Source organism: Undibacterium sp. GW821-FHT07F11 (assembly GCF_059418665.1).
The window spans coordinates 1-115343 of sequence record NZ_JBWKQH010000004.1 but is presented as its reverse complement, the minus strand read 5'-3'; the positions used below and the strand labels follow the sequence as shown (position 1 = coordinate 115343).

Here is a 115343-nt window from a genome sequence, read left to right as displayed (position 1 = left end):
GACCGCTTACTGCGTTTCGGTACTTACTTGCCGGATGCGATGATAGAAAAATATGTAGACGGTATCGATTTCTCCCGCGACAAGGTATTTGGCGTCATCAGCCATCATTTCCGCATTGTCGGCGTCGGCCACCTGGCCTATGCCCCACGCGCAGAAGATGACGAGGCTACAGACAAAGACAAAGTCGCCGAATTTGGCGTTTCCGTCTCCAGTTCTGCCCGTGGCAAAGGCATAGGTTCCAAACTGTTTGAACGCGGCGCCATCCACTGTCGCAATGACGATGTTGACACCCTGTACATGCATTGCCTGTCATCGAACCAAACCATGATACACATCGCCAAAAAAGCCGGCATGGAAATCCACCGCGCCTACGGCGAAGCCGACGCCTACCTCAAACTCATGCCAGCAGACGCCGCCAGCGTACTCAAGGAAGCCATGCAAGAACAGGTAGCAGCGATTGATTACAGCATCAAGGCAAATACCCGCGCTGCTGCCAAATGGTTGAGTAATTTGCCTGGGATGAAGGATAGTTCTAAGTAGTTACTTTAAAGTTCAGACGTTTCGACTTAGAGACATGATACGGGGAGAGAAGGTAAAACCTTGATTTCCTCTGCATATCAATCGTCGATTGACTTCAATATCAAAAGATCTGATTACAAGTCGTATTGACGTTGCTTTTGACTTTTGCAGTTCCCATGTGTCGACGCCGTTTGTGCGGTACAGAAAATGGAAATAGAAGAGCCGCTGTTTGAGGTGTAGCAGGGGTTTCGGGCAGCATGCTGCCCGCCTGCGTAACGGCTAATCGCTTGCAAGCGATTGTGCGCCCTGCAAGGGAAGCGAGTTTCGGGTCTTCCCATTTTTTGTGCTGCACAAACGGGAACCCCCTTTAGGGGGCGACGACGCCTGGGTCGCCTTTCTTTGAATACGTTCTTTGGCGACGCAAAGAAAGTATTTCGGCTGCCGGGCCGAGAACCGGCTTGTGTCTACGAAGAGCAAGCGTTTTAATCAAAGTACGGCAAGGCAATGAACGCCACTAGGCTCCTGCCTTCGCAGGAGCGACGATGTAAAGGCCAGTTATATTAAAACGACCTAGTTAAAACGACCCAGTCAGCGTACTCTCACCCTTACGTCCCAACCACCACCGGCAATGCCGTCGTATCCTTAATCTGCTGCAAGGCAAAACTAGACTTCACATCCAGCACAGCAGGATGACGCAACAGCGTCTCCATCATAAAACGTGAAAAGTGATTCATGTCTTCCACATGCACACGCAAGAGATAATCCATTTCTCCCGTCATCGCATAACAGGCCACCACCTCAGGCCACTGCCCTACCGAGGCCGAAAAATCATCGCGCGGTGAGCGCGAAGCACCCTTGCCAGGATTATCGCTATGCTTTTCCAGGCGCACATTGACATAAGCGAGCAAACCCAGGCCTATCTTGGCCGGTTCCAGCAAGGCAACATATTTGCGGATGACACCGCTATCTTCCAGGCGCTTGATGCGCCGCAAACAAGGGGAAGGTGAGAGATTGACACGCTCTGCCACTTCCTGATTGGTCAGCCTGCCATCGGCCTGCAAAATCGCCAGTATCTTGCGGTCTATCTTATCCAGTTCAACTCCAAGCATAATCTGCTCCATACTAAATAAATTAAGCAATATTATTGCTCAAATTGATAATCCATTGGGTTATTTTGCAATTATATGGCGCGTTTTGCAGACTATACTGAGAACTTGAGCTACATCAAAACCAGCCCTAAAAGCGGAAGATGCAGCAAACACTGATGATCACACTGAGGAGACAGGCATGACTTTCCAAACTTGGGAAAACCCTATGGGTACTGATGGCTTTGAGTTTATCGAGTACGCAGCACCCGATCCAAAAGCACTGGGCGAATTATTCGTCACCATGGGTTTCACAGCGATAGCCAAGCACCGCACCAAGGATGTGACTCTGTTCCGCCAGGGTGGTGTGAACTTCATCATCAATGCAGAACCAGATTCTTTCGCACAAAAATTTGCCCGCAAACATGGTCAATCCGTTTGCGCATTCGCTTTCCGCGTCAAGGATGCCAACGCTGCCTACAAGCGCGCGCTGGAACTGGGTGCCTGGGGTTTTGACAATAAAACCGGCCCTATGGAATTGAATATCCCTGCCATCAAAGGCATTGGTGATTCCCTGATTTATTTCGTTGACCGCTGGCATGGCAAAGATGGTGCAGATGCAGGTGCCATCGGCAATATCAGTATCTATGATGCTGACTTCGTGGCACTGCCAGGTGTGGATTCCAATCCTGTCGGCAAGGGCCTGACTTATATCGATCATCTGACCCACAATGTACACCGTGGCCGCATGAAAGAATGGGCAGATTTCTATGAAACCCTGTTCAACTTCCGCGAAATCCGTTACTTCGATATCGCTGGCAAACACACAGGCCTGAAGTCCAAAGCCATGACTTCACCTTGCGGCAAAATCCGTATTCCTATCAATGAATCCTCGGATGACAAATCCCAGATCGCTGAATACCTGGACCTGTACCACGGCGAAGGCGTGCAACATATCGCCATGGGTACAGACAATATCTATGACACAGTAAGCGGCATGAAAGCCAATGGCGTGGTATTCCAGGACACCATAGAAACTTACTATGATCTGGTTGACCGCCGCCTGCCTGGCCATGGTGAAAACCTGGAAGAATTGCGCAAGCTGCGCATCCTGGTTGATGGCAAGAGCACAGAAACATCACGTGAATTGCTGCTGCAGATTTTCACGACCACAGTCATCGGCCCTATCTTCTTTGAAATCATCCAGCGCAAGGGCGATCAGGGTTTTGGCGAAGGTAATTTCCGCGCCCTGTTTGAATCTATTGAGCTTGATCAGATCCGTCGTGGCGTCATCAAAGACGAAACAACTGCCTGATTTCCGTCAACAGCTAATGGAGATATGAGAGAGGCTGGCCATCATCTTGATGCCGGCCTTTTTCACTGAAAAAATATGGATACTATCGATACTTCCGCTGCTACTGTCAGCAACGACGATTTCCTCGCCACCGTTGCCGAAAAATCCAATGGCGCAGCCCTGCGCGGCAATTATGAAAAAGCCGACGATCAATACGTAGTCGAGCAAGATTGGGCTGCCTATACAGAAGAAGAACACGCCCTGTGGCGCAAGCTCTACCAGCGCCAGATGGAACTCTTGCCTGGCCGTGCCTGCGACGAGTTCATAGAAGCACTGCACAAGATGGATGCTTCTGGCGGCATCCCGAAGTTTGAGCGCACTTCAGAGGAGTTGTTTGCTGCTACTGGCTGGCGCATCGTTGCCGTGCCCGGACTGATCCCTGAACTGACTTTCTTTGAACACCTGGCCAACCGCCGCTTCCCCATTACCGTATGGTTGCGTAAGCCTGAGGAGTTCAATTACATCGTCGAGCCCGATGTCTTCCACGATTATTTCGGTCATGTGCCGCTGCTGTTCAATCCTGTCTTTGCCAACTATATGCAGCTGTATGGCAAGGGGGGCTTGAAGGCGATGAAGCTGGGTGGTCTGGATTATCTGGCACGTCTGTACTGGTACACGGTAGAGTTTGGCCTGATCAAGACGGACAAGGGTTTGCGCATCTATGGCGCGGGCATCCTGTCATCAGGCGGTGAAGTCGAGTACTGCCTGAAACCGGGCACGCCTTCACGCCATATCCATCTTGAAATAGAACGCTGCCTGCAAACCCTGTACAAGATAGACAGCTTCCAGGAAACTTATTTTGTCATCGACAATTTCCAGCAATTGTTTGATGGCACGGCACCGGATTTCACGCCTTATTATGAGCGTCTGAAACAACTCGATGCCTTGCCAGCCAATACCTTGTTGCCGGGTGAAGTTGAATTGCTGCCGTAATTCTGGATTGATATTAAAAAATGAAATGGGAGCATCAGGTGATGCTCCCATTTTTATTTTTGCGCAGTAACGGTATTTGATACGCGCGTCCACACCTGGGTACGACCATTTTCTGGCTTGTCCTTGTATGCGGTAACTTCCAGCTCAGTCTGGCTCAGCATGCGCATCTGGCAAGCATAGGTCTGGCCATCGGCACGGTTAAAAATCTTGCCTGACCAGGTATCGGCCTTGGCTGGCGTAAAACCTTCCATGATGGTCTTGCCCAGCACAGGTATCGCAGGCACGGACGTTGCGGTAGCGCCCATGGCAGCCATGTTGCTGACATTGCCCATATCATTGACCTTGCTGACTTTGCCGCACAAAGCCTCACCACAATTGCTGATCTGCACTTCCAGGCTGCCACTTTGCGTGAGCCAGGTACCGGCGACTGCGCCAGCCTTGCTGCTGGCATGATGATTGGCCTGGATTTCAGCTTCCACAGGTGCCAGGTAGTAATCAGACAAACCAGCCTGCTGCGCCTGGGCAGACCAGGCGCTCATCAATGCAGCGGCGAAAGTGGTAATAACGATCATTTGCTTTTTCATGTCAGTTCTCCTTGAGTTGTAGAGGCGATGAATTCATCACGGCAATGTCATTAGACAGGCGCAAGGTATCTGGCAGATGTCAGGGAATGCCATATTTGCATCTGACTATGTGTCAACGGCACTCAGATACACTGGGATACAAAAGATTTTGTCTCAGCCACGATTTAAGCTATAAAGCACTATGAAATGAATCATCAAAAATGCGCATCAAGAATGAGCAACCAGTCCACAACCAGCCCAGAACATGGAAAACACTGAATCCCCGGATCACATCCTCATCGTTGATGATGATGCAGAAATACGCGAACTGACTGCCCTGTACCTGCGCAAGAATGGCAACAAGGTCAGTACGGCGGCAGGTGGCAAGCAAATGCGCGCTTTGCTCGAAGGCAATGCCATCGACCTCATCGTGCTCGATATCATGATGCCGGGTGAAGATGGTTTAAGCCTGTGCCGTGAATTGCGTTCCAGCCCACATAAAGTCATTCCCATACTTTTTCTGACTGCACGCGCAGAAGAAACCGATCGTGTGGTCGGACTGGAGATGGGTGCCGACGATTACCTGACCAAGCCCTTTGCCGCCAGGGAATTGCTGGCACGCATCAAAGCAGTCTTGCGCCGCACGCGCATGCTGCCACCCAAGCTGCGCGAACAAAAACCACCCGCCATGCTGCAATTTGGTGAATGGCAACTCGATACCCTGGCGCGTCATCTGCTTGATAAAGATGCTGTCATGGTCACACTTAGCGGTGCTGAATACCGCTTGCTGCAAGTCTTTGTCGAGCACCCGCAAAGAGTATTAAATCGTGACCAGTTACTGAACCTGACCCAGGGTCGCGATGCCGACTTGTTCGAGCGCTCCATCGACTTGCTGGTCAGCCGCCTGCGCCAGCATTTGCGTGATGATGCGCGTGAGCCGCGTTATATCAAAACCGTCCGCAGCGAAGGTTATGTATTTTGTGCGCAAGTCACGGCAGCAGAGGAGCCCTGATGCACATTATAGAAAGCCCGCACTGGCCGCACACCCTGTTTGGCCGCCTGTGCCTGATCTTGCTCAGTGCCCTGCTAATGGCGTATGCACTCTCGTTTGCCTCGTCGCAATGGGACAAGATGCAGGTCAGGAAAAATCACATGGTCTACTCGGTAGGCAAGGATGTCGCCAATGCGATTTCCTTCCTCGATCGCCTGCCAGTCAGTGAACGTCGGGCCTGGCTGGATAAACTGGCCCGCAATAACTATGAATATACTTTGCAGGCCGCCCCCGCAGATGCCAGGGACAACATAGACCTCGACATTGCCAACGAGGCGATAGAGGCCATCAAAAACAACCTCGAACATCAGGCAAAGATCAGGATCAGCGTACGCATGGAAGCTGATAAAAAAATCCTGCAATTGCATCTGGCCTTAAGTGATGGCACGCCGATCACCGTGCGCCTGACTGCAACACCTTACACCATACAATGGAGCATGTTCTCACTGCTCTGCGTACAGCTTGCCATTATCATGCTGGCTGCCTGGCTGGCCGTCAGGACGGCGACGCGCCCGCTGGCCATGCTGGCTGAAGCAGCCGACGCCATGGTAAAACCAGGTGCCAGGCCACAGTTTCCTGCCCGTGCCCCGCGAGAAGTATTCCGTGCTGCTACCGCCTTCCAGAACATGCAAGAACGCATAGACACCTACCTGGCTGAGCGCATGCAAATCCTGGCCTCCATCACTCACGACCTGCAAACCCCCATCACCCGCCTGCGCCTGCGCACAGAACTGATGGACGACGATACCCATCGGGATAAGATGCAGGCTGACCTGCAAGCCATGCAAAAACTGGTAGAGCAAGGTCTGGCCTACGCCAAGGTACAAAATCAATTGCAAGCCGATCAAGAAGCCAGCAGCAAGATCAAGCTCGACGCCCTGGCAGGCAGCCTGGTACAAGACTATTGCGACACCGGCCAGCAAGTCGGCCTGCGTGGCAATAGCAGCCAGATAATACAAACCCGCCCCCTGGCCCTCTCCCGCCTGCTCGGCAACCTCATCGACAATGCCCTGAAATTTGGCAGCGAAGTGGAGGTTATCCTGGGCAGCGATATGCAGTGTGCAGTCATCACCGTGCAGGATCGCGGTCCCGGAATCCCCGAAGACAAGTGGAACGCCATCATGCAACCCTTCGTACGACTCGAATCTTCCCGCAACCGAGATACTGGCGGTGCAGGTCTTGGACTCGCGATCGTGGCGCAACTAGCGTTGCAACTGCATGCCGAAATACGGTTTGCCAATCGTGAAGGCGGGGGTCTGGCGGTAAGTGTCCGGTTGCCTTTGCAGGTTGGGGTGGAGTAAATCGATTGAACGGTTGAGTATGAAGAATATAAGCTACGGTCGTTGTGACGTTGCTGTTGCTGTTGAATTTGCGGTTGCTTTTGACTTTTGCCGTTCCCATGTGTAGCCGCCGTTTGTGCTGTACAGAAAATGGAAAGAGAAAGGCCGATGTCTGAGCGTAGCGAGTTTCGGGCATTTCCCATTTTTTGTACTGCACAAACGGGCACCCCGAAGGGGCGACGACGCCTGGGTCGCCTTTCTTTGAATTCTTTCTTTGGCGACGCAAAGAAAGAATTTCGGCTGCCGGGCCGAGACCCGGCTTGTATCCACGAAGGGCAATCGTTTTAGTCAGAGTACGACATCAACAAACGACACTGCATACCACGAACGCCACTGGATTCCTGCATACGCAGGAATGACGCTAATTTTATTGCCGCCAAATTGAAGGTTAGCAGCCAGGTCGGTACAATAAAGCCGCTAAGCTAAGTCCATCTGCATCAACATACCAAGATGCCCATCACACCCTCCAATACTCCCCCTCCGCCCTCTCCATCAATCCATTCATAATAAACTCCCGCCGCAAGGTCGCAAAATCAGAATGAAACTGCAGCAAGAAGCTATTGATATCAGCCTCGACATAACGCCGATCAAACTGTAATTGGTCCACCAGCCAGCGCAAGATTACCAGTCGCTTTTTACGCTGCTCAGGAATACTCACCAGGCGCCCGTTCTTGACGAAAGACTTCATCACCCGTTCAGCCTCAACTTCGGTAGACTGCAAATCCAGCATGATCTGGGAAGCATCCCAGTTCGCCTTGAAACGCTCGGTGCGGCTGGATTGCAGACGTTGCTGCGCCAGACTAAGCCAGTTTGCGCTGCCGTAACCCTGCACCAGATCACGCCCGATAGAGTCCCAATATTCAGCAGCGGCACTGACACCCAGCGCCTGCAAATAATCACTGGTGACGACCAAATACTGACGACGGTAAGGCAGCAAATAACCGGCTTCATTCGCCTGCAATTGTTCTTGCGCTTCAGCATAGCTGGCATACCAGTGATTGATGAAGACAGACACTTCGGGACCGTGCCAGAAGTCCCCCATGTCTTCACCAGGTTTGACTTCGCCACCGAGGACGATGCGGGCATGTTCCCAGTTCTGGAAACCGGTATCGGCAGCAGCCAGGTTCATGCAGTGCTTGAGTTGCCAGCTCTCGGGGATTTCCCAGTTGCGCTGGCGGCTTAAGATCAGGGCGCGTTTGCTGGCTGCGGTATTGCATGTCTCCAGCAGTTTTTGCAATAAACGGGCGCGGGTTTTGATTTCTGTAGTAAGTGCGTTCATGCTGCAGCTCCAGTCAATATGGGCTGTTGCATGATGAACAAAGATAGGTAGTGCGACGATAACATGATGAACTCCAGTTCGCTTATCGACGACCCGCTGACGTCAAACGAAACATGGCAATTATCACATTAATCTGGATGTGCATTTGCAGGGTGAGAGCCTCTTGTGCGGGAAGGCGCCCCTTAGCACCTGCCGCAATTGTAGGCTCGGATCCAAACTTCGTCAACTCCAGTTAAACACGCTATCACTAATGCAAGGCTGGCAAACTGGCGAGGGATACCCCCAGGACTATCAGCACAGCGCCTATGAACCGATTCAATATCACTTGCTGCCTGAGCATGCTGGCACGAAGACGGTTATCTGAAAAGAACAGGGCAACCAGGCTGAACCATATCCAGTGTGCGACAGACATGAACAAGCCATAGCCAAATTGTGCCAGCAGGCTGGTATCGATTTGCACGACCTGGGTGTAAGTACTCAGGACAAATAAAGTAGTTTTTGGGTTAAAGGCATTGGTCATGAAACCAGCACGCAAGGCCGCCAGATTATTCAAGGACTGCTCCGCTCCGGCCTCTGCATTCACGACGGCGCGGGCAAAAATAGTCTGGTAGCCAATATAAATCAAGTAAATCGCACCGATGATCTTGATGGCGAAATACAGGCTGGGGGATTTGGCAATCAGCAGCCCCACACCCAGCATGGTGTACATGACATGTACCTGCACACCCAGTGCAATGCCGCTGGCGGCCAGCAAACCTGCACGGCGACCATACAGATAACTGTTCCTGGTGACCATGGCAAAGTCAGCTCCAGGGCTAATGACGGCCAGGATGGTGATGATGGCGACGGCAATGAGTTCTGTCATTTTCTTCCTCAAGATAAAGTATTCATTTGTGATCCGATTTGTGATGCACGATCACGTATGCACAGATTCTGAAGCCTTACAACAATGATGAAAATCGATATATACTGAGACATACCATTGAGAAAATCTCACACATGCCTGGTCACTTACCCTCGCTGAATGCCATACGCGTGTTTGAAGTGGCCGCGCGCCATTTAAGCCTGGTCAGGGCTGCGGAAGAACTGCATGTCACCCACGGTGCGGTCAGCCGCCAGATCAAGCAACTGGAAGAAAACCTGGGCGTGGAATTATTCGAACGCCGCAACCGCGCTATCTTTTTAACGCGTGCCGGACTGAGCTTGCAAGGCACTTGCACTGACATCATGCGACAACTAGAAGCTGGCTTGCGTCAGCTCAAGCAAACAGATGATCAACCGCTGGTGGTGTCTTGCGAGCCGACGATAGCCATGCGCTGGCTTATCCCGCGCCTGGGCAAATTCAGGCAGTTACATCCAGAGTTGGACATTCATTTATTTGCTGCCGGTGGGGCCGTGGATTTGCGTCATGGTCACATCGACCTGGCTTTGCGGCGCAATGATTTTGCCTGGGATGCAAGCTATCATGTCGCCAAAGTGGCTCAAGAATTAATTGCCCCGATTTGCGTACCGAACCTACTCAAACAAGGCAAGCTGCAACTGAACCAGCAATGCCTGCTGCATACTGCAACACGTCCCGATGCCTGGCCACAATGGCAAAAACTCAGCAAACAAACTGCACGTGGCAAAAGCAGGGCGACATATGAACACTTTTACCTGAGCCTGCAGGCAGCTTGCGCTGGCCTGGGTGTCGCCATGGCGTCGGCCTATATGGTGGAAGATGAAGTGCGCGGCGGGCAACTCGTAGCACCACATACTTTCCTGGAGGATGGTAGTGACTACGTTTTATTGTCAGCCCTGCCCTTTGATGAAGACCAGCGCCGTACCGCATTTTTGGGATGGATACAGCAAGAATTGGAACTGACGGCGCAGGCCGTCACAGGCCTGACTCAGTAAACACCAGGTTCACCAGGAGGGCGTGTTTTGAAACGCTTGTGCGCCCAAAAATATTCGGCTGGCGCTTTCAGGATTTCCTGCTCAATGAAGGCATTCATATATCGCGTAGCTGCCACGATATCTTCACCCGGATAATTTTGCCAAGGTTCGTGAAAAGTCACTTTCCAGCCTTTGTAGTCAGGCAAAATCGTGGCGATGACGGGGATGACCTTGGCACGGGTAGTGGCAGCAATTCTCGGCACTGCTGTCAGAGTCGCTGCAGGAACACCAAAGAAAGGCACAAACTCGGCATCTTTCGCACCAAAATCCATGTCCGGTAACATAAAGAAAGGCAAGCCTTCACGCATCGCGCGTATGATGGGCTTGACGCCCTCAGCACGTGAAAACAGCTTGACCGGACGAAAACGTGAACGACCTTTGCGTAAAGCAGCATCAAACACTTGGCTGCGCTGACGGGTATAAATTGAACACAGGTTAGACTCCAGCATGACGGCTACCCCGGCCACATCGAGGCTGACAAAATGCGGGCACATCAATATCGTTGCACCATCACTCATTGCCGCCACGGGTACCGCAGGGTCAAGCTGGATCAAGCGTCTCAGGCGCGCTTCAGAAGCCCACCAGAGTATGCCGCGTTCCAGCACGCTGCGGGCATAGACCTGAAAATGACGTTTGGCGATAGCTTGCCGTTCAGCCTGGCTCAAATGAGGCAGGCAAAGTGACAAGTTTGTGAGTGTGATATGCCTGCGCTTGCGTATCAGCATAAACAATATACTGCCTACCCCCTCACCCAGGCGACCCAGCACCGACAAGGGCAACCAATGCAATATCCACATCAAGACCAGCACTGCCCTCATGCCGGCTCCCTGTCCGCGCCTGTTTCGGGGTCGTCGACACCGTCAGGTTTCTTGTAGCGGTTATAGCTCCAGAAATACTGTGCAGGGGATAGCGCAATGAGTTTTTCCATGCCACGGTTGATGGCAGTAGCTTGTGCCACCGGATCCGTACCCAGTTCTTCTTCAAAGGGCACGAAGCGGATCACATAGCCACGCCCGCCGGGCAGGCGTTCAGCAAAAGTCAGGATAATCGGTGCGTCTGTCATACCATGCAATTTGGCAGACAGTGTCATGGTATAGGCGCGCTTGCCAAAGAATTTGGCCCAGACGCCCTCGCCTTCTTGCGGCACCTGGTCGGGCAGCAGGCCTATCGCCTCGCCTTTTTTGAGCGCCTTGGCCATGATCCTGACACCGGAAAAGTTCGCCGGTGCCAGCAAGAGATTGTCACGCGCACGCGCTCCCTCTATCAGCGGCTTGAGAGCAGCTTTACGCGGTGGGCGATATAAAACTGTCAGGCGGGTGCGCACGGCGATGCTTTGGGCGACGATTTCAAAACAACCCAGATGTGGTGTCAAAAATATCACACCCTTCCTGGCATCCAGCGCGGTCTGTACCAGTTCCCAGTTCTCTATCGTTGCAGTCTTCAATACCCTTTCCGGCTTGGCGCACCAGATAAATGGCAGCTCCAGGATATTCTTGCCAGCTTCACGCACAGCGACATGCAAATGCTGAGGAAAACCGGCTCGGCTTATGTTCTGCTTCAGGCGGCGGCGATACGATCCAGACAGCAAATAGACGAGCCAACCCAGCGCGGCTCCAGAAAAATGCAAGACCGACAATGGAAAGATGGAAAGAAAACGAAACAAAGTGACAAGCATGACGCCGCTCAAGTATCAGTATAATAATAAGGGTATATTCGACAGACTACGCAGAACGAGCGTAAAATATCACATATTGGCTAGCTTTGACCTGCTTAAGGGCAGGATAAACACAGAAGGCAAGCCACCGCCGAGTTAATGACAACTTGCGAGGCGGTTAATAAAACTCGCTAAAGCGTCGCAGGACTCTTCCGACTGCGGCATAATTTTTTACGGTCAATTTTTTATAGGAGCCTGCGATGGCTAATGATTTTCTTTTCACCTCTGAATCGGTATCCGAAGGACACCCGGACAAAGTCGCCGATCAGATTTCCGATGCGATTCTGGATGCGATCTTTGAACAAGATCCCCGTTCCCGTGTTGCCGCCGAAACCCTGACCAATACTGGTCTGGTCGTTCTGGCTGGTGAAATCACCACCAATGCCCACGTTGATTACATACAGGTAGCGCGTGACACCATCAAGCGCATCGGCTACGACAATACCGATTATGGTATCGATTACAAGGGTTGCGCGGTACTGGTTGCTTACGACAAGCAATCCAATGATATCGCCCAGGGCGTTGACCAGGCATCTGATGATCACCTCAACACCGGTGCCGGTGACCAGGGTCTGATGTTTGGTTATGCCTGCGATGAAACACCAGAACTGATGCCTGCGCCAATTTACTATGCGCACCGTCTGGTAGAACGCCAGGCACAATTGCGCAAGGATGGCCGCCTGCCTTTCCTGCGTCCTGATGCCAAGAGCCAGGTCACCATGCGCTATGTTGATGGCAAACCGCACAGTATTGATACTGTCGTGCTGTCCACCCAGCATCACCCTGACCAAAGCGAAACCTCAACCAAGATGAAGCAGTCTTTCATTGACGCTGTCATTGAAGAAATCATCAAACCAGTCTTGCCTAAAGAATGGTTGTTGGACACCAAATTCCTGATAAACCCGACTGGCCGTTTCGTTATCGGCGGCCCGCAAGGTGATTGTGGCCTGACTGGCCGCAAGATCATCGTTGATACCTACGGTGGTGCCTGCCCTCATGGTGGTGGTGCTTTCTCTGGTAAAGATCCTACCAAGGTTGACCGTTCTGCTGCCTATGCTGCCCGTTATGTCGCCAAGAATATCGTCGCTGCAGGTATCGCCCGTCAATGCCAGATCCAGGTGGCTTACGCGATCGGTGTTGCACGCCCGATGAACGTAACTGTCTACACTGAAGGCACAGGCGTTATCCCTGATGACCAGATCGCCGCATTGGTGAACGAGCATTTTGATTTGCGTCCAAAAGGCATCATCCAGATGCTGGATTTGCTGCGCCCTATCTATTCCAAGACAGCCGCTTACGGCCACTTTGGTCGTGAAGAGCCAGAATTCACCTGGGAACGTACCGACAAGGCAGCAATTCTGCGTGCCGCTGCCGGACTGTAGTGTCTTCATTGTTTTAAGTAATAGGTAGCACTGGGAGTAGAAGCAAGAATGCCAGCTAGTATTTTTAGAAGTAAGTTCTGTGCATCTCGCTGCAAAAAACTTGGTGCTTTGTTTGCAGTGGCTGGCCTGTTGGCCATGCCATCTGCACACAGCCTGTCTGCCCCACCTGTCACAAAGACTGCCACTACACCTGCAAAACCAAAAACCGTCACCGACTGGTGCACACCACTGGTAGCGCGCCTACCCCAAGTTAGCCTGATTGACTGCAAGAACAGCAAACTCAGTCCTACAGGTGCCAATTCCCTCAATGGCTTCCCGGTGTTGTTCCGCGATATCAAGGCAGATGCCAAACATCCGCAAGCCATACGCGTGCTGCTACTGGGCGGCATCCATGGTGATGAACAGACGGCATCTTCCGTTGTGTTCAAATGGATGGAAACCATGCAAAAAAATCCGCTGGAATTCAACTGGCGTGTAGCTCCGGTGGTGAATCCTGATGGTTTGCTGGCACCCAAGCCACGCCGCGTCAATGCCCGTGGCATAGACCTGAACCGCAACTTCCCCACACCCAACTGGCAAAAAGAAGCGCCAAGCTATTGGGCACGCGTAACCCGCAGCGACCCGCGCCGCTACCCTGGCAAAGCACCGATCTCTGAACCAGAAAGCCGCTGGGTCTATGAGACCATAGAAAAATACAAACCCGACGTCATCATCTCCGTACACGCCCCTTTTGGCGTACTCGACTTTGACGGCCCGGCCACACCACCCAACCGTTTTGGCCGCCTGATCTACAACCGCGTCGGCGTTTATCCTGGCTCACTCGGCAATTACAGCGGCCTGCACAAGGATATCCCGGTCGTCACCATAGAACTGCCGAATGCCACGCAAATGCCGCCGGATGCTGAAGTACAACGTATCTGGCAAGACATGCAGACGTGGATAAGACAAAATGTGGCAGCGCCGCTGAAGACAGCGCGTAACCCCTGAATTTGGCAAACAGTCTGCCAAAGGCGATTCAGATTGATTTCACGGCATGGCTGAGCCAATCCCTGAACTGCTGCGCTTCTTCCCTCATTAATACCTCGGAAGGATAGACCAGGTAGTAGGCGATACCTGTCCTGACGGCCGTTTTGAAAGGCATGATCAGTTCGCGATTCTTCAACTCTTCCCTGACCATGGCTTTTCTTGCCAGCGCTATGCCGTAGCCGCGCTTGGCAGCCTCAATTGCGCCATTCGAATCTGCAAATACCGGGCCGTTGTTCCACACTACATCGCTTGCTGCTGTCGCTTCCAGCCATAGCCGCCAGTCGTGCCGGTGTTCGTCATGCAGCAGGGTGTAGGCACTTAATTCACCGGATGATTTCAACTGTTTTTTGCTTTTGAGCAGACGCGGACTACATATCGGCTGCAGGGGATCATCGATCAGCATTTCTGATTGTAATCCCTGATAGTTTCCCAAACCATGCCTGACAGCGAAGTCCACGTCATCGCGAGAAAAGTCTGCCAGCCGGTTGGTAGTGCTGATCCTGATATCAATCGCAGGATAGCTGGCGTGAAACTGCGGTAGTTGTGGCAACAGCCATTGCATGGCAAACCCTGGCGTGCAACTGACCGTGATCCTGGGAGGCGTACGCTGCTCTTGCAGGCGTCTGGTCGCTTCTTCCATTTGCCTGAATGCCGTGCGTATGCCCATGAAATAGCGTTCACCTTCTGCAGTCAGGGCGATACCGCGCAGGTCTTTCTTCAACAACGCCATCTGCAAGATATCTGCCAGCTTGCTCAGTTGCTGGCTGACAGCTGCCGGTGTGACATTTAATTCAGCCGCCGCGTTTTTGACGCTCAAATGGCGGCTCACACATTCAAAATATTGCAGGGCTTTCAGTGGCGGAAGGCGGTTCATATTGATTTAGTTTTTCTAAACCATCAATAGAAATGATGATTTGTCTTCGTCATTGTCTCAGTGATTAAATCATGCAATACAGGAATTGATGAAAAGAATAACTTACTTCAAATCTGTATAGAAAAAATATTTTGCATTTGCAAGAACTTGATTAACAGGAGCAACATTTGAAAACTACTGACATTATCCGGCTCATCATCCTCGCTGCTATCTGGGGTGCAAGTTTTTTATTCATGCGTATGATCGTACCCACACTAGGTGCCATGCCAACTGCATTTTTTCGCGTATTGTTTGGTGCTGCGGGCCTGATCGTCATTTTGCTCATCATGCGCATACGCTGGGATTTTAAAGGAAAGCTGGGTACTGCCATGATGCTGGGAGTCATTAATTCCGGCATTCCCTTTGTCATGTTCAGTCTGGCGGCAAAGCTGTTGCCCGCCGGCTATTCTGCAATCCTGAATGCCACGACACCGCTCATGGGTGTGATTATCGGTATGCTGTTTTTTTCTGAAAAACCTGGCCTCTACAAAGTACTGGGTGTTTGCATCGGCATAGCCGGTGTCGCAGTGTTGACCACCACCGGACCTGTACAGTACAGCGTACAACTACTGATTGCTGCGGCGGAATGCATGGTGGCAACAGGATGCTATGGGCTGGCCAGCTTTCTGACCAGGAAATGGATCACAGCCAAAGGCGGACTCGATAGCAAGCTTGTCGCTTTTGGCAGCCAGCTAGGCGCAACTGTCTTGCTGCTGCCAATTTTTTCTTATGGCGCGATGACGCAGGCACCAGCCTCATGGGGCAACAGCGCGCTATGGCTGACAATGGCGGCGTTGGGCTTGATATGCACGGCACTGGCTTATATCCTGTATTTCCGCTTAATCGCCGACATAGGTCCGGTAAAGTCACTGACAGTCACTTTCTTGATACCACCCTTTGGCGTCCTGTGGGGTGCGCTATTCTTGAATGAAAGCATCACGCTGGCCCATCTCATGGGTGGTGCACTGATAGGTCTCGCCGTATGGCTGGTGTTACGACCGGAGAAATCACGCAATACCTGAAAGGAAGAAATCGCTGGTCATGCATGTCTGCCCTGATTAAGTTGTACAATTCATTGCTGTTTTATCCGGCGTTTCAAACATGCAAGTACATCCACAAAGAAACCTTACAGGAGAACACCATGCAGCTTCGCGAAGACTTTAATAGCCTGGTTGGTACCATCGAAGACAATACGACAGTCAACCGCCGCAGCTTTATACAGACCGCAGTTGGTGTAGGCTTTGCCGCAGCGGTGGCACCAGTATGCGCACAGACCATGATCAAGACTGACCGGGCAGGCTTGACGGACGGCGTGGCCAAATTGACTGTAGCTGGTGCAGAAGTGCCTTTGTACTTTGTCAAACCTGAGGGCAAAAGCAATTTGCCGGTGATACTGGTGATTTCCGAAATTTTTGGTGTACATGAACATATTGCCGATGTCGCACGTCGCTTTGCCAAGCAGGGTTATCTGGCGCTGGCTCCAGAATTGTTTGTACGTCAGGGTGATGCCAAGAATGCCGCCAGTGTCGCAGAATTGATGAAGGAAATTATTTCCAAGGTGCCGGATGCGCAAGTCATGGGTGACCTGGATGCAGTAGTAGCATGGGCAGGCAATAATGGCGGCGACACCAAGCGCCTGGGCATCACCGGCTTTTGCTGGGGTGGCCGCATTACCTGGCTGTATTCTGCCCACAACCCCAATGTCAAAGCCGGCGTGGCCTGGTATGGCCGCTTGCAGGGCGAATCCACGGCACTGACACCCAAACACCCTATCGATATCGCTGCCAACCTGAAAACACCGGTGCTGGGCCTGTATGGTGCCAAGGACCAGGGTATTCCGGTTGAGTCTGTCTTCAAGATGGAAGTCGAACTCAAAAAAGGCAATAGCAAATCAGAATTCAAGGTCTATGAAAATTCTGGCCATGCCTTCAACGCTGACTACCGCCCCAGCTATAACGAAGCCGATGCCAAGGACGGCTGGGGTCGCGCCCTGGCCTGGTTCAAGGCAAATGGCGTAGCCTGATTATCATCTCTCTTCTGTCACGAGCAGGTCTGGTGCAAACCGGATCTGCCTGTCTCATTCATTACTCTACCCAGGACCATCATGCACACTTACGACTATGATTTATTCACGATAGGCGGCGGTTCTGGTGGTGTGCGGGCCAGCCGCTTTGCGGCACAGTATGGTGCCCGTGTTGCATTAGCTGAATCCGGGCCATTGGGCGGCACTTGCGTCAACGCAGGTTGCATCCCCAAAAAGCTGATGTCGTATGCTGCGCATTATCATAGCGACTTTGAAGAAGCTGCCGGCTTTGGCTGGAGCCTGAGTGAGCGACGCTTTGACTGGGCTACCCTGATCGCCAACAAGGACAAGGAAATCGCCAGGCTGAATGGCATCTATAATCAGATACTGACGAATGTCAACGTAGATGTCATCGCTGGCCATGCCCAGATTGTGGATGCGCACACGGTTGTGGTTAACGGTAAAAGCTATAGTACACATCACATCCTGATCGCCACCGGCGGCCATCCAGTCAAACCGGAATTGCCTGGCAGCGAATTGGGTATTACTTCGGATGAATTCTTTCATTTGCCTGCACTGCCACGCCATGCGGTAGTACAAGGCGGCGGTTATATTGCGGTAGAGCTGGCCTCGATCTTGAACGGACTGGGTTGCAAGGTCACGCTGGTGCAGCGCGGGACACAAATCTTGCGCAGCATGGATGCGGATCTGGGCCATTTCCTGCTTACTGAAATGCGCAAGAAAGGCGTGGAGATTGCTCTCGATACCAGCATTGCATCCATCACTGTCCACGGCGACAGCAAACAGGTAGTGCTCAGCGATGGCCGCATACTGGAGAGTGATTGCATCCTGTTTGCCACAGGCCGCAAGCCTAATGTCAGAGGCCTGGGCCTGGACAATGTGGGCGTACAGATACGTGAGAATGGAGCGATCATTGTCGATGAGCACTTCACCACCAATGTCGCCAACATCTACGCCATAGGCGATGTCATTGACCGAGTGGCGCTGACTCCGGTAGCACTTGCAGAAGGCATGGTCGTTGCGGCCAATTTGTTCCAGCACGGACGCAAGCTGATGTCATATGAAAACATTCCCACTGCGGTGTTCAGCCACCCGAACGTGGCGACATTGGGGATGACTGAAGCCAGGGCACGCGAAAAACATACGCATGTCAACATCTTCAAAAGCGAATTCAAGGCACTCAAGCACACGCTGTCGGGTTCAAGCGAACGTTGCCTGATGAAGATGATCGTCGATGCCGATACTGACCACGTATTGGGCATGCACATGGTGGGGCCGGATGCGGGCGAAATCATCCAGGGCTTTGCAGTCGCCATGCAATGCGGCGTGACCAAGGCCCAGGTCGACGCCACCATAGGCGTACATCCTACCATTGCAGAAGAATTTGTGACGATGAGGACGGCGGTGGTATAGCTGCAGGAAACTGTTCCAGTAAATAGATATTGCCAGTGTTTCGTAGTTGTTTAGTATTTTCCTTGAACTCACTCCTTCTGACACAACTTTGCATAAATTTCATCTCCCGTTTTTCCTCGCCATCATGCTTGGCCTGTTTTCAAACAACTCCCATGCTGCATGCCCCGATGACTTACTGGGTGATTTTGCCAGCGAAAAAAATGGCCCTGCCATCATCAGGATAGAGAAAATACATGGTGAACTTACCTACCGCATGTCAACTGACAGCCAGCAGTGGGATGCCAATGTTCACAAGAGTGCGTTGGTCGCGCAGGACAAACTGTTGCAGTTACTAAAAGAGCAGAGTCTGCTCAAGACTTCATGCGCGATGTGGGTAGACAGTGGCGTACTGATGAAACTGCCAGTAGGGACACCCCTGCAAGTCAGTTCGCCAACCCAAAAATCTTATATAGACAGGGATGTGACGACTGGCTATGTCTATTACATCATGCAAGGCTTCATGCTGGAAGCGACTGATTTGTACCCCGTTACCGCCAAGGGTATTTCGCCAGCCGCACCTGAACCTTTAAAGAAAAGGCCTGAAGGCAAAGAGGTACCTGATACGGCTGCAATTTGCCCAGGCAACAGGCTGCCTGATGTGCAGCAAACTGCTTTTGATAATTTGCGCACCAGTACCAAAGACTGGTTCAGGAAACGCTCACCGCAAATGCAACTGGAATTTATCTGTGGCCAGTGGCTGCATGCAGCAATGCTGAAGTTTCCTGGCATGGCGACAAAAGACGAAAAGGAAAGAACTTCGGCCCTTGAGAATTTTCGTGAATTGCTGCAGGCAGGCCAGATACCGCGCGACGAAAATGGCGATGCGCAATGGCTGAAAGCTGCATCCGGGCTACTCAGCGGCAATCATGACTGGAACACCGTCGTATCTTTGCAAAAAGAGTTTTATGATTTGTTCGAGCAAGCTGTCTTCCCACATCTGGCTGTACCCGCCCCTTATGAAAATGGTTATGCCAATACCGAGCTGCTTAAACAGACACAGTTTATGCCAGCAGAACAAGCCCTGCGTGTACTGAAAAAATTCAACCAAAAAGGATTCCTGACGTCCTCCAGAGAAAAGCCGGAGTCAAGGAGCTATGCCTTATCACCAGTGGCAATGGAACTATTGCAGCACTATCGTGACTTGGGCAAAGTATCAGCAACCACTCTGGACTTTCTGCTACCACTGGCAGGTGCAGACGCCATCAATGACAGGGACTTGATGCGCAATGCTGTTGGCAGCAAAAGCGGGGATGCAGCACAAAGACTACTGGAACGTGGTGCAAATCCACTACGCACTGGAGTTTTGGCGCAGGCCTGGGATACGCCCGCCTACCTAGTCTTGTTGGCTGCCGCCCTGGCCCGGCATGTATCAACCAAGGACAAAACCCGTTTACCCCAGGCAGAAGCTGAAGCCGTCCTCATTCGCATACTTGACACCCGCGAGTATGAAAAGAAACTGGATTGGCAAGAGGTGAATTTTTTGATCAGCGTTGGCGCAGATATCAATCATGTGTTCGAACAGCAAAAACCAGAGAATATAGGCGTATATGCACACACTCATCCAGAAAGGACGATGCAATTGGTAACACGCGGTTTGCGGCTAGACAAAAGCCACGAATACAGCGATGGAAAAAACAAGACCTCTGGCGAATTACTGCCTTTGTATTTGCGTTTTGAAGGTTATGAACCGCATCGTGACGACCTGATACGCGCCATGCTAGCAAAGTACAATAATGTGAATACTGCTTCTGTATGTCCAAGCTGTGGGCTAAATTATCCCATGGACTACGCAGCTAAATCCGGGCGGGTCGATCTGGTGAAAACCTTGCTTGAATTTGGTGCCAATCCAAACAACGTGAATGTAGATGGCTCATTAAGTTTTTGGCAGGCAGTCACCAAAAACCAGCCTGATATGCTGAACATGATGGCAGCTTCAAAATTCAAACTCAATTTGAATGCCGTTGATAAAAACGGCATATCAATACTGGCCTGGGCCAATTGCCTGAAGGCTGATGCAGCGGCAGCATGGTTGAGCAAAAACGGCGCGCTGGAAATTGGCCGCGAGATTTGTGCCAAACTTAAATAAACCTATTTTAAGTTTGCTGCACTAAACCATACAGACCCAGTATATCTAATTCAGAGTTTGCTAAAGTGGATTCAACGGAATGTACTCTAGTACATGAGCATTTTGAGCAGCACATATGCCCCACGTGGACTCCGATTGCGCACACGCAGTTAGATCAGAACAGGTACTTAGATCCAGGTGAAGCTGTTTCAGCCTGCCTTATAGACCAAATATCTTTCGTTCACACTGCAGTTTATCTTCCTCTTTTTCCAATTTTTCACAGTTGCGGATACGTGGTTTTAATTCTGTCAGTTCGGTATATTTTTGATTGTTCTCTATCGCCGCACATTTCCTTAAGTTGTACACATAAATATAGGTAGTGTCGACATCAGGATTTTCAAAAACCTCATCAATTATTTTTGGCATTACCCGCAAAGTAAGCTGGTCATTCTGCAATCCAGTTTTGACGAGAGCGCTGACACTTTCTTTTGACATTCCCTTGTCTCTGGCAACGGCAATATTGGATGCGGACTGTCCGATATTTTCGCATAGAGGCACGCGTACCAAAGGATTCCATGCAGACCGTGGGTGTCTATCGAGGTAATTGGCAATATAGCGTTTATCTGCATTTTGGCCCTTGTAATGCGAACAAGCATCAACAATTGCAGCTTGAGTCCAGCCACTTTTGATTGTCTGATCTGCATAAATAAGCTCATAGATTTTTTCAACAACCGCGGTGTAAGCAGACATCAGGTTTGCCGGAATTTTAAGATTACGATTCATCGATGCCTTGACTATTTCAAATGCCGTCGCCTTCGGCGTTGCAGCATCACGTCCGTTCACTGCGAAGTCTGCATACATATCCAGGGTAGAACAAACCATCAGGGTTTCTTGATTGACAGGATTTTGGCTGCTTTGCTCTGCTGCCTCTACGGCAAATGGAAACACCATACTCAGGATAAAAAAGAGGGGAAATATTTTATTTTTCATTTTCTTGAATACCAAGTTTAGAAATAGTCAGGCTAATTAACACCACTCAGTTGATCCCGACGACAAAGCGACACATGAATGACGGTGATTCATAAATATTGATGCAACGGTGCAAAGATAACATAAATAAAACAGTATTTCTTAAGCTGTTCTTTCAAGGTTTTATAGTCTCATTCCATTTAAACGTCAGCTTGGATGTAAATGGGTGGGTACTGCACAGGACGAGGCCGCGTGGGCATTCACAGCGAGGAATAAAAAACTAAGCAAGACTGACTGGCATTTCAATTTCACGGGAGACATGGAGGCAGGGGGGATGATAAGGAAATCAGTGCCCTGATCAGGTGTGTTCAAGTGGCTTGGGGTAGGCGGGCAGTGGCGCATACTGACGCAAAGTCATCTGATGCGTATGTCTTTGCGAATGCTGCAGGCGAGATTGTGCGACGTGCTAATTTTACTGATGGGCCCTACTTCAATAATGCGATTGAACAGTACGAAAATTACGCCTCCTCCGAAGGCTGCATTCGCTTCGCCAGGGAGTCCGCAGAATACAATACCGTTCAACATTCCATTGCAGAGGGCAGCGATATCGCTACATCGACGCCGCTTCCACAAATTGTATTGGTTGGTGAACGGACGCATGAAAGTGTCTTGAAAGTCGTTGATCAACTTCGGGCGCAGCTCCATGCACCTATTGCAAAATCTACACCATGGTGGAAGTTTTGGTGAGCATGTCTTTACACAGATTTTGCTCCTTTCACCCTAAAGCGGGTACTGCTCACTCAGCGACAAATTTGCAGAAACCCCCGCAATATGTTTTAATTTGCAACCTGGTTGCAAATTCCCGAGGCTTAAAATTCATTCCACGCTGTTATCCATCCTGTTTGCTACCACAATTGCTGGTGTCCTGAGCATCACTGCGGCTGCCATTTTTTCGTTTTCACTGCTCTCCAAAGTCGTAGAGCGCATGGTCAGCCTGTCGGTGGGTATCATGCTGTCCACTTCTTTGCTGCATGCGCTGCCCGAGGCTTTTGAATCCGGTGCGGACACCCGCACCCTGTTCGCCTGCCTGCTGGGTGGCTTACTGGCTTTCTTTTTGCTGGAAAAATTCGCCATCCTGCGCCATTCGCATCATCACGAGGGTGACGGCCACCATCATGAACATGGTCACGATGCACATGAAGCTGGTAAGGCTGGCTGGATGATATTGGTGGGTGATGGCCTGCATAATTTCACCGACGGCATTTTGATTGCGGCGGCTTTCTTGGCTAACCCCAAGTTGGGCCTGGTGACTGGCCTGGCGATTATTGCCCATGAAATCCCGCAAGAGATAGGTGATTTCATCGTCTTGCTGAATGCCGGTTTCAGCCGCATGCGTGCTTATATGTATAACCTGATCTGCAGCATGATGGGTGTGGTTGGTGGTGTGCTGGGCTATTACACGCTGGAAAGCGCCAGCGGCATGATCCCCTATGTGCTGGTGTTTGCGTCTTCCGGGTTTATCTATATCGCAGTCAGTGATCTGATGCCACAGATGCAGAGGCGGGCGACGCTGAAAGAAACGATACCGCAGATTATCCTGGTGTCACTGGGGGTGGTGCTGGTGTTATTTGTGACTAGTCACAGGTAGTTATTGAAATTCTCGTAGGTTGGGCCGAGCCTCGTTAGGCTACGGGGTATCAGCCCAACACTTGGCCTCAATAAACATATATCTTACTTAAACGCCGGGTGTTGGGCTAATGAAGCGTAGCTTAGCGAGGCCCGGCCCAACCTACAAGCCCAACCTTCGCGCTAACTCAACGCTCCACAGGCCGCGACACATCCGCGCACCACTCGCTCCATGATCCCGGATACAAGGCAGCACCATGCAGGCCTGCCACTTCCAGTGCCAGCATGTTATGACAGGCGGTTACACCTGAGCCGCATTGCATGACAGCCCCGCTGGCATCGCCAACGATAACTCCCCACTCCTGTTGCAACTGGTCTGCTGGTTTGAAACGACCATCGGCTTGCAGGTTATCTTTGAAAAAGCGGTTTTTTGCACCGGGGATATGGCCACCTACAGGATCTATCGTTTCGTTCTCACCACGGAAACGATCCGGAGCACGGGCGTCAACCAGGGTTTTGGCTGTGTTACTGATATTGCCCAACACCTGTATGACATCAACGGTCAACGTCAATGCATGCTGCTCAGTGATATTGCCGCTACGTGCAGACGGGACTTCGGTTGTCACTGGTTGCCCTGCTGCTGCCCAGGCAGGCAGGCCACCGTCCAGCACAGCCACGGCGCGGTGCCCCACCCAGCGCAGCATCCACCACAGGCGTGCGGCAAACATGCCGCCATGCGCGTCATACACGATGACCTGGCTGTCACCATTGATACCCAGCGCTTGCAAAGTCGCGATGAAGTCAGCTTTTTCAGGCAGGGGATGGCGGCCACGGAAGACACCATCCGGGCCGATCTTGGCAGCCGACAAGCGCTGGTCCAGATGCACGAATTGTGCACCGGGGATATGCCCCTGGTCATAGGCAGCCTGGCCGGCATTGGTGTCCATCAAATCATGACGGCAATCCAGCACGACCCAATTCTGGTCTGCGATATGTGGGGCCAGCTCTATTGCACTGATCAATGTTGTGTACATCTTGGTCTCCTGAAAAATAAGATGATGATTATTCTGAACTGATGGCATCGCCAGGTATGGATTTGCGATTGGTTTTGGCATTATAGAATGTTGCGATCAGGCCGCTACATAAAATCACGGCGATACCTATCCAGCTTAACCAGGCCAGGCTGACTTTCCAGATCAGCAAATCCCATACACTGGAAAACACGATGCCCACATATTGCAGGTTGGCTGTGACCAGAGTATTACCAAGACGGTAGGCGCGTGTCATGGCCATTTGTGCGCTGGCGGCTGTCACGCCTATCGCCAGCAGGAGCATGATGCCTTTACTATCCAGATGGTGCCAGGTGACATCGCCCGCAGCGGCATAGACTGATTTGCCGATCAACGCACCCAATAATCCAGCCACGGCGCAGGTCAGGGAAAAATAAAACACCACACGGTATTCAGGCTCGCCCAGCAAACCCATTTGCCTGACTTGCATATACGCCCAGGCCGCCAGCATACCCGACAACAGGGCCAGCATGCCACCCATGACCTGGTCAGCATGTATGCTGGGGCGCAACAGCAAGACCACGCCAACAAAGCCCATGATGATGGCGGCGATGGGTTGCCAGGTCAGGCCGCGCTGCTTGTTCCACCAGGCACCTGTCAGCAAGATGGCGGCTATCCAGATCGGTGACATGTAATTCAGTGTCACGGCCATCGCCAGCGGCAATTTACCCAGGGCATAAAACCATAACCATAGTGAGACTACGCCGACACCACCACGTACCAGATGATGGTAAGGCATGCGCGTTTTCAAGCTACCGCCCTGGAACTTGACCAGTACGGCGATCATCAACATGCCTATGGCACCACGATAAGCAACAATTTCAGCGGTGGAATAATCAACCGATGCCAGCTTGACGCAAACACCCATGATGGAAAACAGAAAACTGGCAACCAGCATCCATAAAGACTGCATAAAAACACGACTCCAAAAGATAAGGGAGGCACAGGCCTCCCATATTTACGCTATCAACACTACACTGCGATTTTTCTTCGGTACCATTCATGGAAGTGCTGCATGCCATCTTCCATGGGCGACTGGTAGGGGCCAACTTCATTGACACCACGGTCAAACAGAATCTTGCGCCCGGCATCCATACGCTGGCCTATCTCATCATCCTCGACGCAGGTTTCCATATAGGCGGCACGTTCGGCCTCTATGAATTCACGTTCGAACAAGACGATTTCTTCAGGATAATAAAACTCAACCACATTGCGGGTTTTGCCAGTAGCAGTTGGCCACAGGGTAGATACCACCAGCACATGTGGATACCATTCAACCATGATGTTCGGGTACAGCGTCAACCAGATCGCGCCGTACTTGGGTGCTTCACCATTACGGAACTTCAGTACCTGCTCTTGCCAGCGCTGGTAAGTGGGTGAGCCAGATTTTTGCAAACCCTTGTGTACGCCCACGGTTTGCACGCTGTAGTCTTCGCCGAATTCCCATTTGAGGTCATCACAAGAGACAAAGCTGCCCAGGCCAGGATGGAAGGGTTCGACGTGATAATCTTCCAGATAGACTTCGATAAAAGTCTTCCAGTTGTAATCACATTCATGTACTTCGACATGATCCAGCATATAGTCAGTGAAATCCAGGTCCTGGGTGACACTGAGTTTGGACATGCGTTCCATGACGTTGAAGCCGTTTTGCTCGAACAGCAGGCCATTCCAGTTTTGCAATGGTGTGCGCTGCAAATTCAGGCAAGGCGTGTCGGCAAAATGTGGCGCGCCTATGAGTTCGCCTTTGAGGTCATAAGTCCAGCGATGCAGCGGGCAGACAATATTATTGGTATTGCCGCGCCCATTGAACATCAATGCCTGGCGGTGACGGCAGACATTTGACATCAGTTCTATGCCCTGTGCGCTACGCACCAGCATGCGGCCTTCGTTTTCGGCAGCAAGCGTGGCAAAGTCGCCGACATTGGGCACCATGAGTTCATGGCCGACATAACGCGGACCAGACTGGAATAAATCTTTGATTTCGCGCTGTAACAGCGTTTCATCAAAATACACGTGAACCGGAAGTTGCGCGTCAGAACGCGCGAGTGTAGACAAAGAAGCCAGATCGGACATCCCCACCCCCCAAATTAATTTGCACCAACCTAAGAGAGAAAGAATCCACAAATACCTGTTCCGTAAGGACTTTCAATCCAGACGAAAATTCAAACGATCAAACGACTTGAAGAGGAAATTTTGGACAGAACCGGGGATTATACCTGAACTTGAAAAAAATGGCCTGAAATGATGATGAAATGATATAAAAGTATTAGAAATTACTGGATTTGCAGAGAAGGCAGCGTTGAGGGCCGTCGTGTTGACGACGCAAGCCTCTCGCTAATCTGCCGTCAAAGCAAAGAGGCTAAAACAATTCTGGTCATAGCGCAGCCTGACCTTAAGCCGCCTGCAAGACAGCTTTCAACTGCCGCAAAGACAAGGCTGATTCTGCTGCAATACGACGACGCAAGACCAGGAAATTCAGGATTCTCAACATCAGGCTTGGCAATTCGTAATGCAGATGTCGTTCAAACAAAGTACCCGTCGCAGTTGCTGATAAATGATAACTGACCGTCAGGCTGGCACCGTTATCGACTGTTGCCTGCCCTGTCCAGCGACGCCGATCTTGGTATTCAGTCACAGTCCACACCAGATGCCCGGTACGGCCACCGGCACGCACATCTTCTTCAAACCTGGTTCCGCCGGTGGCGATACCAGTTTGATCCATGTAGAGCTTCAAGGAAGAAGGATGCCAGTCTGGCCAGTGTACAGGTGTGCAGGCATAGTCAAATACCTGCTGGACAGGACGTTGTATCTCTATGGCATTGTAGATATGTGTGCTCATGGTGTGCCCTTGTCTCCGATCCAATTGTTTTAATTTTGATTTAACTTCGATCCAGGGCAGCGCGGGTATAAGCTTCGACATTGTCGAGCAGCTTTTCAGTGGCAGCAACGGCTGCCTCGGCATTGCCACTGGCAATTGCATCTGCCAGGTCGGCGTGGGTCATGGCGGTGAGATGCAGGATGTCCTCAAACTGTGACTGTATCTTCCAGAAACGACGTGACAAGGCATGCATGCGCTGCAGCGCAGATACCAGGAATTCATTTCCGGCCACTTCAAATACCAGTTGATTAAAGGCACTATCTGTTTCGCTGAGGATGAATTCATCAGCCTTGTCGGCGGCTTCTCGGAAGCCTGCCGCCAAGGTGCGAAACTGTTCACGTTCATCCTTGCCGGCCTTGCGGGTAGCGATGCGTATGAGGCTGCCTTCCATGGCGCGGCGTGCTTCTATCAGGCGCATCTGGCATTGCAGGTCAACTTCACTGACGATCATGCCGCGCCTTGGCAAGACCTTGATCAGCCATTCTTGCGCCAGTCTTTGCAAGGCTTCACGCACAGGTGTGCGACCCAGATCGAGGTAATCACAGAGTTCACTTTCAGTAATCGCCTGACCAGGTTTAAGGTCCAGAGAGACGATACGTAATTCCAGCAGGCGATAAGCACGCGCTGCCTGTGATTCGTTTTTGATGATGGGAAAAAGTTTGCTGAATTCTGTTTTATCCATGGTCTGCTGGTGATATAGACGACTGTTGTTTCAAAGATTTTATTTGGCATCAGGGGACATCATTACCAAGCTGACAGGCTCCAGTGGTGCTTGCGGATGTGGCACTGGTGGCTGCATGCCAAGCTCCTGATAGCGTCTGGCCACTTCCGGTTTCAGGTGCTGTGAACCATAGCCATTGAAAACGGTGCCCAGCAAACTGCGCTGCAAATCTGATGTGCCGAGCAACCAGTCAGCAAAGGGAAATGTCAGATTCATATTGTAGTCGGTCATCAGCGCCTGGGTATGGTGCACCATATGATTCCGGCGCATGGTGTTCACCAGGGGCAGATGCCTGACCAGGCTATTTTCATCGACATGGCAGAGAAAATGCATGGCTTCATACAAGAGGTAAAAAGCGATGGCAGTGGCAAATACGATATAGCCAAGATTGCGCCCCGCCACCAATGCGCAGACCAGACCCAGCAAGACACTTTGAATAGCGATCATGACAAAGGCATAGGCCGGAAAAAACACGATACGGTATTCACGCGTGCTGGCGACACGCATTTCTTCATGAGTGAAGTAATGATGATGTTCCTTGGTGTGGCGATACCAGATCAATTGCGATAGGCGATTCTTGCCGCGTTTGTGCAAACGGTTTTTATGCACATACCATTCATTCAGGTTGGCAAACAGCAAGGTCGCTGGCACACCCAGCCAGGTCCAGCCAGCAGTCTGCACCTGGGACAGCGCCGCCACAATGAGGGCAATACCAAGACCAAACACAAACAAGCCATGCAAGACCCCGTTGTAATAAGGACTGGTGGCAGCCTGATACTGGCTGCGGAACAAACGCTGCTTGTCATCCATGTTGTCATCCTCAAAATAGTTTAATTTTCGCCGAACAACTGATATATCACATGTTCATCATATACCATTCTTAAAAATTGAAAAGCACCTGCGTGGGTATTTTTTTGTTCGCGCAGTGTTTTCCCAACACGCAATCACAAGCTGTCACATAGCTGCACCACCTGTCGATGGTATTGACGAAGGTTCTGGACAAAGGTGAGAAATAACAGGAAATAAGGTGTCAGAAGCAGTGCAAAACCTGCTGATATAGCCTGTTGTGATGAGCCTACAATTCTTGCCTGTCAAAAACGCAAGACTTCATTTTAGTGAATTTCATCTAAAAACCCTTCTATATCAGTCTTGCTCAGGCATCTACAGAGTGCATATAAATGATTTAACAATTTACAACTGCAGTTGCGCCGTCACAAATTCCCAACACTATTCATTTTCCTGACTGTTTTATGTTGCATAGCAACTTGCTAATCCAGCGCGGGAAACCTAGCCTGAGCTTGCCATATCAAGATCTGCTCACAAGAGGCAGACACATAGGCACCGCTGCGTTTCATTTCAACGATAACAATGAAAGAGACAAAATGAAAAAACAAATGGTAAAAAGTGTAGTGATGTTCGTCATGGCCATGATGGTGTTACCAGCACCGTCCTGGGCAGCAGGTTATACGGAGACAAAATATCCCATCGTGCTGGTGCACGGCCTGTTCGGGTTCGATAACATCGGCCCGGTAGATTACTGGTATGGAATCCCCTCAGCCCTGCGCAGTGATGGTGCGAAGGTCTATGTTACCCAGGTTGCGGCTGCCAACAGCACCGAAGTCCGGGGCGAACAATTGCTGACCCAGGTTAAACAAATCCTGGCCGTCACAGGTGCAGCCAAAGTCAATCTGATAGGACATAGCCATGGTGGCCCCACCATACGCTATGTGGCATCCGTCAGGCCCGACCTGGTGGCATCGGCAACCTCGGTAGGTGGCGTAAACCGCGGCTCCAAGGTGGCAGATGTTTTGCTTGGTGTAGCACCGGCAGGTTCATTGTCGAACACCGTACTGGTCTCGATCACGAATGGCCTGGCACAAGTCATCAGCTTCTTGTCAGGCAGCCCGACCATGCCGCAAAACTCACTGGCCGCAGCTAATTCGCTAAGCACGGCAGGTTCGCTGAAGTTCAACGCCAAATACCCTGAAGGCGTACCAACAACAGCATGCGGTGAAGGTGCCTACACAGCACGCGGTGTGGCGTATTTCTCCTGGAGTGGTGCCAAGCCTTATACCAATTTGCTTGACATCATAGATCCTGCCCTGGCACTGACTTCACTGGCATTTGCTGGTGAAAAAAATGATGGCCTGGTTGCCAGCTGCGCCACCCATCTGGGCAAGGTAATACGTGATGACTATGCAATGAACCATCTGGACGAAGTAAATCAGACCATAGGCCTGACAAATATCTTTGAAACCAATCCGGTTACCCTGTATCGTCAACATGCAAACCGCCTGAAAAATCAAGGCCTGTAACACTGGCCCCGGATGTAGTCCACGCAAAGATGTAAATTTGAACAAGGAGCGGGAGTCTATGAGAACAGCCAATCTGGCATTTGCTGGCGCGACGGCTTTGGTCGTCGCGGTTTTTTTCGTTTTTACTTCCCTGAAATCAGAAAGCAATAACGAACCCATCAAGCAACGCAAGGCCGATAAAAGCTTTGACTTCGTCCGCTCGTTTGAAGGTACCACCCAGGACGGCAATATCGGGCAAACTGATACCAGTCAATTGCAAGTCAGCGCAGAATTACGCCTGCTGTTTGATTACTACCTGGCCGCCACTGGCGAGAAAAAATTACCCGAGATACGCGCCGAAATTGAACGCGTACTGGATCAAAAACTCAGCGGCAATGCCGCCATACAGGCCAAAAACTTATTGGCCCGCTACATCCAATACAAAGAAGCACTGGTTGGTGTGGAAGCCAATGCACAAAACGTCAATGCGGGCAAGACCAGCATAGCTGCAGCAGCCCGCCAACGCTGGTCTGCCATGCAGCAAACCCGCCAGCGCTTCTTCAGTGAAAAAGAAAACCAGGCCATGTTTGGCTTTGACGACGCCTATGATATCGATGCCCTGAACCGAATGGATGTCGCCGAAAACACCAGTCTGAATCAAGAACAGAAACTGGCACAACTCAAAGCCCTGGACGATGCCTTGCCTGCTGCATTGAGAGAAGAAAAAAATGCCCCCTATCAGGTCATACGCCTGGAAGAACAGGCAGCAAACCTGCGTGCCACAGGCGCCAGCGACGAAGACATCTACAAAATGCGCGCCGCCGCCACCTCACCAGAAGCCGCAAGCAGACTGGCCGAAGTCGACCGCGAAGAAAGCATCTGGAAAGCCCGCATACAGCAATACCTGGAACAAAAAAACAAGCTCAATACCGAAATGGCATTCCACAGCGCCACCGAAAAACAGGCAGCACTGGATCAGGTGCGCAAGCAGTATTTTAATGCGGATGAGCAGCGCAGGTTGCCTGCGTATGAGTGAGGATGAATCAGAGAAAAACAAGCATCTCCCTCAAGCATTGAGGGAGATGCTCATTGAGTGATGATAGGCATATGTATAGCGGCAAAACGCCCTATGGCCCCATTCCAATTTTGTATGTCGGTTTTTTCTCGTTTGTCACATAAACCGTGACGTCAGAATCAACTGCCCTGAGACTCCCATCCGGAGCAAAAGATACGCTCCATTCGCCATTGAATTTCTTTTCTGTAGCCGTCCAATCAGAATAGTAAATAAATGAAAGATGGGTGAGCGCAAATTTCCTCATATCAAGCCGTCTCTCTTTCGCCAGAAAACTCTTTGCAGATTCAACGACTTCACTCGCTTGCAGAACCGGGGCCCTATTCTCCAGAACCTGAGCAGTGACCGGCGGTGCCGCCGTCGCACCATTCAGATGAAACAACTGCACCAACACTATTGCAGACAAAAAAGATTTCACCGGCCAGCCTTTCAAAAAAATAAGCGGTAGATCTACCCAGGTCAGAGACTTTCAGTCTAACCGCAAGCTTGAGTAACTACACATGCTGATCAACCAGCAAAGGATTTCCGTCAGGATCTATCGCCATGAAATACGCTGGCCCTGTCGTTGATTCATCTGCCTGCTCAGTCAATTGCACGCCTTGCTGTTTCAATTGGCGCTGCAATTCTCGTACATCGGTAAAACTTTCCAGTGCATTCGCGTTGCTGTCCCAGCCGGGGTTAAAGGTTAGCATATTCTTTTCAAACACACCCTGAAATAAACCTATGACATGCTCACCATTCTTGAGTATCAACCAGTTTTGCGAAGCATCACCAGCAAATTTTTTGAAGCCAAATTTTTCATAAAATGCAAGTGATGCCGCCAGGTCCTTGACGGCGAGGCTGATAGAAAAGTTACCGAGTTGCATTGACCTCTCCCAGAAGTGAAAAGACTATCAAAAATTCAAATTCCTTGCTTCGTCATGTATTAAATTATTTTTTGTAATACAGGAACATCGCGTATCTGTACAACTCAGTTGTTGGGCCGCCACAGGAGAGCTTGCAGCCCCATAATGCTGCAATAAAAAAGCGGAGGAATCTCATAAAGTGGAAATAGAGAAAGAACAATGGCTATAGTATCGCTGCAAATGCATGCAGACGGATATTGTGCAGAGTTTTTCTTAAAAATTAGAGGTGGGATGTTGGGAGCGCCGCTTTGAACAAACTTTGACACGGCATGCGAGTACTTTATTGCAGATGTTTTCGCTTTTAAGCATATTACTGCACCGTAGCGAACTCAGACGAGACTCATCTCTTCTTCAGCTTCTTGCTCATCCGGCGTATTTTCCAACGCCTCAGTCAGAGCGCGATCGACGACGCGGTCGAGTTCGAGTATCTTCGCGCGTTTTTCGCGGAAGGTTTGTTCGAGTTCTTCGGCAGTGACCTGGAAGGTTTTTTCCTTGTCACCGGTAGTGAAGATGTACAGACTGCGCATGGGGCTGACCCAGGCGAGTTTGACCTTGGTGGTACCACCGGTTTTTTTAGTGAATTCCAGCCAGACGCCGCGCTCGAGTTCAGTAACGGTATCAACGTGCTCATCTGGCGGAGGTGCAGGCTCGGCCTCGGCCTTGCCTTCCGCTTCTGCACGTTTTGCCATCCTGCGTTCAGCGGCTTGCTGTGCGACTTCAACGGCGATTTCTATCTGACGTTCTGGCGACAGATCGAGTGGTGCGCGGACAATGGAGGCGTGGCACTCTGCCAGGTCAGCAAAGAACTGTACGCGGTCGGCGTCTTCCCATTTGATAAGGCTCAGCCATTTGTTCAGGCGTGCCAAAATTGCAGGCAGGCGGTTCAGTAATTCCTGACGTTGTTGCAGGGTGATCTTGGGTTTGACGCTCCAGATCAGATCGTCCATGGTCTTGATGGCGTCTTCAACGGCATAAGGTTTTTCTTCCTTGACGCTATAGGCCAGGGTCAACACCTTGGTCCAGCGGTCTTCGAGGAAGGTTTCAACAAAGGCGACGACTTCACCAGTGCCCACCCGCAATGAGACTTCGTGAGTGGCGGCAATACCAGCCTGTTTGACTTTTTCTTTTTTGAGCGCTGTTTTGATGGGCAGTTGCAATGCCTCTGCCGCTTCTTTCTCTTCTTTCTGTATGAAAGATTCGAGATCGTTGACGACTTCTTCAAACAGGGCGACTTCCTGGTCAAACTCTTGCTGCACACGATGGACGTTGCGCTGCATGGTCTGGAACAGGGGATCTTGCTGGCCTTTTTTCTGGTCCCAGGCCAAGCTGTAGCGTGACAGCAAATCAACCAGGCGACGGGCCGGATGGTTTTCCTGGAAAAAGAATTCCTTGTCCATCAAGGCAGCCTTGAGGACAGGTATTTGCAGAACCGAGATCAATTCCTTGATCTGTGTCGGGATAGCCTGATTGCGGAAGACGCTGTCAAAAACCTGTGACAGCAAATCCAGAGTATTTTTTTCTATGCCGGTATTGGCAATTTCCGGCATTTGCTCGCGCATTTGCGAAAGGCGCAATACGTCTTGCGCACCGGCCATCATTTGCTGCAGCTTGACGCTCTTTTGCAGGTCAGCGAGTTTTTGGAACAACTCTGCGCGCGCTACTGTCTGCGGTTCACCTGCCTGGGCAAAGCCAGAATAAGGTGTAGAACCACCAGCACCATCTGGTGCACCACCCATTTGACCTGATCCGCCAGACTGTCCACCGAAACTACCAGAGCCGCCACCAGCACCTGCAACGCCACCTGCTGATCCGCCGCCTGCGTTCATACCACCAGCGCCACCGCCATGTCCGCCACCAGAGTGGCTAGTTGCCTCATTCGCGGCACCGGCCTGGGCATTACCAGACAAAAGATTCCTGAGTTTTTGCGAGATATCGCCAGGGCTTGCTTCTTTACGTCTTTCTGAATTGCGATTACGGCGTATGCGGAAGGACTCATGCAAGTCAGGCAGAATGCCCTTGGCAATCAGCGCTTCATTGAGTGCATTTAAAATTGGTTCCAGATCAAACAGGATGTCTGCGCGCAACAGCGGCAACACCAGTTCGTGGGTATTGACTTCAGGGTCAAATTCACACCAGGCTGAATAGATGGTGTGCAAGAAAATTTCTGGGCGGAAGGGGTTTTGCGCAATACTTAATGCATCATGTTCCATTAGATGGGCAAAACGCATGTTCAGCGCAGCATACTGCTCGGCACTATCAAGTTCCAGCGTACGGCCAGCCCTGCTCAGAGCCAGCTTTTTGTCCATCTCTTCATAAGTAACCAGTGTCAGCGCAACGTCGGCATTGCTGGCGACAATTTTGACACCTTGCAGGAGAGCATCGATTTCCTTGCGGAATGCGGCTTCAAATCCTGCTGAGGTCAGGTAGAAAAAGGCATAGCCATTTTTTTTCAGCAATTGCCCTGCGTTAAAGCTCAGGTTTGCTTCGCGGGCATCCATGCTTTGCTCGGACAAAGCCAGGAAAGCATTTGCCAGCCGGGCAGAAAATGCATCGATTTGCGATGCTACCAGATGATTCGCCAGCGGAATAAGCGCGCGCAAGACTGCATCACGGGACTGCAATACAGTACCGGTAGGCTTGGGCTGGTGTGCTGGCGTGGACATGATAGCAATGAAGTCGGGTTGTTTTGCTCAGGCTACAATTAAAACAATGAAAGTAAGAAAATTTCTACAAATAGTAATGTAATGCAAATCGGCTACTACAATTGCAAAACATTAAGACAAGCTCATGACACATTTATAGTTTTTAAGGCAATTTGCCAATTAACTACTGATCATTGGAAAACAATTAATCTGCACAAGAATTAATCAAACTGGATGATAACGTACTATATACCGTTAATTTCCACATGGAAATGTTTGAAACGCAATTTCTACAAAAATTTAGTATAACTTGAGAACAAATCTAAAATCGGCAACAGCTTCGAGTAAGTCCCCTAAATTTGATTGCCATGATTGCAATAAACAGTAAATTTCTTGGGATTGCTCTAAAATAGCAGGTTGAACTCTGTTTACCTTACTTTTCACGCCGATTTTTACGTTTGGTTTCACTTTTTTTTGTTAACGGCGCGAAACAAACATTTCTTTATGACAAAAAAACAAGCAACTGCAAATCTATCTGTTCCGGCCCATTTGGAAGGTCTGTCCTTTGAAGATGCCATGGCAGAACTCAATAAACTAGTCTCCAGCATGGAAGCAGGCGAACTGCCGCTCGAAGCCTCTGTGAGTGCTTACCAACGTGGTTCTGAACTGGTGAAATATTGTGCAGCCCAACTCGAAAAAGTAGAGCAACAAGTCAAGGTGCTGGAAGCTGGCATGCTCAAGCCATTTGTCGATTCCAGCAACAATGGCGGCAGCAACGGCGGTGAGGAAACAACATGAGTGAACAATTTGGTAACTGGATGCGACAAACCCAGGCAGAGTGCGAAACCAGCCTGAAACAGTTTTTACCAGACGAAAATACGGTCCCGCAACAATTACATGCCGCCATGCGTTATGCGACTCTGGATGGCGGTAAAAGAGTGCGTCCCTTATTAGTGTACGCAGCGGGCCAGTTGTTTGATGCCCCAGCCACCTTGCTGAGCCGGGCAGCAGCAGCAGTGGAAATGATCCATGCCTATTCATTAGTACATGACGACATGCCCTGCATGGACGACGATGCCCTGCGTCGTGGCAAACCCACAGTGCACATCAAATATGACGAAGCAACCGCCTTGCTGGTGGGTGATGCCTTGCAGGCACAAGCCTTTTTGGTGTTGTCAGAGGGTGAAGGCGATGCTGCTGCCAAACTGGCCATGTTGCAATTGCTGGCACGCGCCGCCGGTTCTGTTGGCATGTGCGGCGGCCAGGCGATTGATCTGGCCAGTGTCGGTGTCGCCTTGAACCGCGAACAACTGGAACAAATGCACAGGTTGAAAACCGGCGCCCTGTTGCGTGCTTCTGTATTATTAGGCGCCATGTGCGGAAAAACCCTGACAGCTGATGATACTGCAGCACTGGATAGCTATACCTCCGCCATAGGACTGGCCTTCCAGGTGGTCGATGATGTACTGGATGCAACGGCAGATTCTGCCACTCTGGGCAAGACGGCAGGCAAGGACGCGGCAGATAACAAGCCGACCTTTGTCAGTCTCATGGGGCTGGACGCTTCACGCGCATTAGCCACGCAACTGTGCCATGATGCGCATGCAGCCTTACAAAATTTTGGTGACAAGGCAACGCTGTTGCATGAGTTGGCGGATTTAATTGTCCAGCGTCAGGCTTGATAGTTTTGTGTTAGCAGTAGAAATATATGCCAGTGCGCAGGGTGCGCCGTGCGCACCACAGCAGTAAAAAATAGTAAAGCGAACGATAGATTTGGCAAAGAATTCTGTCTAAGGATAGAGCCCGGACAGAAGTAAGCCCGAACAAGAATACCGTGCAAGTATGCGATAGCAGCTCTGGCTGTCAGCCAGACATGATGTAGCTGACAATCTGAGGCGTTTAGCCAAGTAATGAAAAGAATAATGACGACTTTATTAAACACCATTAATTCCCCCGCTGACCTGCGCAGCATGACTCGCAGCCAACTCAAGCCCCTGGCCGATGAGTTACGTCAGTATGTGCTTGAATCCGTTTCCAAAACCGGCGGCCATTTGTCGTCGAATCTGGGCACGGTGGAATTAACCATCGCCCTGCACTATGTCTTCAACACACCGGAAGACAGGCTGGTATGGGACGTGGGCCATCAGACTTATCCGCACAAGATTTTGACCGGCCGACGTGACCAGATGCATAGCCTGCGCCAGTTGAATGGCATCTCCGGCTTCCCGCGTCGTGCTGAAAGTGAGTACGATACCTTTGGCACCGCGCATTCATCAACCTCGATTTCTGCTGCGCTGGGCATGGCACTGGCTGCCCGCACCAAGGGTGAAGACCGCCACGCCGTTGCCATCATCGGCGATGGTTCGATGACCGCAGGCATGGCATTTGAAGCCATGAATAATGCAGGCGTACATGAAGACATCAATCTGCTGGTGGTATTGAATGACAATGACATGTCAATCTCGCCACCGGTCGGTGCATTGAACCGTTACCTGGCGCGTTTGATGTCGGGCAAGTTTTATGCAGCAGCCCGCAATGTCGGCAAATCGGTCTTGCCTTCACCGGTACTGGAACTGGCCAAGCGCTTTGAAGAACATGCCAAAGGCATGATCGTACCAGCCACCATGTTTGAAGAATTCGGTTTCAATTACATAGGCCCTATCGATGGCCATGACCTCGACTCATTGATACCGACACTGCAAAACATCCGCAACCTCAAAGGTCCGCAATTTCTGCATGTGGTTACCAAAAAAGGTCAGGGGTATAAACTGGCCGAAGCTGACCCTGTTTTGTACCACGGTCCCGGCAAGTTCAACCCGGCTGAAGGTATCAAACCTGCGGCGGCACCGGCCAAGCAAAGCTATACCCAGGTATTTGGTAACTGGTTGTGCGACATGGCTGCGGCTGATCAAAAACTGGTCGCCATCACCCCTGCCATGCGCGAAGGTTCAGGCATGGTGGAATTTGAAAAGCAATTCCCCAAGCGTTATTACGATGTCGGCATCGCTGAACAACATTCAGTCACTTTTGCAGCAGGCCTGGCTTGTGAAGGCCTGAAGCCTGTCGTCGCCATCTACTCCACTTTTTTACAGCGTGCTTACGATCAATTGATCCATGACGTCGCACTGCAAAACCTGGACGTAACTTTTGCACTTGACCGCGCTGGCCTGGTGGGTGCCGATGGTGCAACGCATGCAGGTAATTATGATCTGGCCTATCTGCGCTGCATCCCGAATATGGTCGTCATGGCAGCCTCAGATGAAAATGAATGCCGTCAGATGCTGAGCACCGCCTATCAATACTCCGGCCCTGCCGCTGTACGTTACCCGCGTGGTTCTGGCATCGGTGTGCCAACAGGCAAAGACCTGGATACTATCCCGCTGGGCAAAGGCGAAGTCAAACGCCAGGGCAAGCGCATTGCGATACTGGCCTTTGGCTCTCTCGTACACCCTGCGCTGAAAGCGGCGGAGCAACTCGACGCCACTCTGGCCAATATGCGCTTTGTCAAACCGCTGGATGTGGAGTTGCTCAAATCCCTGGCCGCCAGCCATGATGAACTGGTGACAGTAGAAGAAGGCTGCACCATGGGTGGTGCCGGTTCAGCCGTAGCCGAAGCCCTGGCAGAGGCAGGCATCAACAAGCCTCTTCTTATACTCGGCTTGCCAGACCGCTTTGTCGATCATGGTGACCCTGGTTTGCTGTTGGCGCAATGTGGGCTGGATGCGGCGGGGATAGAGAAGTCTATTCGTGCAAGATTGGGATCATAAAACCAAACTTAAACATGATGCTCTGTCAGGCAGTTGACAAACTGCCTGACAGAGCATCAAGTTTCAAACTGGCTTCAACGAAGATTTGCCACTCCCATGTAACTTGGCATTCAAGTAAATTGCTTTTTTAAAAAGCATCAGTTAGTGTTGTGGTCTGAAAAACTCACCAGCCATATTCGTGCGCGCACTTTTCCTGTTTCTATTTTGTAGCCTGCCATTTTCTATCCAAGCCGTAACGCTACGGGCAGGTCAAGTCTGGGCATATCACACACGTCCGGGTGAAGAATCCTCGACATTAACTATACTCAAAATTAAAGACTACCAGGACCTTGGCAAAGTAGTGCACATTCGTGTTGACGGCATTAACATCACAAACCCAACCAAAGCTAATACTGTCAGTGAGCTGCCACATCTGCCGTTCAAAGAAGCCGCCTTACAAAAAAGCATTACACAACTGTTGCGCCAGGTAAAACCAATTCCTGATTTTAAAAGAGGATACGACTACTGGAAGAAAGCATATCTGGAGCACCATGCAAGCGCTTTCAACGTTGGCGTTGCCAGTATGCTGGACGGTATGTACAAAGCGGAATGGGTAGAAGAAAAATAAAAGTGAGAACGTCTGCAATCTAAATAGCAGTGCACTTGCTGTCCATATTCACAACAATGCCTTCAATAAATCCGGAATACGCCTCATGTTCAACTGGTTCAAAAAGTATCTCTCTTCAGATGCAACTGTATCTGCAAAAGCCAACGAATCAGAACAAGCGCCTGCAACGACATCGATTGACAATAGTCAATACAAGCAGCATGGTGATGTGTTTTTCAAGGCAGGCAAATTCGACGAGGCAATAAGCTGTTTTCAGCAAGCCCTGAACCTGAATCAAGATGATGCGCAGGCACACAATAGCCTGGGTGACATCTACTATGAAAAGCAAACCATTATTCAAGCAGAGGCATCTTACCGGCGTGCTGTGGAACTCAAGCCTGACTACAGCGACGCCCTGCTCAATCTGGGTCTGGTACTGGATCAGCAAGGCCACCCTGCCGAAGCGGAAGCTTGCTATCGCAAAGTAGTACAAATCAGCCCAGACAATGCCCTGGCTCATTTCAATCTCAGTATTGTCCTGCAGGCGCAATCACACTGGCAAGAGGCTGAAAACGCCTGTCGTAAGGCACTGGAAATCAATCCGGATTTTAGCCACGCGCATTTCAATCTCGCCAGACTGATGCAGCAACAAACCAAGTTGGCGGAGGCAGAAGCAAGCTACCACACAGCCATCAGTATAAACCCGGATTTCTTGCAAGCGCGTTTTTCCCTGGCCATGCTATTAAGGCAGCAAAACAAACTCACTGAAGCAGTCAACAGTTTTGAAGATATTCTCAGCCGCAATCCAAACCTGCTTGAAGCGAGAGATGCCCTCTCAACCATACTCATGGCACTGGGGCGTTACCCGGAAGCAGAAAGACTTTGCGAACAAACTGTAGCGCAAGCGCCAGAAAATGCAAGCGCTTACTATAATCTCAGCATTGCATTGAGGGGGCAGGGCAAGCTTGCTGAAACAGAAGCAGCACTGCAACAGGCGGTGGAATTGAAATCTGACTTTTATGAAGCGCATCTCAGCCTGGGCACTATTTTGCGACAACAGAACAAATTGGCTGCAGCAGAAGCCAGTTATCGTAAAGCATCGCCAGGCGACGCAATTGATGCCTCTGGTTTTTTGCACCTTGCTGACCTGCTGCAAGCACAAGACCGCCTTGATGAAGCTGAAACTACTTTAAAAAGCGCCGTAGCAATTCAGGTCAATGATGGTATTGCAGAGTACAGGCTGTCTTTACTCTACATCAAGCAAGACCGTATGACAGAAGCAGAACAATGCTTACAAAAAACCTTGTCTATCCAGGCAGATTTCGCTGATGCACAGTCGAGTCTGGCCATACTCCTGATGAATCAGAGCCGCTATCCAGAGGCAAAAATTCAACTACGACGCCTCTTGCAACTCAGGCCAAACGAGTACACTGTCTTATTCAACCTTGCCCTGACCGACTACAGTCTTGGTAATTTTTCTGATGCTGCAAACAATTTTAAGCGTGTACTCGAATTGCATCCTGCGATACTGGATGCACACATCAATTTGGCCAATTCCTATAAAAAAATGGGCCGTTTGCAAGACGCTATCGATAACTATAAGCAGATACTACAAAAAGATAGTGGCAATTCCATCACCTGCAATAATCTGGCTATCGCTTATATTGACGAAGGGCGCATTACTGATGCAGTCCCTTATTATCAGAAGGCCCTGAGTATCAATCCCGATTACGCCGAGGCATACTCAAACTTGCTATTTGCGCTGAACTACCATCCAAGCATGAGCGGTGCAGACATTTACCAAGCCTACCAGGAATATGACAGGCGTTATGCCCAGATTCGCCGCATCGAATGGTTTGCACATTCCAATACAACTGAAAAGGGCAAGCGCTTAAAAGTAGGCTATGTGTCTCCGGATATGTACAGTCATGTCGTCAAGCATTTTCTGGAACCCTTGCTAGCCAACCATGACAAGGAGCAGGTAGAAATCTATGCCTATGCCCAACTCAACTGGGAAGACGCCGTCACTGCGTGTTATAAAAACTATGCAGATCACTGGATACCGACCAAGCTCCTGTCGGATGATGAATTAAGCGCACGTATCCGCGCTGACGGTATTGATATTCTGGTAGATCTGGCGGGGCATACAGCTGAAAACCGGTTACAGGTTTTTGCTTGCAAACCTGCCCCCGTCTCTGTGTCATGGCTGGGCTTTGGATACACCACCGGCGTCAAGGCCATCGACTATATGCTCATGGATGACACCAGCATACCTGCAGGTAGTGAACATCTATTTGCCGAGCAGCCGTGGCGGCTCGACACACCAGGTTATGCCTATCGTCCAGGTAAAGACATGGGTGCAGTCAATTCGTTGCCAGCACTACAGCGTAACTGCATCACTTTTGGTACCTTGAGCCGGGCCATACGCATCAACGACAATCTTATTGCCGTATGGTCAGCGATACTGAAAAAAGTGAATGGTGCCAGACTGATCATCGACAGCCACAACTTCCGTGAAAGTTTCATGCAAGAGACCTTCATTGGAAAATTTGCTGCCCACGGCATAGACCGCTCACGACTCGATATAGGTTGTCACAGCCCACCATGGGACACCATGCGCAAGATTGATATAGGACTGGATTGTTTTCCTCACAATTCTGGCACAACCCTGTTTGAAACTCTGTACATGGGCGTGCCCTATGTGACACTGGCTGGCCGACCCAGTATGGGCTTGCTTGGCAGCTCCATACTCAAAGGCGCAGGCCATCCTGAATGGATAGCCAGGACAGAAGAGGAATATATAGAAAAAGCAGTAGCACTTGCCAGCAACTTGCCAGCACTGGCAAGCCTGCGCGCTGGTTTGCGCGAACAAATGAAGGCCAGTCCCCTGATGGATGAAACCGGCTTCGCCCGTAAAGTCGAGACTGCCTATCGAGGTATGTGGGCCAAATGGTGTGAACAAAATCCGGACTGATGCCGTAAGCTGCAGTCTGATGTAGGCCAAGTGTACGACATCTGGCCTGCTATGACCTGTTATCTACTTTGCTGACTTCTTCCGGTAAACACCTCTGAAACTGACATTCAGACCGCCGCAGACATTATTGTCCTTGACGACCAGATAAGATCCAAGCAAGCTCAATTCAAGCTTACAGCCATCTCCTTCTGCACCGTCGTTCAACAGAGCCTTATTGGCTTGCGGCACCATCAACCCGGATACGTCGCCGACATGGACATTGCCACCGCCCCCCTCCCATACCGCATTGCCAGCATAGCTAAGTGATTTTCCTTTTTTCTTTATACTCAGTTCAGCGAACTTATAGAAAACCCACTTACCCAGCCAGTCATCTGGTTTCGCCACGGCAGCTTCAGCAAGGCTGGATTTGTGAAGCAATCTGTCCGCCCTGACCCAGCCCACTGTTTCGCGTTTGGCGCCGGGATACCAGGCACAAACCCAATCACCCCTGCGTTGATTGGTGATCAGCTCATCGCCAGCCAGCACATAGGCTTTGATCTTGCAGGCCTCTCCTTTTTCAGGGCAAGATTTTTCATCCTTGTAAAAGTACAGTTTTTGCTCAGCATCTGCTTTGACACTGACCAGTGCCAGCTTGCTGTGGTCTTCGACAAAAGCATAAGACTGGCACGCCGGCTCATCCGCCCGGGCAACAGAAGTGTGCAGAACAAGACCAAACAGCAGCAATGAAATAGCGATTTTGTGAACTTGCATGGCTTGAATGAGAGGATTGACAGTATTGCATACTATAAAACATTATCGATTCTGGCGACAAAAACCTGTATTACAGCTAACGCTGATACTTAACTACCTTACATCGCCAGAGATTACCGCTGATCGCCTGGAATTTGAGCTGAAAGCACAACATCAATATAATCATTGCACTGTGGTTTATACACGCGCATTCCTGCTGACTTGTCAGCCGGAGGATGCCAGAGAATTGTAAATAACTACCACTAAGCCCCATATCGTAAAGACTTTTTAAGGAAACTAGCATGCACATCCACGCAAGAAAACTATGGTCAGCAATCATCATCCTGATCTCCATGTTTTGCGGACTGGTTCAGGCAGCAGAATCTGGCGGCCAAACATTTACCACTGACGACAAGCACATCAAATTTTGGGCAGCAGGCACACCAGAAAAAACCGAAGAGGCGATGCCCGACCGTAAAGGAGCCCCGTATAAACGCACCACCTACTTAATGGAAACAGAGGGCAGCACGCTGATGCTGGGGATATTGGAATTTCGCCCGAATGACACATCGCCAGCAGGCTATGAAACTATCTACCTGAACACCATGCTGGACAACTTGCGCAGAAGTTTTGTTTCCAGGTTTTTACTTGATACTGACAGTGGCTGGAAAGATATAGACCTGCCCAAAGGTAACTTGAAAGGGAAACAATTAAAAGGCAGGCTTGAGGGTCAGGATTTTATTCTGAGAGCCTATGTAGCGCCACATACCATTTACATGCAGCAAATTGGCCATGCACCACAAGACAACAAGGCAGCAGAAATTGCAGATCGATTTTTGCAATCACTGGAACTCATTCCATGAAACAGGAATAAATTCTACTTATTGAAAAGAAAAAAACCAGGAGCGTCTCTACATTGAGAAGCTCCTGGTCCCGGATTTGTTCCCGGATCTTTTTTAGGATCCCAGACGAACTGTCTTATCCCTGCGCAGCAATCTGGCGCAATGCCTGCTCAAATACTTCCGGCGGCTGACCACCTGAAATCAGATGGCGTTCATTGATGATGATTGCCGGTACAGAACTGATGCCTTGCTGGTGATAATAGCGCTCTGTTTCACGCACTTCTTCAGCATAGTCACTTGATGCCAGAATCCGCGCGGCCTCTGCCGTATCCAATCCCACTTCACCTGCCACACGTACCAGGGCTTCATGCGAAGCCGGGCTTTCACCCTTGCTGAAATACAGTTCAAACAGCGCCACTTTCAGCGCGTGCTGGCGTCCTTGCAGTTCAGCCCAATGCAGCAAGCGGTGCGCGTCGAAGGTATTGTAGATGCGGCTACGCGTTGCCATGTTGAATTCAAAGCCCAGCTCTGCACCGCGTGCCCGTATCATTTCGCGGTTTTTGGCAGTCTGTTCCTGCGTGGCACCGTATTTTTCGGCCAGGTGTTCTGCAATGTCCTGCCCTTCCGGCACCATCGCCGGATTTAACTCAAAAGGCTGAAAATGCAATTGCACATTGGCATTATCACCTACGCGTTCTATGGCTTGCTCAAGCGATTTGAGCCCGATGATGCACCAAGGGCATGACACGTCTGATACAAAGTCGATTCTGACTTCTTTACTCATTTTATGCTGCCTTTCCGCTGCCGGCTTGATGCCGCAGCTATCCAATTTGCAGTGCCTCAGGTATTACCTCCAGGCACCAGTATGCAAGCTTATATGTGCACTTTATCAGTCAATTCAAGTGGCTGCAGGATGCTGCGGCGCAAGCCGCCTACAAACTGATACAAATTAGTTTTATTTGCAACTTTATTTATGCGCACATGGCTATATCTTAAGAGTCTAACAATGGCTTATTTCAAGGCAAGAAATTTTACTGAAGCACACACGCAGCACAGCGTCATCCATTGCCGCACTCACCCATGCATTAGCTCAGGAAGAAGACAAATGACAGAAGATGAAATCCGCCGCAATGCCTTTGCAATGCCCTACTCCAATTCTGCTTTCCCGCCAGGCCCTTATCGCTTTACCGACAGGGAATACCTGATCATCACCTACCGTACTGATCCTGAGTTGCTGGAAAAAATCATCCCGGCACCATTGAAGCTTGCAGAACCTGTCGTCAAGTTTGAGTTCATCAACATGCCGGATTCAACAGGGTTTGGACATTATTGCGAATCCGGCCAGGTTATTCCGGTCACCCTTGATGGCGTGCATGGCGCTTACGTGCACAGCATGTATTTGAACGACCACCCACCGATTGCGGCTGGACGTGAGTTATGGGGTTTCCCAAAGAAACTAGGAGACCCGGAGCTCAGGGTGCACAAAGACACCCTGATAGGCACACTGGACTACAGCGACTTCCGCATCGCCACCGGCACCATGGGTTTCAAGCACACGCAACTCGATCATGCAGCCGTCAAAGCGAGTATGGAAATTCCGAATTTTTTATTAAAAATCATCCCCCATGTCGATGGCACGCCGCGCATCTGCGAACTGGTGCAGTACCAACTAACCGACATCACCGTCAAAGGTGCGTGGGGTGGGCCAGGTGCTCTGGATTTGCACGCACATGCCCTGGCCCCTGTCGCTGGCTTGCCGGTACTGGAAGTATTATCTGCAGTTCATATCCTGTCTGACCTGACTCTGCCCTACGGCACAGTTGCGTACGATTACCTCGCCACCACCAAGAAATAAGCAAATAAAGGAATTCACATGCTACTCAATAATAAAGTCGCCCTCATCACTGGCGCTGCCAGCGGCATAGGCAAAGAAATCGCCATAGAATACGCCAAACAAGGTGCCAAAATCGTTATCGCCGATATGGCTTTGGAAGCAGCACAAGCCACCGCCAAAGAAATCGAAGCATCCGGCGGCACCGCCATGGCAGTAGCCATGAATGTGACTGACGAAGCACAGATAGATAAAGGTGTGGCAGATGCAATCGCCGCCTACGGCAACATCGATATCCTGATCAGCAATGCAGGCATACAAATCATCAGCCCGCTGGTTGACCTGAGCCTGGATAACTGGAAAAAAATGCTGTCCATCCATCTGGACGGCGCATTCCTGACCACCCGTGCCTGCATGCGTTCCATGATCGCTGGCGGCAAAGGCGGCAGCGTGATCTATATGGGTTCTGTCCACTCCCACGAAGCCTCACCACTGAAAGCCCCCTACGTCACCGCCAAGCACGGCCTGATAGGCCTGGCAAAAGTCGTCGCCAAGGAGGGCGCAAAAAACAATATCCGCGCCAACGTCATCTGCCCAGGCTTTGTCCGCACTCCATTGGTCGACAAACAAATCCCGGAACAGGCAAAAGAACTCGGCATCACAGAAGAAGAAGTCATCAAGAACGTCATGCTCAAGGAAACTGTGGATGGTGAATTCACCACCGTGCAAGACGTCGCCCAGACCGCGCTATTCCTGGCGGCCTTTGGTACTAACGCTTTGACAGGCCAATCCATCACGGTTAGTCATGGGTGGCATATGCAGTAAGTTTCTCTATGAAATAAAGAACTAATACTTTGCTATAAAAGACCCGCAACGTTACGTTGCGGTCTATGAGCACTCAATTTTCCGTTGAGAAGCTTTATGGTGAAATTTAGAGGTTGAATTTACTAAACAACTATCAAGCCTAATTTTAGAGTTTCAAGCGGAATTGAAAATTGATGCAGCCCCAAAATTTCTATATCTATTATTTTTACTGTTCTACCAAAGTCAAAATTGACGGATATATATTGAGAGTTGGGAGGGCATTTCACTGGTGAGAGATCAATGGCAATAATAACGTTATTTGATGATTGTGTAATTTCAAAATCACCAAATGCGACTTCCTCAATTGTCACTTCCCTTTGAGTATTTTTAATGTGCGGCGCATCATAGGCGACAACTGACGGTATTTGAAGGTCTTGTATTATTTTCTTTGCAGTTGCTCTAAATCTTACTTCTTCAATCAGCATTCCCGCTGTTACAAGCTTATGCACCTTAAAGCTACAGTTGCAACAGGCTTTCTTATCAGTTGTAACTTTTGAGATTATTGCATTGGATGCGATTTCAAATATGTCGTATAGCGAATTTGTGTGTTCAAAACTTTTCAATATATCGTCAAGATGTGCTTTATGTCCCAATGCACTTCTCATAACAAAATCAATCTCTACATCTGCATACTCTATGAATGTTAAGAATACACGAGTATTCTGACCCCACTGCTGAATTTCTCGTTCGCTAAGACTCTGCAAGTCGCGAAGTATTACCCCGAACTGCTTTGCTTTTTGTTTAGCCCCGATCGTAAAACCAGAATTAGAAACCGCGATAACCACATCTGCCCGTAAACTTAATCGCCGTCCTATTAGTTCTTCGATCCATTTTACGTCCTGAACTTTTTTATGAATTCTGCACTCAATTAAAGTCAAACTATCAATGCGCTTAACAGTGACATCAATTTGTCTTGTTTGATCTGGATTATCAGGATCAGGAAGTTTATCGTTCCAAGTCACTGTAGATCCACTGCCCGCGAGGAGTGTATGAATTCGACATATTTTTTTCTCGAATTTATCAGAGTAGTTCGTCATTTCTTAATTCTGCCCCCACGATCGCCGAATCAAACGATAACCATCAAGTTTTTGATTCTTGGGCGAATTTGTAGTTATCTAATCCAAGCCTAGATACTCAACTCATAGTTACCGTAATAAATTTGTATATCGAAAATTAACCGTTTTTATATTTTCAACTGAATCAAGAAACCCTGAGTAAGCGTAGCGAGCGGCCTTAGTTTGAGTTAAGAAGCGCAATCGTACTTTAGTACGATGAGCATCGCAGGCTCAAAATAAGGCCGCGCAGTAGCTTAATCAGGGTTTCGACTAGCGTTGGCGTTCTTTTTCCCAAAGCACATCACTCCCCCCCGCAAACCTGTTCAACACCCGCGACAACACAAACAGCAAATCAGACAGACGATTCATATACTGTCTTGGCGCATCATTGATAGTCTCGGCATTGCCGACACTGACGATGGCGCGTTCTGCGCGGCGGCAGACGGTGCGGCAGACGTTGGCGATGGCGGCGGCGCGGGAGCCTCCGGGCAGGATGAAATCTTTTAGCGGTGGCAGGTCGGCATTATATTTTTCCAGCAGGGCATCGAGCCGCTCCACCTGAGCATCGGTGATCATGGTGTAGCCAGGGATGCAGAGTTCGCCACCCATGTCGAACAGGTCGTGCTGTATCGAAAGCAATTCCTGCTTCATCTGCTCGGGCATGTCTTCGCACAGCAGGACGCCGATCTGTGAATTGAGTTCGTCCACGTCGCCCATGGCGTGCACGCGCAGGGCGTCTTTGGCGATGCGGCTGCCATCCCCCAGACCAGTGGTACCTTTGTCGCCGGTACGTGTTGCGATTTTTGAGAGTCGATTACCCATGGCAAATAAAATAAGGAAAAATAAATAAGGAAGTGTGAAAGGATACGGCAAAATCTGCCTGAACACACACTATACACAGCCTATACAGCATATCTGTTATTAACATATGATTGCCCGCCATCATTGCCCTGCCTGTGCCTTATCAATATAATCGCGCCATGACACTTACACAATTATTCGCCGCGATCCGCGCTTCTTATATTGCCGTACTTGCGGCTGCTGTTAATAAAGACGATGTCCATGTTGAACCCGCCTACCGTAATGCAGATGGCTTGCTGAGCCTGGAAGGCAAGCCTGCCCTGCCTTGCCGGGTAGACTGGATACCGGCAGAGGGTGAATTTGCCGGTCAATCACACACGGTGGATGCGAAGACCCAGCTGGAATTTGATCCCTTTGGTTTTGAAATGTCTGGCACTAAGGTAAGTATTGCCCCCTTCACCTGGGACTGGCTGCCCTTGCAGATCAGCGGGCTGACGCCTGAGCTTGCCGAGGTCACGTTAGTCAACTGGTTCACGACATGGTTTGATGGTGAGGATCAAAATCCCAGGAATGCAGATGGCCTGTATGGCGTGGTGCATTTCATGTCTGCGATCACGTCAGAAGGTGGGGCTCTGCAAGTCAGCATTGATCTTGGTTCCGTTTCAGAAACCGCTGTTGAAGATTTGCTATTCAAATTGTCGGATGCAAACGCACAGGCAGTGCAATTGGGATAAGTGCGCAGCTGCAGAATGCCGATGGGTACCACTTGGTACCGTCTGGTACTGCTGCCCATACAACGGTGGCTTGCGTGTGAATTGCCACCGGCAAATAAAATAAGCCAGGAACTTTGAAAGGATACGGCAAAATTTGGCTGGACACAGCATAATAGAGGTCACCATCACCAGTACGGACCGCATTATGAACCATCCTGCCATTTTGGCGAGTGTCAGAAAGCCCCTGCCCGCCGGTTTGCTGCATGCCTTGCAAGCCCTGCTGGAAGACCGTTGCAGCATCGCCCTGGCGGTGCGTGAGCATCATGGTCGCGATGAATCCTCGTATGACCCCATGCCACCAGAGGCGGTGGTGTTTGCCCAAAGTACCGAAGAGGTTGCCGAGGTCGTCAAGCTGTGTCATGCGCATGATGTTCCTGTCATACCCTATGGTGCCGGTTCGTCACTGGAAGGCCATATCCTGGCCCTGCACGGTGGCGTGACAATAGACTTGTCGCAAATGAACAGCATGATTGCCGTGCATGCCGAGGATTTGACGGCCACCGTGCAGGCTGGCGTCACGCGCAAGCAGTTGAATACCGAGATCCGTGATACTGGCCTGTTCTTCCCCATCGACCCTGGTGCGGATGCCAGCCTGGGTGGCATGGCGGCGACACGGGCTTCTGGCACGAATGCGGTGCGCTATGGCACCATGCGTGAGAACGTCATGGCCTTGACGGTGGTCACAGCAGATGGCCGCGTCATACGCACGGGTTCGCGTGCCAAGAAATCATCTGCCGGTTACGATCTGACGCGAGTGTTTGTCGGCAGCGAAGGAACGCTGGGCATTATCACTGAAGTGACGGTCAAGCTTTATCCTCTGCCAGAAGCGATTTCTGCTGCAGTGTGCAGCTTCCCTGATAATGCAGATGCAGTGAATACTGTCATCCAGACCATACAAATGGGTGTGCCAATTGCGCGGGTAGAGTTTCTGGACGCGAATGGCGTGCGCGCCATCAACGCCCATGACAAACTGAACCTGCCAGTCAAGCCTTTGCTGCTGTTTGAATTCCATGGCACAGAACATAGTGTGAAAGAACAGGCAGAGCTGGTGCAAGAAATTGCCGCCGCCAATGGTGCCGGTGATTTTGAATGGGCGACCAGGCCAGAAGACCGCAGCCGGCTGTGGGCGGCACGGCACAATGCCTATTTTGCCTTGTTGCAATTGCGGCCAGGTTCGCGTTCGATTTCTACTGATTGCTGCGTGCCGATTTCACGACTGGCAGAATGCATCAGTGAAACCCAGATAGATTGTGAAAACCATGGCATTACCTATTCCATCATCGGCCACGTCGGTGATGGTAACTTCCATGTGCTGATGCTGGTGGACCCGGACAGTGCGGAAGAAATTGCCGTGGCAGAATCCATCAACCAGCGCATGGTGACACGGGCGATTGCCATGGATGGTACTTGCACTGGCGAGCATGGCGTGGGCATACACAAGATGGGATTTTTGATCGAGGAACATGGGGCAGATGCGATACACATGATGCGCTTGCTCAAGCATGCATTTGATCCCAAGAATATTTTAAATCCCGGCAAGATTATTGCGTGGGATGAAGCTGAAGAATAAGTCGGGACCGTATCAAATTATTCAAGTAAGACCATTCACCACAGAGGCACGGGGTCACAGAGATAGCGCAGAGGAATTCCAGGAGAAACAATATGGCTACTACGCCTGCGTCGCTCTCGCCAATTACCTGTACCACTCTTGTCGCTCACTTATTCGTGGTAACTGAAACACCAAACAGAACACATCAGGAAGAGTATGGCAACACGATTACCACCGGTACATGCATTATCTGCTTTTGAGGCTGCGGCGCGGCATAGTTCTTTTGCGGTGGCGGCTGAAGAGCTGTGCATCACGCCTTCTGCGCTGTCGCATCGCATACGTTTATTGGAAGAGCATTTGTGCGAGCGCGTCTTTGTACGCGAGGGGCGCAGTGTCACGCTGACTGAATTTGGGCGGCGTTATCTCGACGTGGTCCGAGTAGCCTTGCGCACCCTGTCTGATTTCCCTTTGCCGAACAAGGTCACGCAAAGCCAGTTGCGCGTCAAGGTGACTGTACCGCCAACCTTTGCACGCTATATGTTCATGCCACGCCTGGCAAGTTTTACGCAAGCTTATCCAGACATAGAAATTGAAGTCTATCTGTTTGTACCGCTGTATGACTTAAGCCTGTCAGAAAGCGATGTAGAGATACGTTTTGGTGCCGGTGAATACCCTAATCTGGTGACCAAGAAGTTATTCGTCGAGCCCAGCTTCGTGGTGGCCAGCCCGGCTTACCTGAAGACTTTGCCTTCCATACAAAGCCCGGCAGATTTGCGTCATGCAAAGCTCTTGCGTTCAGCCCTGGAACCATGGCAGCCATGGTTTGAAGTCGCGGGTCTGGACTGGCCTGAGCCAACGACCGGTTTGCGTGTTGATGATCTGGGCTTGTTGCTGGAAGCAGTCAAGCATGGTCATGGTATAGGCCTGACCCGTCAGCAATTTGCCCAGGACATGATCAGCAAGGGTGAAGTCGTGCGCGTGTTTGATACGCAACTGGCAACGCCACCGCATGCCTATTACCTGGTGCATGAGGCGCAGGCAAATATACGGCCAGAGGTGCAATTGTTTATTGACTGGATGCAGGCAACTTATCAGCAGGCTTAGTTATAGGGATGCACCCTACAGATTTTCTCAAGTCAATAAATCACGGTGACCTTGGCAAAAGGATAACCGTAGGGCGCAATATATTGCGCCGCATGTGTGCCTCACGCACGGCACAAATGTTTCGCCCGGGATTTGGAATATCATGCGGCACATTGCAATGCGCCCTGCATCACGGCTACGTTTAGAAATGAGCTATGCGCACCGCAAAACTGTGCGTTACACCACCCTGCTGCTCTCCTGCCCTGGCTGCTCTATCTGCTTTTGCAGGGCCAGCCATTTATCCAGTGGCATGGGGCGGGCGAACAGGAAGCCTTGCATGGATGCACAGCCGTTGGCGATCAAAAATTCTGCCTGCTCCTTGGTCTCGACCCCTTCTGCGACGACACGCAAACCCAGATGCGAAGCCATGGATAAAATCGATTGCACAATGGCCGTGCCATTCGCATCACCTGGTGTATCTTGCACAAAGCTCTTGTCTATCTTGAGTTCGTACAGGGGCAGGCGCTTGAGATAAGCCAGGCTGGAATAGCCGGTGCCAAAATCGTCGATGGAAAAGCGTATGCCCAGGGTCGTCAATTCCAACATGCGGGCGATGGTGTCATGCAGATTGTCGATGAGCAGGCCTTCGGTCACTTCCAAGATCAGGCGTGTTGGTGGTGCGCCTGTGTAGCGCAATACGCGCCTGACTTTTTCAACAAAATCAGGTTGGCGGAATTGCTTGGGGCTGACATTGACTGATACGGGAATGTCCCAACCGGCCTCCTGCAATTGCAGCAGGGCCAGGCAGCCCTGTTCCATGACCCAGTCGCCCAGGCGCAAGATCATGCCGGATTCTTCTGCCACGGGGATGAAGAGCGCAGGTGAAACAAAGCCGCGCTCAGGATGTATCCAGCGCATCAGCATTTCGCCGCCAACCGGCCGGCCCAATCTGTCGACCTGGGCCTGTATGTACATGTGCAGATGACCGCCAGAGATGGCTTCGCCCAACTCTCTTTCCATGGTCAGTCTTTGCTCAACCTCGGTTTGCATGCCGGTTTCGTAAAAGGCAATTTGATTGCGTCCACTGCTTTTAGCGCGGTACATGGCAGTGTCAGCTTCACGCAGCAAGTCATGTGAATTCTGGTTTTCACGCGGCAACAGGGTCACGCCTATACTACAGGTGGTGCTGTATTGCAGGCCATTGATATCAAAAAATTGTGATATCGAATGGCGTATTTTTTCTGCCACGGCCTGCGCAGCATGGGCACCCGCCGCTACATTATTGGAAATATGGCAGAGCATGACGACAAATTCATCACCGCCAATATGAGCAACCGTATCAACCTCACGCAGGCTGCTGGAGAGCCTTTGCGCCACCAGGTTCAGCAAGGCATCGCCCACCGCATGACCACGGGCATCATTGATGTATTTGAAGTGGTCAAGGTCAATGAAGAGGATAGCGCTGACCATATTGCTGCGTCTTGCTGTCGCCAGCAAAATGCTCATGCGGTCAAGCAGCAGGCGGCGGTTAGGCAAGCCTGTCAGTACATCAAAATAAGCCAGCCTGTGTATATGCTCCTGGGCTTTTTTACGATCGCTGATATCGCGGCCCGTGGCAACCCAGTGGCTGAATAAACCCTGATCATCGGCCAGTGGCACGACATCGGCTTCCATCCAGAATTCACTGCCGTCATGGGTATAGCAAATCAATTCTATATGTACTGATTCGTAAGAAAGCAACGCCTGATTGAGTTTATCAAGTTCATCTGCCTGGGTACGCGGGCCTTGTAAAAATACGGGCGATTTGTCTATCACCTCTTCACTTTTGAAACCAGTCTGGCGCACGAAAGCGTCATTCACAAAGACGATTTTCAAGCGACGTTTTCCTGTCGCATCAATATCCACCTTGATGATCATGACGATGTCATTCAGACGTGCGACGGCGGCAACGATCAGGCGCAATTCTTCGTTCGCGACTTTCAATGAAGTTTGCCCGTGCTGCAGCGAAGCCGTGATGATGCGCTGATGCTCGAGTGAACTGTCCAGCCTTTGCAACAACACGCCGCAAGAGATGGACATGACGGCTGCAATAAAGGTGAAATTGATGGTCACTACCACCAGTTGCATGAAAGGGTGGGAATCAAAACCATAGACATGCAAATTGGAATCCGATATATAGCCCACCACCAGCAGACTGACAGAAGACAATATCAGGGCCTGCATGGACAGCCGCATGTTCAGCAGCAAAGAGGTCAGTACCGGAAAAGCCAGTAAATAAATCAGCCCAGTCAGACCCACCTTGATCAGGAACCAGACGCCCAGCAAATACAGGAAGAGCAAAAAATTCCAGGCGCGCTGTTGATAGGTCAAAAATGGCAAGCGCCAGACAGTGGCGACCCAGGCCAGGGCGAAAATATCTACCACCACGACTGACCACAGGTTTTCACTGATGGCCAGCACAATGCTGGGTATGGCAGTTGCACCACCCAGGGCAAGTACAAAAAACAGGATCGCCGACAATACCTGCTCGCGCCACTGATGAGTTTCCCCCGGTGCCGAAGAGTTTGCCATAAAGTTACTGCGGATGAATTGAAAAACAGTCACAAATCCTGTCCTTCTGCAATCACATCACGAAACAGGCCAGACTTGGTTTAGCGGCCGGAACAGTAATACTATACCAACATTTGTCTATTCAGACAGAAAATACGCCCATGCTAGCAAAAAGCGACAAAATGGCATTTACACTGGGCAATATCAGATCGTACAGCCTTGCTGTATAAGCATGATTTTGACACCCTTTACTGCACGCTGAGAACCCCGCTTAGTCAAAATTTTTCATCGACATTTTTAATCGACGTTTTTACCTGCTGACGCGCACCACAAAGCAAACCATTGTTCACGGCTGAGGGTGATGGCGGTGGCACTGACTGCTTCCTCAATGGCTGCAATGCGGCCAGAGCCGGTCAACACCAGGGGTCTGGATGGATGTTGCAAAATCCAGGCAAGGGCAATAGCGCTGGGGCTGACATCAAGTTCTGCCGCAATCCTGGCCAGCACCGTGCTGATGCGCTGGCCACGTTCATCCTGTTCATGCAGAGGACGGAACAGGCTGCCACCACCCAGGGCGGACCAGATCATCGGTGCGATGCGCAGGCGCTGGCATAAATCCAGGGTGCCATCATGCAATGGCTGCATATGCAGCAGCGACAATTCAACCTGATTGGTCACCAGCGGGAAACGTGACGCCAGCAATTCAAACTGGCTATTGGTGAAGTTGGACACACCAAAATGCCTGACCTTGCCACTGTCTTGCAACTGCCTGAATGCGCCTGCCATTTCGTCGGCGTCCATCAGCGGATCTGGCCTGTGTATGAGCAACAAATCCAGTTGCTCTATCTGCATGGCACGCAAGGATTGTTCGGCAGAAGCAATGATATGCGCGGCGCTGGTATCGTAATGCTGCATGCCATGGGCAGGTCGATTGTCAGACACCAGCTTGATACCGCATTTGCTGACGAACTGAAACTTATTGCGCAGATGCGGTGCCAGTGAGATGGCTTCGCCCAGCAATTTTTCGCTTTCATAATTTCCATAGATATCAGCCTGGTCCATGGTGTTGATGCCGAGCGCCAGAGCCTGTTCCAGAAATGTCACCCTTTGCTGCGCCGTCATTTGCCAACTGGCAAGCCGCCACAAGCCCAGTACGATGCGGGAAAATTCAGGGCCGTTTGGGGCAATAGCTGCGCTTGAGGTAATTTGCAGATTGGTCGTCATTGTTGTTTTAGCTGTTGAAATGTGGAGATCAAATCATCGCGCGTGGTGTAGCCAGAAGCGATCATGTGCAGAGCGCCTTCGTGCACCAGCAACAGCGCCGGAAAGCCGCGTATGCCCCAGTTTTTTGCCTGTTCAAAATGTTCGCGCGTATCTGACATGGCCATCGGTGAAACCAGCGTCTCGGCAAAGCTGGCAACATCAAAACTGCCCTCGCCTTCGACCCTGTTCATGGCAGCGACTGCCAGTTCAGACAAGATCGCCGGATCACGCACCTCACGTCCCTCGGCATAGAAGCCATGCTGTACCGCATGGAAGACTGCCAGTGCAGAGCGCCCGGTATCATCATCAGTCAATGTGCGTGCTGTCACCACAGCACGGCAGGCGGGCTCGGTATCATAGACAAAACCGGCTTGCAACATCGCAGTGTCACTGAAAGGCAGGCCACTACGCTCAGCCACCTGCTGCCAGTGTCCCATGATGGTAGTGCGCGTCGCATCATCCAGCACTTGCTTGTTATAGGCGCGTAAGCCACCCATGATCAAATCAATTTTGGCATCAGGTACAGTGTCAAGAAAAGCCAGCAATTCTGGCCCAAAGCCATAACACCAGGAACACATGGGGTCGGCGACATAAATCAGTTGCGTCATAAGAGCCTCAAAGCATAAATATTGATTGCTCATTGTATAGAAACTTGGGACTAGTGGACTGTAACAGTGAAAAGCGAAGTGCCTGCCATGCGCGCGACGACCATGGCTGCGTTGCAAATACTCGCGATAGCCCCGCTATCGCTGTGTTTTGCGCCTTGCCCTGGTTCGCCGGGCACATGTCCTTCACTTCCGCTTTCACCGTTACAGTCCACTAGCTGTCGCCTGCGATTTTGCAGGGTGCGCTGTGCGCACCTGCCTGCCTATATTTGCACGCATGGATTTACACGCGTGACTACGGTGTGCGCGGGGCGCACCCTGCTAAACTACGCGGGGTATAGGGCACCTAAAATTCGTCCACCTGCAGCGCCCGTGACATCCGCCAGATTCCCCGGCAAACGCAAGCAAAAGCGCTGTGCCAGCCAGGCGAAGGCCAGGGCTTCTACCTGTTCAGGCGCGACACCGAGTACGCCTGTGCTGCTGACGATAGCGGCACATGATTGTGTCTCCAGCAAAGCTTGCAAGCGCTGCATGAGATGGCAATTGAACGCACCGCCGCCGCAGACATAGACATGGGCAGCATCGACTGCATGGCGGGCGATATCATTGGCCAGTGTCAGTGCAGTAAATTCACATAGCGTGGCCTGTACATCGACAGGCCGTGCGGTTTCAAATCCCCGCAATTTGCCTTGCAACCAAGCCGGATGGAACAGGTCACGCCCTGTGCTTTTTGGTGGCGGCATCTGCAGGTAGGCTTCATCCATCAGGCTGCTCAGCAGGGCGGGTATGACTGCACCCTGTGCGGCCCAGTCACCATTGGCATCGTAAGCCTTGCTCTGATGTTGCAGTACCCAGGCATCCATCAGGACATTGCCGGGGCCAGTATCAAAACCACGGGTAGTACCATCAGCTGCCAGCACACTGATATTGCTGATACCGCCAATATTGGCAACCACACTGGAAGCACCAGCACGTCCAAATACGGCGCGGTGAAAGGCGGGCACCAGTGGCGCACCCTGACCGCCCGCTGCGACATCACGACTACGAAAATCAGCGATCACATCGATACCAGCCAGTTCTGCCAGCAAGGCGGGATTATTGGTCTGACGGGTATAGCCCAGCTCTGGCCTGTGCCGTATGGTTTGCCCGTGCACACCAATAGCATGCACGGTTTGCCCGTCTGTTGCTGCCTGCAGTTTTTTGACGCAGGCGGCATAAGTTCTGGCGAGGTCATTTGCCAGCAGTGCTTCACGATGCAGTTCATTCTCGCTGGCTTGTTGCAAGCGCATAGCTTGCTCACGAAGGTCAGGGTCAAAGGGAATATAGGCCGTTGCCATGATCTGCATGCCGGTACCAGCATCGTCATCTGGTTCAGGCAGGCACACCAAGACACCATCAACCCCGTCCAGGCTGGTGCCAGACATCAGGCCTATATAGATTTTGGCTGGATTGTTTTGATTTTGCGGCATGCTGACTCCACCAGTGTTTTGATCAGCATGAGTATAGAAGAGTCAGCCAGGTATTACAGCGTCTTGCAGAAAATTCTGTTGGCGACCTCTTCGTCTTCCATACGAAAGATGGTAGCACCTATGTCGGCATAGCCTGTATGCGGATAAAAGCGCAAGGCTTTGTCGTTACCGACCCAGGCTGTCAGCCAGAGTTGCTGTACGCCCAGGCCGCGTAAATGTTCTTCGGCTTCAACCAGCAAACGGCGACCTATGCCGCGACTAAAAAATCCAGGGTGTACGTAGAGATGGTCGAGCTCGGCCTGGCGTTCAGCCTGCACCTGGTCATTGTGTTTGCCGTTCAGCGTCTGACAATAGCCGACCAGATGACCATCGATTTCTGCCAGCAGGATGTGGGTATTTGTTTGTGCGAGATAAGCTGCTGTGCGTGCTGCTGTCAGTTCAGACAAGACATAATCGGCAATCGACTTTTTGATGCCATGCTTGACATAGGTATCAAGCCAGACTTGCAATATCAACACGGTCAAGGCAGAGACATCTTCTGTCTCTGCCTTGCGTATGATGACTTCGCCTGCGAACAAACCAGCCAAGACTTATGAGCGCTTGGCCAGTCGCATGGTTTCTGCCATGCGTTCAGGGTGCAGCAGGTTGAATCTATGATTCATGTCACCGGCAAAACCTTTGAAGCGGGCCATTTCAGCAGTTGCCAATGGGGCGGCTTCTGTCATATTGATGCTCATGGGGTCGCGGGCTTCATTATTGACACGGAACTCATAATGCAGATGCGGGCCGGTAGACCAGCCTGTCGTACCTACATAACCAATGACATCACCCTGGCTGACCTTGCTGCCCTTGTGTATGCCAGCAGCAAAGCGGCTCATGTGAGCGTAAGCGGTGCTGTAGTTATTCCAGTGCTTGAGTACCACCAGGTTGCCATAACCATTGCTTGGTGCAGCAGAATCAACTACGCCATCAGCAGAGGCACGGATAGGTGTGCCAGTGGCGGCGGCAAAATCGACACCCTTATGCGCTTTCCATTGACCGGAAATAGGATGCACGCGCATGGAGAAGCCAGAAGATACGCGGGTAAATTCTATTGGTGACTTCAAAAAGGCTTTTTTCAGGGACTTGCCATCAAAGGTGTAGTAACCACCCTTGCCGCCAGTTTCTTCAAACCAGGCTGCCTGATACAGCTTGCCAGAATTGCTGAATTCCCCTGCCAGCACACGACCAGTGCGGACGCGCTCACCGTTTTGCCAGAAGCTTTCATAGACAATATTGAAATAGTCACCCTTTTGCAGGCGCTGGTAATCAACATTGGTCTCGAACATGGATTTGACCTGCTCGGTGACGTTATACGGGATCATGGCATCATCGGCAGCCGGGTAAAAGGCGGTGCGGATATAGGCTGTTGCCATTTCTACACGTCGCTCCAGCTTGGCAGTAATATCGGCAGATGTAAGCTTGCCATTATTATCACGGCTGATGACGATATTCCTGACTGGTTTGTCCGGGCCATCTGAGACAGTTGTTTGTAACCACAGGAGTTCACCTTCTTCATCCGTTTTTACCGCCACGGTTTTGTCAGCCCTGAATTGCAGGATACCGCGTGCAATATTGTCTGATTTGATGAACTGTGCCGCTTCGTCGTCATCCACACCTATGCGCTGCAAGAACGTGGCTAACTGCTCACTACTCTTGAAAGTGGCTTCACGGATGAATTGCTGGTCAACCGCTTCGAGTGCGGCGACCTGGTCATCCAGTGAGGGGAGGCTGAGTTCTTCTTTGATGCGCTTGACCGGCAGGTCAGACGCGTCTGGTGCCAAAGGAGCAACACCAACTGCGCCAAATGCGCAAACTGCAAAGAAAAGTGCGGAGACGGAAACGATGCGCGAAGCGCGTGTGGTGCCAAACAACAGTCTGCCACCAGAGACTAATCGAAGTAATTTATCTGTTGGACGCATGCAATAAGTTAAAATTGACTGTTTTTATCGAAAATTCGAGATCGTTGCAACGAGATGCACTTGCACATAAAATGTGCGAAATATCAAAACTGCAACACCAAAGTTCGGGATTATAAAACCAGGGAACTAGCATTCAATTGCTGACATCCGGTTTACGCGATAATCCCTGCTATTTAACCAACACTCAGAATTTGGCAAACGCTGATTATGGATTCAGATTTGGAATTCGACCAGCGGTGTTACAAAAAATTTGATTTCCATTCATGATGACTTCTGAACAAAATTCCAGCTCCCCTGAAAACACTGGTAATGCCAGTAAACTCCTGCCTCTCTCCGATGCAGTGCAACATGCACTGGCAGTGACCAAACGCGGTGTTGATGAACTGCTCATCGAATCCGAATTTGCCCAAAAACTGGCACGTAGTGAACAGACCGGCAAACCCCTGCGCATCAAGCTAGGCCTGGACCCGACTGCACCAGATTTGCACCTGGGCCATACCGTCGTGCTCAACAAGATGCGCCAATTGCAAGATCTGGGCCATACCGTGATCTTTTTGATCGGCGACTTCACGTCCATGATCGGTGACCCATCTGGCCGCAATGCCACCCGCCCGCCGCTGACGCGCGAACAGATAGAAGAAAACGCCCAGACTTACTTCAAGCAGGCTGCTTTGGTGCTGGACGCCAGCAAGACCGAGATACGCTACAACTCTGAATGGTCAGACCCACTCGGCGCACGCGGCATGATACAACTGTCATCCAAATACACCGTCGCCCGCATGATGGAGCGCGATGACTTCACCAAACGCTTCAAGGCCGGCACGCCGATTTCCGTGCATGAATTCTTGTACCCGCTGATGCAGGGTTATGATTCAGTCGCCCTGAAATCTGACCTGGAACTTGGTGGCACCGACCAGAAATTCAACCTGCTGGTAGGTCGTGAACTGCAAAAAGATTATGGACAAGAACAGCAATGCATCCTGACCATGCCTTTGCTCGAAGGCCTGGACGGTGTGGAAAAAATGTCCAAGTCCAAGAACAACTACATCGCCATCACTGAACCGGCCAATACCATGTTCGCCAAGATCATGAGTATTTCTGACACCATGATGTGGCGTTACTACGAGTTGCTGTCTTTCTGCTCGCTGGAGCAAATCGCTGCCTACAAAAAAGCCGTGGCAGAAGGCCAGAACCCGCGTGATATCAAGGTGGCGATTGCCCAGGAAATCGTAACGCGCTTCCATAACAGGCAAGCGGCAGAAGATGCGCTGGCGGATTTTGTGAATCGTTCCAAGGGTGGGATACCGGATAATGTGGCAGAAGTCACTATCAGCGGTGCACCTTTGAGCATAGGTCAATTGTTGAAACAGACAAATCTGTGTGCATCGACAGGTGAAGGCATGCGCATGGTTGAACAAGGTGGCGTGCGCATTGATTCCGTCGTTATCAGCGACAAGGGTTTGAAAGTCGAAGCTGGTACTTTTGTAGTGCAAGTTGGTCGTCGCAAGTTTGCGAAAGTGACTTTGACGGCGTGATGTTGTGTGTAGGTTGGGCTACGCCTCATCAGCCCAACACTCGGCGCGTGAACAATGTACAAGTCATTTAAGGCCCAGTGTTGAGCTGGCAAATCGTAGCCCAACCTACGAGACTACCGATATTCATATGGATCAAAATCACATTGCTACCTTACTAGAAAAAGCTCTCTCTGATCAAAGTGAGTTTGTGAATGCTTATTTGGCTCTGGGAATAACAGATAAAGAACATCCCGAACTTTTGTTTGCCTATGCAGATTGCTTGTATGAGTTAGAGCGTGATGGTGAAGCCATTGAAACTTACCTCAATTATGCTTCCAGGTACCCTGAAGAACGAGGATACAGTTTTGCAATATTCGGCGCGGCCATGGCATTAAAAAATATAGGCTTGGAAGCAGAAGCATTAGAGCTTCTTGAATTCATCAATCCAGAACACGAAAATTTAGACCAGGAAATTGCAGACTGCAAGAAAAGAATTGATATCCAAATTCGAGCTATAAAAAACTTAAGAATGTTCAAGCTTGCAAAAGATCATCGTCAGCTCAATTAAGAAATGGTGATCGATGCATCGTTAATATCCAGGTAAGTTCTTCCATGATTGCATGATATAAAAATCCGCAACTAACCCAGCACTTTCAATTTCAGTTTTTTTTCAAAGTAAAGGGCAACTGTTTTTCCCCTTGCAATTTTCCAGTCGAATTCCATACATTGATCAAGCATAAAACATCCCCATGATCGCCCTACTACAAAGAGTCACCGAAGCCAAAGTCGTCGTCGACGGCAACACCATAGGTGCTATCAATGCAGGCTTGATGGTCCTGCTTTGCGCCGAGCGCGAAGACACTGAAAAACAGGCTGATGACTTGCTGAAAAAATTACTCGCTTACCGTGTATTCTCTGACGACGCTGGCAAGATGAACCGCAGTGTCACCGATGTACAAGGCGGCTTGCTACTGGTGCCGCAATTCACGCTGGCAGCTGATACCAATTCCGGCACCCGCCCTTCTTTCACACCGGCTGCTCCACCAGAACTGGGCAGGCAATTATTCGACTACTTCGTCACCCTGGCACGTAGCAAACATGCTCAGGTAGAAACCGGCAGCTTTGGTGCCGACATGAAAGTGTCGCTGACCAATGATGGCCCGGTCACTTTCTGGTTGAAGACCAAATAAGCCAAATAAGCAAAACGAGAACATGAAACCCACAGAAATTTTATTGATACGCCACGGCGAAACCGCCTGGAATGCAGAACGCCGCTTGCAAGGCCATCTTGATATCCCGCTCAATGCAGAAGGCACGCGCCAGGCCAAGGCGCTGGCCTGGGCTTTGCAAAATGAAAAGCTGCACGCGATAATCTCCAGCGACTTGCAGCGCGCCGTGCAAACCGCTGGTGAAATTGCCCGCTTGCAAGGCGTCAGCACGCGCATAGACAAGGGCTTGCGTGAGCGTTGCTTTGGTGGTTTTGAAGGCAAACTGTATAGCGAACTGCCCAGCCTGTACCGCAATGAATACAATGCCTGGCAAGCGCATGAGCCAGATGCACAATTCCCGCCTGGTGAAAACCAAGGCGAAACCATACGCCAGTTTCATAAGCGCGTCATGGAGCATGTACTGCACTATGCCAAGCAATTTGAAGGCAAGAAAATCGCCCTGGTTGCTCACGGCGGTGTGCTTGAATGTGCCTACCGTGCAGCCAAGGATTTACCGCTGAATGCACCGCGTGAAGTCACTATCTATAACGCCAGCATCAATCGCTTTGAAGTGACAGGCAAAGAAATCAAGCTGGTGCAATGGGGTGATATTGCACATCTGGATGCGGATGGGCTGGATGAAATTAATCAGAGCAAGGTCGAGAAGCACTGAAGTAATGTACTACGACAATAACCGGCGCTACCTGCCTATTGAAGAGTGCCGCCAGGCTCCAGTCTGTGCTGGAGCGACATTAATTTTTGAATAGTCATTGGTGTACTCAGCAAATTATAGTCTCTCCTATATATAGAAGATAGACAACCCCGTGACTCTCCAAATCGTCATTCCTGCGAAGGCAGGAATCCACCGGACTGGCGCTCCAGCGGCTTTTGTCGTGTACTACAGCAGTAATAATCAGCCTTTCCTTAACAACGTCACCAGTCACCTGCAGACTACTACCCACTTAATTTTCATGGTAATGCACTCAGCGGTCTGACGCCTCCCGCATGCAAAAAAGACCGGCAATCAGTATTTCTCTCTTCCCCATTAGCAAGACCATGTAAAGAAAATTTCCATTTGCATTTAAGGGTTTGTGTATAAAATTAAATGCAACTATTTGGTTGCATTTATTCAAAATCCGTCCCATAATAAATATGCATCCATTTGGTTGCTTATTTAATGCAAGGGAAATACATCATGAAAAACTACCAGCAAAGTCTCAGCATCAAAGCCAGCCCTGCTGCCGTTTACGCAGCCCTTACCACTCTCGAAGGTCTGCGTGCCTGGTGGACTCTGGATTGCGAAGGTGGCACAGCCGTCGGCGACACCCTGAAATTCCACTTCAGCGTGTGCTACAAGGACATGCGCATAGAGAAACTGGAACCCGACAGCGAAGTACACTGGCTATGCACCCGTGCCCATATCGTGGCAGAATCAGTTAGCCGTGCTGACGAATGGGTAGGTACCGAGGTCATATTTCGCATGAGTGATGCAGGACTAGGCAAGACACGTCTGGATATGGAGCACATCGGCCTGCTGCCATCCCTGCAATGCTATACGCTATGCATGAATGGCTGGCAGCATTTTCTCGTCAGCCTGCAACAATTTCTGGAAACCGGCACTGGCACCCCCTTTGTCCCAGCTGATCAGCAGCAGGCACCATCTACTGAAAGGAAAGCAGCATGAGTAAGGATACCAGTAGCACAGATAGCATTGAGCGCAGCATCGTCATCAATGGCGCACGTGAACGCGTGTGGCGCGCATTGACTAATGCCGAAGAATTTGGCGCATGGTTTGGAGCCGACCTGACAGGTCAGGTATTCCAGCCTGGCCAGCGTACACGCGGCCCGTTTACTCATCCGGGATGCGAAGGTCTGATCTTCGATATCATCATCCAGCACATACAGCCGCAAGATGCCATGTCTTTCCATTGGCATCCGTATGCAGTCGATACCACCGCTGATTACTCTGACGAAATCCCGACACTGGTCAGCTTCAGCTTAAAAGATGCGCCCGGCAATGCCACCTTGCTGACCGTCATTGAATCCGGCTTTGACAAAGTACCAGCACACCGTCGCCGCACCGCTTTTGAAATGAATACAGAAGGCTGGGAAATACAACTGCAAAATCTGCTCAACCATGTCAGCAAATAAAGTAACAAATAAAGTAGCAAGCAAAGCCAGCGAGTCAGTCGCAAGCAGAGTCACTGCCGACGACACGCTGGCACATGTCTTCGCCGCCCTCGGCGACCCAACGCGTCTGAAGCTGGTGGCTGTACTCTGCTCTGGTGGCGCATTCTCGATTTCTGATTTGACCCAAACCACCGCCATCAGTCGTCAGGGCGTCACCAAACATCTGAACGTACTGGCAGAGGCTGGCGTCGTCAGTGACATCAAGACCGGAAGAGAGAGGCTGTGGCAACTGGAACCTGCCAGCATAGATGAAGCCAAACGCACACTGGAGTCCATAGGTCGCGAATGGGAAATGGCACTGGGCAGGCTGAAGAGATTTGTGGAGAAGGATGATTAAGCGATAGTTTCTTCGCTCATTGTGTCTCGTTTTATTCATTACCTGATACCGATTAAATATTGCAGTAAAACCTCTCGTCCGCATTTTCCTACCGCTTATCTGTTACACAATTTTTCAAAAAACCGTTGATCTGAAATTAATAACCAGCTATCTGTTTTGACAAGTAATTACCTGGCAGCAATCATATAGTGAAGCCCCCAGCTTTACTGTTTAGCTGAATGTCGGGAGTCAAAAATGGATGAAGAATTTCAACGCTCGCAATTTCGTTTCGGGCGTATCAATTGCCCGACCCTGCTGGCAGAAAGTTACAGGCTGCGCTATCAGGTGTATTGCATGGAGCGCGGCTTCTTGCAGGCGGCAGCTTATCCCTGCGGGATGGAAACAGACTTTTATGATGATGATGCACTGCACTTTGCTGCCCTGGGTGAAGATGGACATATGGCAGGAACCGTGCGCCTGGTCGGTGCGCGAAACCGGCATTACCCTCTGCAAGAAAAGTGTGATCTCGATATCGCCATACCACTGCACACTGCAGAAGTGTCACGCCTGGCAGTAACGCGCGGTCATGATCGTCTTGCCATTAGTGCAGGCGACAATTTCTTATCGCAAGTCACGCTACCATCCAAGCTGCAATCTGCAGATGAAAGACGCTGGCAATCTGAACTGGCAATCGGCTTGTACAAGGTGATTTATCGCGAAGCAAAACTGCAGGGCATACAGTATTTTCTGGCTGCCATGGAAGGCAGCCTGGCGCGCATGCTGATCCGTTTTCAATTACCCTTCAGGGCGATAGGCCCGGTCGTCGACTACTACGGAAAAGTCCAGCCTTTCTTGCTACGCCTCAGCGAATGTGAACAGAATTTTTCCAGGCTAATGCCCGGCATGTTTGAAGACTTTACGTATGGCGTATTACAAGCCTCCCCCAAGCTTTATGCGGCACCCACACATACTTCAATAAATACTTCATCGAATACCTATGAAATCAATTAAACCTTATGCCAGCCCTGCTGACCGTCTGGAACGTCAGGAAACCATACGTCTCTTGCGTGAAACACCACCACAAATACTGCGTGAGTTAAGCGAGCAGGCAACGCTGCAGGCATTTGCGCGCGCCGCCGAAAAAGCCCCCTTTTACCGCCGCATGTTAAGTGAACAGGGTGTCGATATAGCAGCCATTTCATCTATCGCTGCTTTCCGTGAACATGCACCCGTGCTGGACAAACACAATACCTTTGGCAAGCACGATATCGCTGATTTGTGCATAGATGGCAGCCTGGATGGCGTGCGCAGTTTGCTGACCAGCTCGGGTCATTCTGGCGTGTTCTCTTTCGGCGTCAATACCAGAGATAACCTGCAACGCTCGGCCAAATCAACTGATCTCGGTTTGCAATACCTGTTTCATACCGACGACAAATCCACCCTGCTGATCAATTGCCTGCCCATGGGCGTCAAGGTACATACCGATTCCACCTTCCTGGCTGAAACCAGTGTGCGCGAAGACATGGTGTTTGCCGTCATCAAGAAATTTGCAGCAGAGTTTGAGCAAGTCATTCTGGTTGGTGAAGCCTCTTTCATCAAGAAAATTATTGAAGATGGATATGAGCTGCACGGCATAGACTGGCCCTCCATACAATTGCAAATTGTCACCGGCGAAGAAGGCATTGCAGAAAACTACCGCAGCTATATTGCGGAACTCATAGGCCTGACCGATTTCGATAATCCCAATGGCAAACTCATAGGTTCATCCATGGGCGTGGCCGAGCTGGACTTGAATCTTTTCCATGAAACCCGTGAAAGCATACGCATACGCCGCCTGGCCCACCGCAACCCGGCCTTACGCCGCGCCCTGTTTGGTGAAGAGGCACGCTGCTGCCCGATGTTCTTCATCTACTATCCGAATCGCTGTTATGTAGAAACCCTGGACAGAGATGACCACCAGCAAGAACTGGTAGTCTCCATGCTCAGTGAAGAAATGAAGATACCCCTGCTGCGCTATCGTTCCGGCGATTGCGGCGCAGTGTATGACTATGAAAAAGTCGTCGCTATCTTGCGCGAACATGACATAGGTCTGACGCCTGATCTGAAACTGCCCTTCATCGCAGTATCCGGTCGCGGCAAGTTCCTGGCTGGCGATGATGGGCGGCTCTATCCCGAAGCAGTCAAGGAAGCACTGTATGCCGACAAGCGCATCGCTGCCGCTATCACTGGCAATTTCCGCATGTCCCTGCTCAATGGTCAGGCCCGCGTCGCTGTGCAACTAAGACCAGACCATGCTATCCCGCCAGGCGCTGTCGACACCCTGAGTGCCGCACTGGCTGAATATTCATCAGCAAACGCGCACTTTCATTTCTGGCAACATGCAGAATTTCCGTTTAACTGCGGCGTCGATTATGAGAGAAAGTTTGCTTATATTTGAGTTTGCACTAAATCCGGTGTCACATCTGTCTGAACTGATATTGATAGGCTTGTGACACCGTTAGCCATTCATCCTCTTTCTGCAAACGCAAAGCCAAACCGCCATCACTTCTTTGCACCGCATCTATCGCCGCCACATTGACAATATTACTGCGTGATATCTGCCAGAATTTATCCGCATCCAATTGCGCAACCAGGTCTTTGATGGTGGTGCGGATATAGGCTTCGAGTTTGGCGGTGATGACCTTGGTGTATTTGGAATCTGCGCGAAAGCAGAGTACATCACCGACATTGATGAAGCGTATCTGGTTGCCGATGGACGCCTGTATCCAGCGCAATGGTTCTTGCGGCTTTTTGACTTGCAGGGCAGACAGGTCAGCCGGTCGTTGTGACAGGCGCTGTCTGAGTCTTTGCACAGCCAATGCCAGCCGCCCCATATCGAGAGGCTTGAGCAGGTAATCAACCGCACCCTGGTCGAAAGCATCGACGGCATAATCATTATGGGCTGTCAGGAAGACGATATGGCATGGATGCCGCGCCAGGCGTGCCACGTCTATGCCGCTCAGGCCGGGCATGCGCACATCCAGAAAAGCGATATCGGGGCTCAGGTCCGCTATGGCTTGTGCGGCTTTGATACCGTCATCAACACTGGCGATGATGTCCAGTTCCGGCCATAGCTGTGTCAATGCATTTTGCAGCTCCTGGCGCAGGATTGCTTCATCTTCGGCGATCAGTACTTTGGGTTTGTGATTGATCATGCTCATGCCAATTCACCTGTTCTGGCTGGTAACGATATGGTGGCGCGCACACCACCAGCATCACCTGGTTGCAATTGCAACTCTGCCTGTTCACCAAACAAAGCCAACAGTCTTTCCTGTACATTCAACAAGCCGACACCGCTGCCCAGTTCATCCTGAAAACCACAGCCATTGTCGCTGACAGTAATTTGCAATTGACCTGCTGCGCTACTGGCGCTGATGTCTATATGCACCTCTCCGGGTTGGGGCTCTATGCCATGCTTGATGGCGTTTTCCACCAGGCTCATGACGGCCAGTGGCGGAATCAGGCAAGTCCTGGCTTCATCGGTGGCTTGCACAGAAAACTGGAAACGTGCCCCCAGGCGTATCTGGAAGATTTGCAGATAGGCAGCGGCCCTGTCCATCTCCTGCCCCAGCGTAGTGGTACTCTGGCGCATGTCGGGCATGGCGGCCCGCAGATAGGCAATGAGATGGTTCAGCATCTGCTCAGCCATTGCGGCATCCTGATGTATCAGGGCGCGGGTATTGGCCAGGGTGTTAAACAAAAAATGCGGTTCTATCTGACCCTGCAGTGCGGCCAGCCTGGCTTCCAGCATCTGCCTTTCCATTTTGTGCTTGCTGGCTTCTGCAGCCAGGCTGGCCTGGGTGCGATGCCTGATCTCCAGGTCTATGGCTGCGGGTAAGACTGTGGCAAAGATAAATGCCAGGATAACGGCAGGCAACAACCAGTTGGCATGAGCAGTGGTCATCGCTGGCCAGAATGCGGCTTCTGCCTTAAGACCTGCAAACAATGCCAGCGACATGGACAAGACCAAGATTGCCCAACGCTGGCTGGCATATTTGAACCACTCAGTTTTTTGCGACAGACATAAGCCTGTTTGCGCCAGGGTATAGGCCAGCAAGATCGCCAGACTATCGGCCAGCCAGGCTGAGCGGGCGCCGCTCAAACCTGCATATGCCAGCAAACCCAGCACTGCCAACATGGGTAATAATGGCCATGTCGTGACAGTACCGGTACTCTCTTTTTCCTGATGAAGTATCGCAATTTCTGTGTGCATCTATTTTTGTCTATTCAGAGAAATTCAGGTTTTGTATAGTGCCGCTTGCTGGCCCCATGGTAATTTTGTTGGCGATGGGCTTGGTCTCAGGGCCAGGTTTGCTCGCCTGCGCTTCGGTGAAACTGAATTCTTTCACCAGCAATTTTCCCTTCTCCCTGATACCCACGCCCAGCTCCAGTTTTTGTGCAGTGGTTGCCACCATGAGTTTGACGCGCACTGTTTCCCAGGTATCGCTCTTGCGTGCCCAAGCAGAGGTAATGGAGACATTGCCTTTTTCATCGGTAGTACGTATCCAGAACTCATAACCACCAAGATCGCCAATATGCAGGGCTGATGCAGTCAAGCTCATCAATTTTCCGCGATAGGCGCTGGCATCCACTACTTGTGTAATGGCAGCAAAATCATTCTTGCCGGCATCTTTTGCGGTAATAAAAAAAGCTGGCTGTGCAGCTGTTCCTTGTGACTCATCCAGGCCAGTTTCATAATGGGTGGCAATCGTCCCACTTCCTACCCAGCCTTTTGGGATGCCAGTCTTGACTGCGCCTGCATAAGAAAAGTTGACGGCAAAGGCGACCAGGGGTGCTGCGATTAAGATTTTCCAGTGTTTCATCATCGTTACTCCATAAGGGTTGTTGATGATGTGCAATATACGGATGAACAAGTTTGACTTCCTTCAGTTTGCGATTACCGCCTCTTCATTGCCGATAAATGGCGGGAAATTTCTGATGAATGGGCGTGATAAAAATAGTTTTTATGCATGAACACCAGAAAGAGACAAGTGATTTGACCATAGCATGGGAAATGACGATACTGCCAACTTTGTATTTCATTTCCAAAGGCGCAGTTTAAGTGATTAAATGCGGTGATTAAATGCGGTGAGTATATGTGATGGATATATGCGCCCTTCTGGCTGATCTGCCATTTTAAGTTTAAGGAAAGTCCTGGTGCGAGTCTTCTATCAATTCGATTATGATGCACTACCCCGTAACGTCAAAAAGCACCTGGCCAGATCGGTCAGGAGTCCTGATTACCTGGTACATGCACAAGTCATGTCCAATCTGCGTTGGTACTTGCTGCATGGATTGATATTGGCAGTGTGCGCTTTTCTGATCTATCTGGCGGCATCAACTGACTTTGGCGACCCGGTGAAAGATATTGCCTGGGGTAACACGGGTTTGATCACCTGGTATGCAATATTGTTTTTTGGTGTCGTATATGCGGGTCACGCGATGTGGCAACGCCTGCAATTAAGCGCAAAGTTTCGCTTTCCTCCCGGTCGCTATCTGTTTCCACTGGCGCTGGTTGATATACGTAATAATAAAATTGCCGTGCACGATCTTGCACAATTGCGCAAGCTCAGCGCCACCCATCATGAAAGCAATGGCCGTTATAACAAAACGGTTTTCTCCTTCAACTTTAATGATGGTTCCCGCAAGGACCTGGTCATCACGAACCTGAACCAGGCCGAAATTGCATTGGAAAAATTCAATCACTATCAGACCAAGGCACGCGCCGCTTTTCATAACCGTGATATATCCAGCCTGTATGGCTTTGACCCTTTTCTTGATGTGCGCAGAAACAAGTGGAAAAACGCTCTTGATCATTCCAAACTAAGCAAGCAAGTTCTTAACTTGCTGCAGTTAATCAAGCTGCCTTTGCTGATGCTGGCGATCGTCATTGCGGCCCTGTTCTGGTATGGCAGGAATGTGGCAGCAGACAAGAAGATGTATCTGAATGCGAAGCACATGAAAACTGAAGTGGCCTATCAGGGTTATATCACCCACGGCAAATTCAGAGTAGCAGAAATGCAGGCCGAGTTGCCACGTATAGTGTTTAACGAAGTGCAGAAAAAAAATTCTGTCTCTATGCTGCGTGGTCTGAAAACGCGCTTTCCCCAATCAGATATCTTGCCTGATGTAGCTGAAGAAATTCACTTGCTATATGACAGTGCGCTGCAAAAATTCAGGGGGCAGGCTGTCAATTCAGACATGGGTCTGATCAAGTCAATGGAGCAATTGCTAAAGCATGCCGAAGAGCATGACAACCCCAATGTGGCTATCAGTTTTGACCGTCCGACAGCGAGTGAGTTAAGCCAGCTTGATGCTTTTCTTAAGCTCAGGGAAAACAAGTTGCGCGGCATGAAGATCATACCGGCAGCCAAGTACTTTGCCGATGATAGCGCGGCCACCAGGGAGGCGCGGATTACCACGGGCATACGCAGTGCGTTCAGCTCCATCTTCCCGAACGATGTGCTGGCCTTCAATGCCAATGCGGCTGCCGGTGACAATGTTCCCAAATTGCAGATTGCCTATCAGATAGAACCCTCCGGCAAAGTATATAGTTCTGAAAAACAGGATGATGCCTTTGTCGGCCTGGTCATGCGTTTCAAGGCTGCCATCGTTGTGCCCGGTGCCAGAGATCGCTGGAAATTTGACCTGGAAGTAGAACCACCGGATTCTTTCAATGTCGAGTACAAGACATCCAGCAGCGATGCAGTACGCCGTGCACCTGAAGGCCAGGTTTACGCGGTGATGGCAGAACGTGCTTTTGATAAACTGGCAGCCAGGATCAATGCTGCATTCTTCAGGCCGGATAGTACCGTGTTCATGCGGCAGATGAAGAATGGACGCTAAGTGAATTCAGTGTGGATTGAGTATTCGCCAATCCACACCAACTCAATGCAGCTTGATACGCGGATTACGCACCCTGTCTATGGTCTCTGCCCAGGTGGACAACCAGGTATGGAACAGGCCATTCACCGCTACCTGATGATGTTTATGCAAAGACCAGTACATCCATTTTGCCAATGTCCCTTCTATAAAGACCGAACCGCTGGCGATGGCACCCATGAGGCTGCCGACAGTGCTGTAATTACCCAGCGATACCAACGAGCCATGGTCCTTGTAAGTAAATTCCAGCAATGACTTGCCTTGCAACTGACGTACCAGCGACTTGGCCAGCGTGCTGGCTTGCTGGTGTGCAGACTGGGCGCGCGGCGGTACATTGGGCAAACCCTCGCCTTGCGGGCAGGCACAGCAATCACCCAGGGCAAAAATCGATGGGTCCTGTGTGGTTTGCAAATTGCGGTTGACGACCAGTTGGTTGATACGATTGCACTCCAGCCCGTCAAGGTCTTTCAAAAACTCAGGGGCCTTGATACCAGCTGCCCATACGACTATACCGCTGGGAATGAATTTGCCACTGGCCATTTGCACGCCAGCCTTGGAAACTTCAACGACTTTTTCATTGGTGTGCACTTCAATGGCAATGCTGCGCAATTCACGGGCGACGGATTCTGACAGACGCTCAGGTAACATTTGCAGCAGACGCGGCGCAGCATCGACGATGACGATCTTTAAATCTTTTTCTGGATGGAAGTTGAGCAAGCCATAACTGGACAGAATTTTGGTGGTCATGTGCAATTCTGCCGCCAGTTCTACCCCGGTAGCACCACCGCCTATGATGGTGACGGTAAAGCGCCCTTCGCCCACAGCCTGGGCCTGGGTTTGCGCACGCAGACAGCAATTGATGAGTTTTTGATGGAAGCGTTCTGCCGCCGCCAGTGAATCCAGCATGATGCTGTTCTCACGCGCTCCAGGCGTACCAAAGTCATTGGTCTGGCTGCCCAGAGCGATGACCAGGCTGTCATAAGTGATGGCCTGGCGTGGCAGCAGCTCTATGCCATTCTCGTCCAGAGTGGGGGCAAGATAGATTTCTTTCTTGTCACGCGACAAACCATCCATGCGTCCCAAACGGAAATCAAAATGATTTGATCTGGCCAGGGCAAAGTATTCGCGCTCGTCGGCATGGCTATCGAGGGTGCCAGCAGCAACCTGATGCAATAAAGGTTTCCACAAATGGGTGCGGCTGGCATCGACCAGCGTAATGACGGCCTTGCCGCGTTTTCCTAATTTCTTGCCCAGACGAACTGCCAGTTCCAGCCCGCCTGCACCACCGCCAACGATGGTAATTCTATGTACTGCCTCCTTGTTTTGCGTGTTCACGACGACTCCCTTAATATAAAAAATGTATTCCCCTGGCGACGAGTTAGTGGACTGTAACAGTGAAATCGAGAGTGAAGGACATGTGCCCGGCGCATCAGGGCAAGGCGCAAAACGCAGTGATAGCGGGGCTATCACGAGTATTTGCAACGCTGCCATGATCGTCGCGCACATGGCAAGCACTTCGATTTCCACTGTTACAGCCCACTACGTATCGGGGCCACGGGAATGCACTTTGTCCAGAGTCAATATAACAAATTGCAATCAGAGTATACACACATGCTGACTAGTGTTGGTTGGTATCCCACTTACTACAGTAATTTAGAAATGCAAGTCTAAAAGACTGTCAATTTAGCCAGATTTATACTATCGCTTGAGCATGTGATATAGATAAAAATATTCCTTACGAGTGGTAACGATTTTGCCGAATATTTAGGCAGGATTCAGGTAGAATAGCGCTTCTTCGAATTTCCCCCTTCCCTGATCGTGCAAATCGGCTCTTACGTGCTGCGTAATAATATTTTTGTCGCTCCCATGGCTGGTGTGACTGACAGACCTTTCCGTCAGTTGTGCAAGGAACTGGGTGCGGGCTATGCCGTGTCTGAAATGGCGGCATCCAATCCCAAACTCTGGGAAACAGAAAAATCCACGCGCCGTACCAACCATGCAGGCGAAATGGAACCCAAGGCCGTGCAGATTGCCGGTGCTGATCCACAGATGCTGGCCGATTGCGCCCGGCATAATGTTGATAAAGGTGCACAAATCATCGATATCAACATGGGTTGCCCGGTTAAAAAGGTCTGCAATGCCTGGTGTGGCTCTGCCTTGTTGCAGCATGAAAGCCTGGTCGGGCAGATACTGGATGCGGTGGTTGGCGCAGTCGATGTGCCTGTCACACTCAAGTTTCGTACCGGCTGGGACAGGGCCAATAAAAATGCCCTGAACATTGCCCGTATGGCAGAAGCGGCTGGCATACAAATGCTGACCCTGCATGGACGCACCCGTGCCGATGGCTATAAGGGTGATGCCGAATATGACACCATTGCTGCCGTCAAGGCTGCAGTCAATATCCCCGTAGTTGCCAATGGCGACATCACGACACCGGAAAAAGCCAGATATGTATTAGAGGCCACCGGTGCTGACGCCATCATGATAGGCCGGGCGGCGCAAGGCCGACCGTGGATCTTTCGCGAGATCGAGCATTTCCTCCTTACCGGACAACACTTGCCTGCGCCACTGATTTCTGAAGTTCGTGAACTCATGGATGCCCATTTGAAAGCGCACTATGCCTTCTATGGTGACTACCTTGGCGTACGAACGGCACGCAAACATATAGGCTGGTATGTGCAAGACCTGGTAGGTGGTGAAGATTTCCGGCAACAAATGAACTTACTGACGGATTGTGATGAACAACTTGCCGCCGTCAGCAGTTTTTTTGATCACATGGCTGGGGAGCGGTTACAATACCGCCCCTTTGAAGAAAAACTGGCAGCATAAGACAAAGCAATTTCACAAAAACCAATTTGTCTTGCCGTCCATGAAGCATGGACTACCCGCCGCCTGGCATAACCGAACAGTGATAAAAACAGCATGAGCAAAGATAGCATTCAAGACGCCGTCCACAAGAACCTGGAAAAGTATTTCCGTGACCTGGGCGAGCAACCCGCATCCAATATTTACGACATGGTCGTGTTAGCCGTTGAAAAACCTATGCTGGAAATGGTCATGACGCGCGCATCGAGCAACCAGTCACAAGCCGCCGATATGTTGGGCATTAACCGGAATACCTTGCGCAAGAAATTGCAGCAGCACGGTTTGCTTTAATCCATCCGCGAGGCTTGACACCGATTTCCTTACTCAAATCAAAAATCATGATCAAACAAGCCCTCATTTCCGTCTCCGACAAGACCGGTGTGCTCGAATTTGCACGTGAATTGTCTGCGCTCGGTGTCAAGCTCTTGTCCACGGGTGGCACAGCCAAACTGCTGGCTGACAATGGCCTGCCTGTTACCGAAGTAGCTGACTACACCGGCTTCCCTGAGATGCTCGATGGCCGTGTCAAGACCCTGCACCCTAAAGTGCATGGCGGTATTTTGGCACGCCGTGATTTCCCTGAACATGTGGCAGCACTAGAACAGCATGGCATCCCTACCATAGACATGGTGGTGGTCAACCTGTACCCGTTCCAGCAAACTGTCGCCAAAGGTGAATGCTCACTCGAAGATGCGATAGAAAATATCGACATCGGCGGCCCGACCATGTTGCGTTCTTCTGCCAAGAACCATAAAGACGTGACCGTCATTGTTGACCCGGCTGATTATGCTGTCGTATTGGCAGAGATGAAGGCGAATCAAAACGTCGTCAGCTATGACACCAAGTTCACGCTGGCGAAAAAAGTATTTGCCCATACAGCACAATACGATGGTGCCATCACCAACTACCTGACCAGCCTGGGTGAAGACAAGGCACACACCACACGCAGCGCCTATCCGCAAACCCTGAACCTGCATTTTGAAAAAGTGCAGGAAATGCGTTACGGTGAAAACCCGCACCAGTCAGCGGCCTTCTATCGCGACCTGAAGTCCCTCGAAGGCTCGCTGGCCAACTACAAGCAATTGCAAGGTAAGGAACTGTCTTACAACAATATAGCTGATGCTGATGCTGCATGGGAATGCGTGAAGTCTTTCGCTGAATCTGCCTGCGTCATCGTCAAGCATGCCAATCCTTGCGGCGTAGCTCTGGGTGCGACACCGTTTGAATCTTACAGCAAGGCTTTGCAGACTGACCCGACTTCTGCGTTTGGCGGCATCATCGCCTTCAATCGCGAACTTGATGGCAAGGCTGCTGAAATCGTCGCCAAGCAATTCGTTGAAGTATTGATCGCGCCATCTTTCACTGCCGAAGCGAAACAGATTTTTGCAGCGAAACAAAACGTGCGCCTGCTGGAAATTTCTCTGGGTGACGGTTTCAATCAATACGATATGAAACGTGTTGGTGGTGGCTTGCTGGTACAGGCACCTGACGCCAAAAACGTCTTGCAGGAAGAGCTGCGTGTCGTCTCAAAATTGCAGCCAACTCCACAACAAATGGCTGACATGATGTTCGCCTGGCGCGTGGCCAAGTATGTGAAATCAAACGCCATCGTCTTCTGCGGCAACGGCATGACGCTGGGTGTAGGCGCAGGCCAGATGAGCCGCATAGACTCTGCCCGCATCGCTTCGATCAAGGCACAGAATGCTGGTTTGACTTTGACTGGTTCTGCAGTCGCGTCTGACGCTTTCTTCCCCTTCCGCGATGGCCTGGATGTGGTGGTGGATGCAGGTGCTACCTGCGTGATCCACCCGGGTGGTTCCATGCGTGACCAGGAAGTGATTGATGCTGCGGATGAACGTGGTGTGGTGATGGTCTACACGGGTACACGTCATTTCCGTCATTGATAATGATATTGATGCGGTATTGATCCATTAGCGATTCTGTTTAAAACGGCTCTGTTCAACCAGAGCCGTTTTTCATTCTGCATTCTCACCCTTATGGCTTACGTCTATATTCTTGCCAGTGCCAGAAATGGCACTCTTTATGTTGGTGTTACTAGCGATTTGATCGTGCGTGTTTATCAGCATAAGAACGGTTTCGTCGACAGTTTTACTTCCCGGCATAAGGTTCATCAACTGGTCTGGTTTGAACAGGTCGATTCAATTCTTTCGGCCATTCAGCGTGAAAAGCAGATCAAGGCCTGGAAGCGGGAATGGAAGATCAGGTTGATTGAAGAAAGCAATCCTTACTGGCGGGATTTGTATTTGGATATTGTGTGAGCCGAACAAGCACGTGACTGGTTAAATCCTCCGTACTTAATTGACGTCGCTCCAGCGCAGGCTGGAGCCTAGCGGCGTTAGTTGATCACGAACGTCATTCGCAAGTATTAATGATCTCAGCAAGCAATGAACGACACTAGATTCCTGCCTGCGCAGGAATGACGAATTTTGAGGACAGAAGGTTTTTCTATACGCTTAGGAAGCTCACACTTCCAACCAAGCTGACAGCAAGCTAATGCAATCTTAATTACCTTGACGTCGCTCCAGACCAGGCTGGAGCCCAGCGGCGTTCGCCGCCCACAAATACAATTCGCAAAGCATTAACAACTCACAGCATGCAACGTACATTAATCACAAATAACAATAGTCGTAAGTGACCACCCACTCGCATAAGCACAAATAAAATTCCACACTGATACGCTATACTCCCCAGCAAGACCCGCTCAGCAACATCAGCACCAGCCCATAGATACCAACAAAAGAATTCATGAAAATCCTAGGCATAGACCCCGGCTTGCGCACCACCGGTTTTGGCGTCATTCATAAACAGGGCAGCAAGCTGACATATATCGCCTCAGGAACGATCAAGACCATCGATGGCACTTTGCCAGAACGCTTGAAGACAATTTTGTCAGGCGTTTCAGAAATAGTACGTACTTACCAGCCTGATTGTGCGGCCATAGAAAAAGTCTTCGTCAACGTCAATCCACAATCCACCCTGTTGCTGGGGCAAGCCCGCGGTGCGGCGATTTGTGCGCTGGTGGCGGCAGATCTGGCAGTGGCAGAATATACGGCCTTGCAAGTGAAGCAAGGCGTAGTTGGCCATGGTCGCGCCAAGAAAGAACAGGTACAGGACATGGTACAGCGCTTGCTGGCTTTGTCCGGCTTGCCTGGTAGCGATGCCGCCGATGCGCTGGGCGTGGCGATTTGCCATGCGCATAGTGGTGATACCCTGGCGACGCTGGGCGCAATTGCGCCAGGACTCGCCAAGAAGGGCTTGCGCGTCAAGGGCGGACGCCTGGTAGGCTAGCAACTGCAGAACTCATTTCATTGCAACATTGCAATATCGCAATATCCATATAATTTCCCCGTATTTGCCTCGTCAAACGCGCCAGAATCGTTTACTATCACTGCTTATTCATACAGTACGGAAGCAGTCTCATGATAGGTCGCATTGCAGGTACTCTGATAGAAAAGAATCCTCCGCAATTGCTGGTCGATTGCCAGGGCGTAGGCTATGAGGTCGACGTACCCATGAGCACTTTCTATAACCTGCCACATCTGGGTGAAAAAGTAGTCTTGCTGACGCATCTGGCGATACGCGAAGACGCACACGTACTGTTTGGTTTTGGCACGGCAGAAGAACGCAGCACCTTCAAACAATTGATCAAGATCAGCGGTGTCGGTGCCCGTACTGCCTTATCCATTTTGTCTGGCATGTCGGTAGCCGACCTGGCACAGGCCATCACCCTGCAGGAAGCCGGACGCCTGACCCGTGTGCCTGGGATAGGCAAGAAAACTGCTGAACGCCTGCTGCTGGAACTCAAAGGCAAGCTCGGTGCTGACCTGGGTAATGCGACTGCAGCACTGGCAGCAGGTGACCATAGCGCCGACATCCTGAATGCCTTGCAGGCCCTGGGTTATTCTGACAAGGAAGCTTTGCTGGCAATGAAGTCCGTGCCCGCTGGCAGTGGCGTTTCTGACGGCATCAAGCTGGCATTGAAAGCATTGTCCAAGGGTTAAGCGATGACGATACAGACCGACAATCTTTCTTCCAACTTCAGCGAGCCGCGCATTATCTCGGCCACGCCGAGCTCGCCCAATGAAGAGGCAATAGAGCGCGCCCTGCGCCCCAAGCAGCTTGATGAATATGTGGGCCAGGAAAAGATACGTGGCCAGCTGGAGATTTTTATCACGGCAGCAAGACAGCGTAGTGAAGCACTTGATCATACCCTGCTGTTTGGCCCGCCAGGCCTGGGTAAAACCACATTGGCACATATCATTGCGCGTGAGATGGGGGTCAACCTGCGCCAGACTTCTGGCCCGGTGCTGGAGCGTGCCGGTGACCTGGCAGCCCTGCTGACTAACCTGGAAGCCAATGATGTGCTCTTCATTGATGAGATACATCGCCTGTCACCGGTAGTCGAAGAGATTTTGTACCCGGCGCTTGAAGACTACCAGATCGATATCATGATAGGCGAAGGCCCGGCAGCCCGTTCGGTGAAGCTGGATTTACAGCCTTTCACTTTGGTCGGAGCGACTACCCGTGCCGGCATGCTGACCAACCCGTTGCGCGACCGTTTTGGTATCGTCGCCCGACTGGAGTTTTACACGCCGGAAGAATTGACCAAGATCGTGACCCGCTCAGCATCACTGCTGGCCGCACCGATACAAGCTGATGGTGCGCGTGAAATTGCCAAGCGGGCACGTGGCACACCACGTATTGCCAATCGCCTGTTGCGACGGGTACGCGACTATGCCGAGGTCAAGGGCAATGGTGAAATCACCAAAGATATTGCTGATGCTGCATTGAAGATGCTGGATGTCGATGCCGTTGGTTTTGATTTGATGGACAGAAAACTGCTGGAAGCCATCCTCTTTAAATTTGGTGGTGGCCCGGTAGGTCTGGACAATGTCGCTGCAGCCATAGGTGAAGAACGCGACACCATAGAAGATGTACTGGAACCCTATCTGATACAACAGGGTTTTTTGCAACGCACGCCCAGAGGCCGGATAGCAACCCCGTCCGCTTATGAACATTTTGGCGTAACCATGCCCAGATCGGGCAACAACGGTGACTTATGGGGCGGTTCTTAATACCTTGATCTCCCCATGGTTTGTGCTCAATCTAACCAAACTTGATGCCATGTCCTTACTAGCCGAACAACATGCCTATACCTTTCTTGAGGCAAGAGCACGTACCCAACACTTGAGCCCCCTGAGTTCGCAATTTGATTTAAGTATTCACGATGCTTATGAAATCGCAAAAGCATCCGACACCATACGTGCTGCAGAAGGCGAAGTGCGCATAGGCCGCAAACTGGGTTTTACCAATCGCAAACTGTGGACCAAATATGGCGAAAAAGCCGCCATACGTGAGCCTATCTGGAGCAGCCTGTTTGACAGCACAGTGCGCTACGTTGAAGACAACCATACCTATCAAAGCCTGACAGGCGCACTGCAACCACGCATAGAACCGGAAGTGGTATTCAAGCTCGGCAGAACACCCGCCGCCGATGCCTGCATAGAAGAGCTGGCAGATTGCCTGGAGTGGATGGCACATGGCATAGAGATCGTTGTCAGCCCCTACCCTGACTGGAAATTTGAAGCTGCCGACGCAATCGCAGCGCTGGGTTTGCACGGCACCCTGTTGATCGGTGAGCCGCGTATCTTGTCGAGCGCCAGCCGCCAGCATCTGGCTGAGTTGCTGGCGAATGCCAGCGTCTCGCTGTCTTGTGATGGTTCTTTGCTGAGTGCAGGTTATGGCAGCAACGTGCTGGACAGCCCTTTGCATGCAATCTGGTACCTGCATGGCCTGCTGAAAAAACAACCGCAATTCCCGCCCTTACAGGCAGGAGAAATTATCACCACCGGCACCTGGACTGACGCCTATCCCGTGCAAGCCGGGCAAACCTGGGGGACAGCCTTCTCTGGTATTCCTTTACCGGGTCTGAGCGTCAGTTTTGCTTAAAAGTAGTTAAACTCGCTGCAATTAGAAACGATCCTCATCTAAAAGCGAACAGTTTTAAAAAATAAAAAAAGCTGACATGCATCATGTCAGCTTTTTTTATGCCTTACAAATCTGCTTGGGTATTACAATCAGCTTGCCTTACAGCAGTCAAAAACCCGCAATGCAAGCACCCACATCTTAATTTCAAAAGAAAAAGCACTCCCACAGGAGTGCTTTTTCAGTCTTGCCAAACTCTTTTTTATACTGAGCTAGTCAGCATAAAATTAGAACTTGTGACGGATACCAACGTTAACCAGACGAACTGTTGCGCCGTTAGGTACTGGTTTGAATGTTGCTGAAGAGTCAGCGCTACCCAGGTTGATGTTTGCGTCGTTAGTTGCGCGAGATACAGAAGTGTACAGGTTAGTACGCTTGGACAGGGAGTATGTGTAACCCAGAGCCAATTGTGTACCGTTAGCTTCTTTGATCAGGCTGTTTTGGTTAGTAGAACGGATGTAGCTGGCGATGATGTTGCCAGAACCAACTGGTACTGTTGCACCCAGCAACCAAACGCGACGATCCAGAGCAGCTGCGCCTGCGCCGTCATCTTTGATAGAAGAGAAACCAGCGTGTGCTGTTACAACGTCAAAGTTGTATGTACCAGCCAGCAAATAGCTCTTAGTTGCATTAGAGCCGTTAGCATTTTGTGCATTGCTGTAAGCCAGTTCAGCCATCAGAGGACCAGCAGAGTATGCACCGGAGAAACCGATATAACGGCCAGCTGTTGTGTTACCAGCAACTTCACCGAAGCCATAAGCCAGAGTACCTGTGAAACCGCCCAGGTTAGCTGTGGAGTATGTTGCGGAGTTGTTCATACGAACGCCACCGTGGTCGAAGTAAGCTGCAGCGCCCAGACCGGATGTGCCGCTACCTGCTGTACCGCTAGTGATACCAGTGCCGAACGGATCGAAGCTGTCGATAGCGATAAATGCTGGTGTGTATTGACGGCCGAAGTTAACCGCACCGAAGTCACCAGACAAACCTACGTAAGCTTGACGACCGAATGCGCGGCCACCTTGAGCAGAGCTACCTGTATCAGCATTGATACCCATTTCCAATTGGAAATTTGCTTTCAGACCGCCACCCAGATCTTCAGAGCCTTTGAAGCCCAGACGGGAACCGGATTGAATACCACTATCCAGACCCAGAGTAGAGCCAGCAGGATCGCCAGTGTTTTGATGTTGCAAAGCCATATCGACTACACCGTAGATAGTTACGGAAGATTGAGCTTGCGCTGTACCAGCAACAGCAGCCAAAACTGACAGAGCGATGAGTGATTTTTTCATTGATATTTCTCCAAAGGATTTCACATTGATATGAACTACATTAAGCACAGTTCGCGCAAAACAGAGCCAAAAAATTGATCGCACGAAACGCGCAAATACTTAAGAACCGACAAGACAGCTAAAAAGAAGTTAACGTATTTGACCAAAAATGGTGTCAGGCAGCCAAGCTAAATCAGCTTTTGGAGGGAATATGGGGGGATTATGTCTCGTATAAGCAACATAAATTGCATTAAAAGCAACAAAATCAATGCAATTAAGGCAAGCTTGACTAAGCGAAATAGTTGCTGAAAACTTACATTATTAACACTAAAAGTGAAGCAAAAACAAAATTGCAAAGGTCGCTTACGCGACCTTTGCAAGTAAATCTAACTGTCTACAATCAGAATGCGTGCAATACGCCAACTGCTGTACGTGTTGCAGAACTATTACCTGCACCGATGATGCCCAAAGCCAGGGAAACATCTTGTGCATTTACAGAACCAGCTTTTGCATATGTCAGGGAAGCATAAGCAGTTGTACGTTTGCTGAATGCATATTTACCCAGCAAGATATATTGATCTGCTTTACCGTCGATATCGCCAGAGCGTTTGGTGTTGTAATAAGCAGTAGTCAAAGTCATTTGATCAGACAGAGTGAAATCTGCACCCAGACCTATCACAGCAATCTTGCGGCCATTTGCGTTTGGCAAAGCATCAATCTTGATATTGCCTTCTACTTTGTTGTTGGAGTAAGTACCACGCAACATTACAGATGGAGCAACTTTGAACTTGGCACCACCAGCCCAACCAGCCAAGTAGGCTGCACCGGAATTGTCTTTCAATTTGGCATAAGACAGCGCTGCACCGTTAGTGCCGTCTGTAAAGAAGCCAGACAAACCAGCATAGTTACTTGCTGTGTTGTCACCTGCTTTTTCACCGAAGCCATACATCAGCGCGCCGCCGAAGCCAGACATCAGTGGAGAAACGTATTTGATGGAATTGTTTTGACGCAGAGCAGTACCACCCTGGTTAGTACCGAAACCACCAAAGAATGCGCCTGCGTTCAGGGCGCTGAACATCACGTTAGGATTGGAACCAGCGTGCGCCAGGCTGATAGGATCAGCCAGACCAACAGAATCCACACCAACAATATTGTTACGACCCAGCGTGACGGAGCCGAAAGCACCAGACAAACCTACCCATGCCAGACGATCGAACAGCGATGTGTTATTACCTGCCTGATTAAATACGTTACCACCAAAACCGGCACCGGCTGTACCAGTGTCATTGGCCAATGTGCCTTCGAGATTGAAGTTTGCTTTCAAACCACCACCCAGGTCTTCAGAACCTTTGATACCCCAGCGGGAGGTCAGTAACTGACCAGCATCCATGGAGAATTTGGAACCACCAGTTGCTGTCTGGTTGGTTGTGGCTACAACGGCTGCGTCGATAATACCGTAGATGACGACTGAAGATTGTGCTGAAGCGGTTGCTGCAAATGCGCTCAAGACTGCGAATGCCAGTATCGATTTTTTCATTGAAAGCGTCTCCAAAATTATTAATTTATGCGGCCACACTGAAATGCTTCGGCCATTATTTTACGAATTTAGTCTTGCCAAGACTTCGAAACCTGCTGATTAAGAAGCTAGATTCCATTGAAACAAATTAAAGGAATTAGGGCAAAGAGAATTTGCGAACGATCGTTTTTAAGCAAATTTTATGTGGCGTTATCGCAACAAGCATCTACTTTCTTATTATTAGAATCTTAAGTTTTCTGTAGGTTTCCAGACTTGGTCTGATGGCGTAAATCCATATTCCTTTCTACAATAGGTCATTAATAGCTGCTTTTTATTAGCTCAATATTGCTCAACCATGGCATTTCCAAAAAACAATATGAACTTCCTAACAACATCTCCCAAGGGTAGCCTGGACCAACTGATCGGCAAGTTTGACCGCGCCCTACGCGTGGTCAGTGGCCAGGCAATTGCCAGAAGAGCTTACCCCGGCCATGATTTGCCAGATAGCAATTTATCCGAACAGGAAAAAGCACATAGCGCAGGTTTAATGCGCGTCAACCATGTGGGTGAAATTTGCGCTCAGGCTCTGTATGACTCTCAGGGCGCAAATGCACATACAGAAGAGATACGCCAGCAATTCCAGCATTCCGGCATAGAAGAAGAAGACCATTTAGCCTGGACCGCAAAAAGACTGCACGAACTTAATTCACATACCAGCTTTCTGAATCCGCTCTGGTATGCCGGGGCCTATGCCTGCGGCGCGCTGGCCGCCAGATTTGGCGATGCGGTCAGTCTGGGATTTGTAGTTGAGACAGAAAAACAGGTGGAAGCGCATCTGGCCAGCCATATGAAAAACTTGCCCACAGAAGACCAGAGGTCACGCGCGGTGATAGAACAAATGCGTCTGGATGAAATTGCACACGGCACAGCTGCTCAGGCTTTAGGTGCGAGCGAACTACCAGTCCCCGTCCAGGCAGGCATGAAGCTGATGGCCAAGGTCATGACGACAACGGCTTACTATATTTGAGCAACTTAGTTGAGCACTTAGTTGAGCACTTAGCCCGGCTGCCCTGTTTTTTGTACAACGGGAAATCTGATAAAAAAGCGCAGGGTGATTGATTCACCCTGCGCTCGTCTTTTTCCTGGACAGTTCTTTTATATTTTTTCCAGTTTCGCAATACTCAGGTCCAGCTCCTTCATACCGAATTTGCCGAAATTGATCTGGGCACGCAAGCTGCCACTACCGCCACCGCCATTCAGATTGACAATCACGCCCTCACCAAATTTTGCATGCTCCACATTCTGGCCTATACGCCAGCTCATGCTGTCATTACTCTTCTTGAAAGTCTGAGCGATGCGGTTGGCAGCATCATCCGGCGCTTCATCCCAGGCAGATTTTTTATTGCCGAACCAGGTAGGCTGTACACGCGGTGTAAGCCACTTCAATGACTCCTCAGGCAATTCATCAAGGAAGCGTGAGCGCATGTTGTAACGGGTCTGTCCATGCAACATGCGGGTTTGTGAAAAACTCAGGTACAGGCGTTGGCGCGCACGGGTAATCGCCACATACATAAGGCGACGTTCCTCTTCTACACCACTGTCTTCCTGCGTACTGTTTTCATGTGGGAACAAACCTTCTTCCAGGCCGGTAATGAAGACTGCATCGAATTCCAGGCCCTTGGCGGAATGCACGGTCATCAACTGCATGGCATCTTGCCCTGCTTGCGCCTGATTGTCACCTGCCTCCAAAGAGGCGTGGGAGAGGAAGGCCGACAAGGGCGACATCACCGTTGGCAGTGCTGCGTCAGCATCAATGATCTGATCGCCATTCCCGCTTTCCAGCAAGACTGCCGCACTACTGGCAGGGCCGGCAAAGGCTGGTGCTTCTTTGTTAAAACCTTCTTCTGATACGAACAGGGTGGCAGCACTGACTAGCTGCTCCAGGTTTTCTATCCGGTCCGCGCCTTCTTTTTCAGTCTGGTAATGCGTCAGCAGGCTGCTTACTTCCAGCACGATCTTGACCATCTCAGGTAAAGGCAGGTTCTGGGTTTCAAAACGAGCACCTTCTATGAGCTTGACGAAAGATGCCAATGAAGAGCCAGCCTTGCCAGCCACATAAGGCACAGCAGCATACATGGAAATATTTTGCTGCCTGGCGACATCCTGCAATTGCTCCAGCGAGCGCGCACCTATGCCACGGGTAGGGAAATTCACTACGCGCAAAAAGGCAGAATCATTATGCGGGTTATCCATCAATTGCAGATAGGCGATGGCGTGCTTGATCTCGGCACGCTCAAAGAAACGCTGGCCGCCATACACGCGGTAGGGAATATTCGCCGTGAACAGTGCATGTTCAATCACACGTGATTGCGCATTCGATCGGTACAGGATGGCGATCTCGCTACGCAAAGAACCTTCACGTATGAGGTTTTTGGCTTCGTCTATGATCCAGTTGGCTTCCTGGATATCGCTGCTGGATTCCATGACGCGCACCAGCTCCCCATGACCTGCATCAGTACGCAGATTCTTGCCCAGACGCTTACTATTATGTTCGATGAGTACGTTAGCACTGTCAAGGATGTGGCCGTGCGAACGGTAATTCTGTTCCAGCTTGATCAGGTTCTGCACCTGAAATTCGCGCTCAAAGGCCGACATATTGCCCACATTGGCACCACGGAAGGCATAGATACTCTGGTCATCATCACCGACTGCAAACACTGCACCACCTTTTCTGCTGCCCTCCCCTGCCAACAACTTCAACCACTTGTATTGCAAATCATTGGTATCCTGAAACTCATCAACCAGAATATGGCGGAAGCGATCCTGATAATGTTCACGCAGTGGCTGGTTGCGGCTCAATAATTCATAGGTACGTAATAACAGTTCAGCAAAATCAACCACCCCGTCACGCTGGCACTGGGCATCATACAAATCATACAGGCCAACCAGCTTGCGGTTGAAGTCATCATAGGCATCGACCTGCGCTGCACGCAAACCCTGGTCCTTGGCACCATTGATGAAATACATCAAAGTCTTGGGCGGGAATTTTTCATCGTCGATATTATTCGCCTTCAGCAAACGCTTGATGAAGGATAACTGGTCGCCAGAATCAAGTATCTGGAACGTCGATGGCAAACCGGCATCGCGGTGATGCGCACGCAAGAGGCGGTTACACAGGCCATGGAAAGTGCCTATCCACATGCCGCGTGTATTAATCGGCAACATGGCAGACAAACGCGTCAGCATCTCCTTGGCGGCCTTGTTGGTAAAGGTCACGGCCAGAATACCACCAGGCGAAACCTGGCCCGTCTGTATCAGCCAGGCGATGCGGGTCGTCAGCACACGTGTCTTGCCGGAACCTGCGCCAGCCAAAATCAGGGCAGGCTGCGCTGGCAAAGTCACCGCAGCAAGTTGTTCAGGATTTAAGTTGTGGAGTAAATTTTGCATAGACGGATTATACGGGACTATGCCGGGTACGCTCCAAGGCGATCCCGGAGGGCTAAAATTTTCTTACTAGATGAAGCCTTGACAAGCTACATCCCATCCGCAGATAATCATTTCAATCGCAATAGAAATTTCATTTTCATTATGCAAACTCAAGTCAAAGATCAGTTACACACACAAGGCAACACTGCTTTGTGTATGGTCTTTGCTAAAGCCAAGAAACAGACGCTCATCTGACCGGGGCGTGCTGTCCCGTCAGGTGAGCTGACAGGATGGCAAAACCGGTATTCCTCCCTTTGCGCTTCATGTCAACTCCCTGCGGGTCTTTTTACCGGTCCACAGGAGAACAGGCATGTCCAGCAGCATCAGCAATTCCAGTAATACACATATTGAATCTGACCATCAGACCAGACGCATTGATTTTTCAGGCATCTGGGTCGCACTGATCACACCGTTTTGTGCAAGCGCAGAGGCGGAAGTGGATTTCCCAGCACTGCAGGCACTTGCCAATAAGTTGATCAAGGAAGGTGTCACTGGCCTGGTCGTCTGTGGCTCCACCGGTGAAGCTGCCGCTCTCAGTGAAGAAGAGCAATTACAGGTGCTGGATGCCGTGCTGGCTGTGGTTCCTGCCCACCAGGTCATCATGGGCTTGAGCGGTAATCACATGGGGCAAGTCTTGCACAGGCTGGCAGCTATAGGACAGAGACAAACTGCTGGCGTACTGGTAACGCCACCGTATTACATACGGCCCTCACAAGCAGGCATCTTGCACTACTTCCATGAAATTGCCGATGCATCAGTCATACCTGTGCTGCTGTATAACATTCCTTACCGCACTGGTGTGAATATGGAATTACCGACCTTGCAGCAACTGGCCAAACATCCCAATATCGTCGCCATCAAGGATTGTGGTGGTAATCTGCAAGCCACCATGCAACTCATCATGGACAGGGATATTCAAGTGCTCACAGGGGAAGACCACCAATTGTTCACCACCCTCTGTCTCGGTGGTGCAGGCGGCATACTGGCATCTGCACATATACGCCCCGATCTGTTCCTGAGTTTGCATACGCATATCAATGCAGGTCAAATTGAACAGGCCAGGACAATTTTCTATCACTTGCTGCCCGTCATGCAGGCACTGTTTGAAGAGCCCAATCCTGCGCCGTTGAAAGCAGCACTGGCGGCGTCAGGCAGAATACAGGCCAGCCTGCGGCCACCCATGCAAACAGCCAGCGCAGAAACGGCAGACAAGCTATTGAGTGCGATAGCAAAACTCACCGCTATTCAATAGGGCATTGCCCGCTCAGTCCAGGCAAAGGATAATGCGGCTTCAATTATTTTCCTCTTGAATGATGATGCTACGTCCCTATCCTTTGTTTGCCATATTGGCCACTGCCATGATTTCATATAGCCAGCCAGCTGCTGCCATGACTATGCTGCGCTCAAATGACACTTTGATTTTATATGGCAAGGTAGAAGCGGATGACACGCAGCGATTTCGCCGCAATCTGTCAGGCGGTGAAGTGCACAATGTCGTGTTGACTGAAAGCCCTGGCGGTGACCTGGGTGCCGCATATGGCATAGCCCAGCTTATCAAAGGCAGGAAAATCAATACTGCCGTCCAGGGAAACTGCTTTTCTTCCTGTGCCATCATGTTCATGGCAGGTACGGAAAGGCGCATGCTAGACAGCAAGAATCTGGCACGCACGCGACTGGGTTTTCATGGGCCACACAATAAAGAAACCCGCGAAGTCAGCACCGAAGCCATACCCAAATTGCGTGAGTGGTTGTTAAAAGCCACCGATGGCAAATTCCCGGAAGAATTGCTGGATCAGGCCATGTATATCAAAAGAGCCAGTGACATGATGCTGTTCTATTATCCCGGTGCGGACAAGAAGAAAGGTAATATCCGCTTTTGCACGGAAGGTACGCTGGCCAATCCGCGCAAATGCGAGACCATAGAAGGCCACGACATCATCAGTGTCGGCATCCTCACCACGGCAGAATTATTGAAAGTTGAAGATCTGGAACCGCAAGCGGCTGCATCTGCGCCTGCCAACAAAGAAGCTGAGAGCGAAATTAAATAAACCCTGAGCCCCTCACTGACGTGCAGTGAAAAGTTCTGTAAATGCGAGCGCTGCCTGTTGCGGCCGTTCTGCCATATACACGCTGCTGATCACGGCCACCATGTCAGCCCCCTGAGCAAGCAGGGGCTGACAGTTTTCCAGTGTCATGCCACCGATAACGACGTTCGGCAAGTCGAATTCCTTTACTGCATCTGCAACTATACTGACAGGTGTGCTTACTGCATATTTCTTGATGCGGGAAGGATAAAAACCACCGAAGGCTATATAACTTGCTCCACCCATTACGGCAGTACGCGCCAGTTCCAGATCACCGTAGCAGGATGCACCCAGTATCTTGTCAGACCCTAGTTTGGTTCTGGCGTCTGCTACCGAAATATCCGTGCCACCTACATGCAGGCCATCAGCACCAATTTCCAGGCAAAGTTCCAGATGGTCGTTGATGATGAAGGGTTTATTAAAACTGCGGCACAGTCCCAGCAAGGCCAGCGCCTGGGTTTTGCGTAGTTCTTGACTGGCAGTTTTATGACGGTATTGCACGATATTTGCACCACCCTGCAAAGCCTGTTCTGTGACTGTCACAAGTTGAGCAGTATCATCCCAATCAGGGGTGACGACATATAAACCGCTCAATGGATGACTGCTCAATGTGTTCATGATTTTTTCCTTGTACTCAATACTGGCTGGCGTGCTGGAATAAGCTGGCCTGCAGCTATCGCATACGCATGCAGCAGGCTTTGCTGTGTATAGCTTTGTGCCTGTTGCAAAGCTTCTGGCAAAGTCACTCCCCTTGCCAGTTGTCCGGCTATCGCTGAGGCCAGCGTGCAGCCACTACCATGAAATTCACCTGACAAACGCGGCCATGACCATTCTTGTGCGGTCTGCCATTGTCCGTGCTGGAACCAGATGTTTTTTACCCGTGCTTCTGTTGCATGGCCGCCTTTCAGCAGAACATCCGTATCATAAGCTTGCATCAGGTTTTCCACCTGCGCCTGTATATCAACAGCCAATGGTGACAGACGCTGTAACTCAGGCAAATTGGGCGTGATCAGCGTTGCCACTTTCAATAAAGGCTCAATAGCTGCTACTGCATCATCCAGCGACAACCTGTCGCCGTGACCGCTGCCCAATACCGGGTCAACAATGACATGCAGATCAGCATGTTGCAGTTTCATCTTCTGGATAAAACTGGCAATCGCCGTCGCATTTTTTTTGTGCGCAACGATGCCAAGCTTGATGACCTTGACCGGTATTTTTGCCACCAGCGTCATTGCCTGCTGCAAGATGATTTGCACATCGACTGCATGCACGGCATAAGCGTGATCGTTATCCTGCACGGTCAATGCAGTAATCACCGGCAAGGCATGTGCGCCCTGCGCGGCGATGGCTTCTATATCTGCCTGTATGCCAGCACCGCCACTGGGGTCATGCCCGGCAAATACCAGCACACAGGGACGCTTAGTTGCTTTCATTAAACGAAGATCAGACAATGCGGCCAGCCATCGGTGACGATGGTGATGCTGCAAACTTGCGTGGCATGCGCCCCGCCAGAAATGCTTCACGTCCAGCCTCGACTGCGAGACCCATGGCACGTGCCATGCGTACCGGATCTTTGGCGCCAGCGATTGCCGTATTCATCAACACCCCATCGCAACCCAGTTCCATGGCTATCGCTGCATCAGATGCCGTACCTACACCGGCATCCACCAGTACCGGCACTTTGGACTGGTCTATGATCAGCGACAGATTCCAGGGATTCAAGATACCCATACCTGAACCTATCAAGGAGGCCAGCGGCATGATGGCGACGCAGCCTATGTCTTCCAGCATGCGTGCCTGTATGGGATCATCACTGCAATATACCATGACGTCGAAACCATCCTGCACCAGGGTTTTCGCTGCCTTCAATGTTTCGGGCATATTCGGGAACAGGGTTTTCTCGTCGCCCAATACTTCAAGCTTGCACAGCTTGTGACCACCCAATAACTCACGCCCCAGTCGCAGGGTGTACACCGCATCTTCGGCGTTATAACAACCCGCCGAGTTGGGCAGTATGGTGTATTTACTCGGTGGCACTACGTCCAGCAAACTGGGGGCATTCGGGTCTTGCCCTATGTTCACGCGACGGATTGCTACCGTGATGATCTCTGCACCGCTGGCTTCTGTCGCCAGGCGGGTTTGTTCAAGGTCTTTGTATTTGCCGCTGCCAACCAGCAGGCGGGAGCGGTAGGTTTTGCCGGCTATGGTTAAGCCTTGGTCGTTTTCTGTTTGCATAAAAATTCTTTCAAATTTGTGAGCGCTAAGCAATACATCGCCGGGCGAATTTGCAGGTTGGGCCGGCCCTACCAGCCCAACCTGCAATCAACGAACGAATCAACCGCCACCAATCGCCCTGACTACATCAACCTTGTCATCCACTTGCAACTGATGCTCTGGCCATCGCGACCGCGGGATAATCTGCCGGTTCACCGCCACCGCAATTGCCTGCTGCGACAAATTCAGTTCGGCAATCAAATCCGCCAGCAGCACGCTCGCCAATTGCCGTTTTTCTCCATTAAGCTGTATCTCCACCATGGCTATTGCTTCTTGTAGATTTCCGCACCGGATTTGATGAACTCGACGGCTTTGACTTCCATACCCTGTTTCAGCGCCTGGATCTCGCTGATACCCTGCGCATTGGCATAGTCGCGCACTTCCTGCGTGATTTTCATGGAGCAGAAATGCGGGCCGCACATGGAGCAGAAATGGGCGACCTTGGCAGAATCTTTGGGCAGTGTTTCATCATGGAATTCACGTGCCTTGTCGGGGTCGAGACCGATGTTGAACTGGTCTTCCCAGCGGAATTCAAAGCGCGCCTTGGAAAGAGCATTGTCACGTATCTGCGCACCTGGGTGGCCTTTTGCCAGGTCGGCTGCATGGGCGGCGATCTTGTAAGTGATGATGCCATCCTTGACGTCGACCTTGTTTGGCAAACCCAAATGTTCTTTCGGTGTCACGTAGCACAGCATGGCAGTGCCGTACCAGCCTATCTGTGCCGCGCCTATGCCGGAAGTGATGTGGTCGTAGCCGGGGGCGATGTCAGTCGTCAGAGGGCCGAGAGTATAAAAAGGCGCTTCATGGCATTGCTCAAGTTGCAGGTCCATGTTTTCCTTGATGAGATGCATGGGCACATGGCCCGGGCCTTCTATCATGACTTGCACATCATGTTTCCAGGCGATCTGCGTCAGTTCACCCAGGGTTTTCAATTCACCTAACTGTGCTTCATCATTGGCATCATAGATGGAACCTGGACGCAGGCCATCGCCGAGGCTGAAAGACACATCATAGGCTTTCATGATTTCGCAAATGTCTTCGAAATGCTCGTACAGGAAGCTTTCTTTATGATGGGCCAGACACCATTTCGCCATGATGGAACCACCGCGTGAAACGATACCGGTCAGGCGCTTGGCTGTCATCGGCACATATTGCAGACGCACGCCTGCATGGATGGTGAAGTAATCGACACCTTGCTCAGCTTGTTCAATGAGCGTGTCACGGAAAATTTCCCAGGTCAGGTCTTCTGCTTTGCCATTCACTTTTTCCAGTGCCTGATAGATGGGCACGGTGCCGATAGGTACGGGTGAATTGCGGATGATCCACTCACGGGTTTCATGTATGTGCTTGCCAGTGGAAAGATCCATGACATTGTCGCCACCCCAGCGTATTGCCCAGGTCATTTTTTCTACTTCTTCACCGATGGAAGAGGTCACTGCAGAATTACCGATATTGGCATTGATCTTGACCAGGAAATTACGGCCTATGATCATCGGTTCGATTTCAGGATGATTGATATTCGCAGGAATAATCGCACGGCCACGGGCGATTTCCGAGCGTACGAATTCTGGCGTGATTTCTTCAGGGATCGCGGCCCCAAAAGACTGACCCGGATGCTGGCGGCCCATGACTTCTGCCAGCTTGCTGCCCATGGGGCCAGAGGCTTTCAGGTTTTCGAGATATTCTTTCCTGCGCAGGTTTTCGCGTATTGCAACAAATTCCATTTCAGGTGTGATGATACCCTGGCGTGCATAGTGCATTTGCGAGACATTCTTGCCTGCCAGTGCGCGCCGTGGCAGGCGTTTCAGATTGAAGCGCAGTTCAGCCAGCTTGGGATCATGCAGGCGGGTGATGCCGTATTCAGATGTCGGGCCAGCCAGTTCTTCAGTGTCATTACGCTCGGCTATCCAGGCACCACGTACGGATGCCAGGCCAGAGCGGATATCGATTTTTACTTCAGGATCGGTGTAGGGGCCGGAAGTATCGTAGACATAGATAGGTGGATTTTTCTCCGAACCAAACATGGCTGGTGTATCTGACTGGCTGATTTCACGCATGGGTACGCGGATATCGGGACGGCTACCCTGTACATAGGTCTTGCGGGAATTCGGCAGTGGCTGAATGGCTGCCTCGTCTACCGTAGCGGTAGCGGACAGGAATTGCGGGTTGGCGTTCATTTTGGCTCCTTTGCTTTGTTGGCATGGAGCCAGCAAAGGAGTTTCCAAAACTGGTGCGCGCGCAGATCAATACATAACACAGGCGGCACAAACTTCGGCAGCTTCCCTTCGCTGGCATTATCCAGATCAGGTTCGAGGGTATTTCTCACCCGCCAACAAAATTGATGGCAGGACCCCTAGCATTTTTTCTTCGGATTCTGAATTAAATCCAGAACCGCGACGACGGCAGATTATACGACTTTTTTAAACTCTGGTGCTTTATTTGATTTCGCTGGCCAGTTCTGTATCTTGCATTGTTGACGATGGTGCAAGATTGCTTTCCGGCAGTTTTACTGGCCCATGCACTTCTACCAATTCGACCATACCCGCCTTGATGGCGGCCGACAAATCATGATCCAGTACCGGCAAGGCTTCTTCATAGGCAATCAATAATTTACTGACACCATAGGCACGGTTGCGGCCATTGACCTTGCCCAGATATAACGCCATGTCGGCAATTTGCAGCGCTTTTTCCCAGTTGCAAACTGCTTCTGGCAAGCCAGAAAATGGCAGGCTGATGAAACCTGCGGTCAAGGTAACAGGCACACTGGCGCCCTCGACTTCGATGTTCTCTTCACCGATGCTGCGCAAAATACGCTCTACCAGTCCCTTGAGTTGTGCAGGGTTAGAGCGTGGGGAATAAATCAAAAACTCTTCCCCACCCCAGCGCAACACCATGTCGCTATCGCGCACTGTACTGCGCAAACGGCGCGCCACTTCTATCAGGACAGCATCGCCGGTTGCATGACCAAAGCTGTCATTGATATTTTTGAAGTGATCGATATCCATGAGAATTAAACAATCCGGATTATCAAGCGCATCTTCGCGCCTTTCACCTTCCGGCAATATGACTCTGCCCTTCATCATATCGACAAAAGAGCGGCGGTTATATAAACCAGTCAGGGGATCACGCACGGCATGAAATTCAAGTTGCTCATTCACTTCGCGCAGTTTTTCATTGGTCTTGCGTACCCGTCTGTACAAGAAGAAGACGACTACACCCACCATCACCATGATGATGGCAGCCAGCATCAACACCACTTGCTGCAACTGGCGGTTTTTGATGTCGGCATCCTTGAGCTGGTTTTCACGCGCCAGCAATTCAATCTGTTTTTGTCTTTGCTGGGCATTGAATTGTTCTTGCAGGGTGGCTACAGCCCGCGCGCGATCAGAGCGGAATAATTCATCACTGAGTTTTTGTTGTTCACGTACGGTTGCCAACGCTTCTTTATACATGTCAGCGGCTTCGTACATATTGCCAATTTCGCTGAGCAGGTTTTCCACATCCGACTTGGAACCTGTCTCCATGAAAAACTTCTTGGCCTCGTTGATGAAACCTATACCCTGAGAAAATTTCTTTTGTCCTGCCAGCGCAAAACCTATATTCGCTTTGGCGATGGCAATTGCAAAAGGGTCATTCACGGCCTGGGCTTTTTCCAGGGAGAAGCGGGCGGCGCGCTCGGCCTCGGTGAACTTGCGCACATGCAGGTAATAATCAGCAATATTGCCCAAAGCGGTTGCCGCCACGGCTGGCATGCCAGCTTCAGTGGATATCTGCAATACCGTCTTGTAAGCTTCCAGAGCTTCATCATGACGCCCAAGGTCTATCAGTGCCAGACCACGTGTCATTTGCAAGGATGAGGTAATCTTGGGTGATTCTATTTTAGGCTGCATCGTCAATGCATCGTTGGCAGTTTCCAGGGACTTTTCTGCATTGTGCATATTCAGATATAGCCTGGCGATGGATTCCATGCGGTACATCTTGGCCTGGGCACGCCTTCTTGGTATCTGATCTGCCAGTTTCAGCGCCTCAAGAAAATAAGGCAGGGATTTATCAAAATTACCTATCGCCAGTTGCACCATGCCGAAGGCGATATTCAGGCGCATGAGTACTTCCGCATTTTTTGAATCACGCAGGCTTTGCTGTATATCATTAAGCTTCACCAGTGCCATGGCAAACTTGCCCTGATCCAGTAACTGAAAGGCTTCACCTATCAGCGCCATGTTGATCATGTCATTATCTTTTTGCAACCTGGCGAGTTGCAGCAACTCTGCATTGGCAGCGTCGGCTTCCTTGATCTTGCCAGCGTCATACAAGATGCCTATCAGGGTCTTCAGGACTTCGGCCCGCAAGACGTAATCTGCATCCTTGCCTAATTTATCTTTGTATTCCTGCAGTTGTTTGAGTGCGGCGGTATTGTCACGGTCAGACAGCGTATGTATCGCTTCGATCTCAGAAAAATCAGCTTGAGGTTTAGCTTGCGCATGTGCCGTCGTGTTCATGCATAGCAAGAAGATAGCCAGCAAACCCGGCATCAGGCTGGTTTGCCATTTAGGTAGTTGAAGCTGCAACATGCAAGCCCTCATTGATCGATCCGAGTCTCTAATAATTTTTATCAAGGCTGCAGCAAAACTGCGTCAGCCCCAGGTTTCATTTACCTGTCTGATCCAGAAATACGCTGCCCACTTGCGACAATATTTCGTCTTCCAGTTGCTGCGCCGGTATAGGTTTGCTCAAGTAAAAGCCTTGCAGGATATCGCAGGATTGGGCGCGTAAAAATTCCAGTTGTTCGCGGGTTTCCACCCCTTCAGCCACTACCTCCAACCGCAGACTATGTGCCAGCGCAATGATGCCGGTGACAATGGCGGCATCGTCGGCATCACCAGGAATATCGCGCACGAAGGAGCGGTCTATCTTGATGATATCGACAGGAAAGCGCTTCAGATAAGACAGCGATGAATAGCCAGTACCAAAGTCATCAATGGTCAACCTGACACCGAGGCTGCGCAGACGGTCCAGTATGGCCAGAGTATCTTGCGCATGCTCCATCAGCGTGCTCTCGGTAATTTCCAGTTCCAGCATTTTCGCGGGCAAGCCGGTATCGAACAAGACTTGTTCTACCGTATTGGCAAAATCCTTTTGCAATAACTGGCTGACAGACAAGTTCACTGCAACCCGCAGATGGGACATGCCCTTATCCATCCAGTTGCGCATCTGGGCGCAGGCCGTACGCAATACCCATTCACCGAGCGCAATAATCAAACCGGTTTCTTCTGCCATCGGTATGAATTCCAGTGGCGACACCATGCCACGGGTAGGATGGAACCAGCGCACCAGTGCTTCTGTACCGATGATCTCACCAGTATCCATACGTGCCTGGGGTTGATAGAAAACTGCCAGCTCATTACGTTCCAATGCACGGCGCAAATCATTTTCCAGACGTACCCGTTCAGAGATCGAATGCTCCATCGCCGCTTCAAAAAACTGGAAGTCGGTATTGGTTTTCTTGGCGCGGTACATGGCGGTATCTGCATGTTTGACCAGGGTGCCTACGTCCATGCCATCACTGGGATAAACAGAAATACCTATGCTGGCGGTCACGAAAATATCATGACTATCAATCTGGAAAGGCTTGGCCAGAGTGCGGCAGATATTTTGCGCAGCCGATGCCGCAGCCGCCGGGTCAGCCAGTTCGCTCAATACCACGGTAAATTCATCGCCCCCCAGGCGTGCCACGCAATCGGCATTACGTACGCTGCGACGTATGCGCTGCGCCACGGCAATCAACAGACGGTCACCAACATCATGGCCGAGAGTGTCATTGACGTTCTTGAATCTGTCCAGGTCCAGGAACAGCACTGCCACTGATTCGACATTGTCCTTGGCCATGGTCAACCTGCGCCCCAGTTGGTCAAGGAATTGCGTGCGGTTAGGCAAACCCGTCAGCACATCATTGAAGGCCAGGTGGCGTATGCGTTTTTCTGCCTGATTCGCTTCTATGATGCGGCGCACGCGTTGCGACAACACGGCAAAATGAATAGGCTTGGGGATGTAGTCACAGGCACCGGCAGCAAAGGCTCTTTCTACCGAACTATTGTCTTCCAGTGCGGTGATCATCAACACCGGTATGCTGCGGCCACGCGGCATTTCCTGTATCAGGCTGCAGGCGGTAAAACCATCCATGACTGGCATGACAGCATCCATGAGGATGACATCAGGCCGCATGCGTTTGAGCATCAGCAAAGCTTGCGAACCATCTGCAGCTTCCTCGACTTTAAAACCATCTCTTTGCAAGGTATGACGCAGTGTGCTGCGGGTGCTTCGGTCATCGTCGACCACCAGCACTTTAGCGACATGACGGCTATGGCTGACAGCATCATGGTCTTCCAGGAACACTTCATTACCCAGCTCGGACGCCACCGCTTCATAAGCTTGATGCAGGCTACTCAGTAAAGGTGTAATTTCTGACAAATGCCGTTCCAGCGCCAGTTGCTCAACTTCTTTGGCAAACTGCAAAAGATTGGTGGCCCCAAGGTTACCGCTACTGCCCTTGATGGAATGCGCCATGGCACGCACCATTTCAGCATCGCCTTGCTGCAAACCCTGGCTTAATTGTTCCAGATAGACAGGTGTGTCTTCCAGGAACAGGGATACCGTCTGCTGCAGACCCGGCCCCAGGATATCGCGTAATTTATCGAACACAGCGCGGTCTAGCGGGCTATTGTCGAGTGCTTGCAATTGTCCATCTGATGGCAGTGCGCGTCCTGCTGCACCGCCATGGGTCAGCCAACGCTCCAGTTTCTGACGCAATTCTACCAGCGTGATGGGTTTGGCCAGATAATCATCCATACCTATCGCCAGGCATTTTTCAGCATCGCCGCGCTGGGTATTGGCTGTCATCGCCACAATAGGTGTGCGCCTGCCCAGTCCGTCTTCATAGCTGCGTATCCTGACTGTGGCTTCATAGCCGTCCATTTCCGGCATGCTGCAATCCATGAGTATCAGGTCATAACGGTTGCGGCGGGCTGCCTCCACGGCTTCCTTGCCATTACCGGCAAATTCGCAATGGCAGGCAGAAAGCGAGAGCATGCCTGCAGCCACCATTTGGTTGGTGCGATTATCCTCAACCACCAGTACGCGCCATTCAACATGACCGCCATTGGAAGGATGGCGTGTCACTTCCATGCTCCTGGCGGGCATGTGCGCAGGTGCCCTGGCGATCGTTGTTGCTGTTGCAGCAGAGGATGTCTGCACATCGGCTGTGGTCAGCAGCAAGTGACGCAAGGCTTCCAGCAGTTTTTCGATGTGTACTGGCTTGCTCAGGCAAATTTCAGCCGTCGAAGAATTAGCATCTCCCACGCAACCATTCCGATCCAGTGCCAGAGTACGGATGCCACTATAGCGATGGTCATTGCGCAAGCGGCGCGCCAGTTCTTCGCCATTGTCATCCATGCTGCTGACATCCATGATGACCAGAGAATGCGGCGTGCCATCTTTCGCAGCCTGATCCAGCAAAGCCAGAGCCTGCACGCCACTGGCAACCGCGTGGCAAGACATGCCGTGACGGGAAAGTTGTTGCGTCAGGAAACTGCGAACAACTTCACTGGGGTCAACGATGAGTATGCGTTCATCCTGCAAATCAGCGCTGGCACTGGTCAGTGCAGGTTTTTCTGTACTGCTGGCGTGACATTGCATGCTGAAGTAGAAGTTACTGCCCTGATCCGGCACGCTGCTGACACCGATTTCGCCATGCAAGAGTGCCACCAGTTGCTTGCAGATGGCCAGCCCCAGACCGGTACCGCCATATTTGCGGGTAGTTGAACGGTCCGCCTGGGCGAAGGATTCAAACACATTAGCGACGGCATCTGCCGACATGCCTATGCCGGTATCGCTGACTTCAAAACGCAGGCTCATCATGGAAGACGGGTCTGCCTGATCATGGTACTGACTCAATACCACCCGCACCGCTATTTCACCATGTTCGGTAAACTTGACTGCATTGCCAATCAGGTTGATGAGGATCTGACGTAAGCGCAGCGGGTCGCTCTTGACGCGCAAAGGTACATCATCAGCGATCAGATAAGCCAGTTCCAGGCCTTTTTGCTGGGCTGACTTGGACAATAATTCCAGTACTTCGGCCACTAGTTTATTGAGGTCAAATTCGATTTCTTCAACTTCGACCTTGCCTGCTTCCATCTTGGAAAAATCCAGGATGTCATTGATCAGTTCTATCAAAGCCTGGGAAGAGTTCCAGGCCACATCCACACATTCACGCTGGCTCTTGGTCAGGCGCATTTCTTTCAGCATGTCGAGCATGCCAACCACGCCATTCAAGGGCGTACGCACTTCGTGACTGACTGTAGCAGCAAATTGCGCCTTCATGACAGCTGCATGCAAAGCCTGATCACGCGATTGCTTGAGTTCAGCCTCACGGTCTTCCAGCACTGCCATCATCTGGTTAAAGGCATGCGACATTTCTATGATGTCTTTTGACCCGTCCGGCGTGGCACGCATGCCGGATTCGCCTGCCTCTGCTCTACCCATCAGGGCAGACAACTGGTTCAGCGGGCGTATCATCTGCCGCGACATCAGGCGTATCACGGCCAGCAATATCAGGGCAAATGAAAAGGTAATGCCAAGGTTGCCCAGCAACAGTGACGACACCAGTTTATCAAGCGTGGTCTTACCGACCACCACATGCACATAGCCCAGCAATTGCGGTTTGCTTTCCTGTACTTCAAAAGGAGAGGCTTCACTTTCACCGGCAAATACCGGGGCGCTGAAACGCCAGTCCTGATCACTTTCCTGTTCCAGCCTGGCACTCGATAATGGTCCGGCCGGATGTGTTTTCAATGGAGGCAAGACCACGCCTGGCTTGCTTTGTGACAGCAAGACCTTGTGATCGGCATTGGCAATTTCTACCTGCAAGACATCAGGAAAAGCCAGGGTTGTCGCCACCACTTCCCTGGCATTGTCTGCTGAGTGATACAGCAGCGCCAGCCGGCTTTGCCGGGCCAGGTTTTCTGCAACTTGCTGACCTTGTACGACAAAGTAAGCGCGCATGCGATGGCTGGCCTGCCATGAGTTCATGATGGAAGAAAAAAGTGCCAGCACCAGAATAGCGGCCGTGATGATGACCGTTAGCTGGAGACTGAAACCTGTGCGGCGAAAGTAGTTACTGAAAAACTTCATACTTGAACCAAATTACTTGTGGCCACTCACCCTCAAGCTGCGCTGGTGAACAACACTATGTCCCGGAATATTCAAGATCATGCCAGCACCGATTTATCAATGCGTGGCATGCTTGGCTCGTTCACTTCTCATCTTTCTTTTTCTTCATGCGGGCTCATACCAATGCCCACCTGCTTAGCTTCATTCAAGGCTCAGGGAAAATCGAATCAAAACTTCTCTGGCTTTGATAATCAATGTTCAGACCTATATGGCTGGCAGTGCGCAAATTGACTGCCACCAATACTTCGCGCAATAGCGATACGCCAGACTTGCGGCCATCACCACTCACGGCACTTTGCGCAGCCATGGCCAGGCTCTGTCCGAGTTCCAGATTATTCGGATAAAGGGCAAACAATGCCCCTTTTTTGGCGTGCAAAAAACTGCTGGAAAAGAAGGGAACGCCACGGTTCCATGACTCACGCAATACCAGTGGCAAGATACTGCCCTCTTCCACTGTCGTCGAGTCTTGCGGTAACCACAGGGCATCGCGCCGGTCGGCATTGGCAAAGGCCACTTCATATTGATGGGCCGCGCCAGCCAGGTCTTTGGCTTCGTAGGTGACCAGTTCCAGCCCCTGCTGTTTGGCGGCTTCGCGTGCCAGCTTGATCAGCCATTCATTGTTTTTTGGATCGTAGACGACGATCACCCTTTTGACACCTGGCAGCAGGCTTTTCAGGCGGGAAAATAGCAGTACCGGGTCTGGCATCAGGCTGACACCAGTCATGCTGCGGCTTTCACTTTCCGGGATGTTTAAAACCCCGCCAACCACCACGGCAATCTCACGGTCCAGACTACTGGCCAGTTTCACACCCTGACGGCCAAGTGCAATCACAACCTTGACGCCACTGCGTTTCAATTGCGCATTCAAGTCGCCGGTTTCCAGCTTGGGCCCTATCGGCATACTGATCACTGGCATGCGCGACTTGCTTTCTATGCCCTCAATGATCTTGGCAAAAATACTGCGATATGGCTCACCCATATCCGGGTACAGTACGGCCAGGCTACCACCGGTGCTGACGTCCTGGCGACGTCCCTGACTGGCAACGTCAGCAAATACCAGATGTTCGCCATAGCGACGCCCCATGCGCAAGTCCTGAGCCAGCGCAGGCGTATGCACTTGCGGCATCTGGTTTTGCAGCATCGCCAGGTCCGGCATCAAGGTAAGCTGGTCTGCCCTGACCGGATCGGCAAACAAAACCAGGATGCAAAAAGCGATATTGAAAAACCACCAGACGTGCTGAAACAGCCCTGGCTTCCTGTCAGTTTTTGTACTGTCGCTGGAAGCACGGATATCAGAAAAATAAGGGGCGCTGTTTTCCAGCATCTAAAGATTCATACCTTCTTTGGTTTTCACTAACAGGATCAATTCATCCTTATTAAATACATGCCATACGTCCGGCACATGCAGCTCAGGCAATCTGCACTCTTTTTACAACAACCTATCACCCTGCCGCATCCGTAATTCAACTGAACTATCAACATTAACAGATTTACTCACGCTCCTATATCGAAATTCTTGAAGCTGCACTGTCCGTCCGACAAGCGGTCACCATTCCTTGCAAAAGACGTCTGCTATTTTTACAACTTATAGCCAAATTGCAAAAATAATGACCGTCCCCCCATGGGTATATCATTTGGCATATTTACAAAAGGCGTGCTGTATGGGCTGGGTTCGCGCACATCCGCATTCAGGAGATTGCGCACCGCCAAAGTCCAGTCCCAGCCTGCATATTTTCTATTCGTCCCCAGCGTCAAATCCAGGGTAGTGTAATCCCTGACACTCGGGCGGGTGTCGCCTGGTTCTCGCTGGCGGTCTGCAATGTGATTGACTTGCGCATTCACCCGCCATCCTGCTGCTGGCTGCCAGTCTGCCCGCACATAGGCGTGGCGGCGCGGTGTCAAACCCGGGTCCTTTTGCGTCATATCGTCAATGGCACGCTGGTAAGCAATATTGCCAGCCAGACGCAAATTTTTGTGCACATCCCAGCTGGCCTCCAGCTCAAAGCCCCGGCCACTCTGGCTGCCACCATTCTCATTCAAAAAATTATTACTGATCCTGATGATGTCCGACATCTGATAACGAAACAGATTCAAACCCAGTTGCAAACCTGGCCGCGCTTGCCAGTTCAGGGCCAATTCCGTCGTGCGCATTCTTTCAGCCTTCAGCGCCGGGTTACCATTCACGACAGGATTATTGATCACATACAGTTCTTCAAAAGCGGGAGCGCGAAAAGCACTGCCGTACAAGAGCTTGGCGGTCAGGTTGTAATCAACTTCCCATACCAGGGCCAGTCTTGGATTGGTGGTATTACCAAAATCGGAATACTGGTCACGCCGCACACCTGCAGTCAAAGTCCAGTCCTTGGCAAATTGCCATTCGTCTTGCACATATAAATACTTCAACAAACGGCCATGAGGTCGTATATACGGGACAGTGTCGGTAACATCTACCAGATCAGAAAAAGCACCAACATTGATCGGTGAATTATCAGGGTTAAAGTTTTTGGTTTCGCGTATCTTGTACAAATCTTCTTTTGATACTCCTATCCCAAAACGCAAATGATGTTGGGCAAAACCGCTGTAATGGAAGGTGGCATTCAGCCTTTCATGCCTCTCCCAGCGATAAGGGCTACCGATAAAACCATCCTTGAAGGCACCGCCAAAAGCACCTGCAGGAAAAATCACGATACTGGAATTTTCATTGTAATAAGTAAAACTACCATTCAGCTCCAACCCCCAGTCCCTGGCAAAATCTGGGTCCTTGTATTTCAAATCACTGGTAAAGCGACGGCTGCTGCCCCAGCCACTGGGGTCCAGCGCCTGGGCGATGCCCGTGCCTGCGCCTATGTTTTCCCTGTGCATGAAGCCCAGGTGCAAATTCCATTTGTCGTACGCCAGCTCCATATTGGCGTCCGTAGCAGCACGGCTAAAGTTTTCATAACCTGGTGCAAGGGAAGCGTGAGTGCCAAATAACTGGTCAAACCCACTTTGTGCATCGCGTTCAACCAGGGCACGCGGCCCGGCAGTGCGGCTATGCTGCAAAGAAGCGGCAACATCGATGCTGCCCCACTTGCCACCGTGTAAAACCCAGGCGTCCCGGCTATTGAATGACCCCAGCCGTACACCAAAACGTGTGCCATCCTGCTCTTTGGCAGTTTTGGTGACAATATTGATCACACCTGAAAAAGCATCTGCGCCATACAGGGCAGACCCAGGGCCACGGATAACTTCTATCCTGGCGATATTTTCCAGTGGCATATCAGCAGAGAGGAAGCCCCGGTCACCACTATAGGCATTGGTCACCGGTGTGCCGTTGATAAGAACCAGCACCTGCGGATTACTGAGCGCACTGCGCACCCCACGTATGGTGTAAATGGCCATATTCAACACGGTAGAGCGCCCTACATGCAAGCCAGGTACTGTTTCCATCACGGCATCAAGGCTGGTTGCACCTGTCGCTTCTATATCGGCCGCGGTAATCACGGTGGCAACTGCTGGCGCACGGCGCAAAGGCAAAACCGAACCCGTAGCAACACTGATGACAGACTTGTCACCATACACCAGGGCCAGGTCCTCTTCATTGTTCGGTTCGTCAGCCCTGGCCAACTGAGGCAGGACTGTCAGTAGCAGGGCAAGATTCAGGGTATATACCGTATTGATAAGGCGTCTCATCATGTCCCCTGGGGTTTATAAGCATATTAATCCAATCCTCCAGGCAACAACAAGCCAGATGCAACGGGGCAACACAGCATTTGTCGCTTTGCTGCTCACAAATGACAAGATTTAAAATATTCATTATCTTTAAGATAATTTAAATTCAGGCTACCCGCAGGAAAACCCGACTTCTGCACTTACCTCATTTATAATCAAAGGTTTAGCAATCACCGCAGATCATATTATGGAATTAGCCAAGTCTTTTGAGCCCGCAGAAATCGAACAATCCTGGCGTGGCGAGTGGGAAAAACGTGGATATTTTGCCGCCACCATGGATGAAGGCAAACCCTCATTCTCGATACAACTGCCACCACCGAATGTGACAGGCACCCTGCACATGGGCCACGCCTTCAACCAGACCATCATGGATGGTCTGACGCGCTACTACCGCATGCGCGGTCACAATACGGCCTGGGTGCCGGGCACTGACCATGCCGGTATCGCCACGCAAATCGTGGTGGAACGCCAGCTCGATGCACAAAAGATTTCGCGCCATGATCTGGGCCGTGAAAAATTCCTGGAAAAAGTCTGGGAATGGAAAGAAAAATCCGGTTCCACCATCACTGGCCAGATGCGCCGCATGGGTGCGTCTGCCGACTGGGACCGTGAATATTTCACCATGGATGCCGAACGCTCGAAGAGCGTCACCGATGTCTTCGTCAAACTGGTAGAGCAAGGTCTGATCTATCGCGGCAAGCGCCTGGTCAACTGGGACCCGGTGCTGGGCACTGCGGTATCTGATCTGGAAGTGGTGTCGGAAGAAGAAGATGGTTCGATGTGGCATATCCGCTACCCGTTTGCAGATGGCTCCGGCCACCTGACGGTAGCGACAACCCGCCCTGAAACCCTGCTGGGTGACGTGGCGGTAGCGGTTGACCCGACGGATGAACGTTATATCCACCTGGTTGGCAAGATGCTCAAGCTGCCGCTGACAGGCCGCGAAATCCCGGTGATTGCCGACAGCTATGTCGACAAGGAATTTGGTACTGGCTGCGTGAAGATCACGCCTGCGCATGACATGAACGATTACGCAGTCGGCCAGCGTCACAAACTGGACATGATTTGCATTTTCACTCTGGATGCCAAAATCAATGAAAACGCCCCTGCCGTATATCAGGGCATGGACCGCTTCGTCGCCCGCAAACAAATCGTTGCTGACCTTGATGCGCAAGGTTTGCTGGAATCGGTAAAACCACACAAGCTGATGGTGCCACGTGGCGACCGTACCAATGTGGTTATCGAACCCATGCTGACTGACCAGTGGTTCATGGCCATGAGCAAACCAGCACCGGAAGGTACCTTCTTCCCGGGCAAATCCATCGCTGAAGTGGCGCTGGAAAAAGTCGCTGACGGCGAAATCAAATTCATCCCGGAAAACTGGACGACGACTTACAACCAGTGGCTGAACAATATCCAGGACTGGTGTATTTCGCGCCAATTGTGGTGGGGCCATCAAATCCCGGCCTGGTATGGCGACAATGGCGAAATCTTTGTTGCGCATGATGAAGCCGGTGCTAAAGCCAAGGCAACTGCCGCTGGCTACACTGGTGCATTGAAGCGTGATGATGACGTGCTTGATACCTGGTTCTCGTCTGCGCTGGTGCCTTTCTCCACTATGGGCTGGCCGGAAGAAACACCGGACATCAAACACTTCCTGCCATCTTCAGTACTGGTGACTGGCTTTGACATCATTTTCTTCTGGGTAGCGCGCATGGTCATGATGACCACGCATTTCACCGGCAAGGTGCCGTTCAATACTGTGTATGTACATGGACTGGTACGCGACTCCAGCGGCCAGAAAATGTCCAAGTCCAAGGGTAATACCCTGGACCCTATCGACCTCATCGACGGCATCACTGTTGATGAACTGGTCGCGAAACGTACTGCTGGCCTGATGAACCCCAAACAGGCAGCCAGCATAGAAAAAGCTACGCGCAAGGAATTTGCTGATGGCATCCCTGCCTATGGTACAGATGCATTGCGCTTTACCATGGCCAGCTACGCATCGCTGGGCCGCAATATCAATTTCGACCTGGGCCGTTGTGAAGGCTATCGCAACTTCTGCAATAAGCTCTGGAATGCAACCCGCTTTGTCTTGATGAATACTGAAGGCAAGGATTGCGGCTTTGGCGCTGGCGTTACCGATGCCGATCTTGAATACTCGCAAGCTGACAAATGGATCATATCCACCCTGCAACACGCAGAGGCCGAGATAGAAAAAGGCTTTGCAGACTACCGTTTCGACAATATCGCTTCTGCCATCTACAAGTTTGTCTGGGATGAATATTGCGATTGGTATCTGGAAGTAGCCAAAGTCCAGGTACAACAAGGCAATGAAGCGCAGCAACGCGCCACCCGCCGTACTTTATTGCGCGTACTGGAAGTGATCTTGCGCCTGGCTCACCCTGTCATTCCTTTTGTCACTGAAGCCCTGTGGCAAACCGTGGCACCACTGGCAGGCAAGACCCTGAACCCGGCTGGCGACAGCATCATGATCCAGCCTTACCCGTTATTCGTCGCGGCAAACGTCGACACTGCGGCAGAGGCCTGGATGCAGGCATTGAAAGCAATGACCGACGCCTGCCGTAACCTGCGTGGTGAAATGCAATTGTCTCCTGCCCTGCGCGTACCACTGCTGTTGCAGGCCGCCAATGCTGAAGACAAAGCACGTCTGCAATCTTTTGCGCCTTACCTGCAAGCTCTGGCCAAGCTGTCTGAAGTGTCTGTCGTTGATGCCCTCCCTGAGTCACCGGCACCTGTATCCGTCGTTGGCGAATCCAAGCTGATGCTGAAGGTGGAAATCGACGTGGCAGCAGAACGTGCACGTATCAGCAAGGAAGTCGCCCGCCTGGAAGGTGAAATTGCCAAGTTGGAAACCAAGCTGGGTAACGAAGGTTTTGTCGCCAAGGCACCTGCACAGGTCATCGCGGTTGAGAAAGAACGCCTGGCGAATTTCAAAGCCACTTTGCAAAAACTGCTTGAGCAATTGGGCAAGTTGCCAGCAGCATAATAAGCTGGCAATACTATGGGTTAAAGTAGGTACTCTAAAAATATTGTACGTGGTTAAAATTTTGCCACGTACAATCAATTTACATAATCAGAGACCTCAGTTTTTCTTTTTGGAGACAGCATGAAAAAAACAGTTCCATTCGCCTTATCCCTACTATCCGCATTCATCGCATTCGCAGGTATGCCACTGCTGGCACAGGCAGAAGAAAGCCCGGTCGGCCTTTGGAAGAGCATAGATGACAAATCAGGCAAACCCAAGGCGCTGATACGCATCACCGAAACTGCTGGTGAATTGCAGGGCAAGATAGAAAAACTGTTTCTGGAAGCCGATGCTACCGACAAAAACCCAAAATGCGACAAATGTGAAGGCGTCAACAAAGACCAGCCCATCGTCGGCATGACGATTTTGTCGGGCCTGAAAAAAGATGGTGATGAATACACGGGGGGCAAGATACTCGACCCAGGTAATGGCAAGCTATACAGCAGCAAACTCAGCATCATAGAAAACAACAAGAAACTGAATGTACGCGGCTATATAGGTGCTCCCATGTTTGGCCGTACACAGACCTGGTTGCGCGAGCAATAAGTCTTTAACTTAAGTAATATTACGACAACGGGAGCTCAGGCTCCCGTTGTCGTTTACGATTCATTATTGTGGCACAGCATAGTTCACATATTGTTGCGGCCCAGCGACTTGCCAGAAGCCGCAATAAGGCAGATGATAAGCTCCTGAGTCCCTTTCATCCAAGCCCTTTTTTAAGGCGGTATCATGAAAAAAGCATGGTCATTCTGGTGTGCTGTTGCTCTGCTGCTACCGCTACTGCCTGGTATCTCCAGTGCACAGGCCCAACTGCTCAAAATCGCCACTGGCGAGCTTCCGCCCTATGCCACTGAAAGCCGCCCTGACAAAGGCATCGCTCTGAGCATAGTGCGGCGCGCCTTTGAGCTGGAAGGTTATCAGGTTGAATTTACTTTCCTGCCCTGGTCGCGTGCATTGGCTGAAAGCCGCGCCGGTAAATGGGATGGCACGGCATACTGGGGTCATAAGCCTGAGCATGATGCGAGTTTTTTCCTGAGTGACAATGTCATCACCGAACAATGGGTTTTTGTCTATCGCAATGCCCTGGATTTCAAATGGAAACAATTGGACGACCTGCGCCCATACCGTATCGCCATGATACAAGACTACACCTATACGCCAGAAATCTGGGCCATGGCCAACAAGGGTGATCTGAAAATGGAAAAGCTGCCGAATGATATGGCGGCATTGAAACTCTTGTTGCTAAAGCGGGTGGATATCGCCCCGATGGAAAAAAACACCGCCTGCGATTTATTGGCGCGGAATTTTTCACCTGCTGATGCGGCACAATTATCCGCCCACCCAAAACTGATGACGGACAGTTTTACCACTCATCTGATGATGTCACGCGGTCTGCCCACCAGTGCTGGCCGGATTGCCGCTTTTAATAATGGTTTGAAAAAACTGCGTGCCTCGGGTGAATATCAAAAGCTGTCGTCCCAGGTCAATTGCCCACAAGGCTGGTCTGACGTGGCTAAAACCGGCCACTAAATTTCTCCACTGTTTTATTTTGCTTCATCACCATGACCTGGCGCACACAAGGGCAGTTGCATGATAAAGCTGCTGCCTTTTCCGGGTTCACTTTCTACTCGTATACTGCCGCCCAATACATCACAGACCAGGTTGTAGACAATATTCAATCCCAGACCACTGCCCCCCTGCCCCAGCTTGGTGGTAAAGAAGGGGTCAAAGATACGCCCCAGGTTGGCTTCGGCGATACCAACACCATTGTCATTGACGCTTAATTCCACGGTGGCAGGTTCAGTACCCAGCAAATGTGCCCGAATATCAATGACGCCATTTTCGCGGCCATCAAATCCATGCAAAATCGCGTTATTGATGAGGTTGCTGACGATCTGCCCCAATAAACCGGGATAGGCATCCATGCGTATCCCGACTGGAATATCTATGCGCACGTGATGAACCTGGTGTCTGATACTGGCCCCCATGGTCAGCATGGTTTCTCTTATGACTTCATCAAGAAAAAATACCCGGCGCTGAGCGCTGGTTCTGTCCACGGCCACACGCTTGAAACTGCCTATCAGATCCGCTGCACTATGCAAATTGCGTAACAGGATATCACTGGCCTGCAGATTGTTATCGACATAATTTTGCAGGGCCGCGCGGGTGACTCCCTGTAACATTTTCTTATTGAATTCGCGACTCAGGTCATGGATGGTGCTGGCCACCGTCACTGAATTGCCTATAGGTGTATTAAGTTCATGTGCAACACCTGCTACCAGTGAGCCCAGGGCAGCCATTCTATCGCTACGCTGGATTTCGGCATGGGCGCTATTCAGGTCATCGAGGGCAGTGCGCAATTCCTGGTTCGATGCATGTAATTCCCTGGTGCGGTCTGTCACCCGTTGTTCCAGCGTGGCATTGTGGCTGGCTTGCTCGTTCATTAACTCGCCCAGACGCAGGCGCATGGAATTCACCCCCAGCGCCAGGCTACCCAGTTCATCTGGCCTGGCAACATTGACGACTTCTGAGAAATGCCCCTCACCCAGGCGGTCGACATCGCGCTGCAATTGCTGCAAGGGCCGCATCATGCGTTTTTGAAACAGCAGCCATAACAGGAAAAAGGAAATCAGCAATTGCACCAGGATGGCAGCACCACCCTTGAGGAATTTTTTCAAAAATTCCTGCTCCATCCAATAACTGCTCATTTCTATCGTCACCCGGCCTATGACGGTGCCATCTTTGCGGATATTGCGGGTTTCACTGATCAAGCCCTGTTTTTGCTCGTTGTTTTTTTCAGCATGGACAAACCGCCCCAATGCAGCATCTTCGACAACGATACGAACCACATCAGGATTGAGCATGACGGAATTAACAAAGCTTTGGGCGCTGGTCGCATCAACTTGCCACAATGGCACAGGCATGGTCTGCTCCAGCATGCTGGCATATTGCTTGAGTGGGCCACGTACGCGTACTTCATATTCGCGCTCATAACTATCCCTGGCCAGCACGGTACCAAGCAGGACGGCGGGGATCAGGATACCCAGACCTATGCCCAGTACGATGGCTTTACGCAAGGACAAAGTAGCTGAACGCCACCCTGTCTGCTGGCCTGATGATACTGGATGAGGTGAGTGCTTGCTGAACATCCTTGCAGCCAGTCCCGGTGTTAGCCTAAAGCTATAATGGCAGAATTTGTCCAGGCCATGGGCCCGGACCTGATTGATTTGCAAAGACGCAGCAGCCAGGTTCTCAATGGCATATACCCGAAGGTACTCCGCGTTGCACAAATATTCTACCTGAAATTGATTATGCCTTCGTTGATTAGCATTTCACTGTGACAAATCTGTAAATCAGTCAGCCACAGGACAGAGCAAATCAGGGTAAATTGCACATACAGATTGTGAGCATCAGTTCTGGCGTTTTGCCCTGAAGACTTGCTGGTCTTCATAAAAAGCAGCGTCCTGTTGATGCCACCAGCCTGGCAAACCCAGCACGGGCAATGGCGTGTAATTTGCCGTTGTCAAAACCTGGCTGGCAAGTTGCTGCGCCACCACACCGTCAATATATGCACACCTGTCTATAGCATCCAGCGTGAAATAAACGGGTTCCACCATCACTACCCAGGTATGCGCAGTGATTGCCTTATAAGGCTGAACCAGTTTTTCCATCAGGGCATGACCAAAGCACCAGACTTCAGCACAGCGTCCGAATTTACCTGCCTGCGTAACAAAAGCGTCTTGCCATGCATGGGCGCGCAATGCTGCCACCAGGTCTGCGCCCTCAAACGTATCAGCAAGAACCAGCAAGGCGGCATTCTCATCAAAGATAGTGGCTGCATCACGCGCAGGGCCGCGTGACTTGCCTATGCCCAGACTGGCAATCTGTGCCGCCTGCAAGGCATTCAACTGACGTTTGATGGCTGGAAAAGTCAGCCATACCAAGGCGTTGAAAAAATCATGCAGATTCTCACGCGTGGGCACCAGGCCGGTAGCACTGATATGTGCTTCATAGGCAACGCCCTCGGGTAGTTCTTCCTGCGTGATAAAACGTAGCGGCAATTGAAGATGATTTGTCAGGCCTGCCAGCCCGGCAAATTGATTAAGTTGCGCACGCCAGTCATCTGCCGCCAGCAAGCCTTGTGCTGCCTGCCTTACTGCAGCAAACCAGGCTTGCGACCAGTCTATGTCATCAAAAAAACGTGTCATGAATTGCAAACCAGATTTATGCAGTGCGCATTTTCCAGTGCAGGGTTTCGCCACTGTTCAGTGGCACAATGCTGGTATCGGCAAATGGCAATTCTGCAGGCATTTGCCAGTCTTCTCGCAACAGAGTGATGCTGCCACTATTGCGTGGCAATTGGTAAAAGTCGGGACCATTGAAGCTAGCGAACGCTTCGAGCTGATCAAGTGCACCGGCTTGCTCAAATGCCTGGGCGTACAACTCCATCGCATGCAAGGCAGTGTAACACCCGGCGCAACCACAGGCATGTTCTTTCAAACCCTTGGCATGTGGCGCAGAATCGGTACCCAGGAAGAAGCGTTTGCTGCCCGAGATGGCGGCTTTGACCAGTGCTTGTCTATGCGTTTCGCGCTTCAGTACTGGCAGGCAGTAATAATGCGGGCGTATGCCACCTTTGAAAATCTCATTGCGGTTATACAGCAAGTGATGGGCAGTAATCGTCGCTGCAATCGGGCCGCCGGATTCTGCCACATAGGCTGCTGCATCACTGGTAGTGATATGTTCAAACACCACTTTCAATTCTGGCATGTCCTTGCGCAGCGGCTGCATGACGCGGTCTATGAATACGGCTTCGCGGTCAAACAAATCGATCTCAGGGTCTGTCACTTCACCATGGACCAGGAAAGGCATGCCAACTTCCTGCATGGTTTCCAGGGTCTTGTAGCAGTTTTTCAGATCAGTCACGCCTGCATCAGAATTGGTGGTGGCACCGGCTGGATACAGTTTCACAGCATGCACAAAGCCACTGTCCTTGGCACGACGGATTTCATCTGGCGGTGTGTTATTCGTCAGGTACAGCGTCATCAGCGGTTCAAAGTTCATGCCCGCTGGCAGAGCAGCAAGTATGCGCTCACGATAAGCGGCAGCCTGCTCAGTCGTCGTGACCGGTGGCTTGAGATTAGGCATGATGATGGCGCGGGCAAACTGTGCTGCCGTATGCGGCAACACGCTGGCCAGTGCAGCACCGTCGCGTACATGCAAATGCCAGTCGTCTGGACGGGTAATGGTGATTTCTTGTGGGGAAGTGCTGGAAGTAGAGGCAGTCATGGTAGCTCGCAGTGACGGAATACAGGCATTTTACCTTTTCCATCCGCCTTAAGCACCTTCGCAAGCATTGCTCAAGGGCATCTCACAGGAGGAGTCACTGTAAAAATAATTAAATGACAAAATTATTCAGCATCACATTTTCTTAATGACATGCAATCACGGGATCAAGTTTTCCACTAAAACGCTGTAATGCCATGACCCGCATGATCAATGCCTGCTCAGGCAGTATATCCAGGGCATTTTGCGGTGAAGTACCCTGTGTCATCAGCAATGCTTTGCCCTGTGTATGCGCCAGACCTAGTACGTGCCCTAGTTCATGCCCCAAAGGTTTGCCCATCAGGAAATAGGGGTTGGCATGTCTGTCCTGGCGCTTCATGAGTACATCGTTAAACACAGCTTTACCTGCGGGCAAATTCCCGAATGCATCCGCAACTTTACCCGTCGGGGCAGGCATGGCGGAGGCAAAAATCACTGTCAGTTGATTGCGATTCTCAGTCCAGGCTGGCAGCTCGCTTGCCGGACGGAATTTGAAATTGAAACCTATGCGTGCCTGCTGATAATAGCGGTTCACGAGTGCTATATAAGGCTGCAGTTGCTCAGGCCGATTCCAGATGGCAGAGTCCTTGAAAAACACATCCACATCGACTGCGATGAGTTTCTTGCTCTCAGCCTCGCTACAAATTGCCGCATTCATTGCGCAGGCAGCTTGCTGATCAGGAAAAATTTTTAATTCGCGCGGTAAGTCTGCAGCCCGCAAATGTGACCAATCCAGTGCCTGCCATTGATATTCATCCGGCAGCAATTTGCTGCAGTTTTTTGTAGTAGCGTCGGTTGCAGCGTTTGTGGACAAATTCTGTTCTGTGCCAAATACTGTTGCGGCTAACAGCAGCATGCTTGCAAATGTGCCTGTGCGGATAGCGAGCTTTGCTGAATTAAACGAATGAGGAAATGTATACATAGAATTTGCCAGATGTCTTTGAGTTGATTGTGATCCTTCACATCCAAAGACGCAGCAATTTTATTGTATCTATGTTTAATGACGACAGTTACAAACAAGCCCGGCACTTTGCAGTGCCAGGCTTGTTTGTTTTTTCAGCTAGCGACAGGGGATCACTCCCCTGCCTTGCTGCGAACCTGATTAAGCGATGAAGTCGCCAGCGACAATGGAACCTGCGCCAACGAGTTTAACGATAAAGTCAGTTGCATCAACAGTACCTACAGTGCCACCGATGTTTTGGAAAGCATAAGTACCAGCTGCTGTACCTGCGGCTACAGTGATGACGTAAGCCTGGGTGTTAGCTGCCAGGGTCGCGCCAGCTGCAGTTGCTGCTGTAGCGATAGCTGCTGCCAGAGTAGCTGTGTCAGCTGTAGCGATGTTCAGTGCGTTCAATGTTGTTGCTGCTGTACCAGTTTTGAATACGTCAGCACCAGCAATTTTGAAGTTTGCCACTGTATCGATGTTAGCCAATACAGAACCAGTAGCAATCGCATCAGAACCAGTTGCAGTGGTGGACAGGTTGATGGTATCAGCACCCGAACCACCTGTGATAGTGGTTGCACCTGTACCAGTACCCAGGATATTCAGCGTCTGACCACCTGTACCCAGGATGACGTTATTGATGGCAGTAGCAGCAGACTTGGTGAAGTTCAGAGTCACGCCAGCACCGTTTTCATTGGTCACTGTCCAGGCGGCATTAGTGCCACCAGTGACATTCACTGTTTCAACATCGGTTACCTTGGCAGACATATCCAGCGCAGCAGTAACAGCGCCTACGTTCAGGATGTCACCAGCTCCAACACCACCGTTAATACCATTGGCAGCAACAGTTGCCGTGATGATGGCATCACCCACTGTGAACGTATCGACACCGGTACCACCAGTGACAGAAATCAAGCCAGCTGCTGCAGTGAAGGTATTTGTACCGTTAGCCAATACATAGTTTTCAACAGTTGCATTACCTGCAATAGTGCCTGCACTGGAGAAAGTGAATGTATTTGTACCGGTAGCAGTAATCGACGTGAAGGCAGCATATTGAGCCGCATTCAGCGTAATACCAGCATTACTGGCAACCACCAGGCTTTCGAAGCCAGAGATATTTGCACCAGCAATATTCGATGACGCGACCAGGCTCAGGATATCAGATGTACCAGCGCCTGCGGTGAAAGTGCCGCTATAAGTCTTGCCTTCCATGGTCAGGGTATTGTTACCTGCACCCAGATTGACATTGCCAGCCAGCATGGAGCTACCAGAGTTCGCCAGGTATACGCGGTCATTGCCTGAACCGCCATTGACAGTGGTAACACCTGCAGTAGCAACGTTGAAGTACACGTCTGTCGATGTATTGTCTGTAGCGACAGTTTTGATGTTGGTAATAGTATTGCCGCCACCGATAACGATACTGCCGCCACCAGTGAAGGTGATCATGTCTGTATCACCGGCATTACCGTTAATAGTTGTACCAACCAGCGCTGCCGCATTACCTGTGAAATTATCATTCACGTTTGCTGTACTGTTAAATACACCACCTGCAGTCAGGGCAATCGGCGCCAGGGCTACGCCACCGCCATTGACTGGATTAGTACCTATGACACCAGCAATCGCAGTGGCACCACCGGATGTACCGATTGCATTCGATGTCGTCGTGTTGTTCACGCCACCACCAGTTGCGTTGGAAGAAGACGTTACGTCGAATACCAGACTGCCGCCTGTGACCGCAATAAAGGACAGGTCGATGTTATTAATACCACCAATATCGTCAACGATAGTCAGTTGATGAGGTACGTTACCCGAGAATGTCAGCACAGGACCAGACAGGTTCAATGCCGCACGAGCAGCAATTAATGCGGCGTATTGGCTGGCAGTAATCACAACCGCAGAGTT

At 50.8% G+C, this 115343-nt stretch carries 100 protein-coding genes and 1 riboswitch (1 of these 101 running past the window's edge); of the genes, 51 read left to right on the top strand and 49 right to left on the bottom strand.

Annotation, left to right across the window (positions count from 1 at the left end; all coding sequences use genetic code 11):
• Positions 1–540, top strand: the 3' portion of a protein-coding gene (locus AC07OI_RS11090) for a GNAT family N-acetyltransferase (RefSeq protein WP_492702319.1). The gene continues 147 nt to the left of window position 1, outside the view; the window shows 540 of its 687 coding nt (coding positions 148–687); its start codon lies beyond the left edge, outside the window; it ends in the stop codon at positions 538–540.
• 584 nt (positions 541–1124) lie between these two features.
• Here the strand turns inward: AC07OI_RS11090 and AC07OI_RS11085 are convergent.
• Positions 1125–1628 (bottom strand): Lrp/AsnC family transcriptional regulator, encoded by a 504-nt coding sequence (locus tag AC07OI_RS11085; RefSeq protein WP_495257253.1) that lies wholly within the window; start codon positions 1626–1628, stop codon positions 1125–1127.
• A 178-nt stretch (positions 1629–1806) separates the two neighbouring features.
• Between AC07OI_RS11085 and hppD the strand changes: the two genes are divergently transcribed.
• On the top strand, positions 1807–2919 hold the full coding sequence (gene hppD / locus AC07OI_RS11080) for a 4-hydroxyphenylpyruvate dioxygenase (RefSeq protein ID WP_492702323.1): 1113 nt from the start codon (positions 1807–1809) through the stop codon (positions 2917–2919).
• A 75-nt stretch (positions 2920–2994) separates the two neighbouring features.
• A complete protein-coding gene (gene phhA, locus AC07OI_RS11075; protein ID WP_495257252.1) occupies positions 2995–3891 on the top strand; it encodes a phenylalanine 4-monooxygenase in 897 nt (298 codons plus the stop codon).
• Between the two features lie 53 nt (positions 3892–3944).
• On the opposite strand, the gene AC07OI_RS11070 is transcribed toward phhA, so the two are convergent.
• Entirely contained in the window at positions 3945–4475 is a 531-nt protein-coding gene (locus tag AC07OI_RS11070) for a DUF2147 domain-containing protein (RefSeq protein WP_495257251.1), read from the bottom strand.
• Between the two features lie 244 nt (positions 4476–4719).
• On the opposite strand from AC07OI_RS11070, the gene AC07OI_RS11065 reads away from it, so the two are divergent.
• Together AC07OI_RS11065 and AC07OI_RS11060 are read left to right on the top strand one after the other, a co-directional pair.
• On the top strand, positions 4720–5466 hold the full coding sequence (locus tag AC07OI_RS11065) for a response regulator (RefSeq protein ID WP_495257250.1): 747 nt from the start codon (positions 4720–4722) through the stop codon (positions 5464–5466).
• A complete protein-coding gene (locus AC07OI_RS11060) occupies positions 5466–6806 on the top strand; it encodes an ATP-binding protein (protein ID WP_495257249.1) in 1341 nt (446 codons plus the stop codon). Before AC07OI_RS11065 ends, AC07OI_RS11060 begins: the two co-directional genes overlap by 1 nt.
• A 496-nt stretch (positions 6807–7302) precedes the next feature.
• On the opposite strand, the gene AC07OI_RS11055 is transcribed toward AC07OI_RS11060, so the two are convergent.
• Both AC07OI_RS11055 and AC07OI_RS11050 read right to left on the bottom strand, forming a co-directional pair.
• Complete coding sequence (locus AC07OI_RS11055; RefSeq protein WP_495257248.1) at positions 7303–8124, bottom strand: DUF2087 domain-containing protein; 822 nt, start codon at positions 8122–8124, stop codon at positions 7303–7305.
• Positions 8125–8371: 247 nt separating this feature from the next.
• A complete protein-coding gene (locus AC07OI_RS11050) occupies positions 8372–8989 on the bottom strand; it encodes a LysE family translocator (protein WP_495257247.1) in 618 nt (205 codons plus the stop codon).
• A 134-nt stretch (positions 8990–9123) separates the two neighbouring features.
• Between AC07OI_RS11050 and AC07OI_RS11045 the strand changes: the two genes are divergently transcribed.
• A complete protein-coding gene (locus AC07OI_RS11045; protein ID WP_495257246.1) occupies positions 9124–10020 on the top strand; it encodes a LysR substrate-binding domain-containing protein in 897 nt (298 codons plus the stop codon).
• Here the strand turns inward: AC07OI_RS11045 and AC07OI_RS11040 are convergent.
• The gene (locus AC07OI_RS11040; RefSeq protein ID WP_495257245.1) at positions 10014–10877 is read right to left on the bottom strand and encodes an LpxL/LpxP family acyltransferase; all 864 of its coding nucleotides are present in this window, start codon (positions 10875–10877) and stop codon (positions 10014–10016) included. The two genes, AC07OI_RS11045 and AC07OI_RS11040, sit on opposite strands and share 7 nt — an antisense overlap.
• Complete coding sequence (locus tag AC07OI_RS11035) at positions 10874–11734, bottom strand: lysophospholipid acyltransferase family protein (protein WP_492702341.1); 861 nt, start codon at positions 11732–11734, stop codon at positions 10874–10876. Before AC07OI_RS11035 ends, AC07OI_RS11040 begins: the two co-directional genes overlap by 4 nt.
• 239 nt (positions 11735–11973) lie before the next feature.
• Here AC07OI_RS11035 and metK point away from each other — a divergent pair, with 239 nt between their 5' ends.
• Both metK and AC07OI_RS11025 read left to right on the top strand, forming a co-directional pair.
• A complete protein-coding gene (gene metK, locus AC07OI_RS11030) occupies positions 11974–13155 on the top strand; it encodes a methionine adenosyltransferase (RefSeq protein ID WP_422950739.1) in 1182 nt (393 codons plus the stop codon).
• Positions 13156–13290: 135 nt separating this feature from the next.
• Positions 13291–14142, top strand: a complete 852-nt coding sequence (locus AC07OI_RS11025; RefSeq protein WP_495257244.1) for a M14 family zinc carboxypeptidase — start codon at positions 13291–13293, stop codon at positions 14140–14142.
• Positions 14143–14170: 28 nt separating this feature from the next.
• On the opposite strand, the gene gcvA is transcribed toward AC07OI_RS11025, so the two are convergent.
• A complete protein-coding gene (gene gcvA, locus AC07OI_RS11020) occupies positions 14171–15055 on the bottom strand; it encodes a transcriptional regulator GcvA (RefSeq protein WP_495257243.1) in 885 nt (294 codons plus the stop codon).
• Between the two features lie 167 nt (positions 15056–15222).
• Between gcvA and AC07OI_RS11015 the strand changes: the two genes are divergently transcribed.
• The 4 genes from AC07OI_RS11015 (at position 15223) to AC07OI_RS11000 (ending at position 20676) form a co-directional block, all read left to right on the top strand.
• Positions 15223–16116 (top strand): DMT family transporter, encoded by an 894-nt coding sequence (locus tag AC07OI_RS11015; RefSeq protein WP_495257242.1) that lies wholly within the window; start codon positions 15223–15225, stop codon positions 16114–16116.
• 119 nt (positions 16117–16235) lie between these two features.
• Entirely contained in the window at positions 16236–17117 is an 882-nt protein-coding gene (locus tag AC07OI_RS11010) for a dienelactone hydrolase family protein (protein WP_492702349.1), read from the top strand.
• An 81-nt stretch (positions 17118–17198) separates the two neighbouring features.
• On the top strand, positions 17199–18551 hold the full coding sequence (gorA, locus tag AC07OI_RS11005) for a glutathione-disulfide reductase (protein ID WP_495257241.1): 1353 nt from the start codon (positions 17199–17201) through the stop codon (positions 18549–18551).
• Positions 18552–18639: 88 nt separating this feature from the next.
• Positions 18640–20676: an ankyrin repeat domain-containing protein gene (locus AC07OI_RS11000; protein WP_495257240.1), complete on the top strand. Its 2037-nt coding sequence runs from the start codon at positions 18640–18642 to the stop codon at positions 20674–20676.
• Between the two features lie 198 nt (positions 20677–20874).
• Here the strand turns inward: AC07OI_RS11000 and AC07OI_RS10995 are convergent, their stop codons facing one another.
• Entirely contained in the window at positions 20875–21645 is a 771-nt protein-coding gene (locus AC07OI_RS10995) for a hypothetical protein (RefSeq protein WP_495257239.1), read from the bottom strand.
• 372 nt (positions 21646–22017) lie between these two features.
• Here AC07OI_RS10995 and AC07OI_RS10990 point away from each other — a divergent pair, with 372 nt between their 5' ends.
• Entirely contained in the window at positions 22018–22371 is a 354-nt protein-coding gene (locus AC07OI_RS10990) for a hypothetical protein (RefSeq protein ID WP_495257238.1), read from the top strand.
• 129 nt (positions 22372–22500) lie between these two features.
• Here AC07OI_RS10990 and AC07OI_RS10985 read toward each other — a convergent pair whose 3' ends face one another.
• Complete coding sequence (locus tag AC07OI_RS10985) at positions 22501–22635, bottom strand: hypothetical protein (RefSeq protein ID WP_423012517.1); 135 nt, start codon at positions 22633–22635, stop codon at positions 22501–22503.
• Between AC07OI_RS10985 and AC07OI_RS10980 the strand changes: the two genes are divergently transcribed.
• Entirely contained in the window at positions 22571–23272 is a 702-nt protein-coding gene (locus AC07OI_RS10980; protein ID WP_492702529.1) for a ZIP family metal transporter, read from the top strand. The genes AC07OI_RS10985 and AC07OI_RS10980 overlap by 65 nt on opposite strands.
• A 166-nt stretch (positions 23273–23438) precedes the next feature.
• Here the strand turns inward: AC07OI_RS10980 and AC07OI_RS10975 are convergent, their stop codons facing one another.
• The 6 genes from AC07OI_RS10975 to AC07OI_RS10950 form a co-directional block, all read right to left on the bottom strand.
• A complete protein-coding gene (locus AC07OI_RS10975; protein WP_495257237.1) occupies positions 23439–24284 on the bottom strand; it encodes a sulfurtransferase in 846 nt (281 codons plus the stop codon).
• Between the two features lie 28 nt (positions 24285–24312).
• Positions 24313–25233 (bottom strand): DMT family transporter, encoded by a 921-nt coding sequence (locus AC07OI_RS10970; protein ID WP_492702359.1) that lies wholly within the window; start codon positions 25231–25233, stop codon positions 24313–24315.
• 59 nt (positions 25234–25292) lie between these two features.
• Positions 25293–26393: an aromatic ring-hydroxylating oxygenase subunit alpha gene (locus AC07OI_RS10965; protein WP_495257236.1), complete on the bottom strand. Its 1101-nt coding sequence runs from the start codon at positions 26391–26393 to the stop codon at positions 25293–25295.
• Between the two features lie 319 nt (positions 26394–26712).
• Entirely contained in the window at positions 26713–27159 is a 447-nt protein-coding gene (locus AC07OI_RS10960) for an SRPBCC family protein (RefSeq protein WP_495257235.1), read from the bottom strand.
• Positions 27160–27199: 40 nt separating this feature from the next.
• Positions 27200–27880: a GntR family transcriptional regulator gene (locus AC07OI_RS10955; RefSeq protein WP_495257234.1), complete on the bottom strand. Its 681-nt coding sequence runs from the start codon at positions 27878–27880 to the stop codon at positions 27200–27202.
• A 39-nt stretch (positions 27881–27919) separates the two neighbouring features.
• Entirely contained in the window at positions 27920–28729 is an 810-nt protein-coding gene (locus AC07OI_RS10950) for a sterol desaturase family protein (protein WP_495257233.1), read from the bottom strand.
• A 572-nt stretch (positions 28730–29301) separates the two neighbouring features.
• Between AC07OI_RS10950 and AC07OI_RS10945 the strand changes: the two genes are divergently transcribed.
• Both AC07OI_RS10945 and AC07OI_RS10940 read left to right on the top strand, forming a co-directional pair.
• Entirely contained in the window at positions 29302–30234 is a 933-nt protein-coding gene (locus tag AC07OI_RS10945) for a lipase family alpha/beta hydrolase (RefSeq protein ID WP_492702369.1), read from the top strand.
• A 58-nt stretch (positions 30235–30292) separates the two neighbouring features.
• On the top strand, positions 30293–31249 hold the full coding sequence (locus AC07OI_RS10940; RefSeq protein WP_495257232.1) for a lipase secretion chaperone: 957 nt from the start codon (positions 30293–30295) through the stop codon (positions 31247–31249).
• A gap of 91 nt (positions 31250–31340) precedes the next feature.
• Here AC07OI_RS10940 and AC07OI_RS10935 read toward each other — a convergent pair whose 3' ends face one another.
• The 3 genes from AC07OI_RS10935 to AC07OI_RS10925 all read right to left on the bottom strand — a co-directional run bounded on the left by AC07OI_RS10935 (position 31341) and on the right by AC07OI_RS10925 (position 34853).
• Positions 31341–31703 (bottom strand): hypothetical protein, encoded by a 363-nt coding sequence (locus tag AC07OI_RS10935; RefSeq protein ID WP_495257231.1) that lies wholly within the window; start codon positions 31701–31703, stop codon positions 31341–31343.
• A 76-nt stretch (positions 31704–31779) separates the two neighbouring features.
• Entirely contained in the window at positions 31780–32151 is a 372-nt protein-coding gene (locus tag AC07OI_RS10930; RefSeq protein ID WP_492702375.1) for a VOC family protein, read from the bottom strand.
• A gap of 368 nt (positions 32152–32519) precedes the next feature.
• Complete coding sequence (locus tag AC07OI_RS10925; RefSeq protein ID WP_495257230.1) at positions 32520–34853, bottom strand: DUF1631 family protein; 2334 nt, start codon at positions 34851–34853, stop codon at positions 32520–32522.
• A 483-nt stretch (positions 34854–35336) separates the two neighbouring features.
• On the opposite strand from AC07OI_RS10925, the gene AC07OI_RS10920 reads away from it, so the two are divergent.
• The 5 genes from AC07OI_RS10920 to AC07OI_RS10900 all read left to right on the top strand — a co-directional run bounded on the left by AC07OI_RS10920 (position 35337) and on the right by AC07OI_RS10900 (position 42159).
• Positions 35337–35630: an exodeoxyribonuclease VII small subunit gene (locus AC07OI_RS10920; RefSeq protein ID WP_423012464.1), complete on the top strand. Its 294-nt coding sequence runs from the start codon at positions 35337–35339 to the stop codon at positions 35628–35630.
• On the top strand, positions 35627–36514 hold the full coding sequence (locus tag AC07OI_RS10915) for a polyprenyl synthetase family protein (protein WP_495257229.1): 888 nt from the start codon (positions 35627–35629) through the stop codon (positions 36512–36514). The genes AC07OI_RS10920 and AC07OI_RS10915 overlap by 4 nt, the downstream gene beginning before the upstream one ends.
• 240 nt (positions 36515–36754) lie before the next feature.
• Positions 36755–38599 carry a 1-deoxy-D-xylulose-5-phosphate synthase gene (dxs, locus tag AC07OI_RS10910; RefSeq protein ID WP_495257228.1) on the top strand — a complete coding sequence of 615 codons (1845 nt, stop codon included), beginning with the start codon at positions 36755–36757 and terminating at the stop codon, positions 38597–38599.
• Positions 38600–38777: 178 nt separating this feature from the next.
• The gene (locus AC07OI_RS10905) at positions 38778–39206 is read left to right on the top strand and encodes a hypothetical protein (protein WP_495257227.1); all 429 of its coding nucleotides are present in this window, start codon (positions 38778–38780) and stop codon (positions 39204–39206) included.
• An 85-nt stretch (positions 39207–39291) separates the two neighbouring features.
• Positions 39292–42159, top strand: a complete 2868-nt coding sequence (locus AC07OI_RS10900; RefSeq protein WP_495257226.1) for a tetratricopeptide repeat protein — start codon at positions 39292–39294, stop codon at positions 42157–42159.
• A gap of 63 nt (positions 42160–42222) precedes the next feature.
• Here the strand turns inward: AC07OI_RS10900 and AC07OI_RS10895 are convergent, their stop codons facing one another.
• Positions 42223–42909 (bottom strand): hypothetical protein, encoded by a 687-nt coding sequence (locus AC07OI_RS10895; RefSeq protein ID WP_492702391.1) that lies wholly within the window; start codon positions 42907–42909, stop codon positions 42223–42225.
• Between the two features lie 281 nt (positions 42910–43190).
• On the opposite strand from AC07OI_RS10895, the gene AC07OI_RS10890 reads away from it, so the two are divergent.
• Positions 43191–43751 carry a hypothetical protein gene (locus tag AC07OI_RS10890; protein WP_495257225.1) on the top strand — a complete coding sequence of 187 codons (561 nt, stop codon included), beginning with the start codon at positions 43191–43193 and terminating at the stop codon, positions 43749–43751.
• 115 nt (positions 43752–43866) lie between these two features.
• Here the strand turns inward: AC07OI_RS10890 and AC07OI_RS10885 are convergent, their stop codons facing one another.
• Positions 43867–44514: a DsbA family oxidoreductase gene (locus tag AC07OI_RS10885; protein WP_495257224.1), complete on the bottom strand. Its 648-nt coding sequence runs from the start codon at positions 44512–44514 to the stop codon at positions 43867–43869.
• 321 nt (positions 44515–44835) lie between these two features.
• On the opposite strand from AC07OI_RS10885, the gene AC07OI_RS10880 reads away from it, so the two are divergent.
• The gene (locus tag AC07OI_RS10880; protein WP_495257223.1) at positions 44836–45585 is read left to right on the top strand and encodes an acetoacetate decarboxylase; all 750 of its coding nucleotides are present in this window, start codon (positions 44836–44838) and stop codon (positions 45583–45585) included.
• An 18-nt stretch (positions 45586–45603) separates the two neighbouring features.
• Entirely contained in the window at positions 45604–46386 is a 783-nt protein-coding gene (locus AC07OI_RS10875) for a 3-hydroxybutyrate dehydrogenase (protein WP_495257222.1), read from the top strand.
• A gap of 122 nt (positions 46387–46508) precedes the next feature.
• Here AC07OI_RS10875 and AC07OI_RS10870 read toward each other — a convergent pair whose 3' ends face one another.
• Together AC07OI_RS10870 and AC07OI_RS10865 are read right to left on the bottom strand one after the other, a co-directional pair.
• Entirely contained in the window at positions 46509–47462 is a 954-nt protein-coding gene (locus AC07OI_RS10870) for a restriction endonuclease (protein WP_495257221.1), read from the bottom strand.
• Positions 47463–47750: 288 nt separating this feature from the next.
• Entirely contained in the window at positions 47751–48302 is a 552-nt protein-coding gene (locus tag AC07OI_RS10865) for a cob(I)yrinic acid a,c-diamide adenosyltransferase (RefSeq protein WP_495257220.1), read from the bottom strand.
• Between the two features lie 158 nt (positions 48303–48460).
• Here AC07OI_RS10865 and AC07OI_RS10860 point away from each other — a divergent pair, with 158 nt between their 5' ends.
• From AC07OI_RS10860 to AC07OI_RS10850, 3 genes are all read left to right on the top strand, one after another.
• Positions 48461–49015 carry a hypothetical protein gene (locus tag AC07OI_RS10860; protein WP_495257219.1) on the top strand — a complete coding sequence of 185 codons (555 nt, stop codon included), beginning with the start codon at positions 48461–48463 and terminating at the stop codon, positions 49013–49015.
• A gap of 184 nt (positions 49016–49199) precedes the next feature.
• Positions 49200–50624: an FAD-binding oxidoreductase gene (locus AC07OI_RS10855; protein ID WP_495257218.1), complete on the top strand. Its 1425-nt coding sequence runs from the start codon at positions 49200–49202 to the stop codon at positions 50622–50624.
• Positions 50625–50819: 195 nt separating this feature from the next.
• Positions 50820–51707 (top strand): LysR substrate-binding domain-containing protein, encoded by an 888-nt coding sequence (locus AC07OI_RS10850; protein WP_492702411.1) that lies wholly within the window; start codon positions 50820–50822, stop codon positions 51705–51707.
• A 216-nt stretch (positions 51708–51923) separates the two neighbouring features.
• Here AC07OI_RS10850 and AC07OI_RS10845 read toward each other — a convergent pair whose 3' ends face one another.
• From AC07OI_RS10845 to AC07OI_RS10820, 6 genes are all read right to left on the bottom strand, one after another.
• Entirely contained in the window at positions 51924–54257 is a 2334-nt protein-coding gene (locus AC07OI_RS10845) for a putative bifunctional diguanylate cyclase/phosphodiesterase (protein WP_492702413.1), read from the bottom strand.
• 276 nt (positions 54258–54533) lie between these two features.
• Positions 54534–55460, bottom strand: coding sequence for an aldo/keto reductase (locus AC07OI_RS10840; RefSeq protein WP_495257217.1), 927 nt, complete (start codon positions 55458–55460; stop codon positions 54534–54536).
• Positions 55457–56107, bottom strand: coding sequence for a DsbA family protein (locus AC07OI_RS10835; RefSeq protein ID WP_495257216.1), 651 nt, complete (start codon positions 56105–56107; stop codon positions 55457–55459). Before AC07OI_RS10835 ends, AC07OI_RS10840 begins: the two co-directional genes overlap by 4 nt.
• A 323-nt stretch (positions 56108–56430) precedes the next feature.
• On the bottom strand, positions 56431–57573 hold the full coding sequence (locus tag AC07OI_RS10830) for an anhydro-N-acetylmuramic acid kinase (protein WP_495257215.1): 1143 nt from the start codon (positions 57571–57573) through the stop codon (positions 56431–56433).
• Positions 57574–57626: 53 nt separating this feature from the next.
• The gene (locus AC07OI_RS10825) at positions 57627–58160 is read right to left on the bottom strand and encodes a GNAT family N-acetyltransferase (protein ID WP_495257213.1); all 534 of its coding nucleotides are present in this window, start codon (positions 58158–58160) and stop codon (positions 57627–57629) included.
• Positions 58161–58163: 3 nt separating this feature from the next.
• Positions 58164–59534: a M23 family metallopeptidase gene (locus tag AC07OI_RS10820; RefSeq protein WP_492702423.1), complete on the bottom strand. Its 1371-nt coding sequence runs from the start codon at positions 59532–59534 to the stop codon at positions 58164–58166.
• Positions 59535–59800: 266 nt separating this feature from the next.
• Here AC07OI_RS10820 and tyrS point away from each other — a divergent pair, with 266 nt between their 5' ends.
• The 9 genes from tyrS (at position 59801) to AC07OI_RS10775 (ending at position 67199) form a co-directional block, all read left to right on the top strand.
• Positions 59801–61069: a tyrosine--tRNA ligase gene (gene tyrS, locus AC07OI_RS10815; protein ID WP_495257576.1), complete on the top strand. Its 1269-nt coding sequence runs from the start codon at positions 59801–59803 to the stop codon at positions 61067–61069.
• 127 nt (positions 61070–61196) lie between these two features.
• Positions 61197–61616 carry a hypothetical protein gene (locus AC07OI_RS10810; RefSeq protein WP_495257212.1) on the top strand — a complete coding sequence of 140 codons (420 nt, stop codon included), beginning with the start codon at positions 61197–61199 and terminating at the stop codon, positions 61614–61616.
• Positions 61617–61797: 181 nt separating this feature from the next.
• Positions 61798–62238 carry a D-aminoacyl-tRNA deacylase gene (gene dtd / locus AC07OI_RS10805; protein WP_495257211.1) on the top strand — a complete coding sequence of 147 codons (441 nt, stop codon included), beginning with the start codon at positions 61798–61800 and terminating at the stop codon, positions 62236–62238.
• 22 nt (positions 62239–62260) lie between these two features.
• A complete protein-coding gene (locus AC07OI_RS10800) occupies positions 62261–62929 on the top strand; it encodes a histidine phosphatase family protein (protein ID WP_495257210.1) in 669 nt (222 codons plus the stop codon).
• A 522-nt stretch (positions 62930–63451) separates the two neighbouring features.
• The gene (locus AC07OI_RS10795; RefSeq protein ID WP_495257209.1) at positions 63452–63940 is read left to right on the top strand and encodes an SRPBCC family protein; all 489 of its coding nucleotides are present in this window, start codon (positions 63452–63454) and stop codon (positions 63938–63940) included.
• Positions 63937–64407: an SRPBCC family protein gene (locus AC07OI_RS10790; RefSeq protein WP_495257208.1), complete on the top strand. Its 471-nt coding sequence runs from the start codon at positions 63937–63939 to the stop codon at positions 64405–64407. Before AC07OI_RS10795 ends, AC07OI_RS10790 begins: the two co-directional genes overlap by 4 nt.
• Positions 64394–64783: an ArsR/SmtB family transcription factor gene (locus tag AC07OI_RS10785; protein WP_492702433.1), complete on the top strand. Its 390-nt coding sequence runs from the start codon at positions 64394–64396 to the stop codon at positions 64781–64783. Before AC07OI_RS10790 ends, AC07OI_RS10785 begins: the two co-directional genes overlap by 14 nt.
• Before the next feature lie 234 nt (positions 64784–65017).
• On the top strand, positions 65018–65773 hold the full coding sequence (locus AC07OI_RS10780; protein ID WP_495257207.1) for a PEP-CTERM/exosortase system-associated acyltransferase: 756 nt from the start codon (positions 65018–65020) through the stop codon (positions 65771–65773).
• Complete coding sequence (locus AC07OI_RS10775; protein WP_495257206.1) at positions 65760–67199, top strand: phenylacetate--CoA ligase family protein; 1440 nt, start codon at positions 65760–65762, stop codon at positions 67197–67199. Before AC07OI_RS10780 ends, AC07OI_RS10775 begins: the two co-directional genes overlap by 14 nt.
• 19 nt (positions 67200–67218) lie before the next feature.
• Here the strand turns inward: AC07OI_RS10775 and AC07OI_RS10770 are convergent, their stop codons facing one another.
• Genes AC07OI_RS10770 through AC07OI_RS10760 form a run of 3 tightly spaced genes read right to left on the bottom strand, consistent with a single transcriptional unit; the run spans position 67219 to position 69675 of the window.
• Positions 67219–67962, bottom strand: coding sequence for a LytR/AlgR family response regulator transcription factor (locus AC07OI_RS10770; protein WP_495257205.1), 744 nt, complete (start codon positions 67960–67962; stop codon positions 67219–67221).
• On the bottom strand, positions 67959–69014 hold the full coding sequence (locus AC07OI_RS10765; protein ID WP_495257204.1) for a sensor histidine kinase: 1056 nt from the start codon (positions 69012–69014) through the stop codon (positions 67959–67961). The genes AC07OI_RS10770 and AC07OI_RS10765 overlap by 4 nt, the downstream gene beginning before the upstream one ends.
• A gap of 10 nt (positions 69015–69024) precedes the next feature.
• A complete protein-coding gene (locus AC07OI_RS10760) occupies positions 69025–69675 on the bottom strand; it encodes a hypothetical protein (protein ID WP_495257203.1) in 651 nt (216 codons plus the stop codon).
• A 283-nt stretch (positions 69676–69958) separates the two neighbouring features.
• Here AC07OI_RS10760 and AC07OI_RS10755 point away from each other — a divergent pair, with 283 nt between their 5' ends.
• Positions 69959–71647, top strand: coding sequence for a hypothetical protein (locus AC07OI_RS10755; RefSeq protein WP_495257202.1), 1689 nt, complete (start codon positions 69959–69961; stop codon positions 71645–71647).
• A 42-nt stretch (positions 71648–71689) separates the two neighbouring features.
• Here AC07OI_RS10755 and AC07OI_RS10750 read toward each other — a convergent pair whose 3' ends face one another.
• Complete coding sequence (locus AC07OI_RS10750; protein ID WP_495257201.1) at positions 71690–73018, bottom strand: NAD(P)/FAD-dependent oxidoreductase; 1329 nt, start codon at positions 73016–73018, stop codon at positions 71690–71692.
• 483 nt (positions 73019–73501) lie between these two features.
• Between AC07OI_RS10750 and dusB the strand changes: the two genes are divergently transcribed.
• The 8 genes from dusB (at position 73502) to AC07OI_RS10710 (ending at position 80518) form a co-directional block, all read left to right on the top strand.
• Positions 73502–74512 (top strand): tRNA dihydrouridine synthase DusB, encoded by a 1011-nt coding sequence (gene dusB, locus AC07OI_RS10745; protein WP_495257200.1) that lies wholly within the window; start codon positions 73502–73504, stop codon positions 74510–74512.
• Positions 74513–74605: 93 nt separating this feature from the next.
• Positions 74606–74839, top strand: a complete 234-nt coding sequence (locus AC07OI_RS10740; RefSeq protein ID WP_110258221.1) for a helix-turn-helix domain-containing protein — start codon at positions 74606–74608, stop codon at positions 74837–74839.
• Positions 74840–74886: 47 nt separating this feature from the next.
• Positions 74887–76452, top strand: coding sequence for a bifunctional phosphoribosylaminoimidazolecarboxamide formyltransferase/IMP cyclohydrolase (gene purH / locus AC07OI_RS10735; protein ID WP_110258222.1), 1566 nt, complete (start codon positions 74887–74889; stop codon positions 76450–76452).
• A gap of 93 nt (positions 76453–76545) precedes the next feature.
• Positions 76546–76827 carry a GIY-YIG nuclease family protein gene (locus AC07OI_RS10730; RefSeq protein WP_495257199.1) on the top strand — a complete coding sequence of 94 codons (282 nt, stop codon included), beginning with the start codon at positions 76546–76548 and terminating at the stop codon, positions 76825–76827.
• A 487-nt stretch (positions 76828–77314) separates the two neighbouring features.
• Positions 77315–77857: a crossover junction endodeoxyribonuclease RuvC gene (ruvC, locus tag AC07OI_RS10725; RefSeq protein ID WP_423008970.1), complete on the top strand. Its 543-nt coding sequence runs from the start codon at positions 77315–77317 to the stop codon at positions 77855–77857.
• Between the two features lie 131 nt (positions 77858–77988).
• Positions 77989–78570, top strand: coding sequence for a Holliday junction branch migration protein RuvA (ruvA, locus tag AC07OI_RS10720; RefSeq protein ID WP_422950682.1), 582 nt, complete (start codon positions 77989–77991; stop codon positions 78568–78570).
• A 3-nt stretch (positions 78571–78573) separates the two neighbouring features.
• Entirely contained in the window at positions 78574–79644 is a 1071-nt protein-coding gene (gene ruvB, locus AC07OI_RS10715) for a Holliday junction branch migration DNA helicase RuvB (protein WP_495257198.1), read from the top strand.
• Positions 79645–79693: 49 nt separating this feature from the next.
• Positions 79694–80518: a 2-keto-4-pentenoate hydratase gene (locus tag AC07OI_RS10710; protein ID WP_492702457.1), complete on the top strand. Its 825-nt coding sequence runs from the start codon at positions 79694–79696 to the stop codon at positions 80516–80518.
• 263 nt (positions 80519–80781) lie between these two features.
• Here AC07OI_RS10710 and AC07OI_RS10705 read toward each other — a convergent pair whose 3' ends face one another.
• Complete coding sequence (locus AC07OI_RS10705; RefSeq protein ID WP_492702459.1) at positions 80782–81843, bottom strand: porin; 1062 nt, start codon at positions 81841–81843, stop codon at positions 80782–80784.
• A gap of 379 nt (positions 81844–82222) precedes the next feature.
• On the bottom strand, positions 82223–83359 hold the full coding sequence (locus AC07OI_RS10700) for a porin (protein WP_492702461.1): 1137 nt from the start codon (positions 83357–83359) through the stop codon (positions 82223–82225).
• A gap of 355 nt (positions 83360–83714) precedes the next feature.
• On the opposite strand from AC07OI_RS10700, the gene coq7 reads away from it, so the two are divergent.
• Entirely contained in the window at positions 83715–84365 is a 651-nt protein-coding gene (gene coq7, locus AC07OI_RS10695) for a 2-polyprenyl-3-methyl-6-methoxy-1,4-benzoquinone monooxygenase (protein WP_495257197.1), read from the top strand.
• A gap of 128 nt (positions 84366–84493) precedes the next feature.
• Here coq7 and AC07OI_RS10690 read toward each other — a convergent pair whose 3' ends face one another.
• Positions 84494–86785, bottom strand: coding sequence for a UvrD-helicase domain-containing protein (locus tag AC07OI_RS10690; protein WP_492702465.1), 2292 nt, complete (start codon positions 86783–86785; stop codon positions 84494–84496).
• 349 nt (positions 86786–87134) lie between these two features.
• Between AC07OI_RS10690 and dapA the strand changes: the two genes are divergently transcribed.
• A complete protein-coding gene (dapA, locus tag AC07OI_RS10685) occupies positions 87135–88076 on the top strand; it encodes a 4-hydroxy-tetrahydrodipicolinate synthase (protein WP_495257196.1) in 942 nt (313 codons plus the stop codon).
• 58 nt (positions 88077–88134) lie between these two features.
• Entirely contained in the window at positions 88135–88872 is a 738-nt protein-coding gene (locus tag AC07OI_RS10680) for a hypothetical protein (RefSeq protein WP_495257195.1), read from the top strand.
• A gap of 12 nt (positions 88873–88884) precedes the next feature.
• Here the strand turns inward: AC07OI_RS10680 and thiE are convergent, their stop codons facing one another.
• From thiE to AC07OI_RS10635, 9 genes are all read right to left on the bottom strand, one after another.
• The gene (gene thiE, locus AC07OI_RS10675; protein ID WP_495257194.1) at positions 88885–89526 is read right to left on the bottom strand and encodes a thiamine phosphate synthase; all 642 of its coding nucleotides are present in this window, start codon (positions 89524–89526) and stop codon (positions 88885–88887) included.
• Positions 89523–90341: a bifunctional hydroxymethylpyrimidine kinase/phosphomethylpyrimidine kinase gene (thiD, locus tag AC07OI_RS10670; RefSeq protein ID WP_495257193.1), complete on the bottom strand. Its 819-nt coding sequence runs from the start codon at positions 90339–90341 to the stop codon at positions 89523–89525. The genes thiE and thiD overlap by 4 nt, the downstream gene beginning before the upstream one ends.
• A 10-nt stretch (positions 90342–90351) precedes the next feature.
• Positions 90352–91143, bottom strand: coding sequence for a thiazole synthase (locus tag AC07OI_RS10665; protein WP_492702475.1), 792 nt, complete (start codon positions 91141–91143; stop codon positions 90352–90354).
• 99 nt (positions 91144–91242) lie between these two features.
• Positions 91243–91443, bottom strand: a complete 201-nt coding sequence (thiS, locus tag AC07OI_RS10660; RefSeq protein ID WP_492702477.1) for a sulfur carrier protein ThiS — start codon at positions 91441–91443, stop codon at positions 91243–91245.
• 2 nt (positions 91444–91445) lie between these two features.
• Positions 91446–93359, bottom strand: a complete 1914-nt coding sequence (gene thiC / locus AC07OI_RS10655) for a phosphomethylpyrimidine synthase ThiC (protein ID WP_495257192.1) — start codon at positions 93357–93359, stop codon at positions 91446–91448.
• Between the two features lie 86 nt (positions 93360–93445).
• Positions 93446–93547: riboswitch (TPP riboswitch) on the bottom strand.
• 70 nt (positions 93548–93617) lie between these two features.
• The gene (locus AC07OI_RS10650) at positions 93618–95753 is read right to left on the bottom strand and encodes a tetratricopeptide repeat-containing diguanylate cyclase (RefSeq protein WP_495257191.1); all 2136 of its coding nucleotides are present in this window, start codon (positions 95751–95753) and stop codon (positions 93618–93620) included.
• Between the two features lie 76 nt (positions 95754–95829).
• Positions 95830–100371 carry an EAL domain-containing protein gene (locus AC07OI_RS10645; protein WP_495257190.1) on the bottom strand — a complete coding sequence of 1514 codons (4542 nt, stop codon included), beginning with the start codon at positions 100369–100371 and terminating at the stop codon, positions 95830–95832.
• Between the two features lie 184 nt (positions 100372–100555).
• Positions 100556–101734, bottom strand: coding sequence for an ABC transporter substrate binding protein (locus AC07OI_RS10640; protein WP_495257189.1), 1179 nt, complete (start codon positions 101732–101734; stop codon positions 100556–100558).
• A 254-nt stretch (positions 101735–101988) separates the two neighbouring features.
• Positions 101989–104085, bottom strand: a complete 2097-nt coding sequence (locus AC07OI_RS10635) for a TonB-dependent receptor plug domain-containing protein (protein ID WP_495257188.1) — start codon at positions 104083–104085, stop codon at positions 101989–101991.
• A 223-nt stretch (positions 104086–104308) separates the two neighbouring features.
• Between AC07OI_RS10635 and AC07OI_RS10630 the strand changes: the two genes are divergently transcribed.
• The 3 genes from AC07OI_RS10630 to AC07OI_RS10620 all read left to right on the top strand — a co-directional run bounded on the left by AC07OI_RS10630 (position 104309) and on the right by AC07OI_RS10620 (position 108703).
• A complete protein-coding gene (locus AC07OI_RS10630) occupies positions 104309–107134 on the top strand; it encodes a valine--tRNA ligase (RefSeq protein WP_495257187.1) in 2826 nt (941 codons plus the stop codon).
• A gap of 120 nt (positions 107135–107254) precedes the next feature.
• Positions 107255–107719: a DUF2147 domain-containing protein gene (locus AC07OI_RS10625; RefSeq protein ID WP_492702491.1), complete on the top strand. Its 465-nt coding sequence runs from the start codon at positions 107255–107257 to the stop codon at positions 107717–107719.
• Positions 107720–107902: 183 nt separating this feature from the next.
• Positions 107903–108703 carry a substrate-binding periplasmic protein gene (locus AC07OI_RS10620; protein WP_492702493.1) on the top strand — a complete coding sequence of 267 codons (801 nt, stop codon included), beginning with the start codon at positions 107903–107905 and terminating at the stop codon, positions 108701–108703.
• A 14-nt stretch (positions 108704–108717) separates the two neighbouring features.
• Here AC07OI_RS10620 and AC07OI_RS10615 read toward each other — a convergent pair whose 3' ends face one another.
• From AC07OI_RS10615 to AC07OI_RS10595, 5 genes are all read right to left on the bottom strand, one after another.
• The gene (locus AC07OI_RS10615) at positions 108718–110322 is read right to left on the bottom strand and encodes a sensor histidine kinase (protein ID WP_495257186.1); all 1605 of its coding nucleotides are present in this window, start codon (positions 110320–110322) and stop codon (positions 108718–108720) included.
• Between the two features lie 261 nt (positions 110323–110583).
• Positions 110584–111381, bottom strand: a complete 798-nt coding sequence (locus AC07OI_RS10610) for a DUF3025 domain-containing protein (RefSeq protein WP_495257185.1) — start codon at positions 111379–111381, stop codon at positions 110584–110586.
• Positions 111382–111397: 16 nt separating this feature from the next.
• Positions 111398–112462, bottom strand: a complete 1065-nt coding sequence (gene pyrC / locus AC07OI_RS10605) for a dihydroorotase (RefSeq protein ID WP_492702499.1) — start codon at positions 112460–112462, stop codon at positions 111398–111400.
• A 142-nt stretch (positions 112463–112604) separates the two neighbouring features.
• Positions 112605–113354, bottom strand: a complete 750-nt coding sequence (locus tag AC07OI_RS10600) for a hypothetical protein (protein ID WP_492702501.1) — start codon at positions 113352–113354, stop codon at positions 112605–112607.
• 246 nt (positions 113355–113600) lie between these two features.
• On the bottom strand, positions 113601–115343 hold a 1743-nt coding region (locus tag AC07OI_RS10595), incomplete at its 5' end, for a beta strand repeat-containing protein (protein WP_495257184.1).

What these genes read in the sequence shown, in the direction of transcription:
- AC07OI_RS11085 (WP_495257253.1), bottom strand. Translation starts at nt 1,628, where the DNA reads ATGCTTGGAGTTGAACTGGATAAGATAGACCGCAAGATACTGGCGATT.
- hppD (WP_492702323.1), top strand. Translation starts at nt 1,807, where the DNA reads ATGACTTTCCAAACTTGGGAAAACCCTATGGGTACTGATGGCTTTGAG.
- phhA (WP_495257252.1), top strand. Translation starts at nt 2,995, where the DNA reads ATGGATACTATCGATACTTCCGCTGCTACTGTCAGCAACGACGATTTC.
- AC07OI_RS11070 (WP_495257251.1), bottom strand. Translation starts at nt 4,475, where the DNA reads ATGAAAAAGCAAATGATCGTTATTACCACTTTCGCCGCTGCATTGATG.
- AC07OI_RS11065 (WP_495257250.1), top strand. Translation starts at nt 4,720, where the DNA reads ATGGAAAACACTGAATCCCCGGATCACATCCTCATCGTTGATGATGAT.
- AC07OI_RS11060 (WP_495257249.1), top strand. Translation starts at nt 5,466, where the DNA reads ATGCACATTATAGAAAGCCCGCACTGGCCGCACACCCTGTTTGGCCGC.
- AC07OI_RS11055 (WP_495257248.1), bottom strand. Translation starts at nt 8,124, where the DNA reads ATGAACGCACTTACTACAGAAATCAAAACCCGCGCCCGTTTATTGCAA.
- AC07OI_RS11050 (WP_495257247.1), bottom strand. Translation starts at nt 8,989, where the DNA reads ATGACAGAACTCATTGCCGTCGCCATCATCACCATCCTGGCCGTCATT.
- AC07OI_RS11045 (WP_495257246.1), top strand. Translation starts at nt 9,124, where the DNA reads ATGCCTGGTCACTTACCCTCGCTGAATGCCATACGCGTGTTTGAAGTG.
- AC07OI_RS11040 (WP_495257245.1), bottom strand. Translation starts at nt 10,877, where the DNA reads ATGAGGGCAGTGCTGGTCTTGATGTGGATATTGCATTGGTTGCCCTTG.
- AC07OI_RS11035 (WP_492702341.1), bottom strand. Translation starts at nt 11,734, where the DNA reads ATGCTTGTCACTTTGTTTCGTTTTCTTTCCATCTTTCCATTGTCGGTC.
- metK (WP_422950739.1), top strand. Translation starts at nt 11,974, where the DNA reads ATGGCTAATGATTTTCTTTTCACCTCTGAATCGGTATCCGAAGGACAC.
- AC07OI_RS11025 (WP_495257244.1), top strand. Translation starts at nt 13,291, where the DNA reads ATGCCATCTGCACACAGCCTGTCTGCCCCACCTGTCACAAAGACTGCC.
- gcvA (WP_495257243.1), bottom strand. Translation starts at nt 15,055, where the DNA reads ATGAACCGCCTTCCGCCACTGAAAGCCCTGCAATATTTTGAATGTGTG.
- AC07OI_RS11010 (WP_492702349.1), top strand. Translation starts at nt 16,236, where the DNA reads ATGCAGCTTCGCGAAGACTTTAATAGCCTGGTTGGTACCATCGAAGAC.
- gorA (WP_495257241.1), top strand. Translation starts at nt 17,199, where the DNA reads ATGCACACTTACGACTATGATTTATTCACGATAGGCGGCGGTTCTGGT.
- AC07OI_RS10995 (WP_495257239.1), bottom strand. Translation starts at nt 21,645, where the DNA reads ATGAAAAATAAAATATTTCCCCTCTTTTTTATCCTGAGTATGGTGTTT.
- AC07OI_RS10985 (WP_423012517.1), bottom strand. Translation starts at nt 22,635, where the DNA reads ATGATACCCACCGACAGGCTGACCATGCGCTCTACGACTTTGGAGAGC.
- AC07OI_RS10975 (WP_495257237.1), bottom strand. Translation starts at nt 24,284, where the DNA reads ATGTACACAACATTGATCAGTGCAATAGAGCTGGCCCCACATATCGCA.
- AC07OI_RS10970 (WP_492702359.1), bottom strand. Translation starts at nt 25,233, where the DNA reads ATGCAGTCTTTATGGATGCTGGTTGCCAGTTTTCTGTTTTCCATCATG.
- AC07OI_RS10965 (WP_495257236.1), bottom strand. Translation starts at nt 26,393, where the DNA reads ATGTCCGATCTGGCTTCTTTGTCTACACTCGCGCGTTCTGACGCGCAA.
- AC07OI_RS10960 (WP_495257235.1), bottom strand. Translation starts at nt 27,159, where the DNA reads ATGAGCACACATATCTACAATGCCATAGAGATACAACGTCCTGTCCAG.
- AC07OI_RS10955 (WP_495257234.1), bottom strand. Translation starts at nt 27,880, where the DNA reads ATGGATAAAACAGAATTCAGCAAACTTTTTCCCATCATCAAAAACGAA.
- AC07OI_RS10950 (WP_495257233.1), bottom strand. Translation starts at nt 28,729, where the DNA reads ATGGATGACAAGCAGCGTTTGTTCCGCAGCCAGTATCAGGCTGCCACC.
- AC07OI_RS10945 (WP_492702369.1), top strand. Translation starts at nt 29,302, where the DNA reads ATGAAAAAACAAATGGTAAAAAGTGTAGTGATGTTCGTCATGGCCATG.
- AC07OI_RS10940 (WP_495257232.1), top strand. Translation starts at nt 30,293, where the DNA reads ATGAGAACAGCCAATCTGGCATTTGCTGGCGCGACGGCTTTGGTCGTC.
- AC07OI_RS10930 (WP_492702375.1), bottom strand. Translation starts at nt 32,151, where the DNA reads ATGCAACTCGGTAACTTTTCTATCAGCCTCGCCGTCAAGGACCTGGCG.
- AC07OI_RS10925 (WP_495257230.1), bottom strand. Translation starts at nt 34,853, where the DNA reads ATGTCCACGCCAGCACACCAGCCCAAGCCTACCGGTACTGTATTGCAG.
- AC07OI_RS10920 (WP_423012464.1), top strand. Translation starts at nt 35,337, where the DNA reads ATGACAAAAAAACAAGCAACTGCAAATCTATCTGTTCCGGCCCATTTG.
- AC07OI_RS10915 (WP_495257229.1), top strand. Translation starts at nt 35,627, where the DNA reads ATGAGTGAACAATTTGGTAACTGGATGCGACAAACCCAGGCAGAGTGC.
- dxs (WP_495257228.1), top strand. Translation starts at nt 36,755, where the DNA reads ATGACGACTTTATTAAACACCATTAATTCCCCCGCTGACCTGCGCAGC.
- AC07OI_RS10900 (WP_495257226.1), top strand. Translation starts at nt 39,292, where the DNA reads ATGTTCAACTGGTTCAAAAAGTATCTCTCTTCAGATGCAACTGTATCT.
- AC07OI_RS10895 (WP_492702391.1), bottom strand. Translation starts at nt 42,909, where the DNA reads ATGCAAGTTCACAAAATCGCTATTTCATTGCTGCTGTTTGGTCTTGTT.
- AC07OI_RS10890 (WP_495257225.1), top strand. Translation starts at nt 43,191, where the DNA reads ATGCACATCCACGCAAGAAAACTATGGTCAGCAATCATCATCCTGATC.
- AC07OI_RS10885 (WP_495257224.1), bottom strand. Translation starts at nt 44,514, where the DNA reads ATGAGTAAAGAAGTCAGAATCGACTTTGTATCAGACGTGTCATGCCCT.
- AC07OI_RS10880 (WP_495257223.1), top strand. Translation starts at nt 44,836, where the DNA reads ATGACAGAAGATGAAATCCGCCGCAATGCCTTTGCAATGCCCTACTCC.
- AC07OI_RS10875 (WP_495257222.1), top strand. Translation starts at nt 45,604, where the DNA reads ATGCTACTCAATAATAAAGTCGCCCTCATCACTGGCGCTGCCAGCGGC.
- AC07OI_RS10870 (WP_495257221.1), bottom strand. Translation starts at nt 47,462, where the DNA reads ATGACGAACTACTCTGATAAATTCGAGAAAAAAATATGTCGAATTCAT.
- AC07OI_RS10865 (WP_495257220.1), bottom strand. Translation starts at nt 48,302, where the DNA reads ATGGGTAATCGACTCTCAAAAATCGCAACACGTACCGGCGACAAAGGT.
- AC07OI_RS10860 (WP_495257219.1), top strand. Translation starts at nt 48,461, where the DNA reads ATGACACTTACACAATTATTCGCCGCGATCCGCGCTTCTTATATTGCC.
- AC07OI_RS10855 (WP_495257218.1), top strand. Translation starts at nt 49,200, where the DNA reads ATGAACCATCCTGCCATTTTGGCGAGTGTCAGAAAGCCCCTGCCCGCC.
- AC07OI_RS10850 (WP_492702411.1), top strand. Translation starts at nt 50,820, where the DNA reads ATGGCAACACGATTACCACCGGTACATGCATTATCTGCTTTTGAGGCT.
- AC07OI_RS10845 (WP_492702413.1), bottom strand. Translation starts at nt 54,257, where the DNA reads ATGGCAAACTCTTCGGCACCGGGGGAAACTCATCAGTGGCGCGAGCAG.
- AC07OI_RS10840 (WP_495257217.1), bottom strand. Translation starts at nt 55,460, where the DNA reads ATGACGACCAATCTGCAAATTACCTCAAGCGCAGCTATTGCCCCAAAC.
- AC07OI_RS10835 (WP_495257216.1), bottom strand. Translation starts at nt 56,107, where the DNA reads ATGACGCAACTGATTTATGTCGCCGACCCCATGTGTTCCTGGTGTTAT.
- AC07OI_RS10830 (WP_495257215.1), bottom strand. Translation starts at nt 57,573, where the DNA reads ATGCCGCAAAATCAAAACAATCCAGCCAAAATCTATATAGGCCTGATG.
- AC07OI_RS10820 (WP_492702423.1), bottom strand. Translation starts at nt 59,534, where the DNA reads ATGCGTCCAACAGATAAATTACTTCGATTAGTCTCTGGTGGCAGACTG.
- tyrS (WP_495257576.1), top strand. Translation starts at nt 59,801, where the DNA reads ATGACTTCTGAACAAAATTCCAGCTCCCCTGAAAACACTGGTAATGCC.
- AC07OI_RS10810 (WP_495257212.1), top strand. Translation starts at nt 61,197, where the DNA reads ATGGATCAAAATCACATTGCTACCTTACTAGAAAAAGCTCTCTCTGAT.
- dtd (WP_495257211.1), top strand. Translation starts at nt 61,798, where the DNA reads ATGATCGCCCTACTACAAAGAGTCACCGAAGCCAAAGTCGTCGTCGAC.
- AC07OI_RS10800 (WP_495257210.1), top strand. Translation starts at nt 62,261, where the DNA reads ATGAAACCCACAGAAATTTTATTGATACGCCACGGCGAAACCGCCTGG.
- AC07OI_RS10795 (WP_495257209.1), top strand. Translation starts at nt 63,452, where the DNA reads ATGAAAAACTACCAGCAAAGTCTCAGCATCAAAGCCAGCCCTGCTGCC.
- AC07OI_RS10790 (WP_495257208.1), top strand. Translation starts at nt 63,937, where the DNA reads ATGAGTAAGGATACCAGTAGCACAGATAGCATTGAGCGCAGCATCGTC.
- AC07OI_RS10785 (WP_492702433.1), top strand. Translation starts at nt 64,394, where the DNA reads ATGTCAGCAAATAAAGTAACAAATAAAGTAGCAAGCAAAGCCAGCGAG.
- AC07OI_RS10780 (WP_495257207.1), top strand. Translation starts at nt 65,018, where the DNA reads ATGGATGAAGAATTTCAACGCTCGCAATTTCGTTTCGGGCGTATCAAT.
- AC07OI_RS10775 (WP_495257206.1), top strand. Translation starts at nt 65,760, where the DNA reads ATGAAATCAATTAAACCTTATGCCAGCCCTGCTGACCGTCTGGAACGT.
- AC07OI_RS10770 (WP_495257205.1), bottom strand. Translation starts at nt 67,962, where the DNA reads ATGAGCATGATCAATCACAAACCCAAAGTACTGATCGCCGAAGATGAA.
- AC07OI_RS10765 (WP_495257204.1), bottom strand. Translation starts at nt 69,014, where the DNA reads ATGCACACAGAAATTGCGATACTTCATCAGGAAAAAGAGAGTACCGGT.
- AC07OI_RS10740 (WP_110258221.1), top strand. Translation starts at nt 74,606, where the DNA reads ATGAGCAAAGATAGCATTCAAGACGCCGTCCACAAGAACCTGGAAAAG.
- purH (WP_110258222.1), top strand. Translation starts at nt 74,887, where the DNA reads ATGATCAAACAAGCCCTCATTTCCGTCTCCGACAAGACCGGTGTGCTC.
- AC07OI_RS10730 (WP_495257199.1), top strand. Translation starts at nt 76,546, where the DNA reads ATGGCTTACGTCTATATTCTTGCCAGTGCCAGAAATGGCACTCTTTAT.
- ruvC (WP_423008970.1), top strand. Translation starts at nt 77,315, where the DNA reads ATGAAAATCCTAGGCATAGACCCCGGCTTGCGCACCACCGGTTTTGGC.
- ruvA (WP_422950682.1), top strand. Translation starts at nt 77,989, where the DNA reads ATGATAGGTCGCATTGCAGGTACTCTGATAGAAAAGAATCCTCCGCAA.
- ruvB (WP_495257198.1), top strand. Translation starts at nt 78,574, where the DNA reads ATGACGATACAGACCGACAATCTTTCTTCCAACTTCAGCGAGCCGCGC.
- AC07OI_RS10710 (WP_492702457.1), top strand. Translation starts at nt 79,694, where the DNA reads ATGTCCTTACTAGCCGAACAACATGCCTATACCTTTCTTGAGGCAAGA.
- AC07OI_RS10705 (WP_492702459.1), bottom strand. Translation starts at nt 81,843, where the DNA reads ATGAAAAAATCACTCATCGCTCTGTCAGTTTTGGCTGCTGTTGCTGGT.
- AC07OI_RS10700 (WP_492702461.1), bottom strand. Translation starts at nt 83,359, where the DNA reads ATGAAAAAATCGATACTGGCATTCGCAGTCTTGAGCGCATTTGCAGCA.
- coq7 (WP_495257197.1), top strand. Translation starts at nt 83,715, where the DNA reads ATGAACTTCCTAACAACATCTCCCAAGGGTAGCCTGGACCAACTGATC.
- AC07OI_RS10690 (WP_492702465.1), bottom strand. Translation starts at nt 86,785, where the DNA reads ATGCAAAATTTACTCCACAACTTAAATCCTGAACAACTTGCTGCGGTG.
- dapA (WP_495257196.1), top strand. Translation starts at nt 87,135, where the DNA reads ATGTCCAGCAGCATCAGCAATTCCAGTAATACACATATTGAATCTGAC.
- AC07OI_RS10680 (WP_495257195.1), top strand. Translation starts at nt 88,135, where the DNA reads ATGATGATGCTACGTCCCTATCCTTTGTTTGCCATATTGGCCACTGCC.
- thiE (WP_495257194.1), bottom strand. Translation starts at nt 89,526, where the DNA reads ATGAACACATTGAGCAGTCATCCATTGAGCGGTTTATATGTCGTCACC.
- thiD (WP_495257193.1), bottom strand. Translation starts at nt 90,341, where the DNA reads ATGAAAGCAACTAAGCGTCCCTGTGTGCTGGTATTTGCCGGGCATGAC.
- AC07OI_RS10665 (WP_492702475.1), bottom strand. Translation starts at nt 91,143, where the DNA reads ATGCAAACAGAAAACGACCAAGGCTTAACCATAGCCGGCAAAACCTAC.
- thiS (WP_492702477.1), bottom strand. Translation starts at nt 91,443, where the DNA reads ATGGTGGAGATACAGCTTAATGGAGAAAAACGGCAATTGGCGAGCGTG.
- thiC (WP_495257192.1), bottom strand. Translation starts at nt 93,359, where the DNA reads ATGAACGCCAACCCGCAATTCCTGTCCGCTACCGCTACGGTAGACGAG.
- AC07OI_RS10650 (WP_495257191.1), bottom strand. Translation starts at nt 95,753, where the DNA reads ATGTTGCAGCTTCAACTACCTAAATGGCAAACCAGCCTGATGCCGGGT.
- AC07OI_RS10645 (WP_495257190.1), bottom strand. Translation starts at nt 100,371, where the DNA reads ATGAAGTTTTTCAGTAACTACTTTCGCCGCACAGGTTTCAGTCTCCAG.
- AC07OI_RS10640 (WP_495257189.1), bottom strand. Translation starts at nt 101,734, where the DNA reads ATGCTGGAAAACAGCGCCCCTTATTTTTCTGATATCCGTGCTTCCAGC.
- AC07OI_RS10635 (WP_495257188.1), bottom strand. Translation starts at nt 104,085, where the DNA reads ATGATGAGACGCCTTATCAATACGGTATATACCCTGAATCTTGCCCTG.
- AC07OI_RS10630 (WP_495257187.1), top strand. Translation starts at nt 104,309, where the DNA reads ATGGAATTAGCCAAGTCTTTTGAGCCCGCAGAAATCGAACAATCCTGG.
- AC07OI_RS10625 (WP_492702491.1), top strand. Translation starts at nt 107,255, where the DNA reads ATGAAAAAAACAGTTCCATTCGCCTTATCCCTACTATCCGCATTCATC.
- AC07OI_RS10620 (WP_492702493.1), top strand. Translation starts at nt 107,903, where the DNA reads ATGAAAAAAGCATGGTCATTCTGGTGTGCTGTTGCTCTGCTGCTACCG.
- AC07OI_RS10615 (WP_495257186.1), bottom strand. Translation starts at nt 110,322, where the DNA reads ATGTTCAGCAAGCACTCACCTCATCCAGTATCATCAGGCCAGCAGACA.
- AC07OI_RS10610 (WP_495257185.1), bottom strand. Translation starts at nt 111,381, where the DNA reads ATGACACGTTTTTTTGATGACATAGACTGGTCGCAAGCCTGGTTTGCT.
- pyrC (WP_492702499.1), bottom strand. Translation starts at nt 112,462, where the DNA reads ATGACTGCCTCTACTTCCAGCACTTCCCCACAAGAAATCACCATTACC.
- AC07OI_RS10600 (WP_492702501.1), bottom strand. Translation starts at nt 113,354, where the DNA reads ATGCTGCTGTTAGCCGCAACAGTATTTGGCACAGAACAGAATTTGTCC.